Source organism: Novosphingobium tardum, from assembly GCF_042652045.1.
Taxonomy (GTDB): Bacteria; Pseudomonadota; Alphaproteobacteria; order Sphingomonadales; family Sphingomonadaceae; genus Novosphingobium; species Novosphingobium tardum.
In genome coordinates this window covers 336,487-451,134 of record NZ_JBHSDR010000006.1, presented here as the reverse complement: position 1 = coordinate 451,134, position 114,648 = coordinate 336,487, and the positions used below count along the sequence as shown (strand labels likewise).

The 114,648-nt window shown below is 65.2% G+C and carries 99 protein-coding genes and 5 tRNA genes (2 of these 104 cut by a window edge); 71 read left to right on the top strand and 33 right to left on the bottom strand.

What is annotated here, in order from left to right; all coding sequences use genetic code 11:
* The 3 genes from ACFO0A_RS10105 to ACFO0A_RS10095 all read left to right on the top strand — a co-directional run.
* Positions 1–628, top strand: the 3' portion of a protein-coding gene (locus ACFO0A_RS10105; protein WP_379538880.1) for a carboxynorspermidine decarboxylase. 545 nt of this gene lie to the left of the window's left edge; the window shows 628 of its 1,173 coding nt (coding positions 546–1,173); its start codon lies off the left edge, out of view; the stop codon is at positions 626–628.
* Positions 629–670: 42 nt separating this feature from the next.
* Positions 671–1,921 (top strand): serine hydrolase domain-containing protein, encoded by a 1,251-nt coding sequence (locus ACFO0A_RS10100; RefSeq protein WP_379538879.1) that lies wholly within the window; start codon positions 671–673, stop codon positions 1,919–1,921.
* 169 nt (positions 1,922–2,090) lie between these two features.
* The gene (locus ACFO0A_RS10095) at positions 2,091–3,281 is read left to right on the top strand and encodes a type III PLP-dependent enzyme (protein WP_379538878.1); all 1,191 of its coding nucleotides are present in this window, start codon (positions 2,091–2,093) and stop codon (positions 3,279–3,281) included.
* A gap of 86 nt (positions 3,282–3,367) precedes the next feature.
* Here ACFO0A_RS10095 and ACFO0A_RS10090 read toward each other — a convergent pair whose 3' ends face one another.
* The 4 genes from ACFO0A_RS10090 to murI form a co-directional block, all read right to left on the bottom strand.
* Positions 3,368–3,850 carry a hypothetical protein gene (locus ACFO0A_RS10090; RefSeq protein WP_379538877.1) on the bottom strand — a complete coding sequence of 161 codons (483 nt, stop codon included), beginning with the start codon at positions 3,848–3,850 and terminating at the stop codon, positions 3,368–3,370.
* The gene (gene hemA, locus ACFO0A_RS10085; protein WP_379538876.1) at positions 3,850–5,070 is read right to left on the bottom strand and encodes a 5-aminolevulinate synthase; all 1,221 of its coding nucleotides are present in this window, start codon (positions 5,068–5,070) and stop codon (positions 3,850–3,852) included. The genes ACFO0A_RS10090 and hemA overlap by 1 nt, the downstream gene beginning before the upstream one ends.
* Before the next feature lie 91 nt (positions 5,071–5,161).
* The gene (locus ACFO0A_RS10080; protein WP_379538875.1) at positions 5,162–6,091 is read right to left on the bottom strand and encodes an MBL fold metallo-hydrolase; all 930 of its coding nucleotides are present in this window, start codon (positions 6,089–6,091) and stop codon (positions 5,162–5,164) included.
* 28 nt (positions 6,092–6,119) lie between these two features.
* The gene (murI, locus tag ACFO0A_RS10075) at positions 6,120–6,926 is read right to left on the bottom strand and encodes a glutamate racemase (RefSeq protein ID WP_379538874.1); all 807 of its coding nucleotides are present in this window, start codon (positions 6,924–6,926) and stop codon (positions 6,120–6,122) included.
* Positions 6,927–7,045: 119 nt separating this feature from the next.
* Between murI and plsY the strand changes: the two genes are divergently transcribed.
* The 5 genes from plsY (at position 7,046) to ACFO0A_RS10050 (ending at position 12,172) form a co-directional block, all read left to right on the top strand.
* Positions 7,046–7,630 (top strand): glycerol-3-phosphate 1-O-acyltransferase PlsY, encoded by a 585-nt coding sequence (gene plsY / locus ACFO0A_RS10070; protein ID WP_379538873.1) that lies wholly within the window; start codon positions 7,046–7,048, stop codon positions 7,628–7,630.
* Positions 7,627–8,724 carry a DNA-processing protein DprA gene (dprA, locus tag ACFO0A_RS10065; RefSeq protein ID WP_379538872.1) on the top strand — a complete coding sequence of 366 codons (1,098 nt, stop codon included), beginning with the start codon at positions 7,627–7,629 and terminating at the stop codon, positions 8,722–8,724. Before plsY ends, dprA begins: the two co-directional genes overlap by 4 nt.
* Positions 8,725–8,772: 48 nt before the next feature.
* Positions 8,773–9,099, top strand: coding sequence for a hypothetical protein (locus ACFO0A_RS10060; RefSeq protein ID WP_379538871.1), 327 nt, complete (start codon positions 8,773–8,775; stop codon positions 9,097–9,099).
* A gap of 149 nt (positions 9,100–9,248) precedes the next feature.
* Positions 9,249–11,843: a type I DNA topoisomerase gene (gene topA, locus ACFO0A_RS10055; protein ID WP_379538870.1), complete on the top strand. Its 2,595-nt coding sequence runs from the start codon at positions 9,249–9,251 to the stop codon at positions 11,841–11,843.
* Positions 11,844–11,992: 149 nt separating this feature from the next.
* Complete coding sequence (locus ACFO0A_RS10050) at positions 11,993–12,172, top strand: hypothetical protein (RefSeq protein WP_379538869.1); 180 nt, start codon at positions 11,993–11,995, stop codon at positions 12,170–12,172.
* A 16-nt stretch (positions 12,173–12,188) separates the two neighbouring features.
* Here the strand turns inward: ACFO0A_RS10050 and era are convergent, their stop codons facing one another.
* From era to lepB, 3 genes are read right to left on the bottom strand one after another with little or no spacing between them, the layout of a single operon-like run.
* Positions 12,189–13,082 carry a GTPase Era gene (gene era, locus ACFO0A_RS10045; protein ID WP_379538868.1) on the bottom strand — a complete coding sequence of 298 codons (894 nt, stop codon included), beginning with the start codon at positions 13,080–13,082 and terminating at the stop codon, positions 12,189–12,191.
* Positions 13,079–13,759 carry a ribonuclease III gene (rnc, locus tag ACFO0A_RS10040; protein ID WP_379538867.1) on the bottom strand — a complete coding sequence of 227 codons (681 nt, stop codon included), beginning with the start codon at positions 13,757–13,759 and terminating at the stop codon, positions 13,079–13,081. The genes era and rnc overlap by 4 nt, the downstream gene beginning before the upstream one ends.
* A complete protein-coding gene (lepB, locus tag ACFO0A_RS10035; protein WP_379538866.1) occupies positions 13,756–14,622 on the bottom strand; it encodes a signal peptidase I in 867 nt (288 codons plus the stop codon). The genes rnc and lepB overlap by 4 nt, the downstream gene beginning before the upstream one ends.
* A 147-nt stretch (positions 14,623–14,769) precedes the next feature.
* Here lepB and pgi point away from each other — a divergent pair, with 147 nt between their 5' ends.
* The 3 genes from pgi to ACFO0A_RS10020 all read left to right on the top strand — a co-directional run bounded on the left by pgi (position 14,770) and on the right by ACFO0A_RS10020 (position 18,843).
* Positions 14,770–16,281 (top strand): glucose-6-phosphate isomerase, encoded by a 1,512-nt coding sequence (pgi, locus tag ACFO0A_RS10030; protein ID WP_379538865.1) that lies wholly within the window; start codon positions 14,770–14,772, stop codon positions 16,279–16,281.
* Between the two features lie 94 nt (positions 16,282–16,375).
* On the top strand, positions 16,376–17,764 hold the full coding sequence (gene gorA / locus ACFO0A_RS10025; RefSeq protein WP_379538864.1) for a glutathione-disulfide reductase: 1,389 nt from the start codon (positions 16,376–16,378) through the stop codon (positions 17,762–17,764).
* Positions 17,765–17,820: 56 nt separating this feature from the next.
* Positions 17,821–18,843, top strand: coding sequence for an NAD-dependent epimerase/dehydratase family protein (locus ACFO0A_RS10020; RefSeq protein ID WP_379538863.1), 1,023 nt, complete (start codon positions 17,821–17,823; stop codon positions 18,841–18,843).
* 4 nt (positions 18,844–18,847) lie between these two features.
* Here the strand turns inward: ACFO0A_RS10020 and ACFO0A_RS10015 are convergent, their stop codons facing one another.
* On the bottom strand, positions 18,848–20,257 hold the full coding sequence (locus ACFO0A_RS10015) for a helix-turn-helix domain-containing protein (protein WP_379538862.1): 1,410 nt from the start codon (positions 20,255–20,257) through the stop codon (positions 18,848–18,850).
* A gap of 113 nt (positions 20,258–20,370) precedes the next feature.
* On the opposite strand from ACFO0A_RS10015, the gene ACFO0A_RS10010 reads away from it, so the two are divergent.
* The 9 genes from ACFO0A_RS10010 to ACFO0A_RS09970 all read left to right on the top strand — a co-directional run bounded on the left by ACFO0A_RS10010 (position 20,371) and on the right by ACFO0A_RS09970 (position 30,062).
* Positions 20,371–21,903 (top strand): acyl-CoA carboxylase subunit beta, encoded by a 1,533-nt coding sequence (locus ACFO0A_RS10010; protein WP_379538861.1) that lies wholly within the window; start codon positions 20,371–20,373, stop codon positions 21,901–21,903.
* A 22-nt stretch (positions 21,904–21,925) separates the two neighbouring features.
* Entirely contained in the window at positions 21,926–22,363 is a 438-nt protein-coding gene (mce, locus tag ACFO0A_RS10005) for a methylmalonyl-CoA epimerase (RefSeq protein ID WP_379538860.1), read from the top strand.
* The gene (locus ACFO0A_RS10000; protein WP_379538859.1) at positions 22,363–23,145 is read left to right on the top strand and encodes an enoyl-CoA hydratase-related protein; all 783 of its coding nucleotides are present in this window, start codon (positions 22,363–22,365) and stop codon (positions 23,143–23,145) included. Before mce ends, ACFO0A_RS10000 begins: the two co-directional genes overlap by 1 nt.
* A gap of 100 nt (positions 23,146–23,245) precedes the next feature.
* Positions 23,246–25,387, top strand: a complete 2,142-nt coding sequence (gene scpA / locus ACFO0A_RS09995) for a methylmalonyl-CoA mutase (protein ID WP_379539643.1) — start codon at positions 23,246–23,248, stop codon at positions 25,385–25,387.
* Complete coding sequence (gene bioB, locus ACFO0A_RS09990) at positions 25,384–26,388, top strand: biotin synthase BioB (RefSeq protein ID WP_379538858.1); 1,005 nt, start codon at positions 25,384–25,386, stop codon at positions 26,386–26,388. Before scpA ends, bioB begins: the two co-directional genes overlap by 4 nt.
* Positions 26,376–27,245: an alpha/beta hydrolase gene (locus ACFO0A_RS09985; RefSeq protein ID WP_379538857.1), complete on the top strand. Its 870-nt coding sequence runs from the start codon at positions 26,376–26,378 to the stop codon at positions 27,243–27,245. Before bioB ends, ACFO0A_RS09985 begins: the two co-directional genes overlap by 13 nt.
* Positions 27,227–29,248 (top strand): ATP-binding protein, encoded by a 2,022-nt coding sequence (locus ACFO0A_RS09980; protein WP_379538856.1) that lies wholly within the window; start codon positions 27,227–27,229, stop codon positions 29,246–29,248. Before ACFO0A_RS09985 ends, ACFO0A_RS09980 begins: the two co-directional genes overlap by 19 nt.
* Before the next feature lies 1 nt (position 29,249).
* Positions 29,250–29,621 (top strand): tRNA-binding protein, encoded by a 372-nt coding sequence (locus tag ACFO0A_RS09975; RefSeq protein WP_379538855.1) that lies wholly within the window; start codon positions 29,250–29,252, stop codon positions 29,619–29,621.
* Between the two features lie 6 nt (positions 29,622–29,627).
* On the top strand, positions 29,628–30,062 hold the full coding sequence (locus ACFO0A_RS09970) for a DUF488 domain-containing protein (RefSeq protein ID WP_379538854.1): 435 nt from the start codon (positions 29,628–29,630) through the stop codon (positions 30,060–30,062).
* On the opposite strand, the gene ACFO0A_RS09965 is transcribed toward ACFO0A_RS09970, so the two are convergent.
* Positions 30,059–30,829 (bottom strand): cyclase family protein, encoded by a 771-nt coding sequence (locus ACFO0A_RS09965; protein ID WP_379539642.1) that lies wholly within the window; start codon positions 30,827–30,829, stop codon positions 30,059–30,061. The two genes, ACFO0A_RS09970 and ACFO0A_RS09965, sit on opposite strands and share 4 nt — an antisense overlap.
* 46 nt (positions 30,830–30,875) lie before the next feature.
* Here ACFO0A_RS09965 and ACFO0A_RS09960 point away from each other — a divergent pair, with 46 nt between their 5' ends.
* Positions 30,876–31,652 carry an acyl-CoA thioesterase gene (locus ACFO0A_RS09960; RefSeq protein WP_379538853.1) on the top strand — a complete coding sequence of 259 codons (777 nt, stop codon included), beginning with the start codon at positions 30,876–30,878 and terminating at the stop codon, positions 31,650–31,652.
* Here the strand turns inward: ACFO0A_RS09960 and ACFO0A_RS09955 are convergent.
* The 3 genes from ACFO0A_RS09955 to ACFO0A_RS09945 form a co-directional block, all read right to left on the bottom strand.
* A complete protein-coding gene (locus tag ACFO0A_RS09955) occupies positions 31,649–33,061 on the bottom strand; it encodes a peptide MFS transporter (protein ID WP_379538852.1) in 1,413 nt (470 codons plus the stop codon). The two genes, ACFO0A_RS09960 and ACFO0A_RS09955, sit on opposite strands and share 4 nt — an antisense overlap.
* Before the next feature lie 95 nt (positions 33,062–33,156).
* The gene (gene aroB, locus ACFO0A_RS09950; protein ID WP_379538851.1) at positions 33,157–34,272 is read right to left on the bottom strand and encodes a 3-dehydroquinate synthase; all 1,116 of its coding nucleotides are present in this window, start codon (positions 34,270–34,272) and stop codon (positions 33,157–33,159) included.
* Positions 34,269–34,850 (bottom strand): shikimate kinase, encoded by a 582-nt coding sequence (locus tag ACFO0A_RS09945; protein ID WP_379538850.1) that lies wholly within the window; start codon positions 34,848–34,850, stop codon positions 34,269–34,271. Before ACFO0A_RS09945 ends, aroB begins: the two co-directional genes overlap by 4 nt.
* Before the next feature lie 117 nt (positions 34,851–34,967).
* Here ACFO0A_RS09945 and ACFO0A_RS09940 point away from each other — a divergent pair, with 117 nt between their 5' ends.
* From ACFO0A_RS09940 to ACFO0A_RS09920, 5 genes are all read left to right on the top strand, one after another.
* Positions 34,968–35,099 carry a hypothetical protein gene (locus ACFO0A_RS09940; protein ID WP_379538849.1) on the top strand — a complete coding sequence of 44 codons (132 nt, stop codon included), beginning with the start codon at positions 34,968–34,970 and terminating at the stop codon, positions 35,097–35,099.
* Positions 35,096–36,955 (top strand): hypothetical protein, encoded by a 1,860-nt coding sequence (locus ACFO0A_RS09935; protein ID WP_379538848.1) that lies wholly within the window; start codon positions 35,096–35,098, stop codon positions 36,953–36,955. Before ACFO0A_RS09940 ends, ACFO0A_RS09935 begins: the two co-directional genes overlap by 4 nt.
* Before the next feature lie 14 nt (positions 36,956–36,969).
* Positions 36,970–37,872 (top strand): tyrosine recombinase, encoded by a 903-nt coding sequence (locus ACFO0A_RS09930; RefSeq protein ID WP_379538847.1) that lies wholly within the window; start codon positions 36,970–36,972, stop codon positions 37,870–37,872.
* A 13-nt stretch (positions 37,873–37,885) separates the two neighbouring features.
* Positions 37,886–38,836 (top strand): acetyl-CoA carboxylase carboxyltransferase subunit alpha, encoded by a 951-nt coding sequence (locus ACFO0A_RS09925; RefSeq protein ID WP_379538846.1) that lies wholly within the window; start codon positions 37,886–37,888, stop codon positions 38,834–38,836.
* A 124-nt stretch (positions 38,837–38,960) separates the two neighbouring features.
* Positions 38,961–40,451, top strand: a complete 1,491-nt coding sequence (locus ACFO0A_RS09920; protein ID WP_379538845.1) for a M48 family metalloprotease — start codon at positions 38,961–38,963, stop codon at positions 40,449–40,451.
* 83 nt (positions 40,452–40,534) lie between these two features.
* Here the strand turns inward: ACFO0A_RS09920 and ACFO0A_RS09915 are convergent, their stop codons facing one another.
* Together ACFO0A_RS09915 and ACFO0A_RS09910 are read right to left on the bottom strand one after the other, a co-directional pair.
* On the bottom strand, positions 40,535–40,714 hold the full coding sequence (locus ACFO0A_RS09915; RefSeq protein ID WP_379538844.1) for a Flp family type IVb pilin: 180 nt from the start codon (positions 40,712–40,714) through the stop codon (positions 40,535–40,537).
* Between the two features lie 116 nt (positions 40,715–40,830).
* Positions 40,831–41,019, bottom strand: coding sequence for a Flp family type IVb pilin (locus tag ACFO0A_RS09910; protein WP_379538843.1), 189 nt, complete (start codon positions 41,017–41,019; stop codon positions 40,831–40,833).
* A gap of 303 nt (positions 41,020–41,322) precedes the next feature.
* Between ACFO0A_RS09910 and ACFO0A_RS09905 the strand changes: the two genes are divergently transcribed.
* From ACFO0A_RS09905 to folE, 4 genes are all read left to right on the top strand, one after another.
* A tRNA-Arg gene (locus ACFO0A_RS09905) sits at positions 41,323–41,399 on the top strand.
* A 127-nt stretch (positions 41,400–41,526) separates the two neighbouring features.
* Entirely contained in the window at positions 41,527–42,015 is a 489-nt protein-coding gene (locus ACFO0A_RS09900) for a hemerythrin domain-containing protein (RefSeq protein WP_379538842.1), read from the top strand.
* 26 nt (positions 42,016–42,041) lie between these two features.
* Complete coding sequence (locus ACFO0A_RS09895) at positions 42,042–43,553, top strand: phospholipase D-like domain-containing protein (protein WP_379538841.1); 1,512 nt, start codon at positions 42,042–42,044, stop codon at positions 43,551–43,553.
* 12 nt (positions 43,554–43,565) lie between these two features.
* Positions 43,566–44,174: a GTP cyclohydrolase I FolE gene (folE, locus tag ACFO0A_RS09890; protein ID WP_379538840.1), complete on the top strand. Its 609-nt coding sequence runs from the start codon at positions 43,566–43,568 to the stop codon at positions 44,172–44,174.
* A gap of 14 nt (positions 44,175–44,188) precedes the next feature.
* Here folE and ACFO0A_RS09885 read toward each other — a convergent pair whose 3' ends face one another.
* Positions 44,189–44,542, bottom strand: coding sequence for a DUF3147 family protein (locus tag ACFO0A_RS09885; protein WP_379538839.1), 354 nt, complete (start codon positions 44,540–44,542; stop codon positions 44,189–44,191).
* A gap of 16 nt (positions 44,543–44,558) precedes the next feature.
* Positions 44,559–45,038: a peroxiredoxin gene (locus ACFO0A_RS09880; RefSeq protein WP_379538838.1), complete on the bottom strand. Its 480-nt coding sequence runs from the start codon at positions 45,036–45,038 to the stop codon at positions 44,559–44,561.
* A 202-nt stretch (positions 45,039–45,240) separates the two neighbouring features.
* Between ACFO0A_RS09880 and ACFO0A_RS09875 the strand changes: the two genes are divergently transcribed.
* The 9 genes from ACFO0A_RS09875 to trxA all read left to right on the top strand — a co-directional run bounded on the left by ACFO0A_RS09875 (position 45,241) and on the right by trxA (position 58,937).
* On the top strand, positions 45,241–45,732 hold the full coding sequence (locus ACFO0A_RS09875) for an S-adenosyl-L-homocysteine hydrolase (protein WP_379538837.1): 492 nt from the start codon (positions 45,241–45,243) through the stop codon (positions 45,730–45,732).
* Between the two features lie 245 nt (positions 45,733–45,977).
* Entirely contained in the window at positions 45,978–47,399 is a 1,422-nt protein-coding gene (gene ahcY / locus ACFO0A_RS09870) for an adenosylhomocysteinase (RefSeq protein ID WP_379539641.1), read from the top strand.
* 116 nt (positions 47,400–47,515) lie between these two features.
* Complete coding sequence (locus ACFO0A_RS09865) at positions 47,516–49,873, top strand: sensor histidine kinase (RefSeq protein ID WP_379538836.1); 2,358 nt, start codon at positions 47,516–47,518, stop codon at positions 49,871–49,873.
* Positions 49,870–50,334, top strand: coding sequence for a tRNA (adenosine(37)-N6)-threonylcarbamoyltransferase complex ATPase subunit type 1 TsaE (tsaE, locus tag ACFO0A_RS09860; RefSeq protein WP_379538835.1), 465 nt, complete (start codon positions 49,870–49,872; stop codon positions 50,332–50,334). Before ACFO0A_RS09865 ends, tsaE begins: the two co-directional genes overlap by 4 nt.
* On the top strand, positions 50,322–51,365 hold the full coding sequence (locus ACFO0A_RS09855; protein WP_379538834.1) for an aminoglycoside phosphotransferase family protein: 1,044 nt from the start codon (positions 50,322–50,324) through the stop codon (positions 51,363–51,365). Before tsaE ends, ACFO0A_RS09855 begins: the two co-directional genes overlap by 13 nt.
* Positions 51,362–52,084, top strand: coding sequence for a nucleotidyltransferase family protein (locus tag ACFO0A_RS09850; RefSeq protein WP_379538833.1), 723 nt, complete (start codon positions 51,362–51,364; stop codon positions 52,082–52,084). Before ACFO0A_RS09855 ends, ACFO0A_RS09850 begins: the two co-directional genes overlap by 4 nt.
* A complete protein-coding gene (locus ACFO0A_RS09845) occupies positions 52,077–55,097 on the top strand; it encodes a PD-(D/E)XK nuclease family protein (RefSeq protein WP_379538832.1) in 3,021 nt (1,006 codons plus the stop codon). The genes ACFO0A_RS09850 and ACFO0A_RS09845 overlap by 8 nt, the downstream gene beginning before the upstream one ends.
* Positions 55,094–58,555, top strand: a complete 3,462-nt coding sequence (addA, locus tag ACFO0A_RS09840) for a double-strand break repair helicase AddA (RefSeq protein WP_379538831.1) — start codon at positions 55,094–55,096, stop codon at positions 58,553–58,555. The genes ACFO0A_RS09845 and addA overlap by 4 nt, the downstream gene beginning before the upstream one ends.
* 61 nt (positions 58,556–58,616) lie before the next feature.
* A complete protein-coding gene (gene trxA / locus ACFO0A_RS09835; protein WP_379538830.1) occupies positions 58,617–58,937 on the top strand; it encodes a thioredoxin in 321 nt (106 codons plus the stop codon).
* A gap of 3 nt (positions 58,938–58,940) precedes the next feature.
* On the opposite strand, the gene ACFO0A_RS09830 is transcribed toward trxA, so the two are convergent.
* From ACFO0A_RS09830 to ACFO0A_RS09820, 3 genes are read right to left on the bottom strand one after another with little or no spacing between them, the layout of a single operon-like run.
* On the bottom strand, positions 58,941–59,750 hold the full coding sequence (locus ACFO0A_RS09830) for an inositol monophosphatase family protein (RefSeq protein ID WP_379538829.1): 810 nt from the start codon (positions 59,748–59,750) through the stop codon (positions 58,941–58,943).
* The gene (gene argJ, locus ACFO0A_RS09825) at positions 59,747–60,973 is read right to left on the bottom strand and encodes a bifunctional glutamate N-acetyltransferase/amino-acid acetyltransferase ArgJ (protein ID WP_379538828.1); all 1,227 of its coding nucleotides are present in this window, start codon (positions 60,971–60,973) and stop codon (positions 59,747–59,749) included. Before argJ ends, ACFO0A_RS09830 begins: the two co-directional genes overlap by 4 nt.
* A 31-nt stretch (positions 60,974–61,004) precedes the next feature.
* Positions 61,005–62,072 (bottom strand): acyltransferase family protein, encoded by a 1,068-nt coding sequence (locus ACFO0A_RS09820; protein ID WP_379538827.1) that lies wholly within the window; start codon positions 62,070–62,072, stop codon positions 61,005–61,007.
* 124 nt (positions 62,073–62,196) lie between these two features.
* On the opposite strand from ACFO0A_RS09820, the gene ACFO0A_RS09815 reads away from it, so the two are divergent.
* The 6 genes from ACFO0A_RS09815 to ACFO0A_RS09790 all read left to right on the top strand — a co-directional run bounded on the left by ACFO0A_RS09815 (position 62,197) and on the right by ACFO0A_RS09790 (position 77,931).
* Positions 62,197–62,472: a hypothetical protein gene (locus tag ACFO0A_RS09815; RefSeq protein WP_379538826.1), complete on the top strand. Its 276-nt coding sequence runs from the start codon at positions 62,197–62,199 to the stop codon at positions 62,470–62,472.
* A 109-nt stretch (positions 62,473–62,581) separates the two neighbouring features.
* Entirely contained in the window at positions 62,582–65,305 is a 2,724-nt protein-coding gene (gene secA / locus ACFO0A_RS09810) for a preprotein translocase subunit SecA (RefSeq protein ID WP_379538825.1), read from the top strand.
* Positions 65,306–65,334: 29 nt separating this feature from the next.
* Positions 65,335–66,075, top strand: coding sequence for a sulfite exporter TauE/SafE family protein (locus tag ACFO0A_RS09805; RefSeq protein WP_379538824.1), 741 nt, complete (start codon positions 65,335–65,337; stop codon positions 66,073–66,075).
* Between the two features lie 251 nt (positions 66,076–66,326).
* On the top strand, positions 66,327–68,009 hold the full coding sequence (locus ACFO0A_RS09800) for a ShlB/FhaC/HecB family hemolysin secretion/activation protein (RefSeq protein WP_379538823.1): 1,683 nt from the start codon (positions 66,327–66,329) through the stop codon (positions 68,007–68,009).
* Positions 68,009–74,830 (top strand): hypothetical protein, encoded by a 6,822-nt coding sequence (locus ACFO0A_RS09795; RefSeq protein WP_379538822.1) that lies wholly within the window; start codon positions 68,009–68,011, stop codon positions 74,828–74,830. The genes ACFO0A_RS09800 and ACFO0A_RS09795 overlap by 1 nt, the downstream gene beginning before the upstream one ends.
* Positions 74,827–77,931: a CHAT domain-containing protein gene (locus ACFO0A_RS09790; protein WP_379538821.1), complete on the top strand. Its 3,105-nt coding sequence runs from the start codon at positions 74,827–74,829 to the stop codon at positions 77,929–77,931. The genes ACFO0A_RS09795 and ACFO0A_RS09790 overlap by 4 nt, the downstream gene beginning before the upstream one ends.
* Positions 77,932–77,989: 58 nt before the next feature.
* Here ACFO0A_RS09790 and ACFO0A_RS09785 read toward each other — a convergent pair.
* Positions 77,990–78,064: transfer RNA gene (locus ACFO0A_RS09785), tRNA-Asn, on the bottom strand.
* Positions 78,065–78,140: 76 nt separating this feature from the next.
* The gene (locus tag ACFO0A_RS09780) at positions 78,141–78,920 is read right to left on the bottom strand and encodes an NAD kinase (protein WP_379538820.1); all 780 of its coding nucleotides are present in this window, start codon (positions 78,918–78,920) and stop codon (positions 78,141–78,143) included.
* Positions 78,921–79,069: 149 nt separating this feature from the next.
* On the opposite strand from ACFO0A_RS09780, the gene ACFO0A_RS09775 reads away from it, so the two are divergent.
* Positions 79,070–80,383: an EAL domain-containing protein gene (locus tag ACFO0A_RS09775; RefSeq protein ID WP_379538819.1), complete on the top strand. Its 1,314-nt coding sequence runs from the start codon at positions 79,070–79,072 to the stop codon at positions 80,381–80,383.
* On the opposite strand, the gene mfd is transcribed toward ACFO0A_RS09775, so the two are convergent.
* Positions 80,380–83,847, bottom strand: coding sequence for a transcription-repair coupling factor (gene mfd / locus ACFO0A_RS09770; RefSeq protein ID WP_379538818.1), 3,468 nt, complete (start codon positions 83,845–83,847; stop codon positions 80,380–80,382). The genes ACFO0A_RS09775 and mfd overlap by 4 nt on opposite strands.
* Before the next feature lie 38 nt (positions 83,848–83,885).
* Positions 83,886–84,191 carry a succinate dehydrogenase assembly factor 2 gene (locus ACFO0A_RS09765; RefSeq protein ID WP_379538817.1) on the bottom strand — a complete coding sequence of 102 codons (306 nt, stop codon included), beginning with the start codon at positions 84,189–84,191 and terminating at the stop codon, positions 83,886–83,888.
* 70 nt (positions 84,192–84,261) lie between these two features.
* Between ACFO0A_RS09765 and recG the strand changes: the two genes are divergently transcribed.
* The gene (recG, locus tag ACFO0A_RS09760) at positions 84,262–86,319 is read left to right on the top strand and encodes an ATP-dependent DNA helicase RecG (RefSeq protein ID WP_379538816.1); all 2,058 of its coding nucleotides are present in this window, start codon (positions 84,262–84,264) and stop codon (positions 86,317–86,319) included.
* Here the strand turns inward: recG and ACFO0A_RS09755 are convergent.
* On the bottom strand, positions 86,316–86,825 hold the full coding sequence (locus ACFO0A_RS09755; protein WP_379539640.1) for a hemerythrin domain-containing protein: 510 nt from the start codon (positions 86,823–86,825) through the stop codon (positions 86,316–86,318). The two genes, recG and ACFO0A_RS09755, sit on opposite strands and share 4 nt — an antisense overlap.
* 104 nt (positions 86,826–86,929) lie before the next feature.
* Positions 86,930–87,006, bottom strand: a tRNA-Pro gene (locus ACFO0A_RS09750).
* 99 nt (positions 87,007–87,105) lie between these two features.
* Here ACFO0A_RS09750 and thyA point away from each other — a divergent pair.
* The 5 genes from thyA (at position 87,106) to ACFO0A_RS09725 (ending at position 92,510) form a co-directional block, all read left to right on the top strand.
* Positions 87,106–88,062 (top strand): thymidylate synthase, encoded by a 957-nt coding sequence (gene thyA / locus ACFO0A_RS09745; RefSeq protein WP_379538815.1) that lies wholly within the window; start codon positions 87,106–87,108, stop codon positions 88,060–88,062.
* 126 nt (positions 88,063–88,188) lie between these two features.
* Complete coding sequence (locus ACFO0A_RS09740) at positions 88,189–89,487, top strand: 3-methyl-2-oxobutanoate dehydrogenase (2-methylpropanoyl-transferring) subunit alpha (RefSeq protein WP_379538814.1); 1,299 nt, start codon at positions 88,189–88,191, stop codon at positions 89,485–89,487.
* The gene (locus ACFO0A_RS09735) at positions 89,484–90,539 is read left to right on the top strand and encodes an alpha-ketoacid dehydrogenase subunit beta (RefSeq protein ID WP_379538813.1); all 1,056 of its coding nucleotides are present in this window, start codon (positions 89,484–89,486) and stop codon (positions 90,537–90,539) included. The genes ACFO0A_RS09740 and ACFO0A_RS09735 overlap by 4 nt, the downstream gene beginning before the upstream one ends.
* 4 nt (positions 90,540–90,543) lie before the next feature.
* Positions 90,544–91,890: a dihydrolipoamide acetyltransferase family protein gene (locus ACFO0A_RS09730; protein WP_379538812.1), complete on the top strand. Its 1,347-nt coding sequence runs from the start codon at positions 90,544–90,546 to the stop codon at positions 91,888–91,890.
* A 29-nt stretch (positions 91,891–91,919) separates the two neighbouring features.
* Positions 91,920–92,510, top strand: a complete 591-nt coding sequence (locus ACFO0A_RS09725; protein ID WP_379538811.1) for a YdeI/OmpD-associated family protein — start codon at positions 91,920–91,922, stop codon at positions 92,508–92,510.
* Positions 92,511–92,531: 21 nt separating this feature from the next.
* Here the strand turns inward: ACFO0A_RS09725 and ACFO0A_RS09720 are convergent, their stop codons facing one another.
* Positions 92,532–93,005 (bottom strand): hypothetical protein, encoded by a 474-nt coding sequence (locus ACFO0A_RS09720; protein ID WP_379538810.1) that lies wholly within the window; start codon positions 93,003–93,005, stop codon positions 92,532–92,534.
* Positions 93,006–93,238: 233 nt separating this feature from the next.
* On the opposite strand from ACFO0A_RS09720, the gene ACFO0A_RS09715 reads away from it, so the two are divergent.
* A tRNA-Asp gene (locus tag ACFO0A_RS09715) sits at positions 93,239–93,315 on the top strand.
* 40 nt (positions 93,316–93,355) lie between these two features.
* On the opposite strand, the gene ACFO0A_RS09710 is transcribed toward ACFO0A_RS09715, so the two are convergent.
* From ACFO0A_RS09710 to ACFO0A_RS09695, 4 genes are all read right to left on the bottom strand, one after another.
* Entirely contained in the window at positions 93,356–93,565 is a 210-nt protein-coding gene (locus tag ACFO0A_RS09710) for a DUF2842 domain-containing protein (RefSeq protein WP_379538809.1), read from the bottom strand.
* Complete coding sequence (locus tag ACFO0A_RS09705; protein WP_379538808.1) at positions 93,562–94,140, bottom strand: 5-formyltetrahydrofolate cyclo-ligase; 579 nt, start codon at positions 94,138–94,140, stop codon at positions 93,562–93,564. Before ACFO0A_RS09705 ends, ACFO0A_RS09710 begins: the two co-directional genes overlap by 4 nt.
* Positions 94,141–94,346: 206 nt before the next feature.
* Positions 94,347–94,679: a cell division protein ZapA gene (zapA, locus tag ACFO0A_RS09700; RefSeq protein WP_379538807.1), complete on the bottom strand. Its 333-nt coding sequence runs from the start codon at positions 94,677–94,679 to the stop codon at positions 94,347–94,349.
* Complete coding sequence (locus tag ACFO0A_RS09695; protein ID WP_379538806.1) at positions 94,676–94,894, bottom strand: hypothetical protein; 219 nt, start codon at positions 94,892–94,894, stop codon at positions 94,676–94,678. Before ACFO0A_RS09695 ends, zapA begins: the two co-directional genes overlap by 4 nt.
* Before the next feature lie 225 nt (positions 94,895–95,119).
* Here ACFO0A_RS09695 and tkt point away from each other — a divergent pair, with 225 nt between their 5' ends.
* The 5 genes from tkt to ACFO0A_RS09670 are packed head-to-tail and all read left to right on the top strand — an operon-like array spanning position 95,120 to position 100,703.
* Positions 95,120–97,096 carry a transketolase gene (gene tkt / locus ACFO0A_RS09690; protein WP_379538805.1) on the top strand — a complete coding sequence of 659 codons (1,977 nt, stop codon included), beginning with the start codon at positions 95,120–95,122 and terminating at the stop codon, positions 97,094–97,096.
* A 14-nt stretch (positions 97,097–97,110) separates the two neighbouring features.
* Entirely contained in the window at positions 97,111–98,118 is a 1,008-nt protein-coding gene (gene gap / locus ACFO0A_RS09685; RefSeq protein ID WP_379538804.1) for a type I glyceraldehyde-3-phosphate dehydrogenase, read from the top strand.
* Positions 98,118–99,323 (top strand): phosphoglycerate kinase, encoded by a 1,206-nt coding sequence (locus ACFO0A_RS09680; RefSeq protein WP_379538803.1) that lies wholly within the window; start codon positions 98,118–98,120, stop codon positions 99,321–99,323. The genes gap and ACFO0A_RS09680 overlap by 1 nt, the downstream gene beginning before the upstream one ends.
* Positions 99,320–99,778: a PaaI family thioesterase gene (locus tag ACFO0A_RS09675; protein WP_379538802.1), complete on the top strand. Its 459-nt coding sequence runs from the start codon at positions 99,320–99,322 to the stop codon at positions 99,776–99,778. Before ACFO0A_RS09680 ends, ACFO0A_RS09675 begins: the two co-directional genes overlap by 4 nt.
* A gap of 25 nt (positions 99,779–99,803) precedes the next feature.
* Positions 99,804–100,703, top strand: a complete 900-nt coding sequence (locus ACFO0A_RS09670) for a fructose bisphosphate aldolase (protein ID WP_379538801.1) — start codon at positions 99,804–99,806, stop codon at positions 100,701–100,703.
* A 3-nt stretch (positions 100,704–100,706) separates the two neighbouring features.
* Here ACFO0A_RS09670 and ACFO0A_RS09665 read toward each other — a convergent pair whose 3' ends face one another.
* Positions 100,707–101,084, bottom strand: coding sequence for a hypothetical protein (locus ACFO0A_RS09665; protein WP_379538800.1), 378 nt, complete (start codon positions 101,082–101,084; stop codon positions 100,707–100,709).
* A gap of 97 nt (positions 101,085–101,181) precedes the next feature.
* Here ACFO0A_RS09665 and thiE point away from each other — a divergent pair, with 97 nt between their 5' ends.
* The 3 genes from thiE to ACFO0A_RS09650 all read left to right on the top strand — a co-directional run bounded on the left by thiE (position 101,182) and on the right by ACFO0A_RS09650 (position 103,764).
* Positions 101,182–101,817 (top strand): thiamine phosphate synthase, encoded by a 636-nt coding sequence (gene thiE / locus ACFO0A_RS09660; protein ID WP_379538799.1) that lies wholly within the window; start codon positions 101,182–101,184, stop codon positions 101,815–101,817.
* 76 nt (positions 101,818–101,893) lie between these two features.
* Positions 101,894–103,129, top strand: coding sequence for a L,D-transpeptidase family protein (locus tag ACFO0A_RS09655; RefSeq protein WP_379538798.1), 1,236 nt, complete (start codon positions 101,894–101,896; stop codon positions 103,127–103,129).
* The gene (locus tag ACFO0A_RS09650) at positions 103,129–103,764 is read left to right on the top strand and encodes a M23 family metallopeptidase (RefSeq protein ID WP_379538797.1); all 636 of its coding nucleotides are present in this window, start codon (positions 103,129–103,131) and stop codon (positions 103,762–103,764) included. Before ACFO0A_RS09655 ends, ACFO0A_RS09650 begins: the two co-directional genes overlap by 1 nt.
* A gap of 9 nt (positions 103,765–103,773) precedes the next feature.
* Here ACFO0A_RS09650 and ACFO0A_RS09645 read toward each other — a convergent pair whose 3' ends face one another.
* On the bottom strand, positions 103,774–104,139 hold the full coding sequence (locus ACFO0A_RS09645; RefSeq protein ID WP_379538796.1) for a hypothetical protein: 366 nt from the start codon (positions 104,137–104,139) through the stop codon (positions 103,774–103,776).
* Positions 104,140–104,338: 199 nt separating this feature from the next.
* On the opposite strand from ACFO0A_RS09645, the gene efp reads away from it, so the two are divergent.
* The 6 genes from efp to ACFO0A_RS09615 all read left to right on the top strand — a co-directional run bounded on the left by efp (position 104,339) and on the right by ACFO0A_RS09615 (position 108,507).
* Positions 104,339–104,902: an elongation factor P gene (gene efp / locus ACFO0A_RS09640; protein WP_379538795.1), complete on the top strand. Its 564-nt coding sequence runs from the start codon at positions 104,339–104,341 to the stop codon at positions 104,900–104,902.
* A gap of 6 nt (positions 104,903–104,908) precedes the next feature.
* Positions 104,909–105,727 carry an inositol monophosphatase family protein gene (locus ACFO0A_RS09635; protein ID WP_379538794.1) on the top strand — a complete coding sequence of 273 codons (819 nt, stop codon included), beginning with the start codon at positions 104,909–104,911 and terminating at the stop codon, positions 105,725–105,727.
* Positions 105,728–105,791: 64 nt separating this feature from the next.
* Positions 105,792–105,875, top strand: a tRNA-Leu gene (locus ACFO0A_RS09630).
* 176 nt (positions 105,876–106,051) lie between these two features.
* Positions 106,052–106,477, top strand: a complete 426-nt coding sequence (locus ACFO0A_RS09625; RefSeq protein WP_379538793.1) for a rubrerythrin family protein — start codon at positions 106,052–106,054, stop codon at positions 106,475–106,477.
* An 87-nt stretch (positions 106,478–106,564) separates the two neighbouring features.
* A complete protein-coding gene (locus tag ACFO0A_RS09620) occupies positions 106,565–107,890 on the top strand; it encodes a heterodisulfide reductase-related iron-sulfur binding cluster (protein ID WP_379538792.1) in 1,326 nt (441 codons plus the stop codon).
* 17 nt (positions 107,891–107,907) lie between these two features.
* Positions 107,908–108,507, top strand: a complete 600-nt coding sequence (locus tag ACFO0A_RS09615) for a DUF3501 family protein (protein ID WP_379538791.1) — start codon at positions 107,908–107,910, stop codon at positions 108,505–108,507.
* A gap of 71 nt (positions 108,508–108,578) precedes the next feature.
* Here ACFO0A_RS09615 and ACFO0A_RS09610 read toward each other — a convergent pair whose 3' ends face one another.
* Positions 108,579–110,174 carry an isocitrate lyase gene (locus ACFO0A_RS09610; RefSeq protein ID WP_379539639.1) on the bottom strand — a complete coding sequence of 532 codons (1,596 nt, stop codon included), beginning with the start codon at positions 110,172–110,174 and terminating at the stop codon, positions 108,579–108,581.
* 137 nt (positions 110,175–110,311) lie between these two features.
* Between ACFO0A_RS09610 and ACFO0A_RS09605 the strand changes: the two genes are divergently transcribed.
* The 4 genes from ACFO0A_RS09605 to prsK form a co-directional block, all read left to right on the top strand.
* Positions 110,312–111,694, top strand: a complete 1,383-nt coding sequence (locus tag ACFO0A_RS09605) for a helix-turn-helix domain-containing protein (RefSeq protein ID WP_379538790.1) — start codon at positions 110,312–110,314, stop codon at positions 111,692–111,694.
* Positions 111,695–111,765: 71 nt separating this feature from the next.
* Positions 111,766–112,044, top strand: a complete 279-nt coding sequence (locus ACFO0A_RS09600; RefSeq protein ID WP_379538789.1) for a hypothetical protein — start codon at positions 111,766–111,768, stop codon at positions 112,042–112,044.
* A 219-nt stretch (positions 112,045–112,263) separates the two neighbouring features.
* Positions 112,264–113,652, top strand: coding sequence for a TIGR03013 family XrtA/PEP-CTERM system glycosyltransferase (locus ACFO0A_RS09595; RefSeq protein ID WP_379538788.1), 1,389 nt, complete (start codon positions 112,264–112,266; stop codon positions 113,650–113,652).
* Positions 113,649–114,648, top strand: partial view of an XrtA/PEP-CTERM system histidine kinase PrsK gene (prsK, locus tag ACFO0A_RS09590; RefSeq protein ID WP_379538787.1) — the start only. Its footprint extends 1,139 nt past the window's final position; only the first 1,000 of its 2,139 coding nucleotides appear in the window; its start codon is at positions 113,649–113,651; its stop codon lies beyond the right edge, outside the window. Before ACFO0A_RS09595 ends, prsK begins: the two co-directional genes overlap by 4 nt.

Below are 114,648 nucleotides of genomic sequence, written 5' to 3'. Positions count from 1 at the left end.
CCTTCATTTCCATACCCTGTGCGAACAGGATCTAGCCCCGCTGAAGCGCACCTGGGCAGTGCTGGCCCCGCAGATCGAGCGCTGGTTGGACCAGCTTCGCTGGATCAACCTCGGCGGCGGGCATCACATCACCCGCAGCGACTACCAGCGCGACGAGTTGGTCGATTTCCTTCGCTCGATAAAGGCGCAGACGGGCTGCGAAATCTACATGGAGCCAGGTGAGGCGGTTGCCCTCGATGCAGGGATTCTCGTCGGCACAGTCCTCGACGCGCTCTGGAACGGGATGGACCTGGCCGTCACCGACATCTCCGCGACCTGCCACATGCCAGACGTGATCGAAGCGCCGTACCGTCCCGCGCTGCTGGGAGAACTGGACGAGGGCGAGCCGGTGCGCCTCGGCGGCCCGTCGTGCCTCGCCGGGGATGTGATCGGCGATTACGTCATGCCGGGCGGCGCCAGTTCGGGCACGCGCTTCGCCTTTCTCGATCAGGCGCACTACTCAATGGTGAAGACCACCACCTTCAATGGCGTCCCGCTGCCGTCGATATGGTTGTGGGACAGCGAAACCGACAGCCTCGAATGCGTTCGCCGCTTTGGCTGGGAGGACTTCCGCAACCGGCTTTCGTAAGGCATCGTCGCGGCGAACGATCAAGCGACAGGGGAAGATGCGATGGCCGGCAAGCCCATTCTGGATGCGGTTACCAGCGACCCGGCTGTGATGGGCTGGATGAAAGGCGCGCCGCCGCCCCCCGAACTCGCGATTGATCCCGCGCAGGGCAATCACATGCGCTTTCCCTATACCCGCTGGTCGTTCTCACACATGCGCGAGTTTCTTCCCACTCAGCTCGTCTCGCGGGGCGAGGGGCCTGCTTCGCCGCTGCCGCGCGCCTTGCGTGACGATCTGGACGCAGTGACCTTTCGCCCGGCCGGGGTCGGGGACCCGATGCGCTGGGATGCCGGATTGCTCGCTAATTTCACCGACGGGGTCGTGATCCTCCACAAGGGCGCAATCGTGCAGGAACGCTATTTCGGCGTTACCGGCCCGCTCAGCCGCCATATCGCCTTCTCTGTCACCAAGAGCTTCGTTGGCACCCTTGCCGAAATGCTGATCGACGAGGGTCGTCTCGATGAGACAGCGCCTGTTTCCGCCTACGTTCCCGAACTGGCCGACAGCGGTTACGGTAACGCGACCGTCCGCCATGTCATGGATATGACCACGGGCATCGATTATTCCGAAGACTACACCGATCCTCGTTCCGGAATCGGCGCGTTCAGCCTTGCTCTGGGTCTAACTCCGCGGCCTTCGGGCTACAATGGTCCGACCAGCCTTTACCGCTACCTGCCCGATTTGCGGGGCGAGGGGTCCCATGGCGCGGCCTTCACCTACCGGACGGTCAATACCGAGGTGTTGGGATGGATCGTCGCACGGATTGAAGGGCAACGGATCGCAGACGTGCTTTCGCGACGGATCTGGCAGCCTCTGGGAATGGAGTGCGACGCCGATCTTCTCACCGATTCGGCCGGCACTGGGTTCACTGGCGGCGGGCTGAACCCGGTCCTGCGTGACATGGCGCGCTTCGGCGAGGCGATGCGCATGGGCGGCCGGTACAACGGCGCACAGGTCATTCCGGCCGGTGTCGTCGATTCGATAACCCGCGGCGGCAAGCCGGAAGATTTCGCCCGCGCCAACTATCCCCAACTGCCCGGATGGTCCTATCGCAGCCAATGGTGGGTTACCCATAACGCCCACGGGGCATTCACCGCGCGCGGAATTCACGGCCAGACGATCTATGTCGATCCGCTGGCCGAAATGGTGATCGCGCGCTTCGCGTCGCATCCGGTCGCGGCAAATTCGGCGCTCGATGGGGCTTCGCTGCCTGCCTATCACGCGATGGGCGAATACCTGCGTTCCGCCTCGTGATCCCCTGGGCCGGGGCAAGGCGGGCTGGCTGAACAGGGATATGTAACAGGGGTCGATTTTCACTTGCAGTTCATCCCCCCAGCTTTATAGCGACCCCCCGCTGCCCCAAGGGGACTTCCAAAACCGCAAGGCAGCTTCTTGTGAACAAACCGTTTGGGGGTCCCTTGAGTTGCACCAATTTCCTGACGCATCGGCTGTAGTTCGCGCCTCGGCGCCGGACCGTCCCGTGATCCTCAATCGCCCGCATGCTGCGGCGCGTGCGGCACGCTTCTTCGTCGAAAAGTTCCCTGGCCGATCGCTCTATGCGGTCAAGGCCAACCCGTCGGCTGATCTCTTGCGGGTGCTGTGGGATTCCGGGGTTACGCACTACGACGTCGCCTCGATCGCGGAAGTACGCCTTGTGCGTTCGACGCTGCCCGAGGCGGTCCTGTGCTTCATGCACCCGGTAAAGACCGCGTCCGCGATCGCCGAGGCCTACAGCATCCACGGCTGCCGCGTGTTCAGCCTCGATTCGGTCGAGGAGCTCGAAAAGATCAAGGCCGCGACCGGCAATGCCGAGGATCTCTCGCTGTGCGTGCGCCTGCGCGTGTCGTCCGAGTATTCCGAGCTCAGCCTGGCGTCCAAGTTCGGGGTCGATCTCGCCGACGCGGCGGAGTTGCTCCAGGCGACCCGTCAGGTCGCCGACAGCCTTGGCATCTGCTTCCACGTCGGCAGTCAGTCGATGAGCCCGCACGGCTATGTTCAGGCGCTGGAGCGGGTCCGCGCGGCGATCGTCGATGCCTCGGTGCTGGTCGATATCGTCGATGTCGGTGGAGGCTTTCCCTCGGTCTATCCGGGCATGGAGCCGCCGCCGCTCGAGGATTATTTCGGCGTCATCGACCGGACCTACGAATCGCTGCCGATTTCCTATTCGGCCGAGCTGTGGTGCGAGCCGGGCCGCGCGCTGTGCGCGGAATACAACTCGCTCGTCGTCCAGGTCGAAAAGCGCCGCGGCAAGGAACTCTTCATCAACGACGGCGCCTATGGCGCGCTGTTCGATGCCGCGCACGTGGGCTGGCGCTTTCCGGTAAAGCTGCTGCGCCACGGGGCCGACGAGGCCACCGAGGCGTTCAGCTTCTATGGTCCGACCTGCGACGATCTCGACCATATGGAGGGTCCATTCGAGCTTCCGTCCGATGCGAAGGCCGGGGACTATATCGAGATCGGCATGCTCGGCGCCTACGGTGCGGCCATGAAGACGGCTTTCAACGGCTTCGGCGAGACCGAGGTCCACGAAGTGTCGGACGAGCCGATGGCAAGCCAGTACACCGGCTCGCGGCGCGATCCCCGCGTCACCGACAACGTGGTGGCCCTGCGCTGATCAGCTTCTGAAGCACGTGAATGCAGGGCCGGCGGTTCATTTCGCCGGCCCTGGATCAGCGAGGCTGTCGCAGGCAACTTCGCCGGTCAGGGTTTTGCGGTCTCGTCCGCCGTTGGGGCTGCGGGGCTGGCGGGCGCCTCGGGGCAGAGCTTGCCCGTCTTCGCGCAGTATGCCTTCGTCACGCTGCCCTTGAAGTCGATCGTTCCCAGAGTCTGCATGGTCGACATCACGATCTGGGGCAGGGCCGTGCGCTGACGATGGGCGAGCGGGGAATCGACCCAGGCTGCCAGTGCCTTGAGGTCGGCAGCACTCATGTGCGCAACATAGGCCGACGCTTCCGCGTCCATCATCTTGCGCCGGGCTAGTTCCTCCTGCTCGCGTGCGACTTCGTGGAGCTTTGCCTTCTCCGCCGGGGTGAGTTCGGGGTGAGCGAGGACGAGTTCCTCGGTTTCCTTCACCGCCATCAGCGGCCCAACCGTGGCGAGCATCCCATGCTCGGCAATCTTGCGGGCGGACTGGTAGGCGGCGTCCTGTGGTCCGGCTGCCAGGAGCAGCAGGGCTGCGATCATCAGGCGGCGCGCGCGACCGGCAGGTCGAAGCGTTCCCAGATCTCGACGAGAGCCTGGGTAAGCTCGCGCATCATCGCTTCGTCATGCGTCGGACCGGGGGTGAAACGAAGACGCTCGGTTCCCCGGGGCACAGTCGGATAATTGATCGGCTGCACATAGACGCCGTATTCGGCGAGCAGGATGTCGCTGATCGCCTTCGCACGGACCGGATCTCCGACCATCAGGGGAACGATGTGCGTGGTGGAATCCATGACGGGCAGCCCGGCATCGCGGAACATGCCCTTGAGCATTGCCGCGTGGCGCTGCTGCGCATCGCGCTCTTCGCTCGACCCCTTGAGGTGGCGCACCGCCGCCAGCACGCCCGCGACCAGAACGGGCGACAGCGAAGTGGTGAAGATGAAGCCCGGCGCATAGCTGCGGATGACGTCGATGATCCGCGTGTCGGCAGCGATATAGCCGCCCATCACGCCGAACGCCTTGCCCAGGGTGCCTTCGATGATCGTGATCCGGCTGGCCGCGTTGTCACGCTCGGAGATGCCGCCGCCCCGCGCGCCGTACATGCCCACGGCATGGACTTCGTCGATGTAGGTCAGCGCGTTGTACTTTTCGGCAAGATCGCAGATCGCGTGGATCGGGGCGACATCGCCGTCCATCGAATAGACGCTCTCGAACGCGATCAGCTTGGGCAGCGCGGGATCGGTTTCGGCGAGCAGTTCCTCGAGATGCGCAAGGTCGTTGTGGCGGAAAACCTTCTTTTCGGCACCCGAATTGCGGATGCCGGCGATCATGCTCGCGTGATTGAGTTCGTCGGAGAAGATGACGCAGCCCGGGAGGATCTTGGCGATCGTGGAGAGCGTCGCGTCGTTGGAAACATAGCCGCTGGTAAACAGCAGGGCGCCGTCCTTGCCGTGCAGGTCGGCAAGCTCGCGCTCCAGGTCGATATGATAATGCGTGTTGCCGCCGATATTGCGGGTGCCGCCCGAACCGGCGCCGACATCGTGGAGCGCCTCTTCCATCGCGGCGATCACCTTGGGGTGCTGCCCCATGGCGAGATAGTCGTTCGAGCACCACACGGTGATCGGCTTGGGTCCGTTGTGGCCGGCAAAGCAGCGCGCGTTGGGAAACATGCCCTTGTTGCGCAGGATGTCGATGAACACCCGATATCGACCTTCCGAGTGAAGCCGATCGATCGCCTGGTCGAAGACCTGTTCGTAATTCACTCTGCCGCTCCCGTGGCCAAGTCGAAAAATCGTGTTACGCGCCCGGATACCCCGCGCGCTCTCTAGCCGAGATGGGGCGCGAGTGCCAGCATCATTGCAGTTGCGAACCAGGCGGACGCGGGATCACCGTACGGGTGACGAAATCCTCGCGGAAGGCGCGCTTGGTCGGATCGGTAACCAGGTCGTCGTAGTCGTGCCCTGAAACCACGATGAGGCCGGGGTCCTGCCGGAAAAGGTCGTTGATGGCGCGAAGCCAGCCCATTACCTGCGGGCGGTCCTCGGGCGCAAGATAATCGCTCAGCAGGCGCGAGCGGAGCCGTTTAAGGCTCCAGTTCCGCCGCATCGAGGCGGTGTCGCCGGCAAACAGGTATTCGCTGCCGTCGGCAAGCCGCGCAAAGATCATCTGCGACCCCGGAGTGTGACCGGGGGTCCGAACCACCACCACCCCCGGCGCGACTGGCTGGACGGGCGCAAGCTTCCTGGGGACGAGTCTTCCGGTATCCCGCGGCCACGGAAGAGAACGGGCGAGGGGGCCGCCCGGACCCTGTTCCGGGGTCACGAGGACGTGCGGCGCGACGGAGGCGAAATCCTTCATCCGCAAAAGTCCGGTCATGTGGTCGAGATGCTCGTGCGTGAACAGGACCAGACGGGCGTCCCTGATCGCGGCATCGACCTTGGCCTGCGCGGCGGGCAGGAACTTTTCCATGTCCATCGACCTTGCCGCAGCCGCATCGAAGCCGCTGTCGATCACGATGTTCCCGCCCGGCGCGTGCAACAGGAAGCTTTGCACCGCGACGAGATTGCGTTTCAGTCCGCCGCCCGCGACCATCAGCGTGCCGGGCACCCGCCGCCAGCCAACGACCTGCACGGTCACGCTGTCGGGCCGGGCCCCCGGAATGGCACCGGCCGCCTGGCGAAGCTGTGCGATATCCAGCCGATAGGCGGGAACGCCGCTCACCGAATTGTCCAGCACCAGCCAGTAGTATGGCAGGCCGAGAACTGCGACTGCAAGCAACAGCAAGCGATACCGCCGCTTCACTTGCGGACCCTCACAGGATCATGCTCCGTTCAAGGCCGTAGTCGCGCAAGGCAGGGGCGAGCGCGTCGACGTCGCTGCCCTCGCGCGTGAACACGGCAAAGTCCGCACCGTTTCGGGCCCATTCCTCGCCCAGGGTCAGAAATTCGATACGTCGCGCAATCCCTTGGGCGCCATCAACGAAGCTGACGCCCGGCCCGAACCCGGCCGCAAGCTCATCCTCGATCAGGGGGAAGTGTGTGCAGGCGAGGACGACCGTATCGATCCTTTCGCCGCCCGGCTGGTTGCGGAGGCCGGCCACCGCACGCGCGATCATCGCGGGGTCAATCGGTTGTCCCCGCAGGCGCACCTCGGCCGCGCTGACCAGCTCGGGGGCGGCATGGCGCAGCAGCATCTTTCCTTGCGCGAACTCGGCCTCGAGGCGGTCGACATAGCCCTGGCGGATCGTGGCCTCGGTTCCCAGAAGACCGATGACGCCGCTGCGGGTCATCGCCGCCGCGGGCTTTATCGCCGGGACTGTCCCGACAACCGGCAGTTCGAGCGCCTCGCGCACCGCGGGCAATGCGATTGTCGACGCGGTGTTGCAGGCGATGGTGACAAGGCGCGGATGGAACCGTTCCACCATGCGTCCGAGCAGGGCGGGAACCCGGCTCGCGATCTGGGCTTCGGTCTTGTTGCCGTATGGCAGGGCGGCGTTGTCGGCGGCATAGACCACCGGCGCGTAGGGCATCAGCGCCCGCACCGCGCGCAGGACGGACAGGCCGCCCACGCCGGAATCGAAGATCAGAAGCGGTGCGTTCGAAGCAGTCTTTTCGGCCAAGCGCCGCAATCCCCCACGTGTCGTCCCAGTGCTTTAGGGGGAGCGGCGGGTAAAGGAAAGAACGGCCCTTTCAAGAAGGTATCGACCGAGCCTATGCTCCGGCATCCGGGGGAGGACGCATGCCAGAACTGATTTATGCCGCGGCGCTGGGTTACCTGCTCGGTTCGATACCGTTCGGCCTGCTGTTGACGAGGATGTTCGGCGCCGGCGATCTGCGGGCAATCGGGTCGGGCAACATCGGCGCGACGAACGTGCTGCGTACCGGCCGCCGCGAACTTGCCGCCGCGACCCTTCTGCTCGATCTCGCCAAGGCGCTGGCCGCAGTGCTCGTGGCTCGCGCGGCCTGGCCCGGCAGCGAGGTTTTCGCAGGCGCGGCCGCGGTGATCGGACACTGCTTCCCGATCTGGCTTCGCTTCAAGGGCGGCAAGGGGGTGGCCTGCATGATGGGCGTCGCACTGGGTCTGGCCTGGCCCATCGGCCTGACTTACGCGGTCGTCTGGCTGGGTGTCCTGGCGCTAACGCGCATTTCCTCGCTCGGCGGGATGGCGGCGGCGATTAGCGCGCCGATCGCGGCGCTGGCGATCGGCCGGGGCGACTACGCAGCCGTGCTGGCCTTGCTCTGCCTCCTCATACTGTGGCTCCACCGCGAGAATATCGCGCGGCTCCGCAAGGGGACCGAGCCACGCGTCGGGAGCAAGGCGTGAACCTTTCGCCCGGCGAAGCCTTTGCCCGCATCCGGCTTCTGCGCTCGCCCAACATCGGCCCGATCAGCTACCGGCAGTTGCTGGCGCGTTTCGCCACTGCCGAGCAGGCGATCGAGGCTCTTCCGGACTTGGCGGGTCGCGCGGGCAAACCCTATCGCGCCGCGCCGGCAGATGCTGTCCGGCGGGAAATCGACGCCGTGAAGGCAGCCGGCGCGCGCTACTTGTTTCACGATTCGCCGGATTATCCTGCACTGCTCGCACAGAGCGAAGGTGCCCCGCCGATCCTCGTGATCCGGGGCGACCCGACCATTCCGCAACGCACCTGCGTCGCCATCGTGGGTGCCCGCAACGCGTCGGCCGGCGCGGTGAAGCTGGCCCGCGACTTCGGCGCGGCCTTGTCCGAAGCGGGGCTTGCCGTCGTGTCGGGATTGGCGCGCGGGATCGACGGCGCCGCGCATCGCGGAGCGCTTACGGGTAGGGGCGGCACTATCGGCGTGATCGCCAGCGGCATCGACATCGCCTATCCCCCCGAACACGCGGAGCTGCAGGAAGAGGTGGCCACCCGCGGAATGCTGATCGCCGAGCAGCCGCCCGGGACCGAGCCGCTGGCGCGACATTTCCCCAGTCGAAACCGGATCATCGCGGGACTTGCCGCCGGTACGGTCGTGGTCGAGGCCGCGCCGCGTTCGGGCTCGCTCATCACTGCGCGGCTCGCTGGCGAGGCAGGGCGCGAAGTCATGGCAATTCCCGGCTCGCCGCTCGATTCACGAAGCCGAGGATGCAACCAGCTCATCCGCGACGGCGCGGTACTGGTGCAATCGCCCGAGGAAGTGGTGGAGCTGGTGTCGGGGTTCACCGGCACGCCGCGCTCTTCCTTCCGCGAGGAGCCGGGCCTGTTCATCCCCGATGACGATGCCGAATGGGGTGAGCCGCCCGACATCGCGGCGCTGCTCGGGACGGCGCCGGTCGCGGTCGACGAATTGATCAGGCAAAGCGGTCAGCGCGGCGGGGCGGTGCAGTTGGCCCTGCTGGAACTCGAAATCTCGGGGCGTCTCGTGCGCCATGCCGGCGCGCGGGTAAGCCTGATCGAGTAAACGGGAGGCTTGGGGGTAGTTACAATGGGGACCGGTTTTCCTTCACGGATGTTCCGCTGGGCCGCGATCTATGGCGTGATCGTGCTGTTTCCGCTTTACTTCGTCAGCCTGCCGCCGGGCGCGCGGGTGGAGACGCATTTCGGCTTCGTGGGAGCCGCGCTCGTATTCCAGGGCATGTTCTGGATCATCGGCGGCGCTCCGGAGAAGTATCGGGCGCTCATGCCACTGGCGGTGATCGAGAAGCTCGTATTCTCGGTACCCGCCCTGACGCTCTACGCGCTGGGCCGCCTCGAACCGCCCATCGCGATATTCGCCGCCATTGATCTTGCGCTTGGAGCGGGATTCCTCGCGGCGTGGCGGGTCACGTCACGCTAGGCCGCGCCCCGATGACCTTCGATCGGCCGCCCCCAAAATTCTGTCGCCGGTGGCGGAAAGCCTGCCGTGCGATGGCGCTTGACGGGCGGCCCGCGGCCTCGCCACCCTCGCGCGTACATACATACGCGTAAGGGACTGCCCGCAACATCATGCAACTTGTCATCGTAGAATCGCCCGCCAAGGCGAAGACCATCGAGAAATACCTCGGCCCCGGTTACACCGTGCTGGCCTCGTACGGCCACGTTCGCGACCTGCCGGTCAAGGACGGTTCGGTGAAGCCGGATGAGGACTTCGCGATGGACTGGGAGCCGAACACCGACAAGCAACGCCAGATGAAGGCGATCACCGATGCGGCCAAGACCGCCGACCGTCTGATCCTTGCCACCGACCCTGACCGCGAGGGTGAGGCGATCAGCTGGCACGTCAAGGAATTGCTCGGCCGGCGCAAGGCGCTGCCCAAGGAGGTTGAGCGGGTCACCTTCAACGCGATCACAAAGCAGGCGGTTACCCACGCGATGGCCGCGCCGCGCGAGCTCGATCACGACCTGATCGACGCCTACCTCGCGCGCCGCGCCTTGGACTACCTGTTCGGCTTCACGCTTTCGCCTGTGCTGTGGCGCAAGCTTCCCGGCGCGCGCTCGGCCGGCCGCGTCCAGTCAGTCGCGTTGCGCCTGATCGTCGAGCGCGAGCGCGAGATCGAGGCGTTCCGGGCGCAGGAATACTGGTCGGTCATCGCCCGCCTCGAGCAAGGCGGGACCAAATTTGCCGCCCGGCTGGTGAAATTCGACGGCGAAAAGCTGGAGCGGCTGAGCCTGGGCGAGGAAGGCGTGGCGATGCGCGCCAAGGCCACCGTCGAAGCGGCAAAATTCACGATCGAGGACGTCGAAACCAAGCCGCAGCGGCGCAATCCCTATGCGCCGTTCACGACCTCGACGCTGCAACAGGAAGCCGCGCGCAAGCTCGGCTTTGCGGCAAGCCACACGATGCGGATCGCCCAGAACCTCTACGAGGCAGGCGCGATCACCTATATGCGTACCGATGGCGTGCAGATGGACCCGAGCGCCATTTCCGACGCGCGCAAGGTCATCTCCGATCGCTACAACGGCCATTACCTGCCGGAAAAGCCGCGCGTTTACGAGACCAAGGCCAAGAACGCGCAGGAAGCGCACGAGGCAATCCGGCCCACCGATTTTGGCCGCGACAGGCACGGCAGTGGCGACGAAGCGCGGCTCTACGACCTTATCTGGAAGCGCGCGCTGGCCAGCCAGATGGCCTCGGCCGCGCTCGAGCGCACGACCGTCATCCTGCGCGATGGGACCGGCAAACATGAGCTGCGTGCCAGCGGCCAGGTGGTCAAGTTCCCCGGCTTTCTCGCGGTATATGAAGAGGGCAAGGACGCGGCGCAGAGCGGCGAGGACGAGGACTCCGCGCTCCTGCCGGTGATGGCAAAGGGCGACAGCCCGGCCAAGCGAGGGGTGGACGCGACCCAGCACTTCACCCAGCCGCCGCCGCGCTTTTCCGAAGCCAGCCTGGTCAAGCGCCTCGAGGAACTCGGCATCGGGCGCCCCTCGACTTATGCCTCGACGCTGCAGGTGCTCAAGGACCGGAATTACGTGCGGACCGAGAAGAACCGGTTCTTCGCGGAGGAGAGCGGGCGCCTGCTGACCGCGTTCCTCGAACGGTTCTTCGAACGCTACGTCGCCTACGATTTCACCGCCGGAATGGAGGACGAGCTCGACGACGTTTCCGGCGGCCGCGCTGCGTGGAAAGCGGTGCTCGCGGAGTTCTGGAAGGACTTCAAGCCCAAGTCCGACGAGGTCATGGAGCAGAAGCCCAGCGAGATCACCGCCGCGCTCGACCTGTTCCTGTCCGATTACCTGTTTCCGCCGCGCGCCGACGGCAGCGACCCGCGCCTGTGCCCCAAGTGCGGCGAGGGACGCCTATCGCTTCGCGGCGGCAAGTTCGGCGCTTTCGTCGCCTGCTCGAACTATCCCGAGTGCAAGTTCACCCGGAAATTCGCGCAGCCGGGCGGCGAGAATGGCGAAAGCGGCGAGGACGAGGGGCTGGGCAAGGAACCGGTCAGCGGGCTGGAAATCACGCGACGCTCCGGGCGATTCGGCCCCTACATCCAGCTTGGCGAGGGCAAGGAGGCCAAGCGCGCCTCGATCCCCAAGGACATCGAGCTGGACCTTGAATGGGCGATCAAGCTGCTCGCGCTCCCGCGTGAGATCGGGGTCCATCCTGACACCGGAAGCCCGATCACAGCCAGCATCGGCCGCTACGGTCCCTATCTGGCGCACGCCGGCAAGTACGCCAAGCTTCAGGGCACTCGCGAAGTGTTCGAAACGGGAATGAACGCGGCGGTGGCAAAGCTTGCCGATGCCGCGAACCGCGGCGGCGCGCGGACCCCGGTCGAGCCACTGAAGGTCTTCGGACAACATCCCGAGAGCGGCGGGGAAATGAAGCTGATGCAGGGCCGCTACGGACCCTACGTCACCGATGGAACCACCAACGCGACATTGCCGCGCGACAAGACGCCCGAGAGCCTGACCGAGGAAGAGGCCGTCGTGCTGATAACCGAACGCGCGGCGAAAGGTCCGGCGAAGGGCAAGAAGAAGCGCGCCGCGCCGAAAAAGGCGGTGGCAAAGAAGCCTGCAGCCAAGAAGTCGGCCGCCAAGAAGCCGGCGGCCAAGAAGGCTCCCGCCAAGAAGGCCGCGCGGGCCGCCACGGAAGCGGCCGAGTGAACTTGGGTTAGTGGGGAGCAGCGGAGAGGGCGATGCCGGCCCGGTTCGCCCGTTCACAGCGTCTTGGCCCGCGAAACTTGCTGTAATCGCCAGTCCGGTGCCCTAAGCACCGGCGTCGCGCAGGTCAGCGACAGGAGGTCGACCGGAAAATGGCTGAACGTTTCGAACGCCACAAGCAGCCGTGGACCAGTGATGAGCTGAACAAGCTGCGAGTGCTTGCCGGCAAGGGCAAGGGGCTCAAGGAAATCGCGAAGGCGCTGAACCGCAGCGAGGAGTCGACCAAGGATCGGGCCAAGGCAGACGGGATCGGGATCGCCAAGCTGCGCTGATCCCGCGAGATAGGGCCTATTTGACCCAGTCGAGTCCGATTTCCTCGTAGATTTCCTTGCTCTCTGCCCACGCCTCGTCGACCTTGACGTGGAGGAAGAGGTGGACTTTTACCCCCAGCAGTTCCGCTAGCTCGGCGCGGGCCGCCTCTCCGATCGCCTTGATCCGCGCCCCGCGCTTGCCCAGCACGATCGGCTTCTGGCTTTCGCGCGCGATCACGATCTGCTGACGGATCTCGACAGAGCCATCCTTGCGCGGAGTATAGCTCTCGGGCCGCACGGCCGCATCGTAGGGCAACTCGTCGTGGAGCTGGCGATAAAGCTGCTCGCGCGTGATCTCGGCGGCCAGAAGGCGCTCGCTCGCATCGCTCACTTGATCCTCGGGATAGTGCCACGGGCCCTCGGGCATGAGCTCGGCCAGGCGGGCCTTGAGTTCGGGCACGCCGTCGCCGGTCAAGGCGGAGATGAAGAACACCTCGTCGAACCCGACTTCGCCCAGCATTTCCTCGGCAAGCTTGAGCAAGGGCTCCTTCGCGGTCGCGTCCACCTTGTTGAGCGCAAGCAGTTTACGCTCGGGCCGGTCCTTCAAGGTTGCGAGAATGCTGGCCAGCCCGCCGAACTTGCGCTTCGATGCATCGACGACCAGCAGGATCGCGTCGGCGCTGTGCGCGCCTTCCCATGCGGCCGAGACCATCGCCCGGTCGAGCCGGCGGCGGGGTTCGAACAGGCCGGGTGTGTCGGCGAGGATTATTTGGGCCTCGCCCTCGAGCGCGATCCCCATCAGTCGGGCACGCGTTGTCTGCGCCTTGGCACTGACGATCGCGACCTTTTGCCCCACCAGAGCGTTGACGAGGGTGGATTTGCCCGCATTGGGCGCACCAAGGACGGCGACGACGCCGCAATGCGTGGTCATCCGAAACGCTCCATGAATTCGCGGGCCGCCTGGGTTTCGGCCTCCTGCTTGCTGGCGGCAGAGCCGCGTGCGGATCCGATGCCCTTGATCGCCACCTCGACGACGAAAGTCGCTGCGTGATCCGGCCCCTCGCGGCTGAGGAGCGTATATTCGGGCACCTTGCGCTTGTTGCCCGCGGCCCATTCCTGAAGCGCGGCCTTGGGATGTTTCGACGTGCCCTTGCCGCGCGCGACAAGATCGGCCCACAGCTTGCGAACGAGGTCGCGGGCCGCTTCGTAGCCGCGCTCGATGAAAAGCGCGCCGATCAGCGATTCCATGACGTCGCCCAGGATGTTGTCGCTGTCATGGCCGCCGTCGTCACGCGCCTGTTTGCCCAGCCGCAGATGCGGGGGCAAGCCGATGTGGCGCGCGATTTCGGCACATGCGCTTCCGCTGACGAGCGCGTTGAGGCGTTGCGAGAGCTTGCCTTCGCTGTCGTTGCCACTTTCGTGCAGCCACTCGGCGATCGCGAGGCCGAGAACCCGGTCGCCCAGGAACTCGAGCCTCTGGTAATGCACCTGCTCACCCATGCTGCCGTGCGTTAGCGCTTCAAGCCACAAGGACTGCTGGCGCGGCGGCTCGCCGGTCAACTTGGCGAGGTATCCTGCGGTCTCCGCGCTCAGTCCGCTCGATTTCAAAACGTCCCCCCGATGCGGTGCCAGCGGCCCGCCGAGAACCACGTCCACGGCAGCAGCCAGGACGATCCGCCATCGGTGGAGAACATCATCAGCGCGGCGCGGCCGACGAGATTGGCCTGCGGGACGATGCCGATTCCCTGGCCTTCGACCGCGGGGAAGCGGCTGTCCATGCTGTTGTCGCGATTGTCGCCCATCAGGAACACGTGGCCTTCAGGCACAACCACCGGCGCGGTATCGTCCTGCGGCGTTACGCCCAGATCGAGGACGTTGTAGGACTTTCCCCCCGGCAGCGTCTCGCGAAATTGGGGATAGTGGCACACCGGGGTCCCATCCGCGCGGCTCGCGGCAAATTGCGGCGACAGGCAGCGGGTGTTGGCCGAGACCGCAATTTCGAAATCTTCGATGCGCTGCTTGGGGATCGGCTGGCCGTTGAGCACCACCTGCCCGCCGACGAGCTGGATCTGGTCGCCAGGAAGGCCGATCACCCGCTTGATGTAATCGACGTCGTTTCCGGGAGGCGCCTTGAAAATCACCACGTCGCCCCGTTCCGGAGCATGGGCGAGGATGCGGCCCGGGATCAGGGGAAGGCTGAACGGCAGCGAGTAGCGCGAATAGCCGTAGGGCCACTTGGCCGCGAGAAGGTAATCCCCGTTTTCCAGCCGCGGCAGCATCGATTCGCTGGGGATGTTGAACGGCGAGAAGAAGAAGCTGCGAAAAATGACCACGATCAGCGCCAGCTTGATCAGAAAGACCGGGAAACTGTCTTCCTTCTTGGCCGATTTCGCGGGCGGGCTAGGTTGATCCAGCAGCAGGGGCTGACCTTCGGGCGCCGTGGTGTCGGTGTCGTTGGTGGTCGAATTCATGTAGGTCTGCTCGATCCGCTAGTGCTTGCTGCCGCGCCGTTCGATGCCGTGGACGCGGGTAGATTGTGGAACGCCGACGCTTGGCGTGATGGCGCGCAGGCGGCATAGCGTCCGCCGCATGTGTAGGAAAGCAAAGGATCGCAGCCGATGAACGAAACAGCGTCGCTGTGGACCGCGCTTGAGAAACTGCCTCGCCCGACGCTGGCGGAACTGTTCGATGCCGGCGATCGCCTCGATCTGCTGGCCGAGACGCTTGAGCTGCCGGGCGGCCCGATCCGCTTCGACTGGTCGAAGACACACCTTGATCGCCCCGTCATCGACGGTTTCCTGCGCCTTTGCGAGAAGGTGGGCCTCGATCAGTCACGCGCCGCGCTTTTCTCGGGCGCGATCGTCAACGTGACCGAGCATCGCGCCGCCGGGCACACCGCGCAACGCGGCGAGGGGGACGAGGCGATGGTGGAGGAGGCGGCGGCGCTTCATGCACGGACCCGCTTGCTGGTCGAGGCGATTCACGATGGTGTGCTCGGCGAGATGCGCAGCCTGATCCACATCGGCATCGGCGGCTCGGCGCTCGGTCCCGCTCTTGCGATCGACGCACTGGCACGCGACAATCCCCGGATCGCGGTCCACGTCGTATCGAACATCGATGGCTGCGCGCTCGAAGCCGCGTTTGCGCAGTGCGATCCCGCCCATACGCTGATCGCGGTCGCCTCGAAGACCTTCACGACCACCGAAACGCTGACGAATGCCGCAAGCGCGCTTGAGTGGCTGCGCGAAGGCGGGATCGGCGATCCCTACGGGCAGGTGGTGGCACTTACCGCCGCCCCCGAAAAGGCGGTGCAATGGGGTGTCGACGAAACCCGCGTCCTTCCGTTTCCCGAGGACGTCGGCGGGCGCTACTCGCTCTGGTCCTCGATTGGCTTTCCCATTGCGTTGGCAATCGGGTGGGACGGTTTCAAGGCGTTCCTCGAAGGCGCCGCCGCGATGGACCGCCATTTTCGCGACACCGAATGGGAGCGCAATCTACCTGCGCGCGCTGCTTTCGCCGATCTCTATTATGCGCAAGTCAGGAGCTGCGAGACCCGCGCGGTTTTCGCCTACGACGAGCGGCTGCGGCTTTTGCCGAGCTACCTCCAACAGCTCGAAATGGAATCGAACGGCAAGCGCGTGACCGCCGACGGCGAGCCGCTCGACCGTCCGAGCGCGCCGATCACATGGGGCGGCGTCGGCACCGACGCGCAACATGCGGTGTTCCAGTTGCTCCACCAGGGCACCCACCTCGTACCGGTGGATTTCATCGCGGTCACGATGTCCGGGGACGCGCTCGACCCCGCGCATCATCGCACCCTTCTGGCCAACTGCTTTGCCCAGGGCGCAGCGTTGATGACGGGCAAGGCGGGCGACGATTCCGCCCGTTCATATCCCGGTGACCGACCCTCGGCGACGATCCTGCTCGACGATCTGGAGCCCGCGACGCTGGGCGCGTTGATCGCCTTTCACGAGCATCGTACCTTCGTTTCGGCGAAGTTGCTGGGCATCAACCCGTTCGACCAGTTCGGCGTCGAGCTGGGCAAGGAAATTGCCAAGGCGATCGAGAAGGGCAACGCCAGCTTTGACTCCAGCACCGCTGCACTGCTCGAAGCCGCGGGGCTGACCTGAGGGCAAGCGCAGGATTTGCGTTCACTCTGATGCGCAAAAGGCATTGGCAAGCGGCGGCGCGGATCGCCATATGCCGCCCGCCAGAGGAGTTTTCATGCCCGAAACCGAGACCAGTCCAGCCCCTTCGACCGGCGAAAACCGCGAGTACGACTACGACCTGTTCGTGATCGGCGCCGGGTCTGGCGGCGTTCGCGCCAGTCGCGTTGCCGCGGCGCACGGCGCAAAGGTTGCCGTGGCCGAAGAGTACCGCATCGGCGGCACCTGCGTGATCCGTGGCTGCGTTCCGAAAAAGCTCCTCGTTTACGGTTCGCACTTCGCCGAGGAACTTCAGGACGCGGCGCATTACGGCTGGACCGTCTCGGCGATGAGCTTCGACTGGGCGGTGCTGCGAGACACCGTACTCAAGGATGTCGACCGGCTGAACGCCGCCTACACCAGCACTCTCGAGAGCCACGACGTCGAGCGGTTTCTTGAGCGCGCGACGATCACCGGCCCGCACGGCGTCAAGCTTGCCAGCGGCCGCGAGATCAGCGCCAAGGTGATCCTGGTCGCCACGGGCGCATGGCCGGCGGTTCCCGAATTCGAGGGCTCGGAGCACTGCATCACCTCGAACGAAGTGTTCCACCTCGAAAAGATGCCGAAGCGGGTGGTGATCGCGGGAGCGGGATATATCGCGATGGAATTCGCGGGGATTTTCAACGCACTTGGCGCGCACGTCACCGTGGTCAACCGGAGCGACGTGATCCTGCGCGGCTATGACGAGGCGATGCGCGACCGGCTGCTCCAGATCACGATGGCGCGCGGGATCGAGTACAAGTTCCATTGTCCGTTCAACAAGGTGACGAAGCTCGAGGACGGCAGCCTCGAGGTGAATCTGGAAGGTCAGGACCCGCTCAAGGCCGACATCGTCCTCGTCGCCACCGGACGCAAACCCAACACCGCCGGCCTCGGGCTGGAGAATGCCGGAATTACGCTTGGCGAGAAGGGCGAGATTCCGGTCGACGAGCACAACCGGACATCCTGCGACAGCATCTATGCCGTCGGCGACGTGACCAACCGGGTGCAGCTTACGCCTGTGGCCATCCGCGAAGGCCAGGCGTTCGCCGATACGGTGTTCGGGGGAATGCCTTCGACGGTCGACTACGGCTGCATTCCCAGCGCGGTCTTCTCGCAGCCGCCGCTGGCCGGCGTGGGCCTGACCGAAGGCCAGGCCCGCAACAAGTACGGCAATATTCGGGTCTATTCGTCGGACTTCCGTCCGATGAAGAACGTGTTCGCCGGGCGACAGGAGCGCGGACTCTACAAGCTGATCACGGACGCCGCGACCGGCAAGATCCTCGGCCTGCACATGATCGGTCCTGAAGCCCCCGAGATTCTCCAGGCCGCGGCGATCGCGGTGAAGGCCGGTCTGACGAAGGCGGACTTCGACGCGACCGTGGCGCTGCACCCATCAATGGCCGAGGAACTTGTCCTGATGCGCTAGGTTGCACGTTGCAACCGGACTGCTAGGCTTTCCGTCGATCACGGGGGAGAGCGACGATGGCAGGCACGGTTCTGGTCACAGGCGGCAGCGGTTACATTGCTGGAGAAACGATCCGCCAGCTGCTCGCTCGCGGCTGGACGGTGAATACCACCATCCGGAACCTGGCGCGCGAAGCAAAGGTTCGCGCCGAGGTTGGCGGCACCCCCGAGACGCTCAGGTTCTTCGCGGCCGACCTCATGGACGATGCCGGCTGGGCCGAGGCGAACGCGGGCTGCACCCATGTCGCGCACGTAGCATCACCATTTCCCCTGGGAATGCCCAAGGACGCCGACGAACTGATCGTGCCGGCGCGCGAGGGCACGCTGCGCGCCTTGCGCTTTGCCAAGGACGCGGGCGCTACGCGCTTCGTCCAGACATCTTCTGCCGCGGCGATTGCCTATGGCTATCCGCCGTCGAAGACTGAATTCGACGAAGGCGACTGGACGAATATGGCGGCACCTGGCCTGCCGCCCTACATCAAATCCAAGACCGTCGCCGAGCGGGCCGCGCGCGAATGGGTCGCGGCCAACGCGTCGGGCCTTGAATTCTGCTCGGTTAATCCGGTGGGCGTGTTCGGGCCCGTCGTCAGCGACGACCTCTCGACTTCCATCGAACTCGTGAAGCGGATGCTCGACGGCTCGGTCCCCATGATACCGCGCTTCGGCATCGGCGGAGTGGACGTTCGCGACGTGGCGCTTCTCCACGTCCTTGCGCTCGAGGCGCCGGCCGACAAGGTGCGCGGCGAACGGTTCGCGGCCTCCGCCGGCTTCATGTGGGCGGCCGAAATGGCAGAAGCGCTGCGCGCCGAACTGGGGCCGCAGGCGGCAAAGGTTCCGACCCGGCCGATGCCCGATTTCCTCGTCACCCTTCTGTCATTCTTCATGCCGGAAATGAAGCAACTGCGCGGCGAGCTGGGCAAGACCAAGCGCGTTTCGGGCGAACATGCGCGCGATGTGTTCGGCTTCGACTACGTCCCCGTGCGCCAGTCGATTGTCGAAACCGCGCGAAGCCTGATCGCGCACGGGCTGGTCAAGGTCTGAGCGTTCAGGCGAGCGAGTAGGGTACGACCCCCCGCCGGTCCGGATCGACCACGATGGCGCGGTCGCTGGGCGGAAAGGCGCGTTGGTCGCAGTCGGGCCGGGGACAGATGCGGCACGACACGCCGATCCGCGTCGCCGCCTGCGGCGCGGCGATGTCGAGGCCATCGGCAAAGATAAATTCCCTAGCGTGCTCCGCCTCGCACCCAAGTGCCACGGCATAGCGGCGGGGCGAGCGGGCAAAGCTTCCCGAAGGCTTGACCAGCCCCTTCGCCATCGAAACGTAGCGCACGCCGTCGGGCGTTTCGGCCAGCTGAACGAGGATGCGGTCGGGAATCGCCACCGCCTCGTGCACGATCCATAGCGGACAAGCGCCGCCGAACCGCGCAAACTGGAGCCGCGTGGCCGAGTGACGCTTGGTGATGTTGCCTGCCATGTCGACGCGGCAGAAGAAGAAGGGCACGCCCCGCGCGTCGGTGCGCTGCAGGGTGGAGAGGCGGTGACAGGTCTGCTCGAAGCTGGTGCCGAACTCCTGCCGCAGCCGGTCGATGTCATGGCGGGCGGCGCGCGCCGCATCGCGAAACCGGCGGTAAGGCATGAGCAGCGCGCCCGCGGCATAGTTGCACAGGCCCACGAAGAGGAGCTGACGCGCCGCGGGAGAGCGCAGCGCCGCCTCTTCCACCAGCGCCGAGATATCGTCCTTCAATGCCAGCGCCGCGAGCTGGTGAGCGAGCTGGAAACGGCGGCTTTCGGGTGGCTGGCCGGGATCGACCACAAGGTGGCCCATCTCGGCGTCGAAATCGCGCAGGCCCCGGTTCGCGGCATATAGCAGCGACACCGACAGCGCTCCGCGAAGATGATTCTCGATAGCGGAAGTCTCGGGCGTCGAACTCCCTCCGGCAAGCCGCGCCGCCAGCGCCTCGGCCGCCCGGTCGATCACGTCCACATAGTTGTTTGCGAGATGAAACCAGTCGCGCACTTCCTCCCAGGGCAGGCGCGCACCACCGGCGGAATCGAGCGAAAGTGCCTCGTCGACCATCTGCAGGCGCTGGCCCGCGCGGCGATAGGCTGCGTGGAGCGCCACGAACCTGTCGGCGAGCGCGGGCTGCTGCTCGGCAATCCGCGCAAGTTGTTCGGCATCAAGCGGGTCCGCAAAAAGGGGGTCGGCGGAAGCCTCGGCCAGCGCGGCCAGACGGCGCTGCGTCAGGTCGGCGCTCTCGTGCGCCCAGTCCAACGGAAAGGCGCGGGTGAGGGCATCGACGAGCGCTGTCGTGAGCGGACGATCGTCATGTTCGAGCTGGGAAAGATAGGACGCGCTGATGCCGAGGCGCGCAGCAAGGTCGGCCTGGCGCAAGCCGGACTCTTCGCGCAACCGACGCAGCCGGGCTCCTGCGAAAAGGCGAGGGCGCGTGACCATCGGCCGACGATAGTTTGCAAACTGGCGCTTCGCAACTTTGCAAATTCACATTGGACATTGCATGCCAGACGCGACAGGCCCGCAGTGGGAACGAATGGAAGGATTGCAACCGCATGTCTGCAAACATCGCCGAGCTCGAAAAGCGGCGCGAGGCCGCGCGGATGGGCGGCGGGCAAAAGCGGATCGACGCCCAGCACGCAAAGGGCAAGCTCACTGCGCGTGAGCGGCTGACGGTGCTTCTCGACGAAGGAAGCTTCGAAGAATACGACATGTTCGTCGAGCACAACTGCGTCGACTTCGGGATTGAGGGGCAGAAGATCCCGGGCGATGGCGTGGTTACCGGCAGCGGCACGATCAATGGCCGCCTCGTTTACGTCTTCAGCCAGGACTTCACCGTGTTCGGCGGCGCGCTGTCAGAGCGTCACGCCCAGAAGATCTGCAAGGTGATGGACATGGCGCTCAAGGTTGGCGCCCCGTTCATCGGCCTCAACGACAGCGGCGGCGCGCGGATCCAGGAGGGCGTTGCCAGCCTCGGCGGCTATGCGGAAGTGTTCCAGCGCAATGTCCTGGCCTCCGGCGTGGTCCCGCAGCTTTCGCTGATCATGGGCCCTTGCGCGGGCGGCGCGGTCTATTCGCCCGCGATGACCGACTTCATCTTCATGGTGAAGGACAGCTCCTACATGTTCGTCACCGGCCCCGACGTGGTCAAGACGGTCACCAACGAGGTCGTCACGCAGGAGGAACTGGGTGGCGCGGTCACGCACACCACGCGCACCTCGGTGGCTGATCTGGCTTGCGAGAACGACATCGAGGCGCTGCTGATCGCGCGCGATTTCATCGATTTCCTCCCTTCGTCGAACCGCGACGAGGTGCCGGAAAGGCCCACCTCGGACCCGTACGACCGGTTGGAGATGAGCCTCGACACGCTGATCCCGGACAGCGCGAACCAGCCCTACGACATGCACGAACTGATCCGTAAGACGGTAGACGAGGGCGACTTCTTCGAAATTCAGCCCAAGCATGCCGGAAACGTGATCTGCGGCTTCGGCCGGGTCGAGGGCCGCACGGTCGGAATCGTCGCCAACCAGCCGATGGTTCTGGCGGGCGTGCTCGATATCAACAGTTCCAAGAAGGCGGCGCGGTTCGTGCGCTTCTGCGACGCGTTCAACATTCCCATCGTCACCTTCGTCGACGTGCCCGGCTTCCTTCCGGGTACCGCGCAGGAGCATAACGGGATCATCAAGCACGGCGCCAAGTTGCTCTTCGCATATGCCGAGGCGACGGTGCCGAAGATCACCGTGATAACGCGCAAGGCCTATGGCGGCGCCTACGACGTCATGGCCTCCAAGCATCTGCGGGGCGACCTCAACTACGCCTGGCCCACCGCCGAGATCGCTGTGATGGGGGCCAAGGGCGCGGTGGAGATCATCTTCCGCCAGGACATCGGCGATCCCGCCAAGATCGCGGAGCGGACCAAGGAATACGAGGATCGTTTCGCCAACCCCTTCGTCGCGGCGAGCAAGGGCTTCATCGACGAGGTGATCTACCCCCACTCGACCCGCCGGCGGATTGCACTGGGGCTACGGAAGCTGAGGAACAAGAGCCTCGAGAATCCGTGGAAGAAGCATGACAACATCCCGCTGTGATCGCGTCTGAGGGAGCAGGAAAATGAAACTCGGCCGTCTCAACCACATCGGCGTGGCCACGCCCTCGATCGCCGACAGCATCGCGTTCTATCGCGATGTCATGGGCGCGACGAAGATCCACGATCCGTTCGACCTGCCCGATCAGGGGGTCAAAGTCTGCTTCGTCGACACGCCTGGCGCCGGCGGCTCCGAAGGCACGCAGATCGAACTGATCGAACCTCTGCCCGGCAATGCCTCGATCGCCTCGTTCCTCGAGAAGAACCCGGCCGGCGGGCAGCACCATGTCTGCTACGAAGTGCCCGAGATCCACGCCGCCAAGGCCTGGTTCGAAAGCCAGGGCAAGCGGGTGCTTGGCGAACCGCGTATCGGGGCGCACGGCACGCTGATCTTTTTTGTCCACCCCCGCGACATGCAGGGCGTGCTCACCGAAATAATGGAAACGCCGAGGGAGGCTCACTGATGTCCTACGAAACGATCACCGTCGACGTTGCCGACAATATCGCCACGATCACGCTGAACCGCCCCGAGCGGATGAACGCCTGCAGCCTCGACATGGCGGGCGAGATCAACGACGCGCTGTCGACGATGGAGGGCGCGCGCTGCCTGATCATTACCGGCGCGGGCCGCGGGTTCTGCTCTGGTGCCGACCTGTCGGCGCGGGGCGAACGCTCGATCTCGGGCGGCGAGGGCAGCTACATCGCGCTGACCCGCCACTACAACCCGCTGATGATGAACCTGGCGCGGCTCAACATGCCGATCATCACCGCGGTGAACGGCGCGGCGGCAGGTGTCGGATGCTCGATCGGCCTCGCCGGCGATTTCGTGATCGCGGGAAAGAGCGGCTATTTCCTCCAGGCGTTCGTCAATATCGGTCTCGTGCCCGATGGCGGGGCGAGCTGGATGCTGCCGCGCCTCGTCGGCAAGGCGCGTGCGACCGAGATGATGATGCTGGGCGAGAAGATCAGCGGCGACAAGGCGGCGGACTGGGGCCTCATCTACAAGTGCGTAGAGGACGACCAGCTGCTGGCCGAGGCCCGGGCGCTCGCCACGCGGCTCGCCAATGGACCGACCGTGTCCTACGCGATCATGCGCAAGAACATCCTGACCGCGCTGGAGAACAGCTACGCCGAGGCGCTGCTGGCCGAGGCCGAGGGCCAGCGCATCGCCGGGTCGAGCGCCGACGCCGCCGAAGGCGGTCTCGCCTTCCTCGAAAAGCGCAAGGCGGTGTTCAAGGGGCAGTGACCCGTCGCCCCTGCGCGGGCAGGGGCATCACCGGCTGCGCGCCGGAGGTAACGGGCGGATCGATCCCTGCGGTCGCAGGGATGACGTGAAAGTGGGTACGATGGTCGATTATTCGGATTGGCAGGCGGCAGCGGCGAAGGAGGTCAAGGGCAAGGACCTGACCTGGAACACTCCCGAAGGCTTTGCGATCAAGCCGCTCTATACCGCCGACGACGTGCGCGAGGATCCGGGCCTGCCCGGCTTCGCGCCCTTCACCCGCGGCGTGCGTGCGAGCATGTACGCCGGCCGGCCGTGGACGATCCGCCAGTACGCCGGGTTCTCGACCGCCGAGGAATCGAACGCGTTCTACCGCCGCAACCTCGCCGCCGGGCAGAAGGGCCTTTCGGTCGCGTTCGATCTTGCGACCCACCGCGGTTATGACAGCGACCACCCCCGCGTCGTCGGCGATGTCGGCAAGGCCGGGGTCGCGATCGACAGCGTCGAGGACATGAAGATCCTGTTCGACGGTATCCCGCTCGACAAGATGAGCGTCAGCATGACGATGAACGGGGCGGTGATCCCGATCCTGGCGTTCTTCATCGTCGCTGGCGAGGAGCAGGGCGTCGACCGCAAGCTCCTCGACGGGACCATCCAGAATGACATCCTCAAGGAGTTCATGGTCCGCAACACGTACATCTATCCGCCCGAACCCTCGATGCGGATCGTTTCGGACATCATTGCGTACACTTCGGCCGAGATGCCGAAGTTCAACTCGATCTCGATCTCGGGCTATCACATGCACGAGGCGGGGGCGACCGCCGTTCAGGAGCTGGCCTTCACCATCGCGGACGGCAAGGAATATGCCAGCCGCGCAATGGCCGCGGGGCTGGATATCGACAAGTTCGCCGGGCGCCTGTCGTTCTTCTTCGGCATCGGCATGAACTTCTTCATGGAAGTGGCCAAACTGCGCGCCGCGCGGACGCTGTGGCACCGGGTGATGGACGGGTTGGGGGCGAAGGACGAACGCTCCAAGATGCTGCGCACGCACTGCCAGACCAGCGGCGTTTCGCTGCAGGAGCAGGACCCGTACAACAACGTCATCCGCACCACGATCGAGGCAATGGCCGCGACGCTCGGCGGGACGCAGAGCCTCCACACCAACGCGCTGGACGAAGCGATCGCGCTGCCGACCGACTTCTCGGCACGGATCGCGCGCAACACGCAGATCGTGCTGGCCGAGGAAAGCGGTATCACGCGCGTCGTCGATCCGCTGGGCGGCTCCTACTACGTCGAGGCGCTGACCGAGACGCTGGTAGACGAGGCGTGGAAGCTGATCGCGGAAGTCGATGGCTTAGGGGGGATGACCAAGGCTGTGGCCAGCGGCATGCCCAAGCAGCGGATCGAGGAAGCGGCGGCCGCGCGCCAGGCGCGGGTCGATCGGGCCGAGGATGTTATCGTCGGCGTGAACAAGTACCGGCTGGCCGAGGAAGCGCATCTCGACACGCTGGACATCGACAATCACGCGGTGCGCGATGCGCAGATCGCCCGGCTCAAGGCGATGCGCGAGAAGCGCGACGAGGCTGCGTGCAAGGCGGCGCTGGCGGCGCTTACCGACGGCGCGAAGGGTAGTGGCAACCTGCTGGCGCTCGCGGTCGAGGCGGCGCGTGCCCGCGCCTCATTGGGCGAGATTTCCGACGCGATGGAAGTCGCCTTCGGCCGATACGGGACGCAGCCTGTCCCGGTGACCGGCATCTACGGCAAGGCCTATGGCGCCGATCCGCGCTACGCCCAGGTCGTCGATGGGGTCGAGGCCGTCGCTCGCCGCCTGGGACGCAAGCCGCGCCTGCTGGTCGCCAAGATGGGTCAGGACGGACACGACCGGGGCGCCAACGTGATTGCCTCGGCATTCGCTGACATGGGCTTCGACGTCAGCAGCGGCCCGCTGTTCCAGACGCCGCAGGAAACGCTCGACCTTGCTCTGGAGAAGGACGTGGACGCCATCGGCGCTTCCTCGCTTGCGGCCGGGCATAAGACGCTGATCCCGGAACTTGTCCGCCTGCTCAAGGATGCCGGCCGCGCCGATATCAAGGTCATCGCGGGCGGGGTCATCCCGCCGCAGGACTACGAGTTCCTGCGCGACGCAGGGGTTCAGGGTATCTACGGCCCAGGCTCGAACGTCGTCGAATGCGCGGCGGACCTGTTGCGCCTGCTGGGGCACAACATGCCCCCCGCGGGCGAGGAACTGAAGGACGCCGCCGAATGAGCGCTCTCCGCTCCGACTGGACGCGCGAGGAGATCGCGGCGCTGTTCGACCTGCCATTTACCGAACTGGTGTTCCAGGCGGCAACGGTCCACCGCGCGTACCATGCTCCCGACCAGGTGCAGCTATGCACGCTGCTGTCGATCAAGACCGGCGGCTGCCCCGAGGATTGCGGCTATTGCTCGCAGTCGGTGAAAGCCGACAGCGGGGTTGAAGCGACCAAGCTGATGGACGTTCAGGCCGTGCTGCAATCGGCGGCACAGGCCAAGGATCACGGCAGCCAGCGGTTCTGCATGGGCGCAGCCTGGCGCAACCCCAAGGACCGCGACATGCCCGCGATCGTCGAGATCGTGAAAGGCGTCCGCGCGATGGGCCTCGAGACGTGCATGACGCTGGGCATGCTCGCTCCGCATCAGGCGGATATGCTCGCCGAGGCCGGGCTCGACTATTACAACCACAACATCGACAGCAGCCCCGAGTATTACGAGCGGGTCATCACGACGCGCACTATGGACGAGCGGCTCGATACCTTGGCCGAAGTACGCCGCGCCGGGATCAACGTCTGCTCGGGCGGGATCGTCGGAATGGGCGAAACGCGGGCCGACCGGGTGGGCTTCGTTCACACGCTCGCCACGCTCCCGCAGCATCCCGAAAGCGTTCCGGTGAACGCGCTGGTCCCGGTCAAGGGCACGGTGCTGGGCGACATGCTGGCGGACACCACGCTCGCCAAGATCGACGACATCGAATTCGTCCGCACCGTTGCGGTCGCGCGGATCACCATGCCGCTCTCCATGGTGCGCCTCTCCGCCGGCCGCGAAAGCATGAGCGAGGCGACACAGGCGCTGTGTTTCATGGCGGGCGCGAACTCGATCTTCACCGGCGACAAGCTGCTGACCGCTCCTAATGCCGGCGACGACAGTGACGCTGCGCTGTTCGGCAACCTGGGTCTGACCGCGCTCAAGGGCGAGGAGCCGATGCGGGCGAAGGCTTCATGCGCCGCCTGATAGCTCTTGCAGCCTTGCTGGCCTTGACCGCTCCTGCCGAGGCGCGCACGCCGGATCGTGTCCAGGCGCGGGACGCGGCGGTGAGTCCGATTACCCTGGGGGAGACCTATCGCTTCCGTTCGGCGGTGATGGACGAGGAACGCGTGCTCAACGTCTATCTTCCCGATGGCTATGCCAAGGGAACGCAGCGCTATCCGGTCCTCTATCTGATCGACGGCGGCATCGACCAGGACTTCATCCACGTCGTCGGGTCGAGCCAGCTGGGGTCGACCTGGGCCCGTTCACAGGCCGCGATCGTGGTCGGCATCGCGACGAAGGATCGTCGCAACGAGTTGACCGGATGCACTGCGGACAAGGCGCTGCTCGCAAAGTATCCGACGGCAGGCCACTCGCAGCGCTTCCGCGATTTCATTCGCGATGAGGTCAAGCCCTGGGTCGCCGGGCGCTACCGCACCGACGGCAATGACGGGGTGATCGGCGAATCGCTCGCCGGGCTCTTCATCGCGGAAACCTGGCTCAAGCAGCCCGATCTGTTCCGCAATTATGCGGCGATCAGCCCCAGCCTGTGGTGGGATAACGCGGCGCTCACCGTCACGTCGAAGGTCGGACCGCGCCAGGCCGGGCGCAGGTTTTTTCTCGCGACTGCTGAAGAGGGCGCCGAAAGCGGTGCGATCGCGGATCGCTTCGTCGCCGAGCTCAATCCCGCGCGCGACTGGTGCTTTGCGCCGCACCCCGAATTCACGCACGCCACGATCTATCACGCGGTGGTTCCCGCCGCTCTCCAGTTCCTGTTCCCGACCACGGTCGCGCAGGACGCCCAATATGGATTTACCCTCGGATGTTCAAAAAAATCCTGATCGCCAATCGCGGCGAAATCGCCTGCCGCGTCATGCAGACCGCCAAGCGGATGGGGATCGCCACGGTCGCGGTCTATTCGGACGCCGATGCGCGCGCGCCGTTCGTCAAGATGGCGGACGAGGCCGTGCACATCGGCCCGTCGCCGGCGGCGGAAAGCTACCTGATCGCCGACAAGATCATCGCCGCGTGCAAGCAGACCGGCGCCGATGCCGTCCATCCGGGCTATGGCTTTCTGTCCGAGCGGACCAGCTTCGCCGAGGCGCTGGCGGCCGAAGGCATCGCCTTCGTCGGCCCGCCGGTGAACGCCATCGCGGCGATGGGCGACAAGATCGAGAGCAAGAAACTGGCCCTCAAGGCGGGTGTCAACGTCGTGCCCGGCTTTGTCGGCGAGATCGAGGATACCGAACACGCGGTGCGGATCGCAGGCGAGATCGGCTACCCGGTGATGATGAAGGCTTCGGCCGGCGGCGGCGGCAAGGGCATGCGGCTCGCTTATTCCGAGCAGGACGTCCGCGAGGGCTTCGAGGCGACCAAGCGGGAAGGGCTGAACTCTTTCGGCGACGACCGCGTGTTCATCGAGAAGTTCATCCTCAACCCGCGCCATATCGAGATCCAGATCCTCGGCGACCAGCACGGCAACATCGTCTACCTCAACGAGCGCGAGTGCAGCATCCAGCGCCGCCACCAGAAGGTGGTCGAGGAAGCACCGTCGCCCTTCGTCACGCCCAAGATGCGCGCCGCGATGGGCGAGCAGTGCGTCGCGCTGGCGCGCGCCGTCGGCTATTACAGCGCCGGCACGGTCGAGCTGATCGTCAGCGGCGCGGACCCGAGCGGGGAGAGCTTCTACTTTCTCGAGATGAACACGCGGCTCCAGGTCGAGCATCCGGTGACCGAGGCGATCACCGGCATCGACCTGGTCGAACAGATGATCCGCGTCGCCGCGGGCGAGGCGCTGCCGTTCAAGCAAGCGGACATCGGCATCGATGGCTGGGCGATCGAGAACCGCGTTTATGCTGAAGACCCCTATCGCGGGTTCCTGCCCTCGACCGGGCGGCTCACCCGCTATCGCCCGCCGGTGGAAGGCTGGAACGCCGACGATGATGCGAACGCTCGTCGCGGCGTGGACGGGGTGCGGGTCGACGACGGGGTCTATGAAGGCGGCGAAGTCTCGATGTTCTACGACCCGATGATCGCCAAGCTGGTGACCTGGGCTCCGACCCGCGAAGAGGCGGCAGACCTTCAGGTCCAGGCGCTCGACGCTTTCGAGATCGAGGGGCTGGGCCACAACATCGATTTCCTCTCTGCGATCATGCAGCACCCGCGCTTCCGCTCGGGCGAACTGACAACAGGATTCATCGCCGAGGAATACCCCGAAGGTTTCCAGGGTGCCCCCGCTACCGCCGAGCTCAACCGAGCGCTTGCGGGCATTGCGGCTTTCCTGGCCGCCGCGCGGTCCGACCGGGCGCGGCGGGTCGACGGCCAGCTTGGCGACGAGCTCGATCCCCCGGCGCGCTGGGGCGTGCGGGTCAATGGCAGCGACCATCGGGTGGAACTGTCCGAGGATGCAGTTACTGTCGACGGCGAGCCGCTCGACGTCGCGCTCGAATACACTCCCGGCGACAGCGTGGTCCACGCCGAGGTCGACGGCGCGCCGCTGGCCGTGAAGATTGCGCCGTGGCGCTCGGGCTTCAAACTGACCACCCGGGGAGCGATTCACGAGGCGCACGTGGTGCCCGCGCACATCGCTCCGCTTGCGCGGCACATGATCGCGAAGATTCCGCCCGACATGTCGAAGTTTCTGATCTGTCCGATGCCGGGGCTGCTCGTTGCCCTCCATGTCGGCGAGGGGGACAAGGTCGAGGCGGGTCAGCCGCTCGCGGTGGTAGAAGCGATGAAGATGGAAAACATCCTTCGCGCCGAGAAGTCCGGCACGGTTAAATCGGTCAATGCCGCGCAGGGCGAAAGCCTGGCGGTAGACGCGATTATCCTCGAGATGGAATGAAATGCACGTTGCGCACGATCCTGCGGCGCCCGCCGAAGCCCCGATTGGCTTCGACGATTTCCTGCGGGTCGATATTCGCATCGGAACGGTGATCGCTGCCGAGCCGCTGGCGGGCGCGCGCAAGCCCACGTGCAAGCTGCGGATCGATTTCGGCGAGACGATCGGTGTGAAGCGGAGCTGTGCACAGGTGCTCGCCAACTATGCCCCCGGCGATCTCGTCGGAAGGCAAGTGGCGGCCGTGGTCAACTTCCCTCCGCGCCAGATCGGGGCGGCGTTGTCCGAAGTGCTGACTCTTGGCTTTGCCGACGCGGCGGGCGAGGTGGTACTGGCGCGGCCCGACGTTGCCGTGCCTAACGGCTCGCGGTTGTTCTGAGCGGCTATGCCGACGATCTGGACCATCGGTTATGAGCATTCGACGGTTCCCGACGTCGTGAATTCGCTCGTCGAAGCCGGGGTCGAGGTGCTCGCCGATGTCCGCGCCCTGCCGTTGTCGCGGCGGCCCGGCTTTTCGAAGACCGCGCTTGCCGGTGCGATGCAGGAAGCCGGGATCGAATACCGGCACATGAAGCCACTTGGCACTCCGGCAGACGGCCGCGCGGCGGCCCGAGCCGGACGGAACGAGGCAATGGCGAAAATCTATGCGGGCCAGCTCGAACTGCCGGAAGCGATCGCCGCGGGGGCGGCTCTTCGCGATCTTGCGCTGGAGAAGCGCGTCGCGCTGCTGTGCTACGAACGCGACGCGACGTATTGCCACCGTACGCTTCTGCGCGAGGCAGTCATGCCGGACTTCGAGGCGGTCGACCTGCTGCCCTAGTCCTCGACGATCGCGACCGCGCGGATCCAGCCCGCGCTGGCGCGCTCGATTTTCACCGGGAAGCAACTGACGGTAAACCCGAACGGCGGCAATGCGGCAAGGTTGGTGAGCTTTTCGATCTGCCAATAGGGCCTGATTCGTCCGGCCTTGTGGCCTTCCCAGATGATTGCCGGGTTGCGGCTTTCGGCCCAGCGGCGGGCGGTGTGGCTGAACGGTGCGTCCCACGACCATGCGTCGGTTCCCACAACCTCGATGCCTTGCTCCGTCAGCCATAGGGTAGCCTCTGCACCCAGGCCCACGCCCTGGTCGGTAAAGTTGTCCGTTCCGTAAACCGCGCCCGACTGGATCAGGACGATATCGAGCGGGCGCAACGCGTATCCGATCCGGGCAAGCTCGGCCTGGAGTTCCGCGGCGGTGACGACGTGGCCATCGGGTAGGGTCGAGAAATCGAGCCTTACGCCGGGCCGCAGGAAACGGTCGAGAGGAGCCTCGTCGATGCTCGGTGCGGGACGCGCGCCCGAATCGGTAGTCGAGTGATAGTGCCAGGGCGCATCCATGTGCGTGCCGTTGTGCGTGGACAATGTAAGCTGCTCCACCGCCCAGCCTTCGCCCTCGGGCAAGTCGTCGCGCGTCAGGCCGGGAAAGAACGCGGCGATCTGCTCCCAGCTCGATTCGTGCGTCACGTAATGTATCTTGGGCCGCATCACCGGCGGATCGGAAATCACGCTTTCCGTGATCGGGATGGACAGATCGATGAAGCGGGTCATGTCCGCCATGTTGACGCGAGCGCTTGCGCCGTCAATGGAAGCCGCCATGAGCTTTCCCGCAATTCTCGCCGCCGCCAGCAAAACCGCCACCGGGTTCGATGCCCACGTGCCCGAAGACTGGCTCCAGGGACGAACCGCCTATGGCGGACTATCCGCGGCGCTTGCGCTGGAAAGCGCACGCACGATCGCCGACGGCCTGCCGCCGATGCGCTCGGCCCAGGTCTCTTTCGTAGGTCCGCTTTCCGGAGACGTTTCGGTCAGTTCGCGCATCCTGCGGCAGGGCCGGAATGCCACGTGGGTCTCGTCCGAGGTGCAGAGCGAGGGAAAGGTTGGCCTCGCGGCAACCTTCGTCTTCATGGGTCCGATGGAAAGCGAGCTGCACCTCAACGATGCGGGCGCGCCTGACGACACGATTGCCGTCGACGATGCGGTGATCATCCCCAGCGACAAGGGCCCGGGATTCATCTCCAATTTCGACTTGCGCCATTCGCTGCCGCGCGCCGACGAACGGCAGCCGCAGATGAACCGCTGGGCAAGGGTGCGCGACCGCTCCGGGCTCGATCCGATGGTCGAACTCGTCCTCATTGCCGATGCGATGCCGCCCGGAGTGATGCCGCTGTTCGATTCCTGGCGCCCGATCAGTTCGATGACCTGGCTTATCAACCTGCTCACCCCGGCGCCGGTCACCACCGACGGATGGTGGCAACTCCGCGCTCGCGGCACCTACGCTGAAAAAGGCTGTTCCAGCCAGGACATGAGCGTGTGGAACGCCGCCGGCGAGCCGATCGCCGCGGGGATGCAGTCGATCGCGATCTTCGGCTAGGCGAGCGCCACCTGCGCCGTGTCGGCGGAGGACCGTTCGCTGGCGAAGAGCACGCGCGACAGCACCACCTTGTAGAGCACGAACACGAGTCCCGCACCGGCGGCGAAACCCATGTGCATCAGCCAGAAGTCGGTCGTCTTCATGTCCTCGAACCAGCCGCCGACCCAGCCGACGATCGAATTGCCTGCGAACAGCGACAGGTAATAGAGCCCGATCACGGTCGAGTTGATCTGCTTGGGCGCAAGGCGGGCGAACAGCGCGAGCGCGATGGGCATGATGTGCGCGAACCCGATCGAGTTCAGGACGTGGAACATCACCGGCCAGAACAGGCCGATCTTGCCGCCAGGGCCCACCGTCGCCGCTGCCAGGAACAGGCTTCCCATGCCCGCGATCGAAAATGCCGAGCCGATGATCAGCTTCGACAGCTCGTCCGGCTCGCGGCGGGTCTTGCCCCACCAGCGCCAGAAGAGCGCAACGCCGGCCAGGAAGGCGACCGAGACAATCGCGTCGAGGGTGACAAGCCATGTCGTCGGCAGCTTGGTCGAACCCCACATCAGGTTGAAGTCGCGATCGGCCCAGATCAGGTACGCGTTGAATATCTGGTTGTTGGGCACGATGGCCACGGCAAGGACGGGGATCAGCAGCAGAAGCGCGGCGGTCGTGGTCCATTGCTGCCGTGACAACGGCTCGCGCGGGCCGGCGGATGCCTGGGGAACGTCAAAATGCTCTTTCGGAAGGTACTTCTGGCCAGCGATATAGATTCCGGTCGCCAGCAGCATGCCGACGCCGGCGGCGCCGAAGCCCCAGTGCCAGCCAACCGTTTCACCAAGCGTGCCGACGATAAGCGGCGCGGCGATCACTCCGCCGTTGATCGCGAGGTAGAATATCTGAAAGGCATCGCCGCGACGCAGGTCGTCAGGCTTGTAGAGCGAGCCGACCTGGCTCGCGATGTTGCCCTTGAACATGCCGCAGCCCAGGATGAGGCACAGCAGCGCAAGCAGGAACGTGACGTTGAAGGCCATCAGGAAGTGGCCCGCCGCCATCGTCAGCGCGCCCAGTAGCACGGTCCGCCGTTTGCCGAGCACGCGGTCGGCAAGAAAGCCGCCGAGAATCGGGGTGAGGTAGACACTGGCTGCGTACGTTCCGAAGATCGCCGAAGCGAATTTCTGGCCGTCGATCCCGCCGTACAGCGCGCGAAGCTGCTCAATTCCCGCGACCTGCTCGACGCTGCCCGGCAGGAGCAGCGACTTGGTCATGTAAAGCACAAGCAGGGCCTGCATGCCGTAGTAGGAAAACCGCTCCCACGCCTCGGTAAAGGCGAGGTAGCCCAACCCCTTGGGATGACCGAGGAAAGCGCGGTCTCCCCTGGTCTCGATATCAAGGGTCGGGGTGGTTTCTGCTGCGGCCATGTGCGCGTCCGGATTGGTTTCGATTGTGACTGGTTAGCCTGACGTACCGCGCATGTCTCGCGGATTAATGCGCGAACCGGCCGTTTCTCGCGCGATCAGCGGCGAAGTTCGGCGTCCAGGAACCGGGCCACCTCTGCCAGAACAACGTCGCGCGCAAGGAACGCGTGGCCGATCCTGTCGATCAATACGAAGGGAAGGACGCCGGCCGCCATCTTTTTGTCGTGCAGCATGTGTTCGACAAGTCTGTCGCCGTTGCACGACAATCCGAGGTCCGCGATCCGGGTAGACAGGCCAGCGGGTTCCAGTGCTGCGGCGATCCGCTCTGCTCCGGCTTCCTCTAGCCTCCCCTTGGCGGCGGAAAACCGCGCGGCCAGGACCATGCCCAGGCCGACTGCTTCGCCGTGAAGCAGCGCCGCTCCGAACCCGGTCTCGGCTTCCAGCGCATGCCCGAAGGTATGTCCGAGATTGAGCAAGGCCCTGGCGCCTGACGTCTCGCGCTCGTCTTCGCCGACAATTCGCGCCTTCGCCTCGATGCTGGTCGCGATTGCGTGCATCCGGGCCGCCGTGTCGCCAGCCATCAGGGCTGGGCCGTTAGCCTCGCACCACGAGAAGAAGGGCGCGTCGCCAAGCACGCCGTACTTGATCACCTCAGCATAGCCTGCGCGCAGTTCGCGCGTAGGCAGCGTTTCGAGCGCGTCGGGGTCGGCCAGTACCAGCGAGGGCTGGTGGAAAGCGCCGACGAGGTTCTTTCCCGCGGGGACATTGATCGCCGTCTTGCCGCCCACGCTGCTGTCGACCTGCGCGAGCAGCGTGGTCGGAAGCTGGATAAACCCGCACCCGCGCTTGTGAATCGACGCGGCGAAGCCGACGAGATCGCCGATTACTCCGCCGCCCAGGGCGAGCACGCAGTCGCCGCGCTCGATCCCCTGCTCCAGCATCCAGTCGCTGACCCGGGCAAGCTCTGCCCAGCTCTTGGTCGCTTCGCCCGGATCGAGGATAAGCCAGCGCGGCTCGATACCGGTCGCGGCAAAGCTCACCGAGACCCGTTCCTGCCATGCGGCGGCAACGTTCCGGTCGGTCACAATAGCCGCGACGCCGCGAGGCAGGAATTGCGCGCAATGTTGTCCGGCCCGGTCGAGCAGGCCCGGTCCGACGATCACGTCATAGGACGCGCTGGCCGCAGCGACATGGATGGTCCGGGTCTCGGTCACAGTGCGGCGTCCAGCGCTTGAAGGATGCGTATCGCCGTTTGCTGGTGCGGACCGTGCATGCTTTCCACCCGTATCGGAGCGGCGGAATAGGTGGGCGCACGTTCGTCGCGAAGGCGGGTGAGGATTTCGCGGGGATCGCCCTGGCGCAGCAGAGGGCGATTGCCCTTGCGCCCCACGCGTTCGACCAGGGTATCCACGTCACAGTCGAGCCAGATGGCAATTGCCTCGTCGAGGATGAGGGCGCGGGTCTCGGGATCGACGAAGGCGCCCCCGCCGGTCGCAATGACGCGCCCCCCCGCATTCGCCGCATCGTGAATCAGCCGGGCGATCACGCGTCGCTCCCCGTCGCGGAAGTAGGTCTCGCCATATGTCTCGAACATCTCGGGTATGGTCATCTTCGCGGCACCCTCGATCTCCTCATCCGCATCCACGAAGGAGAAGCGCAAGAGCGCGGCGAGCTTGCGACCCACGGTGGACTTGCCGACACCCATCATGCCGACGAGAACCAGCGGGCGGTCGATCCGCCGGGCCAGCGCTTCGATCTGGCCCACCGAGAGGTAGGGCGCGTCAACATCCATTGCGGGTCCGCGTATAGTTGGGCTAGGCAGCAGCGCAAGCGCACTCCCCCGGGGAATTGCGGCGGTTCGGCCGCTTGCCCGGGATGGCTGTGCATTGATTGCCGAGTTCGAGGGTGCGTGGGTCGCAGGAAATGGATAGTGGTGGTGATCGGCCTGACGGTCTTGCTGACATTGGCATGGATCGATGGCGGGCGTCGCCCCGTTCGGCTGATCGAAGTGCCGGTAACGATAAGCGGAGTGGACGAATGATCCGGAAACGTCCGTCGCTGCGCGCGGCTTTTCTCGCAGGAGGCATCGCGCTCGTCACTTCGGCGGTGGTCGTCGCGCAAGACGCGCCTGAATCTCTCCTGCCACCGGGTTTCGACAACCCCGCGCCGGCGCCCACCCCGACTCCGCGGGCCAGCGCGACGCGCGCGCCCGCGCAAAGCGCTCCGTCCGCGCCGAACAGCACCTCGGTTCCGGTGATCCAGCCGCTTCCCGCGGCTCGCCCCGGCGCTCCGGCAGCGCCGCCAGACGCGATCACCGCCGACCGGCTGGATCCCGCATTGCTCGACCAGCTCCTCGAGGCGCAGCGTCCAAAGACCGATATCCCGCCCGGGCAGGCGCGCAGCCTGGCGACGGTTGGCGTGCTGGCTGAGGGCGAGGGCGGGCTGAGGCAGGCCGATACCGGCGTCCTGAATGGCACTTACGTAGCCTCGGTGATCGGAAAGACCAGCGGCTCGATCGTTTCGCGCTGGGGAGAGATCCTGCTGCGTCGCGCGCTGGCCAGCCGTCTGGATACCCCCGTCGGCATGAACGGCGCGGACTGGGCCGCGCTGCGCGCCGGCCTGCTCCTGCGCATGGGTGAAGGAAACGCCGCGCGCGCCCTGGTTCAGCAGGTCGATAGCGGCAATTATACCCCTGCGCTCGAAGACGCCGCGTTGAACAGCTATATCGCGACCGGCGACATCCTTGGCGCCTGCCCGATCACCGCTATCACCGCCGCCCGGCGCAGTGAGGGCGCCTGGCTGATGGCCAAATCGATCTGCCGCAGCTTCAACGGCGAAGGCACTGCCGCGCTCGCCGAACTGGAACGTTATCGTCGCCGCGGGATCGGCCGCGAATACAAGAACATCGATATTCTCCTTGCCCAGAAATACGCAGGCGCTGCGCTCGAGGGCAAAAAGGCGGTCAACATCGAATGGACCGGGGTCGAGGACATGACCCCGTGGCGTTACGGGATGACCCTGGCCACCGGCCTCGAACCGCCCAAGGACCTCATGGCCAAGACCGGCGACACTTATTCGCCTGTTACCGCTACCGCGCCGATGGTCCCGCTCGAGACGCGCGCCGATGCCGCTGACCGGGTCGCCTCGCGAGGCATCCTGTCGAGCACCGCCATGGTCGACCTGTGGTCGCAGATCTACAGCGACGAGGATGTCGGCGACGAATGGAAGGGCCGCGCCGCCGTCTTGCGCGAAGCTTATGTTGCCGCGGTGGGCAAGGATCGCGTCGCCGCGATGAAGGAACTGTGGGGCGGAAACGACGATGCGGTTCATGTCTACTCGCGTCACGTCCTGACCGCCTACGCGGCCGCGCGCCTCCGGCCCGACGCACTCTACGCAGATGATGCCGGCGACATCGTAGCCTCGATGCTGAGTGCCGGGCTGGACGCTAACGCCGTCCGCTGGGCGAAAGTCGTGCCGATCGGTAGCCAGGCGTGGGCCTTGCTCACGCTCGCGGCGCCGCAGGTCAGCGCGCCTATCTCCACCTCCTCGCTGGACGACTTCAAGGACGACGACGGCAGCGAGGATGCTCGCAAATCGAAGTTCCTCATCGCCGGCCTTGCGGGTCTCGACCGCGTAACGCCCGCGACCGCCAACGATTTCGGTGCAACCGTCGCAGCCGGGCTCGGCCGCCAGACCCGCTGGACCCAGGCCATCGATGCTGCTGCCAAAAGCGGAAACCAGCCGCTGGTAGCCTTCCTCGCAGGCGCTGGGATGCAGGGCGACAGCTGGGCCTTGATGACCCCGCTGCACCTCTATCACATCATCTCCGCGCTGCGCCGCGTGGGCCTTGAGGGCGAGGCCCGGATGATCGCCGCCGAGGCTGTGGCTCGGGGCTGACCGGCGTCGGCAGCGTGACCGACTCGATCGACCGCTTTCTCGACATGCTGGCTGCCGATCGGGGTGCGGCTCGCAATACGCTGGCTGCCTATCGCAGCGATCTTTCAGGCGCGGCGGAGATTGTCGGCGATCTTGCCACGGCCGACAGCGGCGCGCTTGGTCGATTGGGACTTGCTTGGCGCGACCTCGCCCCTTCCAGCGTGGCGCGGAAAAGCGCGGCCTTGCGCCAGTTCTATGGCTTCCTGATCGACGAGGGGCTACGCAGCGACGATCCTTCCGGCGCGCTGCCAAACGCCCGGACCCGACGTCCATTGCCGCGATTGCTGAGCCATGCGGATATCGCGCTGCTCTTTGCCCGGGTGGAGGAAGAGGCGCAAACCGAGGAACCGGCGGCGGTGCGCACGCTCGTCCTCCTCGAATTGCTTTACGGCTCAGGCCTACGCGCGACCGAGCTCGTCAGCCTGCCGCTGTCGGCAGTGCCGCGCGACGCGCCATTCCTGACCATCACGGGGAAGGGCGGCCAGCAGCGGCTCGTGCCAGTCAGCGGCAGGGCAGGACAGGCACTGGCGCGGTGGCTCAAGATTCACCCCGAAGGATCGCGCTTCTTGTTCCCATCTCGCGCAGGTCATCTGAGCCGGGTGCGGCTGTTCCAGATCCTACGCGAGGTGGCGCTTCGAGCGGGGGTGCCTCCGGCAGGCGTGAGCCCGCACGTTCTGCGGCACGCCTTTGCCACCCACCTCCTCGAAGGCGGGGCGGACCTGCGCGTGCTCCAGACCCTGCTCGGTCATGCCGACATCGCGACGACCCAGATCTATACCCATGTCGACACCGCGCGGCTGGTTGCGCTCGTCAATGCGCGCCATCCGCTGGGGGCGCGTAGCGACGGGGGCGTTGACCTTGGCGCGAAGCCCTCATAACCCGCACCACCTCATGATCAGCTATCTCGAATTCGAAAAGCCTGTGGCCGCGCTCGAAGCGCGCATCGCCGAACTTCGCGAAACCGCGGAGGGCGGAGATATCGATATCGACAGCGAGATCCGTCGGCTCGAGCAGAAGTCGGCCGGTCTGCTGGCCAGCACTTATGCCGCGCTCACGCCGTGGCAGAAAACGCAGGTCGCCCGGCACCCGGCGCGTCCGCATTTTCAGGATTATGTTCGCCTTGCCTTTTCGGACTTTATTCCGCTGGGCGGCGATCGCCTTTACGGTGAGGATCAGGCGATCGTGGCCGGGCTTGCGCGGCTGGGCACGCGCAAAGTCATGTTGATCGGGCACGAGAAGGGCAACGACACCGCCAGCCGCATCCGGCACAATTTCGGTATGGGTAAGCCCGAAGGCTATCGCAAGGCGATCCGCCTGATGGAACTGGCCGGACGCTTCGGATTGCCGGTCGTCACACTGGTTGACACCTCGGGCGCCTTTCCGGGGATCGAAGCCGAAGAACGCGGCCAGGCAGAGGCAATCGCCCGTTCCACCGAGGCTTGCCTCGCGCTGCCCGTCCCGATGGTCGCCTGCATCGTGGGCGAGGGAGGATCGGGCGGCGCGGTCGCGCTCGCTTCGGCCGAGCGGGTGCTCATGCTGCAGAATGCCGTTTACTCGGTCATCTCGCCGGAAGGCTGCGCCTCGATCCTGTGGCGGACCTCAGAGAAGGCGCCTGAGGCGGCGGAGGCGATGAAGGTCACGGCGCAGGATCTCCTGGGTCTGAAGGTCATCGACCGCATCGTTCCCGAACCCATCGGCGGTGCGCATCGCAATCCCGCGGCAATGGCGCAGACCTTGGCCGAAGCGGTCGGTGAAGAGCTTGATTCGCTTGCGGGAAAGCCCGCGGCCGAACTGCGTCGCGCTCGTGAGGATCGGTTCCTCCGGATCGGCGAATTGGGCTAGCCACCGCGATGGCGGTGCGCTGCTGAGACGAGCGCCGGGCGGGAACAAACGGTTCAGCCGGTCGGTTTAAATCCCTGCAAGAATGGCCCGGCAATCAGATCGGGCGATACGAAGGGATTTTAAAATGTCGACCAATCAACGACTTGCGCGCAAGGCGCTAGTCCTTGCCGCAACCGCACTTGCGGCGGCCACCATTCCAGCCGCTACCGCGCCGTTGAGCGCGCAGACCACAACCGCAGCGCGTTCGATCAGCCAGGCCGACCGCGCCTCTGGCGCGAAGGCCAACCCCAACCTTATTGCGGAATACGGCGGTGCGATCACTGGCCCGCAGGCCACCTACGTTGCCGACGTCGGCAAGACGATCGCCTTGCAGTCGGGTCTCGGCAATGCGCGAAGCGACTTTACCGTCACGCTGCTCAATTCCTCGCTTAACAACGCCTTCGCCATTCCCGGCGGCTACGTTTACGTCACGCGCCAGCTGGTCGGCCTGATGAACAACGAAGCGGAACTTGCAGGCGTCCTGGGTCACGAGGTCGGCCACGTCGCGGCGCGCCACTCCGCCAAGCGCCAGAAGGCAGCCACCAAGAACTCGATCCTCGGTGTCTTGGGCACCGTTCTGTCGGGCGCAATCCTCGGCAACGGTGCGCTGGGCCAGCTCGGCCAGCAGATCTTCTCGCAAGGCTCGCAGCTTCTGACCCTGCAGTATTCGCGCGGACAGGAAACGCAGGCTGACAATCTCGGCATCCAGTATTTGCGCAGCGCGGGCTACGATCCGCGCGCGATGTCGACCGTTCTGCTGAGCCTTGCTAACCAGACCGCGCTCGACGCGCGGATAATGGGCCAGTCGAACGCCGTTCCGACCTGGGCCAGCACGCACCCCGATCCGGCTTCGCGCGTGCGCGCCGCCTTGGCTCGCGCAGGCGCGAATGCGACCGGGACGACCAACCGCGACACCTTCCTGAGCCGGATCAACGGGATCATGTATGGCGACGATCCGGCGCAGGGCGTCGTCGACAGCCGGGTGTTCATCCATCCGTCCTATCGTCTGTCCTTCCAGGCGCCTAACGGGTTCGCGATGATGAACGGGACCACGGCCGTCTCGATCAGCGGGCAGTCGGGCAAGGCCGAATTTTCGAGCGCCGCATATAGTGGCAACCTCGATCGCTATGTCGCCTCGGTCTTCGCCTCACTGACCGGCCAGGGGCAGGCACAAATCCCGATCTCGAACATCCAGCACACGACCGTCAACGGCATCCCCGCCGCTTATTCGACCGCACGGGTGAACAATGGTGGCAGCCAGGTCGACGTGACTGTCTTTGCCTATGAGTTCTCGAACAACCAGGCGTTCCACTTCACGACGATCACCCAAGCGGGACAATCGGCGGTGTTCAACCCGATGTTCGGCTCGATGCGCCGGATCAGCGCCAGCGAAGCGGCGGCGGTTCGGCCACGCCATGTCGAAGTGGTATCCGTCCGCTCCGGCGACACCGTTCGCTCGCTCGCATCACGGATGGCGTACAACGACTACCAGCTCGAGCGGTTCATGACGCTGAATGCGCTTTCCGCAAATGCGACGCTGACGCCGGGACAAAAGGTCAAACTCGTCGTCTATTGAGCCCGCTCAACCGGCCAGGCACAAAGGAAAGGGGCGGCAAGTTTCCCTGCCGCCCCGATCAATTCAGGCTTACACCAAACCTATCAAGGCAGGGTGTTGCTGTCCTGCAGCTTGGTCGAAACGGTGCCGAACGTGGTGTTCAGCTCGTTGCCAAGGCCCTGCATCGCGGTGATCGCGGCGACGGCGATGAGCGCGGCGATCAGGCCGTATTCGATGGCGGTGGCACCGGCCTTGTCGGCCAGAAGGTTACGGAAAAACTTCATAATCGGTCTCCTGTTGCAGTCTTCATCAACCCCGCTCGGTCCGTCTAAACCCCCGGATCAAGCCTTTTCCGCACTAGTGCGAAAACCCTAAAAAACTCTTTATTCTGCCCCCTCGATCAGGGGGTCGGCTGTGCGAACGCCGCTTCGGACTTGGCCGTAACCGTGGCCCACAGTCCGTTGTTTCCGTCGGCGACCGCCGACAGGGAACCGACGATGGCGATGGCGAGCAACGCAACGATCAGGCCGTATTCGATCGCGGTTGCCCCCGAACGATCGTGCGCGAGCTGTCGCAGCAAGTTCATCATGACCATCCGTTCCCCTCTTCGTCGGCGGCCCACTCAAATTGCCGGGAAACTCTTAAGAATGTCTTTCCGGCGGCCTCGAGTTTGAAAGATTCTCCGACACCGGCCGGTCCGTGCGCGGCTCCCGGCTCAAACTACCGCATCACAAGTTGCTGAAATAAAGCAGCTTTCCGTCAAAATGGGCGTCGCGCCGGACAGGCAGGAATCCTGACAACTGGCGGTTGCGCCGCGTTTCGCGGTTGGCACTAAATGAAGGCTCAGGGGGATTGCCAAGCCTACGGGCACCCCCTATGTGCGCCCTTCAACGCGCCCGTAGCTCAGCTGGATAGAGCATCAGACTACGAATCTGAGGGTCGGACGTTCGAATCGTTCCGGGCGCGCCATCACCGCTTTTTTGCATGCTGAAACTGCCCCTTGCGGGCGGAACGATCCCGTACGTCCGGTGTTTCGTTCCAGGCGCGCCGGACACTCCGCAGACCGGTTGCCCATTCGCGCAAGGGGGGAATCACGATGGCCTACGACGATATCTTCGCGCGCCTGAAGGTCGATCACGATCGACATCGTAAGTTGCTCGCCCAAATCGAACAGACCACTGGCGCGAGCGACGAGCGCGCGGCGCTCTTCGCCGAGTTCACTTTCGAGGCGAAAGGCCATGCCGCTGCCGAAGAGCAGGCCCTCTATTCGACTGTCCTGCGCAAGCCGCCGCTGACCGCCTGCGGCCGCCACTCTGTCGCCGAGCATCACGAGATCGAGGAGGCGCTTAACGATATCGCCGCGACCGACATGTCGACTGGCGGCTGGCTGACCAAGTTCAAAAGCTTGAGCGAACGTTATCTCCACCACATCCAGGAGGAGGAGGACGAGATGTTTCCGAAGTTCGCGGCAGAGCTCACCGAGGAGGACGCGACCTTCATGCGCGAGGTGTTCGAGCGCCGGAAGGCTGCGGAAAAGGACAAGGCCGAGGTGACTCCCGAAAAAAAGGAAGATAGCAAGGAATAGCGCCTTGCGGCGGCGGGGAGGGCGCAGTGGAAAGCAGTAACGGCGGCGCCCGCGAGGTGCCTGATGCGGTCTCACCCGATCGCGGGCCTTCCGTCTGGCGCTATGCGCACGCCGACCGCGCCCATGCGGTGATCGACGTTGCGCCCTATTTCGAGCTGATGCGTGACGCGATGCTCCAGGCCAGGCAGCGCATCCTCCTGATTGGCTGGGACTTCGACACCCGGATCAAGCTTGGGCGGGGGCGCCGCTGGTACAAGTTCCGCTCGAAAGACGAACCGCCGACACGGCTTGGCTCGTACATCATATGGCTGGCGAACCGGAATCCGGAGCTCGAGATCTGCGTGCTCAAGTGGAATTTCGGGGCGCTCAAGTCCTTCGTGCGCGGAACTATGCTGCTCGACCTCATTCGCTGGTGGATTCATCCGCGGATCGATTTCAAGCTGGATAGCGCACATCCCATTGGTTGCAGCCATCACCAGAAGATTGCCGTGATCGACGACCGGTTCGCGGTGTGCGGCGGTATCGACATGGGCGGCGATCGCTGGGACACCCGCGATCATATCGAGCAGGATCCACGCCGTCGCCGCCCAAGCGGCCGGCTATACGGCCCGTGGCACGACTGCACGATGATGATGGAAGGCGAAATCGCGCAAGTATTGGGCGAATACGGGCGCGAACGCTGGTTCCAGGCCAGCGGCGAGCGCATGGCGCCGTGCCGGCCGCAGGACGATTCGCCCTGGCCCGAAAAACTGAAGGCCGAATTCCGGGATGTCGAGGTCGGCATCGCGCGGACCCGCTCGCAATACAACGACGTGGAAGAATGCCGGGAGGTTGAAAGTCTGTTTCTCGAGCAGATCGCCCGGGCCAAGCGATTCATCTACGCCGAGAACCAGTATTTCGCCTCGCGGACCATCGCGGAAGCGATCGCGCTGCGGATGGGCGAGGTCGATCCGCCCGAGATTGTGCTGATCAATCCGGAAAGTTCGGACGGGTGGCTGGAACAGACCGCGATGGATGGCGCGCGAATGCGCCTGTTGCTCGCGATCCGTGACCGCGATCATGCCAAGCGGTTCAGCATCTTCAATCCGTTCACAAGCGGCGAGACGCCCATCTACGTCCACTCGAAACTGATGATCGTGGACGATGAGATATTGCGCATCGGCTCGTCCAATATGAACAACCGGTCGATGGGTCTCGATAGCGAATGCGACGTATTCATCGATTCCACCCGCAGGGGCGGCGACGAAACGAGCGCAGTGATCCGCCGGATCCGGCACTCGCTGCTGGCCGAGCATTGCGGGCTCGAGCCGACGGAAGTCGAGGCCTTGCTTGACCGCTATGGCTCGATGGCGGGAATGATCGATGCAGTGCCCAAACAGGGGCAGAAGCTGCGCAGGTTTGCGTTGCGCGAATTGACGGACACGGAAAAGGCGCTAGCCGATAATGAGGTGCTCGATCCTGAGCGGCCGGAAGAGATGTTGTCGCTCTACAAGCGACACACGCTGTTCCGAAGCCGCATCCTGCGCCGGCCGAAATAGGAGGGGGATAGGATGAGCAGCCTGGTTGGACCGGACGAGGACCGCGAAGACGGCAAGTTGCCGGTGCCACAGGACGTGCAGGATGCCATTCGCACACTGATCCGGTGGGCCGGCGACGATCCTGCGCGCGAAGGGCTTGTGGACACGCCCAAGCGCGTTGCCCGCGCGTGGAAGGAATACTGCCTCGGCTACGGGGAGGATCCGGCGGTCCATCTCTCCCGCACTTTCGACGAGGTCGGCGGATACAACGAACTCGTCCTGCTCAAGGATATTCCGTTCCAGTCGCACTGCGAGCATCACATGGCACCGATCATCGGCAAGGCGGCGATCGCCTACATGCCGCGCGAGCGGGTCGTCGGCATTTCCAAGCTTGCCCGGGTTCTTCACGGTTTCGCGCGGCGCCTTCAGATCCAGGAGCGGCTGACCGCAGAGGTCGCCCAGTGCATCTACGATAACCTGCAGCCGGATGGCGTTGCGGTGGTGATCGAAGCGAGCCATGCCTGCATGACCGCGCGGGGCGTGCGCACCCCGGGGGTGAGCATGGTGACGAGCCGGCTTATAGGATGTTTCCTCGACGACAATCGCAGTCGCAAGGAAGTGCTTAGCCTGATGGGTTACTAGCCGGGCGCTCCGGCTTAGACGGGAAGGCCCCAGCGCCGCCCGGCGTAGATCAGCAGCCCGTAACCTGCCATTGCGACGAGGCACCCAGCAGCCATCGCCAGACCAAAAGCCACTTCGCGGCGGAGCAGGGCGGCGATAACCCCAAAGGCCGGCAGCGCGGCGATCACGTAGAGCGCTGTGCCGCTGACGAAATCAGCGGCTCGGATAGGGTCGTGATCGGACCGCCAGAGCCAGGCCAGCGCGATCAGGGTCGTTAGGGGCAGGGAAGCGATCAGCCCGCCCCAGCCCGGATTGCGTCGGGCTATCTCCGAGGCAGCGGCGATCAATGCGCCCGAAACGAGCGCCTTGATCGCCAACTGGCCCCACATCGAAATGGTCTTCTGCTTAGAGCTGTTCGAGCATGTGCTCGGCAGAGCTCACCTTGAAGTCACCGGGCGCTTCGACATTGAGCTGCTCGACCTTGCCGTCGTTGACGACCATCGAGAAGCGCTGGCCGCGCGCGCCCATGCCGAACTTCGAAAAATCGGCGTCGAGGCCGAGCGCCTTCACCAGTTCGCCGTTGCCGTCGGCAAGCATCGTGATGTCGTCGGAACCGCCGGCCTTGTTCCACGCGCCGAGCACGAAAGCGTCGTTGACCGAAGTCGCGGCAATTTCGTCGATGCCCTTGGCCTTCAGTTCGCTCGCCTTCTCGACAAAGCCCGGAAGGTGCTTGGCGGAACAAGTGGGAGTGAAGGCGCCCGGCACCGAAAACAGCGCCACTCGGCGGCCCTTGAAGAATTCGCTCGCCTTCACCGGCTCGGGACCGCCGTCGGTCGCCTTCATCAGGGTTACGTCGGGAATTGATTCGCCAACCGAAATTGTCATGTTGTGGTCCTTCTTCGCCTCTGTCCGGGCGTCGATATAGGCTGCCGACATGACCGCGCAACAGCACAGCGGTGCTTGAGCTGGTTAATTTCGCTTCACCCTCGATGTTGAAGATCGGGTAAACACGGCTGCGCATTCTTCATTGCGGACCCAGGGGGGGTCCACACCGGGACCCGGAGGGGTTCCACGGAGACTGGGGCACATGAAAAAGTACGCAATGATTGCGGCCGCGTTGGCCGCATCCTCGCTCGTTGGCGCAATGCCGGCGCAGGCCGCCTGCTGGAGCGCAACGTCGGTAAATGCTGCCAAACTGCGGAATCTCGACATCATGCTGATGGTGACCGCACTACGTTGCCGGATGGGTCCGGACAACTTCCAGCCGGACTACTACGCCTTCGCGGCGGCGCACCAGGCCGAACTCAACGTCGCCAACCGGCAGCTTCGCACACAGCTCGCGAGCGAAAGCGGCAAGGGCGGACCCGATCGCGCGCTCGACAAGATGAGCACGCGCATCGCCAACAGCTATGGCACCGGCCACCCGACAATGGGCTGCCGCGACCTCAAGTCGGCCACGCGCAGCCTTGCCCAGAGCCGCTCGCAAGGAACCCTGCTGGCCGCAGCCGATGCCATGGTGGGCGAATCCGAATTCGCCGGCCGCACCTGCGGAGCCCAGTACGCCGCCACGCGCCGCTGATCCTCGTTCCTGCGAAGCCGCGGGGCCCCGGGGGGAGGCGGCGCGGCTCGGTAGCGGGGGCAAAGGTGCGGGCGGGGCAGACTAGGGTACCCGGTGGGGTCGCCTCGCCCGCATATAAAGAATTCTTTATATTTGATTCCGCTGAGGGGAGCGGGTAAGGGCGGCGCATCATTGCGTCGCCCTTTTGCCATTGCCGTGTGTCGGCCCGGGCGCTGCTGCTCAACTTTCCTGCAGGAGAATACCTCGTGGCCACCGTGCTTGACGCCCAGAAGGACTATGTCGTCGCCGATATCGGGCTTGCTGACTTCGGTCGCGCCGAAATCGCGATCGCCGAGACCGAGATGCCCGGCCTGATGGCATTGCGGTCGGAATTCGGGGCGTCGCAGCCGCTCAAGGGCGCGCGGATCACCGGCTCTCTTCACATGACCATCCAGACCGCCGTGCTCATCGAAACCCTCGTCGCGTTGGGTGCAGAAGTGCGCTGGGCAACCTGCAACATCTTCTCGACGCAGGATCACGCTGCCGCTGCCATCGCGGCCAGCGGCTTGCCGGTGTTTGCGATCAAGGGAGAGAGCCTTGCAGATTACTGGGACTACGTCGGCCGCATCTTCGACTGGAGCAGCGAGGGCGATCCCGACCTGACCACCAACCTCATCCTCGACGATGGTGGCGATGCGACGATGTTCGCGCTGTGGGGCGCGCGGATCGAAGCCGGCGAGACTTTGGGTGAGCCCGCGAACGAAGAAGAGATCGAGTTCCAGCGCGCGCTCAAGGCCTTCCTCAAGGCCAAGCCCGGTTACCTCACCGCCAGCGTCAAGGCGATCAAGGGCGTGTCGGAGGAAACCACCACCGGCGTCCACCGCCTCTACCAGATCGCGCGCGAGGGCAAGCTGCCGTTCCCCGCGATCAACGTGAACGACAGCGTGACCAAGTCGAAGTTCGACAACCTTTATGGCTGCAAGGAATCGCTGGTCGATGCGATCCGTCGCGCGACCGACGTCATGCTGGCCGGCAAGGTCGCTTGCGTCGCCGGTTTCGGCGATGTCGGCAAGGGCTCCGCTGCCTCGCTGCGTCAGGGCGGCGCGCGCGTGATGGTCACCGAAGTCGATCCCATCTGCGCGCTGCAGGCGGCGATGGAAGGCTACGAAGTCGTGACGATGGAAGAGGCGGTCACCCGCTGCGACATCTTCGTGACCGCGACCGGCAACGAGGACGTGATCACCGCCGAACACATGAAGGCGATGAAGAACATGGCCATCGTCTGCAACATCGGCCACTTCGACAGCGAAATCCAGATTTCGGCGCTCAGCAACTACAAGTGGAACGAGATCAAGCCGGGCACCGATCTCGTCGAATTTCCCGATGGCAAGCAGATCCTGATCCTTGCCAAGGGTCGCCTCGTAAACCTGGGCTGCGCGACCGGCCACCCGAGCTTCGTCATGTCGTCGAGCTTCACCAACCAGGTGCTTGCGCAGATCGAGCTCTGGACGAAGTCGGGCAACTACAAGAACGACGTCTACGTGCTGCCCAAGCATCTCGACGAAAAGGTTGCGGCGCTCCATCTGGCGAAGCTCGGCGTGAAGCTCAGCAAGCTGAGCGAAAAGCAGGCTGCCTATATCGGCGTTCCGCAGGCGGGGCCCTTCAAGCCCGACCACTACCGCTACTAAGCAGCGCCTGGCGCGCCGCAGGATCTGTGCTCCCCGGCTAAGGCCGGGGAGTGTCGGGGCGCACATTCTCATCCTGCGAGTTGTATTTCAGCGGCCTGCCGCATAGCGAAGGCGCGATGATCCTCTCCCAGACCGCGCTGGCGCTGATCGGGCTGCTGCTCGCCGCCTGGACTCTCGCAGCAGCCTGGGCCTTTCTGTCCGCACGCCGCCGCGAGCGCCGCGCAGAGGCCAGCCAGCGGCTGACCCGCCGCCTTTCGCGCATGATCGACGAGGCGCCGGCGCTTCCCCTCCTGGTGCGCAGCGACGGGCGCATCGAAGGTCCCGCGCGCCTTGCCGCCTGGCTGGGGCTTGATGCGATGCCCGGATACCTCAGCGAACTCGATGCCGGCACTAAGGGGCTGAGCGAGTTTCAGCTTGGCGAACTGACGACTGCTGTCCGTCGGACGCAAAAGACCGCGGCTCCGTTCAAGCTCGTGCTGACGCCACGCGGATCGCGGCGGAGCCTGGCCTTGCGCGGCCATCTGGCCGACCCGCAGGTCTCCCCGGGCGGCGCTGCACTCGTCTGGGTCTTCGATTTTTCAGACAGCGAGGCGGAACTGCGGCGGTTGCGCGACGAGACCAGCGCGGCGCAGTCGCGCTTCGCCGCGCTTGCCGGGCTGATCGAGGCGGCACCGCTGCCTATGTGGTCGCGTGACCCCGATGGCCGTCTGCAACTCGTGAACACGGCCTATGTCGCCGCTGTCGGCGGCGCCAGCGCCGAATCCGTGGTCGAAGCGCAGACCGAGTTGGTCGAACCTGTCGACGGTCTCAGCGCAGCGCAGGTCGCGCAGCAATCGCGCGAGCAGAACATGCCGCTCGAGCGGGTCGTGACGGCCACTGTCTCCGGGCCGCAAGGTAACGAACGCCGCTCGCTACGGGTGACCGACCTGCCGATCGGCAGCGAGGGCGTTGCCGGCTATGCCGTCGATATCGAGGAGCTGGAGGAGCAGACCCGGGCATTCCGCGCATTCCGCGATGCCCAGCGCGACATGCTCGACATCCTTTCTGCCGGGATCGCGCAGTTCGATGCCGCGCATCGCCTGGTGTTCGCCAATCAGCCGTTTCTGCGCCAGTTCGCCATTCCGCCGACCTGGCTGCTGGATGCGCCGCCTTTCGACCGGGTGTTCGACAAGATGCGCGACAATTCGCGACTGCCCGAAGTGCGCGATTTCCCAGAGTGGCGGCGCGAGCGACAGCAGTGGTTCCATTCTGGTGATACGCGCGAGGAGGCGTGGTCGCTCAGCGACGGCACCCACCTGCGTGTCGTTGCGCAGCCGATGCCCGATGGTGGGCTTCTCCTGATCTTCGAGGATCGCACCGAACAGCTGCAGCTTTCGGCAACCCGCGACACCCTGTTGCGAACCCGCACCGCGACGTTCGACAACCTCTTCGAATCGCTCGCGGTGTTCGCGCCGGACGGGCGGCTTGCCCTGTGGAACCGCAGGTTCGCCGCGGATTGGGGCTTGGACGACGCGTTTCTCGACGAGCATCCGAAGGTCGAGCCGCTGCTGGCCCGGGTTGCCTCGCGGCTAAAGCGGCCGGCGCAGGTCGAAGCGCTGGGGCAGGTCATTCGCGCCGCTACACTCGAACGGATCGAGCGCAGCGGTCGGGCGGCTCTGGCCGACGGGCGGTTTCTCGAATTCGCGGGCGTCCCGCTGCCAGACGGCAACGGTCTCCTGACGGTGCTCGATATTACCGACTCGCAAAAGGCGCAGGCCGCGTTGTCGGAGCGCAACGCCGCGCTCGTCGAAGCCGACGCGGTCAAGACCCGCTTCATTGCGAACATGGCCTACGAGTTTCGCACGCCCCTTACATCGATCGGCGGCTTTGCCGAAATGCTCGAAGCGGGTGTGGCCGGAGAACTCGGCCCCCAGGCGCGGGAGTATGTGGCGGCCATCCTTTCGTCGGTCCATCGCCTGGGCGAGCAGATCGAAAACGTCCTCGATCTTGCCCAGAGCGAGGCCGGGACACTGCCGTTCCAGCGCGAACCGGTCGAGCTTCGCAGCCTCATCGTCGATCTGCTGCGTCAACGCCGTGAGCGCGTTGGCCAGGCGGGCCTTACCGTCGACTTGCGCGGCACAGCCGCCACCGTCCCGGTCGAGGGCGATGCCCGGCGGCTGTCCCGCGCGTTCGCCCAATTGATCGACAATGCGATTGCCGCGACCCCTTCAGGTGGCAGGATCCTCGTCGAGGTGACCCGCCGGCCACGCGGCGCGGCGCGAGTCGTCGTTTCCGACAACGGGCCAGGCATGGACCCGGCGACCCTCGCCCGCGCCCTCGACGGGATGCGCGTCGCGCCTGATGGCAAGACGGTCGATCGCCGCCAGGGACTTGGCCTTCCGCTGGCGCGCCAGCTTGTCGAAGGGCATGGCGGCAAGCTGGAACTGCTGTCGGAGCCGGGCCAGGGAACCGCCGCGATCGTCACCCTTCCATGAGCGATAAGGCCCGGGTGAACCTGCCCGATACCCAGGCGAGCGCGGAATTTGGTCGCCGGATCGCCAAGGCACTTCGCCCCGGCGATGTAGTCGCGCTTTCGGGCGGCCTTGGCGCGGGCAAGACCACGCTGGCACGAGCGATCATTGCGGCGCTCGGCTATGATGGGGAGGTGCCTTCGCCCAGCTTCGCCATTATCGAGTGCTACGATCCGCCGGCGTTGCGCCTGCCGGTCGTCCACGCCGATTTCTACCGGTTGTCGAATCCGCGCGAAGTGCGCGAGCTCGGCCTGGACGATTATCGCCAGAACGCCGCCCTTATTGCCGAATGGCCGGAACACGCCGGCGGTTTCGCGGATGAGCCAGGCTGTTTGGCTATAGAGTTGGAACCTGCGGACGAAGGCCGCATCGCCATTGTGCGGGCGGGTTGCGATTGGCTAGAGCGCGAAGGATGGACGACCTGACCTTGCCCCCCGAAAGCGCATCCGCTCCGCCGCCCGAAGCCGACTCCATTCCCGCCGATGCCGCGACGTTTCTCGCCGGCGCCGGCTGGGCGGGAGCGGAAATCGCGCCGCTTGCAGGAGACGCGTCGTTTCGGCGCTATTTCCGCGTTTCCGGCGCCAGGGGCAAGGCGATGCTCATGGATGCTCCGCCTCCGCACGAGGATCCCCGCCCGTTCCTTCGCGCCGCCCGCTGGCTCGATGAAAATGCGATGCGCGCTCCGCGAATCCTTGCCGAGGATGCCGAGCGGGGCTTCGTGCTTCTTGAAGATTTCGGCGAAGTACGGATGCGCGAGTATCTCGACGCCTGGCCGGACGACGAGACCGCGATTTACAAGGCGGCGGTCGATGCACTTGTTGCGCTCCATCGCCTCCCGCCGGGACCATTCACCTCGTATGCGCTGGCGGAGTATCTCCGCGAGGCCAAGTTGTTCACCGAATGGTACTGCCCGGCGCAAGGGCTGGAGGTCGATTCCGCAGGATATGCCGCCGCCTGGGAAGAGGCGCTTTCTCCGCTGCTCGCGAGGCAGCGCCCCGGCGTCACCGTTCTGCGCGATTACCACGCCGAAAACATCATGCTGCTTGGCGGTCTCGCCGATCAAGGTCTGCTCGACTTCCAGGACGCGCTCGTCGGGCACCCGGCCTATGATCTCGTCTCGCTCCTGCAGGATGCCCGCCGCGACGTCAGTGAGGGCCTCGAAGCGCGGATGATCGCCTATTACCTTGAGCGAACGGGCCTCTCAGCCGATGACTTCACGGCCGATTACGCCCGCCTCGGGGCGCAGCGGAACGCGAAAATCGTCGGCATATTCGTGCGGTTGTGGCGGCGCGACGGGAAGGCCCGCTACCTCTCGCTGATCCCACGGGTGTGGCAGGCGCTGGAGCGGGATCTGGCCCATCCGGCGCTGGCTCCGGTGGCTGCGTGGTTCGATGCGAACGTTCCTGCGCACCTCCGCGATCCTGCCGGCATTCTGGGCGGGGAGTTCGGGGCGTGAGCGGAGCCTTGGCCAGCGACGTGGCGATGGTCATGGGCGCTGGCCTGGGCACCAGAATGCGGCCGCTTACCAACGACCGGCCCAAGCCGCTGGTCGAGGTGGCCGGCAAGGCGATGATCGATCATTGCCTGGACCGGCTGGCCGATGCCGGCGTGGCGCGCGCGGTGGTCAACGTCCACTACCTGCCCGAGATGCTCGTCGATCACCTCTCGACCCGCCAACGGCCCGCGACCACCATATCCGACGAACGGGACGCGCTGCTTGAAACGGGCGGCGGGATGGTGAAGGCCCTGACGCTGATCGGCGCCGATCCGTTCTTCACGGTCAATTCCGACAATCTCTGGCTCGAAGGCCCGGTCAACGTTTTCCAGCAGTTGAGCGATGCGTGGGATGCTGAGCGAATGGACGGGTTGCTTCTCCTCGTCCCACATTCGCGCGCGCACAACCATCGCGGAAAGGGCGACTTTCATCTCGACCCGCTGGGACGGATCAGCCGCCGCCGCACTGGGCGCATCGCACCGTTCATCTGGACGGGCATCCAGTTGATCGGTCATTCGCTTCTCGCCGACCCCCCGGCGGGCGCGTTTTCGACCAATATCCTGTGGGACCGTGCGATCGCCCGCGGCCGCCTTTTTGGAATAAGCCACGTCAGCGAATGGTTCGAGGTCGGTTCGCCCGAAGCGATTCTCCCGACCGAACAGGCAATGGCGCGTGGCTGAGCAGCCTGGCAGGCGCACCGCTCCCAACATCTACTCGATTGCCGCGCACCGCGGATTTGCCGATGCGCTCGTTGCGGGCCTGACCCCCCGCTATTCCGAGGAAGGCTTCGGCCTTGCCCGCCTGACCCTGCTCTTGCCCAGTCGCCGCACCATGCGGGCCGTGACCGAGGCTTTCGTTCGCGCAAGCGACGGTAGCGGTCTCCTGCTTCCCAGGATGGCAGTGGTCGGCGACCTGGACCTCGATGAAACCTTGGGTCCGTTGCTCGATCCTATGGGAAGCGGGGCGCAGATTCCCCCCGCAGCAGATCCCACCCTGCGCTGGCTGCGCCTCGCCGAACTGCTGGGCGAGGAGCTTGGTAGCACTGCGCCCTCGATGCCTGCCTTGCTGCGCATGGCACGCGGCGTGGCGCGCAGCATCGATCGGCTGGCGATTGAGGATATTGCTTTTCACGACCTGCTCTCTGACAGGGTTCTTGCCCTGCGCCCCGAGCTTGCCGAGCATTGGCAGGAGAGCCTGGCCCTGTTCCTTCGCGTGCACGCGCGCTGGAGCGCCGAACGCGACGCGCGAGGCGAGATCGACGCGCCCGAGCGGCGCAATCGGCTTCTCGCTCACGCAGCGCGGCGGTGGGAAGAAAGCCTGCCGCAGCGCCCGATCGTCGCTGCCGGGGTGACGAGCGCTTCGCCTGCAGTCGCACAATTGCTGCGCAGCATCGCGTTCGCACCTGCGGGCGCGGTAATCCTGCCCGATCTCGACCTTACGCTGGACGCTTCGATCTGGGACAGCCTTGGTGTCGCCGGTGCGCCGACCGAGCCGGGCGATCCGCCATTTTCGCGTGACGACCACGTCACCCACCCGCAGTATCACCTCAAGCTGCTGCTCAACCGCATGGGCATCGCGCGCGAGGAGGTGCGGGCCTGGCATCGTTCAGGCGAAGGGGCCGCGCCGCCCGAGCGCAGCCGAGCGATCTCCAATCTGTTCCTCCCGCCCGAGGCAAGCGCGGCCTGGGTCGATCTTCCGGCAGGGGAAAGGCGGCTGAGCGGCGTCCGCCTGATGGAAAGTGCGACGCCGGAGGAGGAGGCGCAGGCGATCGCTCTCCTCATCCGCGAAGCGGTTGCGGAGCCTGAGCGGCGTGTGGCCTTGATCACGCCCGACCGCTCGCTGGCGACACGGGTAGTCGGACACCTTGCGCGGTGGAACATCATTGCCGACGATTCAGCGGGCCGGCCGCTTTCGGAGACGACCGCGGGAAGGGTGCTTCTTCTTCTGGCCGATTGCATGGCGGAACGCTTCGCGCCCGTCGCACTCCTGGCGTTGCTCGGGCACCCTCTCGTCGACCCATGGCAGGACCGAGCGGCCTGGCTCGACGAAGTGCGTCGGCTCGACCAAATCCTGCGTGGCCCGCGCCCGATGCCGGGGCTGACCGGAGTTGGCGCGGCAATCGCCGGAGCCCGAAAGGCGAATCCGTCGCTCGAACGATGGTGGCCCCGCGTTGCGGAGCTTCTCGCGCCGATCGATGGCCTTTCCAGCGATGCAACTTTTGAAGTCCTGATCGCAACGCTCTGCGAGGTGGGTACGATCCTTTGCGGCCCGGCTCTGTGGGGTCAGGCTGACGGACGCGCGCTCGCGACGTTCGTCGAGGACATGAGCAAGGCCGCGCGTCTCGCCGGGACAAGACTCGATCCCACCGACGCCGCCGCCGTGTTGCGCGATGCGATGGTCGAAGTGGCGGTCCGCCCGCCTTGGGGCGGGCATCCCCGCGTGGCGATCTATGGCCTCATCGAGGCGCGGATGCAGCGCGCCGATCTGGTGATCTGCGCGGCGATGCATGAAGGAAGCTGGCCGTCGTCGCCCGCGCCCGACCCGTTGCTGGCTCCAGCGGTTCTGCGGGTCCTGGGCGTGCCAGGCGCGGATTTCCGCGTGGGCCTTGCTGCCCATGACCTCGCGGCCGCGCTGGGCGCGCCGCAGGTGGTCCTCAGCCATTCGGCCCGAGATGCGCAAGGGCCGGTCATCGCATCGCGTTTCCTGCTGCGTATCCGCGCAATGCTGGGTCCAAACCTGCTCAAGACCCACCGCGAGGAACGTGCGGTGGAACTTGCCCGCCGCATAGACCGAGCGACTCCGGTCGAACCATCCGCACGCCCACGGCCTCGGCCGAGCGCCGAGCAGCGGCGCGTCGATATCTCGGCGACCGCGCTCGACCGGTTGCGCGGCGATCCCTTTGCGTTTTACGCGAACTCGATCCTCGGGCTTTCCCGCCTCGATCCGCTCGATGCCGAACCGTCGCCCGCGTGGCTGGGGACGATGACGCACGGCGTCCTCGAGCAATGGCACAAGGATGGCGATCCGCCGGGCGAACTCGAGGCGCGCGCCACTGCCGCCGTCGACCGACTCGGGGTGCACCCCTTTATGCGTGCGACGTGGCTTCCCCGCCTGCTGCGGGGTCTTGCCTGGATGGAGCAGGCCACCGCCCGGATGGCGGGCGAGGGGCGGCGTCCCGTGGCGATCGAATGCTCGGGATCGATGAAGGCGGGCGGCGTGACCATAAACGGCAAAGCCGACCGCATCGACCAGTTGTCCGACGGCACACTTGCAATCATCGATTACAAGACCGGAAAGCCGCCCAGCAACAAGCGCGTTGAACAGGGATTTTCGCTTCAGCTTGGCGTGCTAGGCCTTATTGCCGACGCAGGCGGGTTCGAAGGCGTCAGGGGAAAACCTGAGCGCTTCGAATACTGGTCGCTCGCCCGAAACGACAAGAGCGACACGGGCTTCGGAGCGCTGACCGAGCCCATCCCCGAAAACGGCAAGCGGTCGGGCATCCGGCGGGCGGAATTCCTGAGCGAGACGCGCCGATTTCTCGACGATGCGATCGCGCGCTGGATTGCGGGCGACGAGCCGTTCGTGGCGCGGCTCAATCCTGATTTGCCGAATTTCGGCGATTACGACCAGCTTATGCGACTGGACGAATGGCAGGCGCGTGGGGACGATGGCGGGCAAGGCTCGAACTCATGAGCGAAGCGCGCGTCCATCCGCTTGTCGGTAACCAGCACCCGGCCGTGTCGCCGGAAGAGACCGTGTGGCTCAGCGCCTCGGCGGGGACCGGAAAGACCCAGGTGTTGAGCGCGCGGGTGCTGCGCCTGCTCCTTCAGCCCAAGGTGCAGCCGGAGCAGATCCTGTGCCTGACCTTCACGAAGGCAGGCGCTGCCGAGATGGCGACGCGGGTCAATGAAGTGCTCGCAAGTTGGGTCCGGCTCGAGGACGACAAGCTCGCCGTCCAGCTGAAGGCGATCGGCGCCAGTCATGATCCGGCGACGCGGGCCCGCGCGCGCAGCCGCTTTGCCGCGGTGCTGGATTGCCCAGGAGGCGGCTTGCGCATCCAGACGATCCACGCCTTCGCCCAGTGGCTGCTGGCGGCCTTTCCCGTCGAGGCGGGAATGGTTCCGGGTGGCCGTGCGATGGAGGATCGCGACCGCGAATTGCTCGTCCAGCGCGTGCTGGCAGATCTCCTTGTCCGCGCCGAGGCGGATGGCGACGACCGACTGTTCGAAGCGCTCGAGATGCTCAGTCTGCGACAGGGCGCTGAGCAAGTCCGTTCATGGTTGTTGCGCTGCGCCGGCGCGCGCGATCTTTGGATCGGCAGGGGGGCGTGGCAGCCCCCGCTGCGCCCGCGCATCGACCGGCTGCTGGGATTGGGCGACAATGCCGAAGCGAGCCTCGTCGAGCTGTGTGAAGACGGGACCTTCGATTGTGCCTCGCTGCGCGCCTGTGCCGCCGCATTGCGAGAGTGGGGTGCGGCCACCGGTCTGGGCAACGCGGACGTCATCGCGGGATGGCTAAGCGCCGATGCGGCAAGGCGCCTCACCGATCTCGATGTTCTCTACACTGCGCTATTCACCGGGAAGGGCGACGTACGGTCGCTGTCGTTCGTCACCAAGAAAACGCCCGACTATGCCGTCCATGCAGAACGGGTGAAATCGAGCATCGGGTTCGTGCAGGAACGCCGGGCGCTGTTCGCATTGGCCGACCTTATGGAGCCGGCCTTGGCGCTCGGCCGCGCTTTCGCGCTTGCCTGGGACGAGGCCAAGAGCCGCGAGGGTTTCATCGATTTCGACGATCAAATCCGCGTGGCCGCCGATCTCCTGACCCGCCAGGGGATGGCCGATTGGGTGCGCTTCAAGCTCGACCGCAGGTTCAATCACATCCTGATCGACGAAGCGCAGGACACCAACGCGGCGCAATGGGAGATCGTGGATGCGCTGATCGGCGATTTCTTTGCCGGCGAAGGGCAGCACGGCGAGGCCATGCGCACGCTTTTCGTCGTCGGCGATTACAAGCAAGCGATCTTCCGCTTTCAGGGAACGAGCCCCGAAAACTTCGAAGCGGCGCGCAGCCGAGTGTGCGAGCAGATGCGCGGAGTGCGCCGCGAGCTGAGCGAACTCGGTCTCGATCAATCCTTCCGGACAGCTTCGCCGATCCTAGAGTTCGTCGATCGCGCGCTCTCTCTCATAGGCAGCGACCAGTTCGGGCTGCGGTCACCGCCTGACCCGCATATCGGCGAGGATCGACCCGGCCTGGTCGCGCTGTGGCGTCCGGTCGGACTTGCGGGTGAGGACGACGACAGCGAGAGCGAGCCTGAGGAGGCAGGAGAAGAAGGCGCGGAGACCTGGCTCAGCCGTCCCGACCGCCTCTTGGCCGATCAGATCGCTCGTCAGGTGCGCGCTTGGCTGGACCACGGCTTTCCCTTGGTGAAGAACGGCGCGCGGATGGCGGGGCCGGGGGACGTTATGGTCCTCGTGCGCAAAAGGAAGGAACTGGCCGGGCTCATCGTGGCGCGGCTTCACGCGCACGGGGTGGCGGTCGCCGGCGTGGATCGGTTGCGTCTCGGCGCTCCGCTTGGGGTCAAGGATATCGTCGCCGCGCTGCGCTTTGCCGCGCAGCCGCTCGACAGCCTGAACTTGGCGGCATTGCTTGTCTCTCCGATCTTCGGCTGGACCCAGGAAGAGCTGCTCGCCTGGGGCTATCGATCGAAGGGCGTTCCACTGTGGAACCACTTGCGCAGCGAAAATCGGCCGGAGACTTTCGAAACGGTCGAAAAGCTGCTCGCCCTGTTGTCGCGCGCCGATTTCGAACCGGCACATGCGCTGCTTCACTGGCTTCTCGTCGGGCCGTGGGCCGCGCGGAGCCGGTTGATCGCGCGGTTGGGCCAGGAAGTCGCCGATCCGCTCGACGAACTGCTCAACGCCGCGCTGGCGCACGCTGCGGCGAACACGTCCAGTCTCGTGGGATTTCTCCAATGGTTCGATTCCAGTAACGGCGAGCTGAAGCGGGAAGCGGGTCGCAATGAAGGCTTGGTGCGGGTGATGACCGTGCACGGTGCGAAGGGTCTCCAGTCGCCCATCGTCATCCTTGCCGATGCCGCCGACGATCCCGATTCCGCGCCGCCTCGCGGGCTCACCTTGCCCGAGGTCGTGCCGGGCTCGCAGACCCGTGAGATTCCTGTGCCCTCGTTGCGCAAGGCAGAGCGCGTGGGTCCCGTGGCGATGGCTGAGGCGCGGGCCAGGCAGGAAGAGCGGCAGGAACACTGGCGCCTCTTGTACGTCGCAATGACCCGCGCGGAGGAAGCGCTCTTCATCGGCGGTTCGCTGGGCGCCCGCCAGACCGAGCCGCCACCCGCAAGCTGGTACGCGGCGCTGTCGCCCCTGTTCGCGGACAAGGAGATTCTCGACGATCCCGTGTTTGGATGGCGCCGCGAATGGGGTGCTGCCGCGGCGCACGGCGGAGCAGGCGAGCGCTCGATCCTTTCTCCGGAGCCGCCTGAGCTGCCGGCCTGGGCGGTGGAGCCGGTCGGGCCCGAGCCGCGTCCACCCCGGCCGCTAGCCCCGTCTTCGCTAGGTGAGGACCTGGTTTCCGATCCGCCGGGCCTCGCTGCAGCCACATCGCGCGAAGCGGCAGAGCGTGGGGTGATCATCCACCGTCTGCTCGAACGGCTTCCCGAATTGCAGCCTGCCGCGCGGCATGACGCCGGACGCTCGTGGTTGGAAATGTCCGCCCCGGGCCATTCGCAGGAAGCGCGTGACGAAATGCTCGGCGCGGCGCTTGCCGTGCTGGACGACCCGCGCTGGCAATCTGTGTTCTCGTCGGAGTCTCTTGCAGAGGTTGCGGTAACCGCGGTCGTTGAGGGTCAGGTCATCGCTGGAACGATCGATCGTCTGCTGATCGAAGACGATGTCGTCCGCATCGTCGACTTTAAGAGCGCCCGCCGCGCTCCGAGCGAAATCGGCGAGGTTTCACGCGCTTATATCCGGCAGATGGCGGCCTATGCTGCAGCTCTGGAAAAGATCTATCCCGGACGCCGCATCGAGGCCGCGCTTCTTTACACGTCAGGCCCGCGCCTGATCCAGCTGTCGCCGGAAGCGCTGGCGCAGCACAAGCCTGGATCGCAGGGGGAGCAGGAAAGCTTTATGCGCTGACGCGTTGCGTTGCTGACTGCCGGCCCTAGATATGGGACCACTCACAGACAAGGAATCCCAGATGTCCACCAAAGCCGTGACCGATGCCAGCTTCGCCGCCGACGTGCTCCAGTCCGACAAGCCCGTGCTGGTCGATTTCTGGGCCGAGTGGTGCGGGCCGTGCAAGATGATCGGCCCTGCGCTGGAGGAGATCAGCGAGGAACTGGCCGACAAGGTGACCATCGCCAAGATGGACATCATGGAAAACACCGATGTTCCCGGCCAGATCGGCGTGCAGTCGATCCCGCTGATGGTGCTTTTCAAGGACGGTAAACCGGTTGCCCAGAAGCTCGGAGCTGCGCCGAAGAGCCAACTCAAGGGCTGGCTCGAAAGCGTTCTCTAACAGTCAGTCGGATGGCAGCGCGGCCAGTCGCGCTGCCATCTCGTCCCACAACGCGGGCGTCGACGCCCCGATCAGTCCGCGCCTGTCGTCATCTACTCGGTAGTCCGATCCGTCGGGCCGCGCAGCGCGCCCTCCGGCTTCGTTCACGAACAGCACGCCAGCAGCGTGATCCCAGGGCAAGGTTCGCTCGAAGATCGAGCAGTCGTTTTCTCCCAGCACGAGCCGTGGGTACTGTTCTGCCGCGCACCGAGGGATATCGACGACCGTGTAATGCGGCAGGATATGTCCGGTCACTGCCGCGCGCCGGGCGGGATCCATGAAGACCACGGAAACCGCCGCAATCGGCGGAGAGAGCCCGCTGGCCCGGGCAGTGACCCAATCGTCGCCGATGAAGCTGCCGCCGCCCTTGTGCGCGTGGCATAACCGGCCCGAGACAGGATCGTAGATCCAGCCCGCGATCATCTCCCCCGCCTGGGCCAGTGCCACGATGATGCCGAACGGGCGCTTGCCCAACGCGAAGTTGTTCGTGCCGTCCAGCGGATCGACTATCCAGCAAAGTTGCTGGCCGAGCCGGCCCATGACCGTCCGGTCGGCGTGTGCGGCTTCTTCACCCACGAGCGCCGCGTCCGGCAGAATCCGGGTCAGCCCTTCGGCCAGCAGTTCCTCTGCTTCGCGATCTGCAATCGTGACGACATCGTCAGCCGCTTTCTGGACAATCTGATGCGCGGCGAGGGATTGGAAACGCGGCATTATCACGCGCTCTCCAACCGTTCGCATCAGCTCGTGGACCGGGCGGGTAAGCGCGCGGGTCATGAGCGATAATCGGCGTTGATCGAGATGTATCCGTGCGTGAGGTCGCAGGTCCACACGGTGGCGCGACCTTCGCCCAGGCCCAGATCCACCTCGATGGTGATGTCCTGGCCCTTGAGGTGCCGGGCGACCGGCGCCTCGTCGTAGTCTTCCAGCGCCGTTCCGTTGCGTGCAGCCCAGATCCCGCCGAAGCCGATCGAAAGGCGATCGCGATCTGCCGGCTCTCCAGCTTTGCCGACCGCCATCACGACGCGGCCCCAGTTGGCGTCTTCTCCGGCGATGGCTGTCTTCACCAGCGGCGAATTGGCGACTGCAAGGCCCACGCGGCGCGCGCTTTCGTCGTTCACCGCACCTTCGACCGACACGGAGACGAACTTCTGCGCACCTTCGCCGTCGCGCACGACAAGGTGGGCAAGCTGGCGGCAAACGTCTTCGAGAGCTGCGGCAAAGGCGTCCGCTCCCGGATCTTCGAAAGACCTGATGGGGGGATTACCGGCTGCGCCGGTCGCAAAGGCGAGCACCGTGTCGCTGGTGGAGGTATCGCTGTCGACCGTGATGCAGTTGAAGGTCCCGTCACTGGCGGCGCTGAGGAGTTGCTGCAGGAAGTCCGGCGCGACGGCGGCATCCGTAAAGATATAGCCCAGCATCGTCGCCATGTCGGGCGCGATCATGCCCGACCCCTTTATGATCGCGGCAAGCGTGACGGTGGTTTCGCCGATCTTCGCTGTGGCCATAGCGCCCTTGGCGAACGTGTCGGTCGTCCCGATCGTATCGGTGGCCTCCTGCCACCCGCAAGGCGCGGCGGCGAGCGCGGCCGCGACGCCGGCTACGGCCTTGTCGCGCGGCAGCGGCACGCCGATCACGCCGGTCGACGAAACGAACACCTGCGAAGGCGGGCAGCCCAGGTGGTCCGCGACCTGGTTCATGATCGCTTCCACGGCCTCGCGCCCGCGATAGCCCGTGAAAGCGTTCGAATTGCCGGCGTTGACGACTAGCGCGCGTGCGTGTCCCGACTTGATCTGCTCGCGGCCCAATTCGACCTCGGTGGAGCAGCAGACGTTGCGCGTGAACACGCCCGCGACCGCGGTCCCTTCGGCAAGCTCGACATAAGTCAGGTCGCAACGACCCCAGTCCTTGTAGCCCGCTCGCGCAATGCGGACGGTTACGCCTTGGATAGGCGGCATGTCGGGGAAGGGGCGGGCGAGGGGCGAGACTGCGGACGACATTCGATGCCGCCTAGTCTGCTGGCGGGCAAGGTCAAGCCAGGGGCGCGGGTGCAGTCTGCTGGACGAGGCGGCGGCGCAAGTCTTTCGCGAGGGGTGCAGCCCACGTGACAAGCGCCGCGACCGATAGCGAGGTAACCGTCGCTATCGCCGCGATCGCGACGGAAGAACCATAGGCGAGGAAGGCGACCATGATCGGCAGATGGACTGCGTAGAGCGGAAACGACAATGCACCGAGCCGGTCGAGCCAGGGGACCGCCGCTTGAGCCGGGGTCGCCGTCGCCACTAGCCAGAACAGCGGCGGCAGCAGCACGATTGCGACGAGCGCATCGCCGACCGCGGCATGCCAGGGCAGAAGCGGAACCGCGACGATGAGCGCGACCGGCAACGCCAGGGCGAACCACCAGGGCACGAGTTGCTTGCCAAATCCCCTCTGGTACCGGAGCGCCATCCAGATCCCGATCGTGTACGACCAGCCGACGCGCGCTCCCGCCAGCCACCACAGTTGCTGGTTGGGCCCGAAGGTGTCCGAGCCGTACTTCCAGATCGCGGCCTCGAACGCGACGCCGAAGAAGGCCGCGACGAACAGAAGCGTGCGATCGGAAAGGCGCCGCAGGACGAGTACGTGGGCGACGTTGGCGACAATCTCCCAGAACAGGGACCACTGCGGCCCGTTCAACGGGAACAGCGAACCTTCGCGCCACAGGATCGGGATCCCGGCAAGGGCGAGAACCAGCAAGGCCGGCACCGGGTCTGCCTCGCCGAGCGTGACCGCACCCAGCGCACCGACGACGGAACCAAGAGCGATCATCGGCCAGAGCCGCTTGACCCGCACTTCCATGAACCAGACGGCGCCGCGCTCTTCCATCTTGCGCTCGGCGGCAAGCGTCAGCACGAAGCCGCTCAGCACGAAGAAGACATCGACAAATAGGTACGAGCGCGAAAAGATTTCGGCGACGCCAAAGACGTTGCGCATGTGGTAAAGGAGCACGCCGATCGCGGCGATCCCGCGCAGGCCGTCGAGCAGCGACAGCCGCCCCATCGCAGCAGCCGGGCTGGAATCGCGGGCAGGCCCGGCGACGGAATGAGTGCGCTGTTCCATTCGCAAGAAAGTTTCGCTGAAAAACCCTGAAAAGCCGTTACGCGAGCCCGGCCCCGCATCGGCAAAGCATTTGGACCTCGGGGATGGACGCTGGCAGCCAAGCTACCTATATCCGCCCGCACCAATGACCCGTCTCCTCCTCGGCCTCCTAGCCCTCCTGGGCCTGATTGCGCAAGCTGCGCCCGCCGAAGCGCGCATAACTCGCGCCGGAGCGACCGAGATCGGCGCCTCGGAGGTACCGGGCATCTCGCGCACCGTTCGCGCTCGCAATGCCGGTGTCGCGCATTTTCCTTCGGTTACGCCCGCTACCGACGTCAATTCGCCGGCGCTCTCGCGGATAGCCGCCTTTGGGTCGTTCAGTCCCACCGTCCGGATCGGGATCGACCGTTCGGCGCAGTGATCGCGGGCGCGGTTTGCCGCGCTTAGCGACATATTCTGGCACTGCTCGCAGCCGTGCCGCTTCCCCTTAGATAGGTCGTCGTTGCGACCTCCCGACCAGGATACCCGCCATGCTCGGCACCCTTGCCAAATCTCTCTTCGGCTCGTCCAACGACCGTTACGTGAAGTCGCTCGATCGCACGATCGCGCAGATTTCCGCTTACGAACACACGCTCCAGACGTTCACGGATGAGGAGCTGCGGGCACAGACCGACAAGTTCCGCAGCCAAATCGCAGCGGGCAAGTCGCTCGACGACATCCTTCCCGAAGCCTTCGCCACTGTCCGCGAGGCGGCCCGCCGCGTACTAGGGATGCGCCACTTCGACGTGCAGATGGTCGGGGGCATCGTGCTTCACCGCGGCGAGATCGCCGAGATGCGCACGGGCGAGGGCAAGACCCTGGTCGCCACGCTCGCCTGTTACCTCAACGCGATCGAGGGCAAGGGCGTCCACGTAGTCACCGTCAACGATTACCTCGCACGACGCGATGCTGAGTGGATGGGGCAGGTCTACACCTTCCTCGGCCTGACCGTGGGCGTGATTGTGCCCAATCTCGACGAGATGGAGCGCCGCGCCGCTTACAACGCCGATATTACCTACGCGACGAACAACGAACTCGGCTTCGACTATCTGCGCGACAACATGAAGCACGAGCGCAGCCAGATGGTGCAGCGCCCCTTCAACTTCGCGATCGTCGACGAAGTCGATTCGATCCTGATCGACGAGGCGCGCACGCCGCTGATCATCTCGGGCCCGACCGACGACAAGTCCGAGCTTTACATCCAGGTCGACGCGGTCGTGAAGCGCATCGTCCCCGAAGACTACGAGGCCGACGAGAAGACCAAGAACATTACCCTGACCGAGGACGGTGTCGAGAAGGTCGAGCGGATGCTCGAAGAGGCCGGACTGCTCGAGGGAAGCAACCTTTACGACATCGAGAACACGCAGGTCGTCCATCACCTCGACCAGGCTCTCAAAGCCAACGTCATGTTCAAGCGCGACATCGACTACATCGAGAAGGATGGAAAGATCGTCATCATCGACGAGTTCACCGGGCGCATGATGGATGGCCGCCGCTGGTCGAACGGCCTGCACCAGGCCGTCGAGGCCAAGGAAGGCGTGCAGATCGAGCCCGAGAACCAGACGATGGCCTCGATCACCTTCCAGAACTATTTCCGCATGTATCCCAAGCTTTCGGGCATGACCGGCACCGCCGCGACCGAGGCGCCCGAATTCTTCGACATCTACAAGATGAACGTCGTCACCATCCCGACCAACCTGCCGGTCCGGCGGGTCGACGAAGAGGACGAGTTCTACAAGAACACCGCCGACAAGTTCCAGGCGATCGCGAAGTTGATCCGCGAAAGGTACGAGACCGGGCAGCCTGTTCTGGTCGGCACAGTGTCGATCGAAAAGTCCGAGATGCTCTCGGAATATCTCAACCAGGAAGGCGTGAAGCACAACGTGTTGAATGCCCGCTTCCACGAGATGGAGGCGCATATCGTGGCGCAGGCCGGCCGCCTGGGCGCCGTGACCATCGCCACGAACATGGCGGGCCGCGGAACCGACATTCAGCTGGGCGGCAACATCGAGTTCCGGACCGAGGACGAGTTGCGCGATATGCCCGAGGGGCCCGAGCGCGAAGCCGCGATCCAGCGCATCAGGGACGAAGTCGGTGCGGAAAAGCAGAAAGTGCTGGAAGCCGGCGGCCTTTGCGTAATCGGTACGGAGCGGCACGAAAGCCGCCGTATCGACAACCAGCTTCGCGGGCGCTCCGGGCGGCAGGGCGATCCCGGCCTGTCCAAGTTCTACCTCTGCCTCGAAGACGACTTGCTGCGCATTTTCGGGCCGGACACGCTGTTTTCGCGAATGATGAATTCGAACCTCGCAGATGGCGAGGCGATCGGATCGCGCTGGCTGTCCAAGGCGATCGAGACAGCCCAGAAGAAGGTCGAGGCGCGCAACTACGACATCCGTAAGCAGGTGGTCGAATACGATGACGTGATGAACGATCAGCGCAAGGTCATTTACGAGCAGCGCGCAGACATCATGGATGCCGAAGCAGTGGACGATGTCGTGGTCGACATGCGTCACGACACCGTGAACGCTATGGTCGGCAGCGCCTGCCCTCCGGGATCCTACCCCGAACAGTGGGACATCGATGGCCTCAAGCATCAGGCCGCGGACATACTTGGCCTCGACCTGCCGGTCGAGCAGTGGATGGATGAGGATGCGGTGGAGCCCGACTTGATCGAGGAGCGCATTCGCGACGCTGCAGACGCAAAGATGGAAGCCAAGCTTGGCGAGATCGATCCGGTGGTCTGGAAGAACCTCGAAAAATCGATCTTGCTCGAGCGGCTCGACAACCACTGGAAGGAGCATCTCGCGACGCTCGATGCGCTGCGCCAGGTCGTGTTCCTTCGCGCTTATGCTCAGAAGACGCCCATCAACGAGTACAAGCAGGAAGCTTTCGGCCTGTTCGAGAACATGCTCGAGAAGATCCGCGAGGATGTGACGAGGATCCTGATGACGAGCGAATTTCGCATGCGCTCGCCCGAAGAGTTCGTGCTGCCCGAACTGCCCGACTTCCTTACCGGCCACATCGATCCGTTTACCGGTGAGGACGATTCGATGGCGATACCCGGTGCGGCGGCAATGCTCGGTGCACTGGGCACCGCGGCGACGGCGGTGCCCGGCGGCGGCGATCCCTATGCCGACAGCGGCGTAAGCCGCAACGCACCTTGCCCTTGTGGCTCGGGCCAGAAATACAAGCACTGCCACGGCGCGATTGCGTGATGCGCTAAAAACAGGGGGGCAAGAAGGGCATGGCGCTGTGGCTTATCGGAGCATTCCTGGCCACGGCGCTGCTCTATGCCTCGGTCGGTTATGGCGGCGGCTCGACCTACAGCGCGCTGCTGGCGCTCTCGGGTTACGACTATCGCCTGCTCCCGATCCTGTCGCTGTCGTGCAACGTGGTTGTCGTCACTGGCAGCCTGATCCGCTTTGCCCGGGCGGGGGTCGTGCCATGGCGCGGTGGGCTGGTTCTTTCGCTTGTCGCTGCGCCGTTGGCGTTTCTTGGCGGCCTGACGCCGATCACTGAGCGGTCGTTCCTCGTTCTGCTGGGGATAAGTCTGATTGCGGCGGCAGTCCTCCTGCTGCTGCCGACGACCGCGCAGGACCGGCCCGGCGGAGGCCGCGCGGCGCGGTTGATGCCGTTCGCGGCAGCTCCACTGGGTTACCTCGCCGGTGTCGTAGGGATCGGCGGCGGGATATTCCTCGCTCCGCTTCTTCATCTGTCCCGCTGGGACAACGCGCGGCGGATTGCCGCCACTGCCAGTCTCTTCATCCTGATAAACTCGGTTTCCGGCCTGGTCGGCCAGCTTACCAAGGCTGGGGTCGGGCGCTTTTCAGAGGCGATCGGCGACGGTCTGCCCTTGCTGCTCGCGGTCGTGATCGGTGGCCAGATCGGGTCTCTTCTGGCCCTTCGCCTTTTGCCCGAGTGCGTGATCCGCTGGCTTACTGCGGCACTTACGCTTTACGCGGGTTCCCGGCTGCTGCTGGGATGACGAAATTCCTTTTCGTCACAATGACGTTTCGGTCCTAGAAACTTCCGAGTCGTTATCCCAAAAAGCACCGAAGGGTGCAGTTTCCGGCGCAATTTGACTCTTCTTCCAAAGGGTCGATAGTCTCCGGATAACAACACGATAAAACAGGGGTCGCTCCGCACATCGCAAAATAGCGTTTCAGGGGGGCATTGATGTCATCTTCGCGCGTCTCAGCGCGATGGGCCGTTTCGTCGGCCGTCGTATCTTCGGCCATGGTCGGGGTCCTACTTCCTGTGCCCGCCTACGGCCAGGTAAGCACGCCGACTCTGGGCGTTCCGACCCGGGAAGAACTGGAAGGCGTTCGCAACAAACCTCTCGACGAGGCGCCTAAGCTCTCGATCGAAGGCGGTATCGAACGCGCGCCTTGCCCGCTGGCCGATCCACAGTTCGCCGATGTCAAGGTCAGCATCAGCCACGTGATCTTCAACAACCTGAAGGGCGCTACCGAGGCCGAGTTGGCGCCAGCCTCGAGGCCGTTCGCCGGCCAGTCTCAGCCGGTCTCGGTGATCTGCGAGATTCGCGATGCGGCGGCCACGATCCTGCGTAACAAGGGCTACCTCGCTGCCGTGCAGGTGCCGACGCAGCGGATCGAGAACGGCGAGGTCCGGCTCGAGGTACTCTACGCCCGCGTCACTGCCATTCGTGCCCGGGGCGAAACCCGCGGGGCGGAGCGCAAGCTCCAGGAATACCTGGGCCGTATTGCCGAGGACGAGATCTTCGACCGCTACAAGGCCGAACGCTACCTGCTGCTGGCGAGGGACCTGCCCGGATACAACGTGCAGCTGACGCTGAAGCCCGCAGGGACCGTGCCGGGCGAGCTGGTCGGCGAGGTCACCGTCCTGCGGCGCCCCTACGCTCTTGACCTGACCGTTCAGAATTACGCCGCTCGGGCGACCGGTCGCTGGGGCGGCCAGCTTCGCGCTCAGGCGTATGGTCTGACCGGGCTTGGCGACGCGACGTACGTTTCGCTCTACAGCACCGCCGACTTCAAGGAGCAGCAGATCCTCCAGGTCGGGCATGAGTTCCGTCCTGGGTCTGAGGGCCTGACGATCGCCGGACAATTCACTTATGCTTGGACCAAGCCTGACCTTGGCGCGGCTGCGGGTGCCCAGCTCAAAGCGCGCACCCTGTTCGCCGGCCTTTCCGCGCGCTACCCGATCAAGCGCACGCAGGGTTCCAACTTGTGGCTTGGAGCGGGCTTCGACTACATCGATCAGGACGTCGAGTTGATCGCTCCGCTGAGCCGCGATCACCTTCGGGTTGCGTGGCTGCGGGCAGATATCGACGGCGTGGATCTGCGCTCGCGCCGGCCTGGCTGGCGCTACGGAGGAACGTTTGAAGTGCGGCAGGGCCTCAACGTCTTCGGGGCGAGTCCGACAGCGATATCGAGCAGCCGTATCGATGGCGATCCGACCGCGACCCTCGTTCGGGCAGCGGGAGAAGCAGAAGTCGCGCTGGGCAAGAACCTGTCCTTTTCGCTCGCACCGCGCGGCCAGTACGCCTTCGATCCGCTGTTGAGCTTCGAGGAATTCACGGCGGGCAACTACACTGTCGGGCGCGGGTTCGATCCCGGCGTCATTCTGGGCGACAGCGGGGTTGGGGTATCCGCCGAGGTGCGCGGTCCGCGGCTGCCATTCAGTCTGGCCGGCAACGCGGACATTCGTCTTCAGCCTTACGTATTCGGCGACGCCGCGTGGGTATGGAACAAGGACGTATCGGGTTCGCAACGGCTGACCTCGGCTGGTGGCGGCGTCCGTGCCGAGCTCGGCGACCGGTTCCGCCTCGATGCAACGCTGGCGGTGCCGCTCGAGAGGGCGGGCTTCCAGACCAAGCGGGGCGACCCGCGTTTCCTGCTCACGCTTACCACGCGACTACTGCCCTGGAGGAACAACTGATGCTCACGGATCGCAGCCGTCGGAGCCTCACGCTCGTATCGACGTTCGCGCTCGCCACCGCTCTCGTCGTGGGCAGCAATGTCGCCCATGCCCAGTCTTTCAACGGGTCGAGCACCGTGTTCAGCGGCGGGGCCACGGTCACGACGGGGAGCGGCACGACGAACGTCACGGTCACCACCCCGCAGGCCGTGATCGACTGGAGCCCGACCGACACCGCGATCGGCGGTGGGCCGATCGCCTTCCAGTCGGCCGGCACGACCGCCACTTTCACGAACGATCCGGCGATGACCGCCAGTTTCGCGGTTCTCAACCGCATCGTTCCCACCGATCCCACGCGCGCCATCGTGTTCGACGGCAACGTGGTCTCGCGCCTGCAGACCGGCGCGGCCTCGGTGCCCGGGGGGACAGTGTTTTTCTACAGCCCGGGCGGGATCGTCGTCGGCGCGAACGCCGTGTTCGACGTCGGCAACTTGGGCCTGACCACCGCCAGCCCGCTCGTCGACGGGGCGGGCAACTGGTACAACGGCAATACCGTGCAGTTCCAGCAGGCGGTCAGCGGCACGGCCGTGACGATCGCCCAGGGCGCGCAGATCAACGCCACCAGCAACGGCAGCTACGTCGCCGCGTTTGCGCCGATCGTAACGCAGGCGGGCGCCATCGCGGTCAACGGCCAGGCTGCCCTCGTCGGCGCGGAGGCCGGCACCATTACCTTCAGCCCCAATGGCCTGTTCGACATCCAGATTGCCGTGGGAAGCGACGGCGACGGCGCATTCAGCGTGCGCCACCAGGGCTCGACGACGGGTGGCGCGAGCACGGGTGCGGGCGACAACCGCCGCGTCTATCTCGTCACCGCCGCCAAGAACAATCTCATCACGATGGCGATCGAGCGGGGCAGCACGCTTGGATTCGACGTTGCCTCGGCGGCCGACGTGGTCGGAAATGCGGTCGTTCTCTCGGCCGGGCACAATGTCACCGGAGGGCAGATCGCGGGCGCCGCCGGCGGGGCGGCCGGTGCAGACATAACGATCAACGACAGCAGCACCGGGCTGACCGGATCGGGAATCGACTTCACTTCAGCCGTCACGGCGCGGGCCAGCCATTCCCTTTATCTGGACGCATTCCGGCAGACGTCTTTCGCGTCGGACGCAAATCTTTCCGCGTCCGAGCGCGTCCAGGCTACCGCATCGACACTTTCGGGCGACCCGGCGGGCGGCTTGTCTATCGGCGGAAACCTCAACCTGACGAGCGATCGTGCAGTGGTGCCGGTCGGGGCGACGGCGGACGCGGGATCGGCGTTCCTTGGCGCGCTCAACGGCGCGGGAATCCTGGTCGGCGGCAACGCGATCATCACCTCGCGCTCGGCGACCGACGTGAATGGCGACACGATCATCACCGCCGGCAGGGCCGATGTCCTGGCCAATTCGGGTACGATCTCGATCGAAGGGGGAATGGAAGTACGGGCATCGTCCTACACAAATCTCCTGCCGGGCAATTTTGCCGCGATTGGCGGCGATACGACGGTATCGAGCCAGGCCGGCGGCTCGATCTCGGTAGGTTCGGTGCTTCGGCTCGTCGCCGAAGGGATCGCTGCAGGCGGACGGAACGGCACAGGCGGCAATTCTGCTCTGTCCGCTCAGGGCGGCTCGACGATTTCGGTGAACGAGCTGAACATCAGCAGCGACGGCGTTGGCGGTAACGATACAGGTTCGGGTGCCGGCGCCGGTGCGGGCGGCACGGCGCTGATAAGTGCCGATGGCGCGAACACCGCGATAACCATCGCCCAGAACAATTTTACGGGCGATATCAATCAGGGACAGCTCGACCTCGTGGCGGCCGAAGCGTTCGGCGGTGCTACGTCGGGCGGCGGGTCAGGAATCGGCGGCAGCGCGACCGGGGGCACGGTCAACATTGTGTCGTCCGCCGGAGCGCTTATCCAGCTACCGTCGACGGTCGGGACGCTGGGCAATATTCGCGTAATTGCCCGAGGGTCGGGAGGACCTGCAAACACCGGCGGTCTGGCAGGCGGACAGGGCGTCGGCGGCACGATCAATATAACGGTGGATAATGCTACGCTGAACTCGGCCGGTCTGCTGCCCAGCGCGTTCGGCCAGGGCGGCCGCGCGCTCGGCACGGGCACGATCAACGGCGGCGACGGGATCGGCGGCACGCGCAGCATCTTCGTGCGCAATGGCGGCGTGCTCAACACGACGCTGGTCGGGGGATCGGCCGGCGCGCAAGGCGGTAACGCAACCGCGACCGGCAAGGGCGGTGATGCTTCCGGCGGGTTCGCCCAGTTCGTTGTGGACAATGCGACAGTCAATTTTGCCGGGCGCGCAGGGTTCTTCACACAGAACACCGCGGGATCGGGTGGCATCGGCGGGAACGCCAGTGGCGGCAACGTCATCGCCAGCATCATCAACGGCTCGAACGTTACCGTGACCGGCAACGATCCGACTTTCTATGAGTTTTCCGTTTCGGCCAGCGCCTATTCCCACCTCAGCGGCATCGGTGCCGGTACGGGCAGCGTGTCGGCTGGATCCGCCACGATCGAGGTCATCAATTCGACGCTCAGCAGCGCGCGCATCTCGGTCGATGCCGTTGCCTATGCCGGGGGCGACAAGGTTGCGCAGGCGGATGCCGGGACGGGCGGAAACGCCGTGCTCCGGTTGACCGGCGCAACGATCAACAGTGGCGAGGTGCGCCTCGATGCAAGCGGCGTGGGCGGGGAGGTCGATACCAGCGCCCTGGGCCAGGTCGGCAACGGTGGCGCAGGCAGTGGCGGTCTCGCCCTCGTGCAGAACCTTGGTGGCAACAGCCGCATCGTGGGTGGAACCTTGTTCGTCGGTGCCGATGGCAAGGGCGGAAGCGCGCTCGGCCCGTCGGGCAACGGCGGTTCCGGCTTTGGCGGCAGCGCCCGGATCGTTTCGCTGGGTGGTTCGCTGGTGGTCGACGGCGCAGTCGATGTTACCGCGCAGGGAATTGGCGGCGATACGCGCCAGTCCGGCGTCGGCGGCAGCGGCACGGCAGGTGCCGGGGAAGTCTTCGCAAACGGCGGCAACATCGCTTTCAGCAATGCTCTGACGATCGACGGAAGTGCGCTGGGCGGCAGCGGCACGACCGGTGGCGAGGCGATGAGCAACACGATGTTGTTCCCCCCACGTGCGCTACTGCGTGCGCAGAACGGCTCGGTTTCCGTTGTCGGGCTAACGAGCATAATTGCCGACGCGACCGGCGGAAGCTCGATTGGCGGAGGAAATGGCGGCTCTGGACGCGCGGGTTCAGCAGTCATCGACGCGCAAAGCAACCTTGCCGGCAGCAGTCAGATCACCGTTGGCGACCTGTTCGTGAGCGCGGTCGGCAATGGCGGCGCGGGCGGAGATGCGGCCACCGGTTCGGGCATTGCCGGAGGCAGTGGCGGCGCCGGGGTGGGCGGTACTCCCCAGGCCTTTGGCGATGCGGGCAACGGCAATCTGGTGGTGAGCGGAACCTCCGCGTTCGACGCTTCGGCCACGGGCGGCCAGGGCGGGGCAGGCGACGGCGCGGGCGCCGGCGGCATGGGCGGTTCGGCTCAATCCGGTTTCATTCAGGTTGGCACGCGCAGCGGGCCTGACACGCCGGCCAACACGGGCGGCGGGTCGTATGGCGACATCTTCGCATCCTCGGACGCAACCGGCGGCGCCGGTGGGACCGGCGGTGCAACCGGGGTCGGCGGGGCAGGGGGGTTCGGCTTGAGCGGGGCGGCGACGCTTCTCGTTCGCGGTTCGCCGGTCACAGTGGGCAACGTCACGATGAGCCTGACCGGAACCGGCGGAGACGGCGGCACCGGCGGGGGCGGCAGCGGCGCTGGCGGCGATGGCTTTGCCGGAACGGGCAGCGTCACGGTAACTCAACGCTTCCAGCGCACCGAACGTGGATCGCTGACGGGCGGGGACGTCCTGATCGTCAGTTCAGGCAGCGGCGGGGCAGGCTCGACCAGCGGCCTGTCCTACTTTGGCAATGGATCGGGTCTTTTCGTACAGCAGAGCGATGTGACGCTGAACAGCCTTTCGCTGTTCGATTCCGGCACGACGCGCCCCGACTTTACGTTCACGGGCTATACCATCGATGCAGCAACAGGGACGCAGGTGCTGTCGACCATACCGGTCACGGCGACGCCGTTCTCGATAAACGTGATCGAAGGCTCGTCAGTCAACGTTGCGACTTCGCTCACGGTCTCGACCCCGGCAGACGTCATCCTCAACATCGACAATTCGACGCTGAACGCGGGCACCCTCTCGCTCACCGCGGGCAACTTCCTTCTGCCGGCGACTGCGACGACCAGCCCGGGGACGATCAACACAAGCGGATCGCTGTTCGTGGACTCGGGCGGCGACTTCGCGACGACCGCCAACATCAACTCGCAAGGCGCGATCGACCTCGTGCTGGGCGGTTCGTTCATCACCGGCGCAGTCGCATCCAACGGGTACGTTGACATCACAGCGGGCGGATCGATCACCACTGGCGCCATCAGTTCCGCCGGCACGCTCGACCTCGCAGCAGCAGGAACGATCACCACGGGCGCGCTCGTGGCGGGGGACACCATCGGGGTGAACGCAGTCGGCGCCGTCAACGTCGCCAGCGCGAATTCGGGCATCGCGCGGGTCAGCGCCGATCCCGCTGCCCAGTACAACATCGGCTTGCGTTCGCTTGCCTCGGTAACGGCGGGCGACCTGGCTGCGCGCGGCAGCGTGGGGCTTTCGTCCCCAGGAACGATTACGGTCGGCAACGTGAGCGCCGGTTCGCTCATCCTTGCGCTGCCCGGCACGGGCCTGACGACCGGCTCGCTGGCGACGGCTGTCGCAGGCGGACAGGTCTATATCGCGGACTACTCGATGGAGGCGCTTGGCGGGCAGGTGACCCAGACCTTCGATCCAGCGCCGATCCTCGCCACGGGACCCGTGGCGACCGCGGGACCGGTCGCCATAAATGGTACGGTCTCAGCCGGCGTGCTGCGCGCGAACACCGCACAGGCGCTGTCGATCGCCGGGGCGGCCACGCTCGCCCAATCCGTTTCGCTCCAGGCGGCCGGCGGGATGAACCTCCAGAACGTCGACGCCGGCGATTCGCTGTTCCTCGCCAGCAGCGGCGGCTCGATTGCGACGGGCACCCTTACGGCCGGCATCGTGAACCCCAGTCCAAACCCGGGCGCCCTCTACAAGGTCGCGGTTGGCGCGCAGGGGTCGATCACCACCGGCAATATCACCGGGCGACGCGACATCGGCCTTCAGGCAGGGCAGGCGGTCAGCACCGGCAACATCGTCGGCGGCGATATCGTCCTTCTGGGCGGAACGGGAATTGCCACGGGCGGGATGCAGGCTGGATCGGTCACGCAACCCACGGGGCGGATCATTCTCGCCAACACCTCGATGGCTTCGCCCGGAGCCAACGTCTTCTCCAACTTCCAGACCTTGCCGCTGTTCAACACACAGCCGCTCGTGCCGGTGAGCGGACCTATCACCATCTCTGGCGCGGTCACATCCGGGTATCTGCACGCCGCCACGACACAGGGCTTCACCGCCAAGGGGATCGTCGGCGGCTACGCCCTGCAGCCGGGGTCGATCGAGGTGAACGCTGGTGGGCTGGTTTCCGTGGATGGCTTGTGGAATTCACAGGACATCGCAGTGACCTCGGGCGATATCGCCATAACCGCGAACGGGTCGGTCGATGCGGGCAGCGCCGGATCGGTGTTGCTCGCGTCCACCAACGCTGCCGGCGCGTTCATAGGCGACGGTCCGACGGGTCCGGGCTACGCCCTGAGCAGCGCGGAATTCGCGAAGGTTTCGGCTGGCGAGATCGATATCGTCGGCACCGATCTTCCGCAGAACGTCGCCGACATGACGATCGGTAATCTTTCGATCAACGCGAGCCAGCTTTATCGGCCGGACGGTCTCGTCCTGTTCGCGACGGGCAATCTGACTACGCAGACGCCGTCCGGTACCCTGCGGGTCGATGGCGCGATCACGGGAACCGGTTTCTCACCGACGAACTACCTGGAATTTTACGCCTCGCGGTTCGAAATGAACGCCGCGACCGGATCGATCGCGGTTGCCGATGGTACGGGCGGTCTTGGCGGTATCGTGCTGATCGACGCCGCGCAAATCCATGTTGCCAGCGACCAGATCCTCCAGAAGCTGCGCGTGGACCCGCTTTACTCCGGACATGCGGCCGAGCTTAACGCCCCGGCTGCGGTGCAGCGGCCGGGTGGGGTGTTGAAGGCCTTGGGACTTGAACTCTATCCGGTCGAGACGCTGTATATCCAGAACACCGGTACCGCGCTGGTCCCGGCAGGGTTCTTCACGACGATCGACAATAGCGACATCACTCCCCCTGCAACGCAAGTGGGCAGCGGGGTCAAACTCGTGATCAACGGCCAGCTCTTGACTACGACCGGGACCGTCACCGGCCAGCCGGCATACCAGCTCGTAATCGACAATGCCCAAAGCCTCGCGGGCTTTACCGGCACCAGCCAGATCAACGGGTGCGCGCTGACGACCGGGGCGTGCACGAATCTGGCAGCGGACCCTGTCGCCGCGATTTCGAGCGAGGTCGCGATCGTGTCGCAGGATACCTTGCAGGAAGAGCCCTTCAGCGACACCGCCGAAAATCAGGACGAAGCGGAGGCCGATGCCGCTTCATCGCCGATTGCGCCCCCCGCGCCGCTGATCGACACGCGCCCCCTGAACCCGGCAATCGAAGTGGTCGAACCCGTTGCCGGGGCGGGCAATCCCGCGCTCATCGGGTCAGCCGTCAACGAAACCACCGCAGAGGAGCAGCGCCAGTGAGCCGCCCCATTCGTCGCTTGTCGCTCAGGGCCGCAGTGGCCCTTGCGCCGGTTTGCACCATCCTTGCCGTGGCCATCGCTCCGGTTTCGGCACTCGCCCAGGCGCAGCCGTTATCGATCCGCAACAGCTTTCGCGTCGGGACTTCGGGCGTTGCCTGCACGGCCCAGATTTCGACCGCTGACGTGCGCCTGAAGGGCATGTTCGACCGGGGCTACCTACTTAGTTGCCGCGATGCCGCGGGCGCCGTCGGCAGCCTGATCGCCGTGCGCCGGAACGTCGCGCTCGGCAGCGAGCCGTCGGCCTTGGCCGCCACCGCGTTCGAGTGCGGCGAGGCCGGCCGATCGACGCTCGACGGCATCGGAGCGGTGGATACAATCAGTTGCCGCGATCCCAAGTCGAAGGTCGATTATCGCCGCTACGCGGTTCGACGTAACGGGGTGTCCTATCTGGTCGAAGGCCTGGCGGGGTACGATCCCGCCTTGCGTCTCGCTCTGGCTACCGTCGTGAACGACCGCCCCCAACCCGGTGAGATCCGCGTCGCGAGCACCGAGGTGAGCGACGCGGCTGCGTTCGCGCGGGTCCAGGCCGGCTTACTCGACGCGCAGAACGCGCGCGACGAGGCATATCTGCGCAACAACGGCGGACGCTTCGCGGAATCCTCCGAGTTCTTCGAGAACCTGGTTCAGAAGGATGGCGCGAACGGGCCGGGCCTTGCAGAAGCACTCGCCAACCAAGGTCTTCAACAGAGCAATCTGGGCAACTTCGGCACCGCTGCCCGCCTGTTGAGCGAGGCAGAAGGCAAGGCGGCCCGCAGTGACGGGGTCAGCCAGCGGCTGATCCGCAATTACCGCGCGATCAACGCGCTGAACCAGCGCAAGCCGTCCGCTGCGTTGGCCGAATTGGGCAAGGACGTCGTTCCCGTTGGAACCGAGATCAATGACGGCAACTTGCGCGAGGGCTACATTAACCTGCCGCTCTCAGAGCAGATCAACCGCGAAAACCTGGGGCTGCAGCGGCTCGGCGGGATCGACGCCAGCCTGACCCCGGCAGAGCGCGCCGAAATCCTCGACGCGCAGGCACAGGCGCTGACGGGCACGGCAAAGCGGCAGGAGGGCAAGCTCGACGAAGCGGCCAAACTTTTCGCATCGGCGGGCGAACGTCTTGCGGCTATCCGCGACGGGCGGGTGCAATCGACCGGATGGCTGCGGTCGGAAATCCTCATCGAACTTGCGCTGATTGCGGAGGCCCAGGGCCGGGCGAGCGATGCGGGAACATCGTTCGACCGCGCCATCGCCGCGATTGGCGAAGCCTACCCGCAGTCCCCTGCGCTGCTTGCGGCACGGGCGCGCAAGGCTGCGTTCCTTGGCCGGAGCGGCGACGGGACTGCAGCGCGAGCAGCCTATGCATCCATCGTCGAAGACAGTGCGACCGTGCCTGATGCCGGCTCGACGCTGCGCTACATGCTGGCGCCGTATTTCGGCCTGTTGGCTAACGACGGCTCGGCCGAAGCGCCCGCAGCTCTTTTCAAGGCGGCCCAGGTTCTCCAGCGGCCGGGCGTGGCGCAGACCCAGGCCATTCTTGCCCGCGAGATGTCCGAGGGCAACGACGACGCCTCCGCGCTTTTCAGGCTGTCCGTGGCAAGATCGCGCGAAATCGCGCGGACGGAGGCCGAGATTGCCACGCTCAGCGCCATTACTGCGCCGACGCCACAGGACATCGAGAATTTGAGCGTGGCGCGCGAATCTCTCGAAAACCTGCGTCGCGAGCAGACCGAACTCGTCTCGAAGCTCTCTGCATTCCCGCGCTACAACGTGCTGAGCCCGCAAAGCGTTTCGCTGACCGACCTCCAGGGCGCGCTGCGCGAAGGCGAGGCGTACTACAAGCTGATGGTGGTGAGCGACGAGCTCTACGCGCTGTTCGTCACCCCTTCGGCTGCGCGGATCGTGCCGATCGAAGGCGGACGGGCGGCGCTGGAAAAGGACGTCTCGACGATCCGCGACAGCATCGTGCGGATCGAGAACGGGGAGCAGGTGAACTATCCGTTCGATGTCGTGCGGGCGCGCCAGCTCTATCTCAAGCTGTTCGGGCCGATCGACGCAGCGATGCCGGGCGTGAAGCACCTGATATTCGAGCCCGATGGGCCGATGCTCCAGCTTCCGCCTTATCTGCTCGTCACAGGGGACAAGGGCGTCGATGCGTATCGCGCAAGAACGGCCCGGGCCGGATCGGACGCCTTCGACTTTACCGGGGTGGAATGGCTTGGGCGCGGACGCGAGGTTTCGATCGCGGTCAGCCCGCGCGGGTTCCTCGACATCCGCGCGCTCAAACCTTCATCCGCGCCGCGCAGTTACCTCGGGCTGGGTCACAACGCCGTGCCCTCGGTGCGACCCGTCGCGGCGGTTGCGACCGAGTGCGACTGGCCGTTGGCAACCTGGCAGGCGCCGATTGCGGCTGACGAACTCTATTTCGCGAAGGCCAAACTAGGTCGCGGCGGCAGCGAGGTGATCACCGATGCCGGATTCACCGATTCGGCGCTGCTCGCCAATCCCACGCTCGACGAATATCGGGTGTTGCACTTTGCCACGCACGGGCTGGTGACGGCGCCGCGACCTGACTGCCCGGCGCGACCCGCGCTCGTCACTTCCTTCGGTGACAGCGGATCGGACGGATTGCTGAGCTTCCGTGAGATCTTCGACCTCAAGCTTGATGCGGACGTCGTCATCCTCTCGGCTTGCGATACCGCGGGCATGGCGACGGTCTCCGCCTCGCGCGAAGCGGGCGTGACGACCGGGGGCAACTATGCGCTCGACGGCCTCGTGCGGGCTTTCGTCGGCGCGGGCGCACGATCGGTCGTTGCCAGCCACTGGCCGGTGCCGGACGATTTCGACGCGACCAAACGCCTCATCGGCGGAATGCTCGACGCCGCGCCGGGCGAACCGCTGGCACAGGCGTTGGCCGATGCGCAGGAGAAGCTGATGGACGATCCCGATACTTCCCACCCGTTCTACTGGGCGGCGTTCATAATCCTGGGAGACGGGGCGAAACCGATCGTTCCCGCGCGCACCGCGTCTGCCGCGGAGCTGCCAAAGCCGGCGCGATGACGACGGCGGCGGGTGCGAACCGCGGCGCGGCTCGTGCCCGTTCAACTATGTGGAAAGTTGGCTCCCCGAGTAGGATTCGAACCTACGACCAAGTGATTAACAGTCACCTACTCTACCGCTGAGCTATCGGGGAGCGATCCGGTCTCCCGGACAGGGGTGGGCCTATACCACCCGATATGTATTTGGCAAGCGCTGCCGAAACTTGGCTGTCAGACCTGGAACTGCTCGGTCACGATCCTCTCGTCGAGGCTGTGTCCGGGATCGAACAGCAAGGTCAGGCGGCGGTCCGTGGCGATGGCCAGATTCACCTCGCGAACGTCGCGAAGTTCCTTCTGGTCGGCCACAACCGCGACAGGCCGCTTGTCCGGTTCCAATACGCGAAAACCGATCTGGGAGTGGTCAGGCAGGATTGCTCCGCGCCAACGCCGGGGGCGAAACGGGCTGATCGGCGTGAGCGCCAGCATGGCCGAGCCGAGGGGTAGAATGGGTCCGTTTGCCGACAGGTTATAGGCAGTCGAACCAGCGGGCGTCGCGACAAGCACGCCGTCGCAGGAAAGCTCGGCAATACGCACGCGGCCGTTGACCGTTACCTCGATCTTCGCGGTTTGGCGGGTTTCCCTGAGCAACGAAACCTCGTTGATCGCACAAAGCTGGTTTGTCTCGCCATTTGCGCCGACCGCGGACATGGCAAGCGGCGACACGTCGATTGCGCGGGCTTTGGCGACCCGGTCGAGGATCGGCTTGCTGCCCCTTGCCTTGTTCATCAGGAACCCGACCGTGCCCAGGTTGAGGCCGTAGGCCGGCAAGACGCGATCGCTGTCGAGCATCTGGTGCAGCGTTTGGAGCATGAACCCGTCGCCCCCCAGGACGACCACAGCCTCGGCTTCCTCCAGCGGAACCCAAGGCGCGGCATCGGCAAGTGCCGCGGCTGCATCTTCGGCACGATCGGTGGACGAGGCGAGAAGCGCCAGGCGCGTAAGTGCGGGCATCGTCTTGCATTCCCTCTCGCCGGCCCGCGGCCATGCCTTCGTTTCTGGTCTATGGACGCTCTCGTTGCTTGGCAACGGGATAGCGCCATCTTTACCCGCGGGATGCCCGAACCATTTTGAAAGATTGATACGCTAGACCGGCCGCGTACATGGCCAGCACGGCACAAATAATCGCGGGCGCAGATCACGACGCCCTGACAGGGCTCGCCTCTGCCGCCGCCGCGCGCCGCTTGCTCGACGCCTGGGCCGAGGCGACCGCCTCCGACGATACCCCTGTGTTCGCGATGTTGATCGGCCTCCAGCGCCTTCAAGGCATCAACCATGCGTACGGCCGGCCGGTCGGGGATGTCGCGCTGGCGGAAGTCGCCCGGCGGATAAGGCAGTTCGCGTCCCAAGAACTTGACGGGCACTGGCTGGCGGCGCGGATCGGCGGCGGCGACTTCCTCCTGGCGACACGGTCGCCGTGCAGCCGCGCGAAGTGGCAATGGCTGGCGCATGCCCTGGCCGACATCATCGCAAGGCCGCTGGGTACGGCAGGGGCAACTCTGCGGCTCGCCCCGCGCATCGCATTGCTTCACGCAGTCGAGCCGCAGGCAAGCGAGCGGCTGCTCGACAGCCTCAGCCAGGCGCTGGCCGCCGCGCGAAGTCAGCCCGGGCGCCGCCTCCAATGGGCCGACGGACGGCAATCGACGAGAGGGCGCAGCGCGGCGGCGATGGAGGCGGATCTGTTGCGCGCGATCGACGCAAACGAGATCAGCGTGCTTTTCCAGCCTCAGTTCGCGGCGGGGAGCGGCCTTCTCGTCGGGGCTGAGGCGCTGGCGCGATGGGACCATCCCGTACTGGGTAGGCTTGGCGCGCCGACCCTGTTCGCGGTGACGGAGCGGGCCGACCATACGGTCCAACTTTCACGGCATATCGCGTCGCGGGCGCTGGCCCTGGCGGGTCAGTGGCCGGCAGAGAGGGGGCTGCGCCTGTCGCTCAATCTCGCTGCTGCAGACCTTGCTGCCGACAGCTTCGTCAAATCTATCAGCGATGCCATCGAGCGCGGCGGGATGGCCCCCACTCGGCTCACTCTGGAGGTGACCGAGCAGGCGCTGCTCGTCGACCTCGAGTGCGCGGCGGACGCCTTCAGCGAACTTTCACGCGCCGGCGTGAGGATCGCCCTCGATGACTTCGGAACGGGGTTTTCCAACTTTTGGTACCTGAAAAACCTGCCGCTCGATTACCTCAAGCTCGACCACAGCCTGACCGACGATGTGCTTGTCGCCCCCCGCGACCGGGCGATCCTGCGCGCCATCGTCGGCATGGCGCGCGCCCTCGATCTCGAAGTCGTCGCGGAAGGAGTGGAGAGCGAGGAGCAGCTTGCCATGCTGGCCGCAGAGGGCTGCGATTATTTCCAGGGGTTCGTGCGCGCCGGTCCGCTTTCGCACGACGACTTTCTGCGCTTTGCCTCGACCAACTAGGCTGCCTTGCGCGCGATCGCGGCAAGGCCCTTGGTCAACTGGATCAGGCCGTTGAGGCGGGACGCGGGATCGCCCCAGACCCGGCTGATAACCAGCTTGTGATCGGGACGCAGCCGCGCGGTGCCCTTCAAGCGCTCGACATAGGCGATCAGGCCCGCGGGATCCGGGAAGTCGTCGTTCTGGAAAGTGACCAGCGCTCCCTTGGCCCCGACATCGATCTTCGCGACGTGGGCTTCGATGGCCTGGCGCTTCACCTCGATCAGCTTGAGCAAGTTCGCGGTGGGAGTGGGCAGGGGACCGAAGCGATCGATCATTTCCGCCGCCAGCGCCTCGACCGCGCCTTGTTCCTCGGCGTCGTTCATGCGGCGGTATAGCGCCATCCGCACAGCCAGGTCGGGCACGTATTCCTCGGGGATCATGATCGGCGCATCGACCGTGATCTGCGGACTCAGGCCCTCGCGCTTGCGGTGCGTGCCGTCCACGCCCGCTCGGAGTTCCAGAATCGCGTCCTCGAGCATCGACTGGTACAGCTCGAAGCCCACTTCGCGCACGTGTCCTGACTGTTCGTCCCCCAGCAGGTTACCTCCGCCGCGAATGTCGAGATCGTGGCTGGCTAGCTGGAAGCCCGCGCCCAGGCTGTCGAGATCTCCGATGACCTTGAGCCGCCGCTCCGCGATTTCCGAAAGGACCTGATTTTCGGGCGTCGTGAGGTAGGCGTAGGCCCTAATCTTGGCGCGACCGACGCGGCCGCGAAGCTGGTAGAGCTGGGCAAGTCCGAAACGGTCCGCGCGGTGAATCACGATGGTGTTCGCGCTCGGGATGTCGAGCCCGCTCTCGACTATCGTCGTAGCGAGAAGCACCTCGTAGCGGCGCTCGTAGAACGCGCCCATTCGTTCCTCGACCTCGGTCGGACTCATCTGACCATGAGCGCTGACGAACTTTACCTCGGGCACGTGTTCGCGCAGCCAGTCCGAGACCGGCTCCATGTCCGAGATGCGTGGCACGATGATGAAGCTCTGCCCGCCGCGATGATGCTCGCGGAGCAATGCTTCGCGCATGACCATGTCATCCCACGGCATGACATACGTACGCACGGCGAGGCGGTCGACCGGCGGGGTCTGGATCGTCGAAAGCTCGCGCAGCCCCGACATGGCCATCTGCAGCGTGCGCGGAATGGGGGTGGCCGTCAGCGTGAGGACGTGAACGTCCGACTTCAGCTGCTTGAGCTTTTCCTTGTGCGTGACGCCGAAGCGCTGCTCCTCGTCGACGACGACCAGGGCAAGCCGCTTGAACTTGATCGACTTCGACAGAAGCGCATGCGTGCCGATCACCACGTCCATCGTGCCGTCGGCGAGCTTGTCGCGTGTCTCGGCGGCTTCCTTCGCAGGCACCAGCCGTGAAAGGCGGCCGACATTGATCGGGAAGCCTGCGAACCGGGTGCTGAAGTTGGCGTAGTGCTGGCGCGCGAGGAGGGTGGTTGGCGCGATGACGGCGACCTGGAAGCCGGCCATCGCCGCAACGAATGCGGCCCGAAGCGCCACCTCGGTCTTGCCGAACCCGACATCGCCGCAGACGAGCCGGTCCATCGGCTTCCCGCTGGCCATGTCCGACAGCACATCCTCGATCGCGCGCTCCTGGTCGTCCGTTTCCTCCCACGGAAAGCGATCGACGAACTGCCCGTAGCTGACGTGATCCACGGGCAGGACTTCGGCTTGGCGCAACGCGCGCTGCGCGGCGGTACGCATGAGCTCGCCGGCAATTTCGCGGATGCGTTCCTTGAGTCGCGACTTGCGCCGCTGCCAGGCCTCGCCGCCCAAACGGTCAAGGCCCACGCCTTCGTTCTCGCTGCCGTAGCGGGTAAGGACGTCGATATTCTCGACGGGGATGTAGAGCTTGTCGCCGCCGGCGTAGCTCAACGCAACGCAGTCGTGCGGACTGTTGCCTACAGTTATCGGCGAAAGGCCCTCGTAACGGCCGATGCCGTGGTCTGCGTGGACGACCAGGTCGCCGACGTTGAGCGCGGACAGCTCGGCAAGGAAGGCGTCAGCGCTCTTGCGCTTCTTCTGTCGACGGACGAGCCGGTCGCCGAGCAGGTCCTGCTCGGTGACCAGTTCGATCTGATCGTTCGCAAAGCCTTGTTCCAGCGGCAGGACCAGCGCCACGGCACGTCCTTTGGCCGAAAGGCCCAGCGCTTCCTGCCAACTGCTTGCGAAGAGCGGTTCCTGCTTGCCGGCCTCGCCCAGCAGCGAGGCAATGCGCGCCCTACTGCCCGCGCTGTAAGCCGCGAAGAGCGGCTTGCGCCCGGACCGGCCGACCACGGCGAAATGCTTTGCCGCAGCGTCGTACGGGTTCTCGCCGCGGGTACGTTCCGGCGTGAAGTCGCGCGCGCTGGAAAATCCGAAGTCGATGACGTTGGGCGATTCAGGTTCGGCGAAGATGCTGGCGCGGTGAATCGGCCACGCGGCGCTGGCGCGCGAGAATTCCGCATCGTCCAGATAGAGCGCATCGACGGGCAGGGGACGATAGCTACCCTTGCCCGCACCTTCGGAACGCGCGGCAAAGTAGTCGGCGATGTCGGAGAGGCGGGATTCGGCGGCACCGATCGCTGCGGCATCGATTACCGCGACGTCGCCGCTGGAGAGATGATCGAACAGCGTCGCCATCTTGTCTTCGAAGAGCGGAAGCCAATGTTCCATGCCGGCGAGGCGGCGCCCTTCGCTGACTGCCTGGTACAAGGTGTCGCCCGTGGCGTTCGCGCCGAACCTTTCGCGATAGCCGCGGCGGAACCGCTTGATGCTGTCTTCGTCCAGCAGCGCCTCGCTCGCGGGCAATAGCAGGTGCTCGGCCAACGTACCGGTACTTCGCTGGCTGATCGGGTCGAAGGTTCGCAGCGATTCAAGTTCGTCGCCGAAGAAATCCAGCCGCAGACCTTCCTGCAGGCCCGAAGGGAAGATGTCGAAGACGCCGCCGCGCACGGCGAATTCACCTGCATCGACGACAGTATCGGTCCGGCCGTAGCCCTGCCGCACCAGCAGGGCGATCAGGCTCTCGCGGCCGATCTCGGTTCCTGGTTTGAGCAGGCGGACGCTTTCGCGAATCCGGAAGGGCGAGAGCACGCGCTGCAGGACCGCATTGATCGTCGAGACGACGAGCTGGGGCCGATCGGGGCGGGCTTGCAGGCGATGCAGCGCGCTGAGACGCCGGGCGCTGACAACAAGCGCGGGCGATGCGCGGTCATAGGGCAGGCAGTCCCACGCCGGGAATTCGATGACTTCGAGCTCGGGCGCGAAGAATGCCGCGCTCTCGCTTACGCTGCGCATCCCGGCTTCGTCAGGCGCGATCCACAGCGCCCGGCCTTTTGCCGCCCGCGCGATGTCGGCCATGACCAGAGGCGCAGCCCCGCGCGCCACCGACGAAAGCGTAAGCGGGGTGGCGGCAGACAGGATGCGGGCGATGTCGGGCATTGCGAAAGGGAAACCTCAGGACCGGGCGGCGTTCCCGCCTAGCGGCGTATTTCGACGTAATCGAGCAACTGCATCGCGGCCATCTGGGCACCGGCATATTCGGACGGTACCGACTGCGTGCCCAAGGCCCAGGCCATGACGTCGACGTCGTCTTCCTCGATCAGCGCCTCGAACCAGGCGATATCCTTATCCGTCCAATCGGCGTGATATCGGTCGAAAAAGCCGCCGATCATGTAGTCCGCCTCGCGCGTGCCGCGATGCCATGCGCGAAACTTCATCCTCCGCAGTCTCTCATCACGAGAGGGAGGGGCGGCCGAGGCGCCGGTCTGCTCGAAAATCGCCATGATGCGCCAGCGCCTAGGAGAGTGGGCGCGGGGTGGCAAGGCGCGGCGCGGCTCCCTATCACCGCAGGCGATGCGCCCCGCGACTCTCAATCCGCTGTTTGCCGAAGTGACCGGGGTTGTCGGGGTGGGCCCTCGGCTCGGCCGCCCGCTGGAGCGCCTTGGACTGACCCGGCTGCGGGATCTCGTCTATCACCTGCCCGAGCGGTTTGTGCAGCGCCGCGCCGTGCGCAGTCTCGACGAGGCGAGCGTGGGGGAGCAGATCGTCGTCGCGATGACCCCGACCGAGTATCGCGCCTCCGCGGGTCGCGGCCCGTTTCGCATCATCGCGCGCGATGGCGACGGAGACTTTGTCGCGCTGACATGGTTCGGCCGCAACGCCGGCTGGGCGCGGAAGTCGCTACCGCTGGGTGAGCGGCGCTGGATCGCCGGCCGGCTCGACCAGTTCGGCCAGACGCTCCAGATGGTCCACCCGGAGCATATCGCCGAGGACAGCGGGGCGTTGCTGGGTCAGCTGTGCGAGCCGGTCTACGCGCTGTCCGAGGGGCTGACGCTGGGCCGGTTGCAAGCCCTCGTCGAACAGGCATTGGCCGCAGCTCCCGACCTGCCTGAATGGATTGAGCCCGGGCTGTTGGAGAAGATGGGGTGGCCTGCCTGGCGCGAGGCCCTGCTCCTGGCGCACAAGGGCGAACACCCCGCCGCGCGCGACCGTCTGGCCTATGATGAACTCCTAGCCAGTCAGCTTGCCCTGATGCTGGTGCGACGCTCGAACCGGTCACGGAGCGGGATACCTCTGAAGGCCGATGGCAGCCGTCGGGCGAAGGTCTCGCTGCCGTTCGGACTGACCGGGGCGCAGAAGCGCGCGATCGGTGAAATCGAGAGCGACATGGCGCAGTCCGCCCCGATGCTTCGCCTGCTTCAGGGCGATGTCGGATCGGGCAAGACGGTAGTGGCGCTCGAAGCGCTGCTGATCGCGGTCGAGGCGAGCGCCCAGGGCGCGATGCTGGCACCGACGGAAATCCTTGCGCGCCAGCATTTTGCGACGTTGTCGCGGCTCGCCGCCGGGACGGGTGCGAACATCGCACTGCTTACGGGACGCGACAAGGGGCGTGCGCGCGAATCGATCCTCATGGGGCTGCTCGATGGCTCAATCGATATTTGCGTCGGCACCCACGCGATCTTTCAGGAGAGCGTGGCTTACCGCAATCTGGCGATGGTCGTGATCGACGAGCAGCATCGCTTCGGAGTGGGCCAGCGGCTGCTGCTGACCCAGAAGGGGCGGCGCGTGCCGCATTGCCTGGCGATGACCGCAACGCCGATTCCGCGCACGCTAACCCTTGCTCAGTACGGCGAGATGGACGTCTCGCGGCTGGACGAGATGCCCCCGGGGCGCCAGCCCATCGACACCCGGGTCGTCGCCGCCGAGCGGATCGGAGACGTAGTCGCGGCGGTCGAGCGGCACCTTGCGGGCGGCGGGCAGGCCTACTGGGTGTGCCCGATGGTGCGCGAAAACGAGGGCGAGGACCTGGCTGCCGCCGAAGCTCGCTTTGCCGCACTCAAGGAGAGGCTCGGCGATTGCGTGACCCTCGTTCACGGGCAGCTTCGACCCGAAGCCAAGGATGCGGCCATGGCCGAGTTCGCCGCGGGAGAAAAACGCCTTCTGGTTGCGACGACCGTGATCGAAGTGGGCGTCGATGTGCCGAACGCAACGCTGATGGTTATCGAGCAGGCGGAGCGTTTCGGCCTTGCCCAGCTGCACCAACTGCGCGGACGCGTCGGACGCGGGGAGGGCCATTCCGTCTGCCTTCTGCTGAGGGGCGAGGCGCTGTCGGAGACGGGGCGTGAACGATTGGCGCTGATGCGCGAAACTCAGGACGGGTTCCGCCTGGCCGAAGAGGATTTGAGATTGCGCGGCGGCGGTGAGCTTCTGGGCACTCGCCAATCGGGAGACACCCCGTTCCGCGTGGCCGATGCCGAACAGATCCAGCGCCTGCTACCGCTGGCCCACGACGATGCGCGTTTGCTGATCGAGCGGGATGGAGGATTGGACAGCCCGCGCGGCGCTGCCGCGCGGGTGCTGCTTTACCTTTTCGAGCGTGACTATGGAGTCGCGCTACTGCGGGGTGGCTAGACCGCCATCACCTTAACAACCCGCGGCTCGGCGGGTGGAAGACCGCCGGCTTCGGCCTGACGCATCAGTTCCTGCTTGCGGGCCATCATCCGGTCGCGAAGTGCCACCAGGTCCACGCCGGCTTCGCGAGCCTGGGCAAACATGCCCTCCGATCGCGCTTCCTCTTCGGCGACGTGATGTTTGATCTCTTCGGAGAGGACCTTGACCTTGGCGTCGTAGTAGTCGTCGTCCGGACCGCCGGACATGATGTCGTTGATGAGAACCTTGGCGCCGTCATGCTCGACATAGGCTTCGTTGAGGGTGTCGTCCTCGATCTTGTCCTGCAGCGCCGGGTAGAAGATCTCTTCCTCGATCGTCGAATGGATCTTGAGCTCGTTGCAGATCTGCTCGGCCAAGGCCTGCTTCTTGCCGCTGGTCGCGGATTCGAACTTCGCGAACAGATCTTCGACCTTGCGATGATCTGCCTTCAGCAGCGCGATGGCATCGGTAAATTGCTGGTCGGCCATGGAAATGTCCTCGTTGCGTTGGGGGTTGCCCATTCAAAGCGCAACGAAACGTTGGGTTCCGCAATTTCAGCCGCTGTGCGGCGGTTCGCCACATCGAAGCGAACTGGTCGGGGAAAGAGGATTCGAACCTCCGGCCCCTGCCTCCCGAAGACAGTGCTCTACCAGGCTGAGCTATTCCCCGACCGATCGTTCACCACCCGAAGGTGGCGAGGCAGGAGCGGGCCTATAGTGGGGCTATGCCGGGCTGGCAAGCGCGCTTTGCCCCGCCTAGGATGGCTTCATGGCAACGCTGGCCCGACCTTCCGATTCTCTCGCCGAAACCTCGTGGGAAGAACAGTACCTGGACCTGATGCGTCGTATCTGGACGACGGGGGATCAGCGGGTCGACCGCACCGGGGTGGGCACCCGGTCGCTGTTCGGAGCGGAAATCCGCTTCGACCTCGCGGGGGGCGCCATGCCGCTAATCACGACCAAGCGCGTCTACTGGAAAACCGCGACGCGCGAGATGCTGTGGTTCCTCACCGGCGAAACCAACATACGGCCGCTGGTGTCGCAGGGCGTTCAGATCTGGACCGATTGGCCGCTCGACCGGTTCCGGCGCGAAACCGGTAGTGCGATTTCGCGCGAGGAATTTTCCGATCGCATCGTGGCCGACGCCGAATTCGCGGCGCGATGGGGCGACCTTGGGCCGGTCTATGGAAAGCAGTGGGTGGACTGGCCGGTTTACGAGCCGCAAGGCGACGGAACCTTTCGCCGCGGGCCGGGGATCAATCAGGTCGCTCAGGTGGTCGATAGCCTGTGCAATAACCCCGGCAGCCGCCGCCACATCATCGAAGGGTGGAACGTGGCCGAACTCCCCGCGATGGCGTTGCCGCCCTGTCATAAGACCTACCAATTCCATGTCGCCGACGGAAAGCTGTCAGGCCTCCTTTACCAGCGCAGCTGCGACCTCGGCCTCGGATTCGCCTTCAATGCCTGGTCGGCCGCGCTCCTGATCCGGATGCTGGCGCAGCAATGCGATCTCGAGCCTGGCGAACTCGTGTGGATGGGCGGCGACGTCCATCTTTACCTCAATCACGCGGAGCTGGTGGAGCAGCAGCTCTCGCGCACGCCGCGCGCAGCTCCGCGGCTTGAAATGATGCGGCGGCCCGCTTCGATCTTCGACTATCGTATAGAGAATTTCCAAGTCTCGGGCTACGATCCGTGGCCTGCGATCGCCGCTCCGGTCGCGGTCTAGCCGTCGCTTGACGGCATCGCCCGAAAGAAATAAAATATCCCGCTCGTATAATATTAGTTCGAAGGATCGAAACGCGCCCCGGCCCGTTGATCCGCGTGGGAGAGTGGCGATGTGGATGGCAATCCAGTGAGCACCGGCGCCGAGCGCGGCAACCTCGAGCCGCTGGCACTTCACGTGCCGGAACCGCGCTTCCGGCCGGGCGACGCGGTCGATTATTCGCACCTAGCGATTCCCGCGGCGGGCGCCCAGCCGCGTCCCGACGAACGTTGCCAGCCTGCCGAAACCAACCCACTCTGCACGGATCTGGTCCGCGTCCTCGGAGACGATCACCTGGCCGTCGGTCCGTGGAACCCACGCCTCGATGCCGATACCCTACGTGCGATGCTTCGCGCGATGGCGCTGACCCGCGCGTTCGATGAGCGGATGTATCGCGGCCAGCGCCAGGGCAAGACCAGCTTCTACATGAAGTGCACCGGCGAGGAGGCGACTTCGGTCGCGCCGGCCTTTGCGCTCGCCGCCGATGACATGGTTTTCCCCAGCTATCGCCAGCAGGGCATCCTGATCGCGCGGGGATATCCGCTGACCGAGATGATCAATCAGATCTATTCGAACCGCGCGGACAAGCTCAAGGGCCGCCAGCTTCCAATCATGTATTCGAGCCGCGAGCACAGCTTCTTCACGATAAGCGGCAATCTAGCCACGCAGTATCCGCAGGCAGTCGGCTGGGCGATGGCTTCTGCAATCAAGGGCGACACGCGGATCGCTGCAAGCTGGATTGGCGAGGGTTCGACCGCCGAGGGCGACTTCCACTCCGCGCTTACGTTCGCCGCGGTCTACAACGCTCCGGTTATCTTCAACGTCGTCAACAACCAGTGGGCGATTTCAAGCTTCTCGGGCTTTGCCGGCGCCGAGCGGACCACGTTTGCGGCGCGAGCCATCGGTTACGGGATCGCCGGGCTCAGGGTCGATGGAAACGATGCGCTTGCGGTATATGCGGCGACTCGCTGGGCCGCTGACCGGGCGCGCGCCAATCTTGGCCCCACGCTCATCGAACACTTCACCTACCGCGCCGAAGGCCATTCCACCTCGGACGATCCTAGCCAGTATCGTAGCGCGCAGGAACGCGAGGAATGGCCGCTGGGCGATCCGATCATGCGGTTGAAGCGTCATCTGGTCGCACTCGGGGAATGGTCCGAGGGGCAGCACGAGCAGATGGACCGCGAACTCGCCGAACGGGTCAAGGACGCGACCAAGGAGGCCGAAAAGAACGGCATCTTGGGGCAAGGGCTCCACCATCCCTTCAGCACCATGTTCGAGGACGTTTTCGAGGAACTGCCCTGGCACCTTCGGGAGCAGAGCGAACAGGCGATCCGCGAGCGCAGGATCAAGTGGCCCGAACAGGCGGCACGGGACGGAATCGTATGAAGGTCGAGGAAGCGCCAGTCAGCCTGGCCGACGCGCCGGTGCGCCGCCTCAACATGATCGAGGCGATCAACGACGCGCTCGACATCATGCTTTCCCGCGATCCCAGCGTGATCATCATGGGAGAGGACGTCGGCTATTTCGGCGGCGTATTCCGCGCCACGCACGGCCTGCAGAAGAAGCATGGCCTGACCCGGGTGTTCGATACCCCGATCAGCGAATGCGGCATCATCGGCGTCGCCGTGGGCATGTGCGCCTATGGCTTGCGGCCAGTCCCCGAGATCCAGTTCGCCGACTACATCTATCCTGGTCTCGATCAGTTGATCTCCGAGGCTGCCCGCCTGCGCTACCGCTCGGCGGGAGAATTCATCGCGCCGATGACGGTGCGCTCGCCGTTCGGCGGGGGCATCTTCGGCGGCCAGACCCACAGTCAGAGCCCCGAGGCTCTGTTCACGCACGTATCCGGCATCAAGACCGTGATTCCGAGCACGCCGCATGATGCCAAGGGCCTGCTGATCGCGGCGATCGAGGACAACGACCCGGTCATCTTCTTCGAGCCCAAGCGCATCTACAATGGCCCGTTCAACGGCTATTACGACCGCCCGGTAGAGCCGTGGAGCAAGCACGCCGACAGCGCCACGCCGGAAGGCTACTACACGGTGCCGCTGGGCAAGGCGCGGATCGTGCGCGAAGGCGAGGCGATGACCGTGCTGGCCTATGGTACCATGGTCCACGTGGCCGAGGCGGTGCTCCGCGAAAAGGGCGTCGACGCCGAGATCATCGATCTGCGCACGCTTGTCCCGCTCGACATCGAGACTGTGGAAAAGTCTGTCGAAAAAACCGGCAAATGCATGATCGTCCATGAGGCGACGCGCACGTCCGGGTTCGGCGCCGAGCTTTCCGCGCTGGTCCAGGAACGCTGTTTCTATCACCTCGAGGCGCCGATCGAGCGCGTCACGGGCTTTGACACTCCCTATCCGCATAGCCTCGAGTGGGCCTATTTCCCCGGTCCGGTCCGGATTGGCGAGGCCGTCGACCGTCTCCTGAAAGGTTAGCCCCATGGGCCGCTACATCTTCAAGCTTCCCGACATCGGCGAAGGCATCGCCGAGGCCGAGATCGTCGCTTGGCACGTCAAGGTCGGCGACACGGTCGAGGAAGACGGTCGCTTGGCCGACATGATGACCGACAAGGCTACGGTCGAGATGGAAAGCCCGGTGACCGGGACGGTCATCGAGGTCGCCGGCGATGTCGGCGACGTGGTGGCGATCGGCTCACCGCTCGTCGTGATCGAGACTGAGGGCGAGGGCAATGCCGACCAGCAGGCGGGCGGGGCGGAGCAGGCACCCGCGCCCACCGCTCCGGTCGTCGAGCAGCGCATCGAGGATGAGACTCCCGCAGCCGACGACGCGGACAAGGTCGTAGCTGCCGCGCCGGCAACTGGTGCGCCCAACAAATCTCCGCCGCCACCTGCTCCGCCGTCACCGACGCCGCCGCCAGCGGCGGTACAGCCGGCTCCAGCAAATGGCTTGCAGGCAAAGGTCCTCGCGAGTCCGGCGGTGCGGCAGCGCGCTGCCGAACTCGGCATTGCGCTGGTCGACGTGCGCCCGGCGGAAGGTGGTCGCGTCCGCCATGCCGATCTCGATGCATTTCTGAACTACGGCGCGGCGGGCGGCTTCCGTCCTGCGGGTGCCACGCGGCCGGACGAGCAAGTCCGGGTGATCGGACTGCGCCGGCGCATCGCGGAGAACATGGCTGCCTCGAAGCGCGCGATCCCGCACTTCTCGTACGTCGAGGAATGTGATGTCACGGCGCTGGAGGATACCCGCGCACAGCTTAACGCGAACCGCGGAGACAAGCCAAAGCTCACCATGCTGCCGCTGCTGATCAGCGCAATTTGCCGCACGGTTCCTGACTTCCCGATGATCAACGCTCGCTACGATGACGAAGCGGGGGTCGTGACGCGCTACGGAGCCGTCCACCTCGGCATGGCGACGCAGACCGATGGGGGCCTGATGGTCCCGGTGATCCGCGATGCTCAATCCCTGAACGTCTGGCAGCTTGCCCGCGAGATCGGTCGCCTGGCCGGGGCGGCGCGAAACGGATCCGCCCGTTCGGACGAACTGTCCGGCTCCACCCTAACCATCACGTCGCTCGGGCCGTTGGGCGGCGTGGCGACCACTCCCGTGATCAACCGGCCCGAGGTCGCGATCATCGGCCCCAACCGGATCATCGAGCGCCCGATGTTCGTTCCTGACGGCATGGGATCCGAGCGGATTGAGAAGCGCAAGCTGATGAACATTTCCATCAGTTGCGACCACCGGGTCGTCGACGGGTGGGACGCGGCAAGCTTCGTTCAGGCGATCAAGCGGTTGCTCGAAACGCCGGTGTTGCTGTTCGCCGACTAGTCGGTAACCTTCGCGGCGAGAGGCACGCCATGTCGACCGATGAGCGAATTGACCGTTTCATCGCCGAGGCCGAGCCGTTCGCTCGACCCATTCTCGAGCATCTCCGCGCGCTCGTTAGGCGTGCGCTGCCCCACGCCGACGAGACCATCAAGTGGTCGATGCCGCACTTTACCGTAAAAGGCAGGAACATAGCCGGGATGGCTGCCTTCAAGGCGCACGCGGCGTTTGTCATCCACGGTGAGGGCCGGCAGTCAGGTGCCCCCAATGATGGCATGGGTCAGTACGGCAAGGTTCGCACCATCACAGATCTTCCCGATGATGCCACGCTGACAGCACGCCTGCAGCAGGTCGCTGCCTTGGTTGAAGCCGGTGCGCCCGTAAGAGCCAAGCCGAAGCAGCCCAAGCCCGAAATCGAAGTGCCCGGGGACTTCGCGGCGGCGCTGGAAACTTCGGCCAAGGCAAAGGCATTTTTCGCAGGCCTCGCGCGCTCGCACCGCCGTGATTATCTTGAATGGATCACGGGAGCCAAGGCCGATGCAACGCGCAGCAAGCGCATCGCCGATGCTGTCGCATGGCTTGGCGAGGGCAAGAAGCGGAACTGGAAATATGAAAAGTGCTGAGTTGCGGCTGATCGCTCGCGCTCAGTGAACGATCGCGCTGTAGGTGATCCGGCCTTCGCCAGCGAGGGCGATTTGGCGCGGAACCTGCCAGCGAACATGCGTCACGTCCTCCGGCAGCGCGTCGCGCATGCGGCCGTCGACGTCGCGCACCCGTAGCTGGCCCAGGCGCCCCCAGGTGCGCCCGCCATCGGCCGAAACTTCCTCGCGCCCGTCGGCCGAACGCTGGTAGGAAACGTGGCGGGGCAGGGGCGTCGTCACCGTGAATCCCTCGGAGGCCTGCTCGTCGCGCCGCCAGTTGAGCTGATAGACGAGCCGGTCGCCCGGCGCGACAGTGGTCGCCTTGCTGACGGTCCGCACTGAGGTGCCCTGGCCAAGCTGCTCGGCTCGCTCGACAAACACGCTGCTGCGCAGCGTAATCCGTGCCGCCTGCGCAGGGGTTGCCATCCCGGCGAGCGCAACCGCCGCGGCGGCCAGCGCGTACAACTTCGAACGCATCTGATTCATTCCCCCCAATGCCACCATCGGGCGGCGCAACGGGTTTTGCGGGGGAAAGCGTCAAGACTTGGTTAACGGGGCGGCAACCATGCCTCGAAGGCGTACCTTTTCGGGCGGGAAACACGCTTGGCTTCGTTGCTAAATCGCGAGTCGTCACATCCTTCACGAGAACCGCCGCGCAGGCTGTTGACAGGGTGGATGCCCTGCCGTAGTGGCGCGGCTCCCAGCGAAACGCGGGTGTAGCTCAGTTGGTTAGAGCGCCGGCCTGTCACGCCGGAGGTCGCGGGTTCAAGTCCCGTCACTCGCGCCATTTCTTGCAGATTTGGCGCGTTTTCGAGGGCACCGCCGGATCAGCGCGCGGTCCCGTTCTCCATCCAGATCAGGAAGGGACGAAGCGGCAGGAGCCAGATCGTCCCCAGCACCACATAGACCGGGAGCTGTCCCAGCACCGGCCAGCCTGCGATCGACGGCGCCACGACGTTGGCGATGATGACCGCGTAGGCGAGCAGTGCTCCGAGAAGGGCCAGGATGCCCACCGGCTTGCGCCATGTCGGCTTCATGATCTATCTCCCTGATAGAGCCTGGTAGGTGTCACTACGGTGTCGAGCGCGACGTCGTGGCTCTCGAAAGGCAGCGCTTCGCGCAACTGGCAGTCCCAGGCCAGCCCGATGGCGAGCGTGCCGGGATGGGCGGCCAGCCAGCGGTCATAATGTCCGGCGCCCTGGCCCAGTCGATAACCCTCTGCTGTGAAGCCGACCAGCGGTACGAAAACGACTGATGGGCTTGCCAAGGGCGCATTCGCAGGGGGCTGTCGGATGCCGTCAGGGCCGGTCACCAGTTCATCGTCATCATGGGGATTGGCCCATAGCCGGAACTCCATGTTCGCCCCGCGTGCGGCAAACCACGGAAGAGCCACGACGTGGCCTTCCTCGGCCAGCCAGCGACCGTAACCGCTCGCGGGCGCCTCGAACGCGCTTTCCGCATAGATGCCGACCGTCGCGCCAGCGGGGATGCGTTGCGCCACAGCGGCGGGGGGGCGGCGGAAGATGAGGGCGCGGGTCTGCGCCGGGAGGCTTTCGACGTGTGCGCGCCGCTCGCGGCGGAGCTGTTCGCGCAGCCGGTCTTTTTCGCGCACTGCCGGATTGTCCTTGTCAGCGGGGAAGGGGGTGCGAGGTGACGGGCCCGCCATGGTCGTTTGCCGGAATATCCTCTGACGCACTCACGTCAGGTGGGAACCATATGTGCCGGACCAGGGCCCGACCAGGGACAGCCCCCATGGATGTTTAATAGCCTCAGGGATGTTCGTGCGGCTCGTGCGAGGCAGTACCCGTCGCACGCAAGTTAGGGATTCGCGGCCGACTGCTCAAGCCGCGTGGCAAGTTTTTCGATCCGCGCGGCCGTGCCGTCCAGCGACTTGGCCATTTCGCGCAACAATGCCGAGCGATCGGGAGCGGCGGGCGCGGTGCCCTTGCCGGACTTCAGCTCATGAACTTCGTCGGCCAGCAGCAGGGCGGCCAGCAGCAGCATGCGGCTTTCGCTGTTCCCGGTCGCGGCGCCCATCGTCCGCAGCTTGTCATCGATCTGGCGGCCGAGCATGGCGATGTGCTCTTCCTCCCCCGGGGCGCACGAGACGCTGAAATCGCGACCGCCGATATCGAGCCGCACGTTGCTCACGATGTGGCTCCCGCAAGAATGTCATCGAGCTGGCGAAGCGACTGGGCCACGCTGTGCTTCAGGCGGCTATGGCGCTGCTGAAGCCCGGCGAGTTCCGCCGGATCGACGCGCGGCGCGGCGGCAACGCTCTCCGCCGCCCGTTCGAGCCGGGTGAGCGCCGCGTCGAGGCGGGCGAGCGCGGCATGGGCTGTCTGTTCGATCTCGTCTCGATCCATGTCCCGTTCGCTAGCACAAAAGCGGCGACCGGCAACAGCACGGCGACGACGATCCGGCGACGGTGACGCACCATTCGGCGGGCGCACGCCAACCACCCTGACATAAACGTTGACAATGCCCGCGGTCCTTGACGCGCCATGACCCATCCGCAAAGGAAGCCACGTCGAATCATCCGGCCTTTGTCAGGCCGTGATGACCCCTCTCAGGAAGGCGAAAGTCGCGCGATGACCATCGATCCGTCACGGCTGGCGCCCATGGCCAACGCCATCCGCGCCCTGTCGATGGACGCCGTCCAGGCCGCCAACAGCGGCCATCCCGGAATGCCGATGGGAATGGCCGACGTGGCGACCGTCCTCTGGGACCAGTTCCTGAAGTTCGATCCTTCCGCGCCCGACTGGGCCGACCGCGACCGCTTCGTGCTTTCGGCCGGCCATGGTTCGATGCTCATCTATTCGCTGCTCCACCTGAGCGGATACGAACGGCCTACGATCGACGATATTCGCAATTTCCGCCAGCTCGGCAGCCCTTGCGCCGGACATCCGGAAAATTTCGAGCTGGCTGGGGTTGAATGCACAACCGGACCGCTTGGCCAGGGGCTGGCGATGGCGGTCGGCATGGCGATTGCCGAGCGTCACCTCAACGCCACCTACGGCGACGAGCTTGTCGACCACAACACGTGGGTGATCGCGGGCGACGGATGCCTGATGGAGGGCATCAATCACGAGGCTATCGGCCTTGCCGGGCATCTTGGCCTCGGCCGGCTTAACGTCTTGTGGGACGATAATCGCATCACGATCGATGGCGCGACGTCGCTTTCCACGTGCGAGGACATTCCCGCCCGCTACCGGGCGAGCGGCTGGCACACGGTCGAATGCGACGGCCACGATTTCGCCGACATCGCCCGCGCGCTCGGCGAAGCCGCCGCCGACCCGCGTCCGACGCTGGTCGCTTGCCACACCATCATCGGCAAGGGCGCGCCTCACAAGCAGGGCACGTCTGCCACGCACGGGAGCCCGCTGGGCGCGGACGAGGTCGCCGCCGCGCGCGCCGAACTTGGCTGGACCGCAGCTCCCTTCGAAATTCCGGAAAACATCGCGCAAGATTGGCGTTCGACCGGCAAGCGCGGGACCGACCTGCACCGCCGATGGGAAGAGCGCCGTGCAAGTCATTCTCGTGGATCGGAATTTGCGGCCCAGATGGCGGGCGATCTGCCGTCCCTGAAGCAGTTCGATGCCTACCTTGCGGATCTTGCGGCAGCGCCGCCAACGGTAGCCAGCCGCAAGGCGAGCGAAATGGCGCTGGGTCCTTTGACCGAGGCCGTTCCCGCCATGATCGGCGGTTCGGCTGACCTTACCGGCTCGAACAATACCAAGACGAAGGCGACCGGTCCGCTCACGTCCGGCGACTACGCCGGGCGCTACCTATACTACGGCATCCGCGAGTTCGGGATGGCTGCGGCGATGAACGGGATGGCGCTGCATGGCGGGATAGTCCCTTACGGCGGCACCTTCCTCGTGTTTTCGGACTATTGCCGCAACGCCATCCGACTTTCCGCCCTGCAGCGGGCGCGGGTCGTTTACGTGATGACCCACGACAGCATCGGCCTTGGCGAGGATGGTCCCACCCATCAGCCCGTCGAGCACCTGGCGTCGCTGCGCGCGATGCCGAATCTTCTCGTGATGCGCCCCGCCGATGCGATCGAGACGGCGGAGTGCTGGCAACTGGCGCTCCAGCGCGCGGACGGCCCGACGTTGCTCGCGCTTTCGCGACAAAACCTGCCCGCGATCCGTATAGACGTCAGCGAGAACCATTGTGCGCGCGGCGGTTACAGGATCTCAGCTGCATCTGCCCCGCGCCGGGTCGTGATCCTCGCCACGGGTTCGGAACTGGCCCTGGCCCGCGATGTTGCGTCCGCGCTCGAAGAGAAGGGCATCGGCGCAGACCTGGTCTCCATGCCCTGCACCGAGCTTTTCGATGCCCAGGACGCGGATTACCGCGAAGACCTGCTGCCGAGCGACGCACTGGTCGTATCGATAGAGGCCGGCGCGACGTTCGGCTGGCACAAGTACGTTGGGCGCGACGGCCTCGCGATCGGGCTCGATCGGTATGGCGCATCGGCTCCGGCCGAAGTCCTTTTTCCGCACTTCGGCTTTTCGGTCGATTCAATCGTACCGGAAATCCTTTCCAAACTAAATACCTGACAGGAGTTTTTGGCATGGCCACGAAGGTTGCAATCAACGGGTTCGGCAGGATCGGCCGGCTGGTGGCCCGCGCCATTCTTGAAAAGCCCGATTGCGGGCTCGAACTGGTGGCGATCAACGACCTGGCCGACGCCAAGTCGAACGCCCTCCTGTTCAAGCGGGACAGCGTTCATGGTGCATTCCCGGGCGAGGTTTCGGTCGACGGCGATGCCATCGTCGTGAACGGCCAGCGTATCCTCGTGACCGCAGAGCGCGATCCCGGGAAGCTCCCGCACGGCGAGCATGGCGTCCAGATCGCCCTGGAATGCACCGGGTTCTTTGCCGACCGCGAAAGCGCGGGAAAGCATCTGACCGCCGGGGCGCAGCGTGTCCTGATCTCGGCTCCCGCAAAGAATGCAGACAAGACAATTGTTTACGGGGTGAACCACGCAGTTCTGACGAGCAGCGACACGGTCGTCTCGAATGCAAGCTGCACGACCAACTGCCTCGCGCCGCTTGCCAAGGTCTGCCACGACACCGTGGGGATCGAGCGTGGCCTGATGACGACGGTTCACGCCTACACCAACGATCAGAAAATCCTCGACCAGATCCATACCGACATGCGCCGTGCGCGGGCCGCAGCGATTAGCATCATCCCGACCACGACCGGCGCGGCGCGCGCCGTTGGCGAGGTCCTGCCCGAGCTCAAGGGCAAGCTCGACGGATCGGCAATCCGGGTGCCCACCCCTAATGTCAGCCTGGTCGACCTGACCTTCACCCCGATGCGCGACACCTCGGTCGAAGAAATCAACGTGGCGCTCAAGGCCGCGGCCAATGGCGCAATGAAGGGCGTCCTCGCCTACAGCGACGAGCCGCTTGTAAGCTGCGATTACAACCATAATCCCGCCAGTTCGACGATCGACAGCCTCGAGACTGCCGTGCTCGAGGGCAAGCTGGTGCGTGTCGTCAGCTGGTACGACAACGAATGGGGCTTCTCCAACCGCATGGTCGATACCGCAGGGGTGATGGCCGGACTGCTTTGATGGCGACTTTTGCGACGCTTGAAGATCTGGGAGACATCGCGGGCAAGCGGGTGCTTGTGCGCGAGGACCTCAACGTGCCGATGGCGGGTGACCGGGTAACCGACGACACCCGCCTTCGCGCCGCCGCCCCGACGCTGCTTGAACTCGCCGATCGTGGTGCGGTCGTCCTTGTTCTTGCCCATTTCGGCCGGCCCAAGGGGCAGGCTGACGACCGCTTTTCGCTGCGGCAGGTTGTGCCGGCGCTCGCTAGTGTCCTTGGCCGCGAAGTGCAGTTCCTGGCACTCGGCGACAGCGCTGCGGCCGCGAGCCTGTCGCCTGGGTCGATCGCGGTGGTGGAGAACACCCGCTTCGATCCGGGCGAGGAAGCGAATGAACCCGGATTCGTGGCGAAGCTGGCCGCCATGGGCGACTTTTTCGTCAATGACGCCTTTTCGGCCGCACATCGCGCACATGCTTCCACGGTGGGTCTGGCCAAAGTGCTGCCTGCCTATGCCGGGCGCGCGATGGAGGCCGAGCTGGTCGCGCTTGAAAAGGCGCTGGGGCAACCTGAGCACCCGGTTGCGGCAGTCGTCGGCGGGGCAAAGGTCTCAAGCAAACTAGACGTACTCAAGCATCTGGTGGGCAAGGTCGATCACCTTATCATCGGCGGTGGAATGGCGAACACCTTTCTTGCCGCGCGAGGGATCGACGTGGGCAACTCGCTGTGCGAGCACGAACTTAAGGAAACGGTTGAGGATATCCTCGCAACCGCCGACAGAGCTGGCTGTACCGTCCATCTGCCTTACGACGTCGTGGTCGCCAGGGAGTTCGCGCCGAACCCGCCGACACGCACCGTGAACGTGCATGAGGTCGCGCCGGACGAGATGATCCTGGATATCGGCCCGGCGGCCGTGGAATCGCTCGGCGATGTTTTGAAGACCTGCCGCACGCTCGTCTGGAACGGCCCGCTGGGCGCCTTCGAGACACCGCCCTTCGATGCCGCGACGGTGGCGCTCGCCCGTACGGCAGCGGCGCTGACCAGCGAGGGGTCGCTGGTGTCGGTAGCCGGGGGTGGAGATACGGTGGCGGCGCTCAATCTCGCGGGCGTCGTCGGACAGTTTTCCTACGTGTCTACTGCGGGCGGCGCGTTCCTCGAATGGATGGAAGGCAAGGTGCTTCCGGGCGTGGCGGCGCTCGAGACCGTGGCTGCAGGAGCCGGGGCATGAGCGAAGATCAGGCGGTCGCCGGCGACGAGCGGCTGGTTGCGATCAGCGAAGGCGAATGGGCAGGCTGGTCGACCTGGCAAAGCGACGCGTTCGAGCAGCGCGCCGGCCCGTTCTACGAGCGAGTCGATCCTGACGGCACCGCCCGCTGCGCATTTCGCGCAGGGCGCGAACACATGAACGGCGGCGGGTTCATGCACGGCGGCTGCCTGCTGACCTTTGCCGATTCCGCCATTTTCACCTTCGCGCGCGAGGCGATGAACGATCATCACGGAGTGACGGTCAACCTTTCGGGCGACTTTCTCGATTCCGCGCGCGTCGGTGAACTGATCGAGGCGACAGGCGAGGTGACCCGCGGCGGTCACAAGACGATCTTCGTACGTGGCCTTGCGACCGCGGATGGTCGACCGATCCTGAGTTTCACCGGCATTATCAAGAAGATGGGGCGCCGCAGCTAAGGCTGCCCCGACAACGAGGACACCCATGCAGCATAATGAGATGATGGAGCGCATGCGCCATGGCCAGGGCTTTATCGCCGCGCTCGACCAGTCTGGAGGATCGACGCCCAAGGCCCTGAAAGGCTACGGCATCGAAGAAGGCGACTGGTCCGACGACCAGGAAATGTTCGCGCTGATCCACGCGATGCGCGAACGCATCGTGACCTCGCCCTGCTTCTCAGGTGAAAAGGTCCTCGGCGCCATCCTGTTTGAGCGCACGATGGACGGACAGGCGGGCGGAAAGCCCGTTCCTGAGGCGCTGATCGAGCGCGGCGTGGTGCCTTTCCTGAAGATCGACAAGGGCCTGGAAGACGAGGCCAACGGGGTTCAATTGATGAAGCCGATCCCCGGCCTTGACGATCTCCTCGCTCGCGCGAAGCCGCTCGGCGTTTTCGGAACGAAGGAACGCTCGGTCATCAACCTGGCCAATCCGGCCGGCATCGCCGCCATCGTCGAACAGCAGTTCGAGGTCGCGCGGCAGGTGCTTGCGCATGGAATGATGCCGATCATCGAGCCCGAGGTTAACATCAAGAGCGCCGAACGCGGTGCCGCAGATGCTCTGCTGCGCGACGCCCTGCTCCGCGCGCTAGACGGCCTTGCGGATGGCGAAGAGGTGATGCTCAAGCTTTCGCTCCCTGAGGAAGCCAACCTTTTCGCGCCGCTCGTCGGACATCCGCGGGTCGTTCGTGTCGTAGCCCTTTCGGGTGGCTACAGCCGTGCCGATGCCTGCCGTGAACTGGCGCGAAACCACGGCGTGATCGCCAGCTTCAGCCGTGCGCTTCTCGAAGACCTGCGCCACCAGATGGACGATCAAGAATTCGATTCGTCGCTGGGAAGCGCGATCGACGAGATCCACGGCGCATCAACTGCAAAGGTCACGGGCTGAGCCTTAACGGGCGAAACTGAACGTGAAACGATAGTCGCTTTTGGCGATAGTCCGGTCCGCGCGGCGCGCGGGCTGGACTTCCACGAGCGTAAGTGAACCGCCTGCCACCGAAGCGGGCTGGCCAAGCGTCAGCTCGCGGGTTGAAGTACCCGAGCTTGTCGTGACTGCGGCAGTGATCCGCACCCGGCCGGCCCAGACGCACTGGACGCCCTGTGGGCAGCGGCTGTCTTCCACGAGAGCAAGCGGCTTGACCCGCACCGGACCCGCCACGGCGGTCTGGCCAAAGGCGGCGGTGGGCGACCCGGTCGGAACCGGCGGAACGGTCGCGCAGGCTGCAAGTGCGGCAAATGCGGCGAGCGGGAGGAGGGTTGTCTTCTTCATCCCAGCAAAATGACCCGCCGCCATGAATGGTTCCAGAACGCCAGGGCGACGCCACCGAAAGGTTGGCGTGGTGGAGAACGCAGGATAAGGCCGCGCAATGCCCAGTTGTGACCTTTACCTCATCTCCCCACCGGAAATGGGCGGCGCATTTCCCGACCGGTTGGCCCGCGCTCTGGACGCCTCGCCGGTGGCGGCGTTCCAGTTTCGGGTAAAGGGTCTTGACGACCATGCAGCGGCGAAGCTTGCCGAGCCGTTGCAGCGCGTCTGCGTGGATCGCGGTGCGGCCTTCATCGTCAACGATTCTATATCACTGGCCAAGCGGCTCGGCGCTGACGGCGTGCACCTGGGTCAGGACGACGGAGCGGTTGCCGAGGCACGCGACGCCCTGGGGCGCGAGGCACAAATCGGGGTGACCTGTCACGCCAGCCGTCACCTGGCGATGCAGGCTGGCGAGGACGGCGCGGATTATGTTGCGTTCGGAGCCTTCTTCCCGAGCTCGACGAAAGCAACGGAGCATCGGCCCGACCTCGACATCCTGACATGGTGGCAGACGTTCTTCGAGCTTCCCTGCGTCGCCATCGGCGGCATCACGCCTGCTAATTGTGGACCCTTGGTTCAGGCTGGGGCCGACTTCCTGGCGGTGTCGCATGCCGTCTGGGGCGGGGATGAAGCGGCGGCTGTCGTCGCGTTCTCCGAAGCGATCAGCGCGGCAAGGAAGGCGAAGCGCGACTAGGCGGACCTTTCCCCGCGTTCGACCGTTGGTGCGGCAACGCCTGCGCCCGACGAAAGGGCGATAAAAAGGGATCGCCATGAACAAACTCCGCCACTTGTCCCTGACTCTTCCACTCGTTCTCGCCGCCGGCGCGTGCGGGCTGAACGGGACCGACAGCAAGACCGACGAATCAGGCGCCACGCAGGCATCCACTTCGCCCGCGGCAGCGAGCGCGAATGCCTATGCCGCGGATCCGATGTCATCGCACGACCCCGTCGGAAACGCGCCGCTCGATCCCGCGGCGGCCGACGACAAGCCTCGCCCGATGATGCAGGCGCAGGTCGTGCTCGACCGCCTGGGCTTCGCGCCCGGCGTCGTCGACGGCAAGGACGGAATGTCGACCCGCAACGCCATCACCGGTTTCCAGAAGGCTAACCACATGGCGGTTACCGGCAAGCTCGACGATGCGACCCGCCAGGCCTTGTCGCAGTGGTCCAATATTACCGCGACACGTGTCGTCACCATCCCCGCCGAATTTGCGGCAGGTCCGTTCTTGCCCATCCCGGAAGAAGCGGCTGACAAGGCGAAGCTGCCTGCGCTTGGCTACACTTCGCTCGACGAGAAACTGGCCGAGCGGTTTCATACGACAGTCGCGGTGCTGAAGGAACTCAACCCCAACGGCGTCCCTGCGGGCATGGCGTCTGAAACCGGAGCTTCGCCCACGCCTCCGCCACCTTCGGCAACTCCGGTTCCGCTGGCTGCCAGCAGCGACAGTCCTGCGCCGACGACATCGTTCTTCCGTGCGGGACAGCAAATCCGCGTACCCAACGTTGGCGGCGACACGATCGATCCCACCCAGGTCGACGACAAGAGCTGGCTTGGAACACTGGCCATGCTGGGTGTCGGCACTCAGCAGCCGAAGGCTGACAAGATCGTCGTCGACAAGTCGGCCGGGACGCTTCAGGCTTTCGACAGCCAGGGCAAGCTGATAGCCCAGTTCACGGCCACGATGGGATCCTCTCACGATCCGCTGCCGCTGGGTGATTGGAAGATCCTGGGTGTCTCCAAGAACCCGCCGTTCCACTACAATCCCAACCTGTTCTGGGACGCGAAGTCCACCGACAAGAAGGAACTGCTGCCGCCGGGACCTAATGGCCCGGTCGGGGTGGTGTGGATCGACCTGTCGAAGGAGCACTATGGCATCCACGGCACGCCCAATCCCGAGACGATCGGGCGTGCGGAAAGCCACGGGTGCGTGCGGTTGACCAACTGGGATGCTGCGAGGCTAGCCCAGATGGTAAGTGGATCGACCAAGGTGAGCTTCGTAGCCTGATGCGTGAGTGGACGAAAACCGCCAGGACCATTCTTGCCACTACCGCGGTGGTCTCGACGGGATGGCTGATTGCCGGGGCGGTTTTCCTCCAGAACTATCGTCCCTCGGCGCTGCCTGCCCCTGTTTCGGCGTCGGTTCCGGCGGACCCGGCGATGAAGGAACAGGGCCGCACACTGCGCGTCGAGGCGGCAATGGCGCCGCTGCCCGGACGCCTGCTGGTCCCCGTTCAGGGCGTGGCGCGCAACCAGCTTGTCGATACGTTCACGCAGTCGCGTTCAGGCGGAACTCGGGTGCACAATGCAATCGACATAATGGCGGCGCGCGGCACCCCGGTATTCGCCGCAGCCTCCGGCACCGTGGAAAAGCTGTTCGTGAGCAAGCTGGGCGGAAATACCGTTTACATCCGCGCGCCGGATCGCCGGATGATCTACTATTATGCCCACCTCGACAGCTACGCCCCGCAACTCGCCGAGAAGCAGGAAGTGAAGGCCGGCACTTTCATCGGCCGGGTGGGATCGACGGGCGATGCCAGTCCCGATGCGCCGCATCTGCACTTTGCGACGATGACCGCCGAACCGGGCGAGGGCTGGTGGCAGGGAACGCCGATCAATCCCTACCCCCTGTTGATACGATGAGGCCTAACGTCAGCGATCGCGCACGCAGCGCAGGTCGCCGGGCTGCCCGTTCGCCTCGATACGGCGCAGGAAGCCCATTCGCACACGCAAGTACCGAGTGCCGGACAGGGCACCCGACGTCATCGTGACGGTTTTGCCGATCAGGAGATATGATCCGATCGATCCGTCAGCTGCGATGTAGCGAGAGGCCGTGGTGATCGTGAAACTCACCGCGGGGACGGGGCGGGAGCTTTGGCCCGCCGCACTTCCTGGAAGCTCGCAGCGGTAGTTGCCTTGCGCCAGGACCGCAATCGCGCCGCCGTCGGCAGCAACCGCGGGACCCGCGGCAAGACTGGCCAGGGCGGAGAAGACGAACAGTGCAATGGGCTTGATCACGGGAAGGCTCCGATGGCCGGCAGTCGGTAATGAGGCGGCGCTCCCTTGCGCCCAGTGCAATTTCATTACCATGAACCGCCTCGCACTCGCCAGTCAGCTTGCCGCAATGGCCCGCAGCGGCTAAGGGCGCCCTCGCATATCCTCGCGGACCCGCACCGGGTGCGCGCCGGCTTTCTCGAAACGCAAGGTTCTTTCCATCATGAAGATCAGCGGCGTGGACATTCGTCCCGGCAACATCATCGAATACGAAAAGGGTATCTGGAAGGTCGCCAAGACCCAGCACACCCAGCCCGGAAAGGGCGGTGCCTTCATGCAAGTCGAAATGAAGAACCTGATCGACGGCCGCAAGACCAACGTCCGGTTCCGGAGCGCCGACACGGTCGAGAAGGTCCGGCTAGATACCAAGGACTTCCAGTACCTCTACGCAGATGGCGACGCGCTGGTCTTCATGGACAAAGATACCTACGACCAGATCAATCTTCCCGCCGACCTGATCGGCGATGCCGCGGCATTCCTGCAGGACGGAATGGAAGTGACCCTCGAAATGTACGACGAGCGCCCGATCTCGGTCGCGCTTCCAGAGCAGGTCGAGGCGACGATCGTCGAGGCCGACGCAGTAGTGAAGGGGCAGACCGCCTCCTCGTCGTTCAAGCCGGCACTGCTCGACAACGGCGTCAAGGTCATGGTTCCGCCGCACATCGGCAGCGGCACGCGGATCGTCGTCGACGTTTACGAGCGCGCCTACGTCCGGAAGGTCGACTGATCGGTCATGGCAGCTATTTCAGGCCTGGTTCGCGTGATGGAGCGCGCGGCGCGCAAGGCGGGTCAGCGCCTGCGCCGCGATTTCGGCGAGGTCGAACATCTCCAGGTCAGTCGCAAGGGCCCGGCCGATTTCGTGTCGAAGGCCGAACAGGCCGCCGAGCGCACGATCTACGACGAGTTGCTTGCGGCGCGTCCCGACTGGGGATTCCTTCTCGAGGAAGCCGGCGAGATCAAGGGCGACCCGACCAAGCCGCGCTGGGTGGTCGATCCGCTCGACGGCACCAGCAACTTCCTTCACTCGATCCCGCACTTCGCGATCTCGATCGCGGCGCAGGAACCGCGCGCAGACGGCAAGGGCTGGGGCGACGTCATCGCCGTGATTGTCTATCAGCCGATCACCGATGAAAGCTTCTGGGCCGAGAAGAGCCGCGGAGCCTGGCTGCAGGATCGCCGCCTGCGGGTGTCGGCACGCCGCAATCTCGACGACGCGCTTATCGCAACGGGCACGCCCTATGCCGGTCACGGCAACATCGCCGAATGGGACTCGATCTTCCGGGCCATCGCTCCCGAGGTTGCGGGGGTTCGCCGCTTCGGTGCGGCCAGCCTCGATCTGGCCTGGGTCGCCGCGGGCCGGTTCGACGGCTTCTGGGAAAGCGATCTGTCGCCGTGGGACACGGCTGCGGGAGGGCTTCTCGTGCGCGAGGCGGGCGGGTTCATCAGCGACTATCGCGGACGCTCGATGCCGATCGCGCACGAGACCGTCGTCGCCAGCAACGACGCGCTCTACGCCAAGCTCAGCAAACTGATCGCGGGCGCGCTGCGCTAGCCGCGTTGGACGGCCTGCTTGATTGCGTGATGCGGCCTCGCTAAGCGCGGGCCACGCGCGGGAAGCCCCTGTGGCGGAATGGTAGACGCGATCGACTCAAAATCGATTGTCGAAAGACGTGCCCGTTCGAGTCGGGCCAGGGGCACCAGCCGTGCGATCGCGGCGCGCCGTCTCCGCCAGCATCATCGCAATCGCATTTACATCGGCAAGTTGCCGGTTTGATCGGCTGGATCGATCACGCGCCCGAAAAAAACCGCATGGCCTTGACCTCGCGCAAGGTTCACAACGATCGGGCATTCCACATTCCGGAAAAGGAGAAGCACCATGGAACTCAAGGGCTCGAAGACCGAGGAAAGCCTCAAGGCCGCATTCGCCGGCGAAAGCCAGGCCAATCGCCGCTACCTCTATTTCGCACAGAAGGCCGATATCGAAGGCCACAACGACGTTGCCGCCGTATTCCGCTCGACTGCCGAGGGCGAGACGGGCCACGCGCACGGCCACCTCGAGTATCTCGAGGAATGCGGAGATCCCGCCACGGGTGAGCCGATCGGCGATACCGTCGCCAACCTCAAGGCGTCGATCGCGGGCGAAACCCACGAATATACCGACATGTATCCGGGCATGGCGCGCACCGCGCGCGAAGAGGGTTTCGACGAGATCGCCGACTGGTTCGAAACGCTCGCAAAGGCCGAAAAGAGCCACGCCGGCAAGTTCCAGAAGACCCTCGACACGGTCCTGGCTGACGCCTGACACCGGCGCACCGTCCGGCTCGCTCGAGTTTCGCTCGATCGGGCCGGGTGGGCGCCTATTTCCGGGCGGATATTTCGCGGGGGTAAGATGGAAGGCAGTCTCGACGCGCCGACGCGTCACGTAATTCCGTGGCGCGACGAAGCCTGGTATGACGAAGCCGCGCTCGACGACGAACTGCGCCGGGTCTTCGACATCTGCCATGGCTGCCGGCGCTGCTTCAATCTCTGCGACAGCTTCCCGATCCTGTTCGATGCGATCGACGAGAGCCCGAATGAAGAGGTGGCGGATCTTTCGGCCGGTCAGCTCAAGGCCGTCGTCGATGCCTGCACCCTGTGCGACATGTGCTTCATGACGAAGTGCCCGTACGTTCCGCCACACCAGTTCGATCTCGATTTTCCACACCTCATGTTGCGTTACCGCGCGGTCGAGAACCGCAAGGGCCAGACCTCGTTGGCCGACCGCGAGCTTGCGCGGATGGACCGGAACGGCAAGCTCGGCAGTGCTCTGTCCGGAGCCGCCAACTGGGCGACGCGCGTCGGCAATCCAGTCACGCGACCGCTGATGCAGGCGGCGCTGGGGATCGACTCCCGCGCGCACCTGCCTCCGTTCGAAGCGACGCCGCTGACCAACCAGGCGCCGGCGATCATTCCGGCTCCCAATCCCGACGCTCCGGGCTTCGGGCGCAAGGTCGTGCTCTATGCCGGGTGCCACGACAACTTCAATGACGGCACACCAGGCCGGGCCGCGATGCAGGTGCTTGCCCACAATGGCGTCCAGGTCCGGATCGAGCATCCCGATTGCTGCGGCATGCCGAAGTTCGAGAACGGAAATCTCGCCCACGTGGCCGATGCGGCGACGCGCATCTCCGCGTTCTTTGCCCCATTGGTGGCCGAAGGATGGGATATCGTTCCGCTGACCACAAGCTGCGCGCTGATGCTGAAGTTCGAGTGGCCGCTGCTCGAGCCGGAGAACGACGACGTTGCGCGCCTCAGCAAGGCGACCAGCGATGTTAGCGAATACATCGTTCGCCTTGCCCGCGAGGTCGGCCTTGCCCCGGTGGCGAGCCTTCCCGCCACCATCGGCGTGCACTTTGCCTGCCACGCACGCGCCCAGAACATGGGGCCCAAGGCGATGGAAATGCTCCGCCTGATTCCCGAGGCGAAGCCCGTGTTGACCGAACGCTGTTCGGGCCATGGTGGCAAGTGGGGGATCTTCGAACAGAACTTCGACCGCGCGATCAAGATCGGCAAGCCGACGGCGCGAGCGGTCGCCAAGGCCAAGCCCGATATCGTCGTCAGCGAATGCCCGCTTGCCGGTCCGCACCTGCGCCAGGTGATGGAGGCCAGCGGAACCGTGCCGCCCGAGCGGATCGGCCATCCGATCGAAGTGCTTGCCCGCGCTTACGAACTGTAGTTCCCCAAGGACCTGAAATGCCACGCAGCCAGCACACGATCACCGCCGATGACCTCATGCCGCTCGACGAGTACGAGACGATCCGCGCGGAAAAGAAGCAGGAGGCGATCCTCAGGAAGCGCCTGACGCGGCTCAGCGTCGGTCCGCATGCTACGGTTATCTTCGAAAGCTGGGATTCGATGTGGCTCCAGATACAGGAGATGCTGCGGATCGAGAAGGGCGGGGCGGCGCAGATCGCGGACGAGCTGGCGGCCTACGATCCGATGGTGCCCAAGGGCAGCGAGCTGACGATGACGCTACTGTTCGAGGTCGAGGATCCTGTGCGCCGCGATGCATTCCTGCGGACGATCGGTGGGGTCGAGGATCGCATATTCATTCAGATCGGCGAAGTACGTGTTCCTGCGCGAGCCGACGGGGATGTGGAGCGCACGCGCGCGAGCGACGGCAAGACCTCGGCCGTCCACTTCCTTCACTTCGACTTCACGCCCGAACAGGTGCGCGACTGGGTCGAGGGCAAGGGCCAGGCCATGGTCGTGATCGATCATCCGAACTACGGCCACGCGGCAATGGTCAGCGCCGGGACCCGCGACTATCTTTCGCGCGAATGCTTCGCCTGAAACGTTGACGGCCGCCGGGGCGCTAACCCCGACGGCCGTGCTCTCCTCCCCAGGAGACGTGTGCGGCGGGATCAGGCCGCGAACTGGTTCATCGTGTTGTGAGCGCCGCCCGCCTTGAGCGCGGCCTCGCCGGCAAAGTATTCCTTGTGATCGTCGCCGATGTCGCTGCCCGACATGTTCTGGTGCTTCACGCAGGCGATGCCCTGGCGGATTTCCTCGCGCTGGACGTTCTTCACGTAGCCCAGCATCCCAGCGTCGCCGAAGTACTCGCGCGCCAGATTGTCGGTCGAGAGCGCAGCGGTATGATAGGTAGGCAGGGTGATCAGGTGATGGAAGATACCCGCGCGGGCGGCAGCATCGCGCTGGAACGTGCGGATTCTCTCGTCCGCTTCGTTGCCCAGCGCGGTACCGTCATACTCGACACTCATAAGCTTCGCCCGGTCATAGGCGGAGACATCCTCTCCGGCTTCCGCCCAGGCGTCATACACCTGTTGTCGGAAGTTGAGTGTCCAGTTGAACGAGGGTGAATTGTTGTAAACGAGCTTGGCGTTGGGAACGACCTCGCGGATGCGATCGACCATGCCGGCAATCTGCTCGATGTGCGGCTTCTCGGTTTCGATCCACAGAAGGTCGGCGCCGTTCTGAAGGCTGTTGATGCAATCGAGCACGCAGCGGTCCTCTCCGGTTCCGGCGCGGAACTGGAAGAGGTTCGACGCCAGCCGCTTTGGCCGCAGAAGCTTTCCGTCGCGGTTCAGCACGACATCTCCATTGCGCGCGGTGGCCGGATCGATCTCCTCGCAATCCAGGAAGCTGTTGTACTGGTCACCGATGTCGCCCGGCTCCTTGGAATAGGCGATTTGCTTGGTGAGCCCGGCGCCCAGCGAGTCGGTGCGGGTGACGATGATGCCGTCCTCGACGCCGAGTTCGAGGAACGCGTAACGGCACGCCCGGACCTTCGCGAGAAAATCCTCGTGCGGCACGGTAACCTTGCCGTCCTGGTGGCCGCACTGCTTCTCGTCAGAGACCTGGTTCTCGATCTGGAGGGCGCAGGCGCCGGCCTCGATCATCTTCTTCGCGAGGAGATAGGTCGCCTCGGCGTTGCCGAAGCCCGCATCGATATCGGCGATGATCGGCACGACGTGCGTTTCGTAGTTGTCGATCTGGGTCTGGATGGCCTTGGCCTTGACCTCGTCGCCCGCCTCGCGCGCGGCATCGAGATCGCGGAACATCATGCCGAGTTCGCGCGCATCCGCCTGCTTGAGGAAGGTGTAGAGTTCCTCGATCAGCGCAGGCACGCTGGTCTTCTCGTGCATCGACTGGTCAGGAAGCGGGCCGAATTCGCTGCGCAGGGCCGCGACCATCCAGCCGGACAGGTAAAGGTAGCGGCGCTTGGTGGAGCCGAAGTGCTTCTTGATCGAGATCATCTTCTGCTGAGCGATGAAGCCGTGCCAGCAGCCCAGCGACTGAGTGTAATTCGCGGGATCGGCATCGTAAGCGGCCATGTCCTCGCGCATGATCCGCGCGGTGTAGCGCGCGATGTCGAGCCCGGTGGCGAAGCGGTTCTGCGCACGCATGCGCGCCACGGATTCGGCGCTGATCCCGTCCCACGTGCCGCCAAAGCTGCGGATCAGGCTGTCGGTCTGCGCGATGTCATTCGAATAAGTCATGGTCGCCTCGTGCGATAAGATGATGGCCATCCATACGCCTGGAGCGTCCGGTCGCGTAACACCTCACACAAAGTTTTGTGTCTTAATGCAGGAAAGTCGTGGTAGAACGATGTAAATTTGTATGGAATCTTTCAATCATGGCCGAGAAGTCTGTGTTTGCCGGACCGATGGTTCGCCGCCTCCGCCGGCGTGAGGGTTTGACCCAGGCCGCGATGGCCCAGGCGCTGGGCATTTCGGCCAGCTACCTGAACCTTGTGGAGCGCAACCAGCGGCCGCTTTCGGCTCGCCTCGTCTTTGCCCTGACCGACCGGTTCGACATCGATCCCCGCGCGCTGCGCCAGGACGACGCCATCGGCGGGGTGGACGGGATGCGGCGCCGGCTTGCTGACGCGCGCTTCTCCGACCTGGAGATCGACCGCGACGAGATCGCGGAATGGCTGGCTGCCGCCCCTCAAGGCGCCGCGGCCTTTGTCAGGCTTTACGACATGGCGGGTGCCGGCGGCGAGGGCGAGGGGCCCGATTCCGCGCTTATTGCGCGCCGCGAGATCGAACGCTGGCGCAACCATTTCGCCGACCTGGATACTGCAGCCGAGGAGCTTGCCGACGAATTGCGTCTTTCGGCCGGCGACCTCGGCAGCGCAATGGCCGAGCGACTTCGCCAGCGGCACCAGCTCTCGGTCCGCGTCCTTCCGCGCGATGTGATGCCTGAGCATCTGCGCCGCCTCGACCTCCATGCCCGCCAGTTGCAATTGTCCGAAATGCTCGACCCAGCCTCGCGCACGTTTCAGCTCGCGGTGCAGCTAGGCCAACTCGAGCAGGGCGAAGCCATACGGGCGCTCGCGTCGGGCGCGGGTCTGGCCGACCGCCAGGCGGAGCGGCTGTTTCGCCGTCACCTCGGCAACTACTTCGCCGCAGCGCTCGTCATGCCTTACGGGCGCTTCCTGCGCGCGTGCGAAGCGACGGGGTACGATCCCACGGTGCTGCAGCGCCGCTTCGGCGTGGGATTCGAACAGCTCGCTCATCGCCTGACCACGCTTCAACGGGTCGGACAGCGGGGACTGCCGTTCTTCATGTTGCGGATCGACCGGGCCGGGCAGGTCTCGAAGCGATTCTCAGGGGCCAGCGGCGCGCTGCTGCTGGAAAGCGGGTCAACCTGCCCGTTGTGGTCCCTCAACGCGGCGTTCGAGCGGGCGGGGCAGCTTCATGTCCAATCGGTCGTGCTCGATGACGGGACGCGCTGGTTCACGATGTCCCGCACGGTCCAGGGCAGCGGCGCGGGAGGGCGTGGGCAGGGCGCGGACTTCGCGGTGGGGCTCGGACTGACCGCCGACCTCGCGGGGCAACTCGCCGATGCCCGGGGGATTGGCCTCGACATCGGCGATGCAACCCGGATCGGCCCGGGATGCGCGGCCTGCCACCGGGCCGACTGCATGCAGCGTTCGCTTGCACCACGCGGCGTTGCCTTGCGCTTCGACGAGCGATCGCGCGGCCTGACCCCGTTCGACTTCGCGGGGGCCTGAGGCCCCCACCGGAACCGCATGGCACTCGCCGGCGTTTAACTGACCAATCGAGACTACCACGGGGCACGATCATGGTTGAAGAACGCATTACGGAAACCGAAGGACCGAACGGAGACGTTCACACCACGCATACGATCGTCGATCGTGATGGCGGCGGTGGTTCGGGCTGGTTGATTGCGGTCATTCTCGTGATCGCGTTGCTGGTTGGCGGCTACTTCCTGATGCAGAGCAACGCTTCGCAATCGAAGAAGGACAATGCGATCGCCGCGGCGGCAGACGATGTCGGCTCGGCGGCCAAGGACGTCGGCAACGCCGCGCAAGATGCGGTCGACAAGATCGACAAGAAGTGACCTGAACCGGGCCGGCCCGCCTGACGGTGGGCTGGCCCGCAGGGCCCGCAAGCAACGTCGCGGGTTTGGTCAATTTCATCTTAATTCGGAACGGAAGCCGCATGACTTTGCGGCTTTTAGCGTTTTCAGCGCTGTAAAGTTTACCGACATTTTACTGCTGGGCCTTATCCCCTGAGCGCAAGCCATCCTTCCGGGTGGTTCGGGTGAAGCGCAAACGGAATGATCCGGCTGTTCAAGCATTACATTCCCCACGCCGTCATTCTTCTCGGCTTGGCGGACTTCGTACTGCTCGTCATTTCGGGCGAGCTGGGCTGGCTTTTCCGCGCCCGCCAGATCGGGATCGCCAATGGCTCGATGCTCGACCGATGGGAACCGCTGGCCGTTTTCGCGGTGCTGGTGCAACTGGCGATGATCGCCGTGGGGGCTTACGGGCCCGATGCGCTACGCTCGATGCGCCACGCCGCCGCCCGCTTGCTGGTGGCGGTTAGCCTCGGCATCATCGCGCTGTCGGTCGTCTATTTCCTCGTTCCGGGCCACACCTTGTGGCGCTCGAACCTTGCCTACGCGATGTTCATCGCGCTCGGCCTTCTTTTCGCCAATCGCCTGATCCTCGGCGGGCTTCTGGGAGCGTCGGCCTTTCGCCGGCGGGTACTGGTTCTCGGCGCAGGCCACCGGGCGGCCCGGCTGCGCGCTTTGGGTGGGCGTCCGGAAAGCGGTTTCGTCATCGTCGGGTACGTCAGGATGAGCGAGGGGAGCCCTCTGGTTCAGGAGGCGATCCCGCGGGCTGCGATCCATGATCTGACGCGCCACGTGGCCAACCTCGCAGCTACAGAGGTCGTGCTTGCGCTGGAAGAACGGCGCAACGCCCTGCCGCTGAAGGATCTTCTGCGGATCAAGACGGCCGGCGTCCACGTCAACGACTTCTCGACGTTCATCGAACGCGAAACGGGCAGGGTCGATCTCGACACCCTCAATCCGAGCTGGCTGATCTTCTCGGACGGGTTTTCGTCCGGCCGGATGGTGTCAAGCGCGGGCAAGCGCCTGTTCGACCTCGTCGCCAGCATGGTCCTGCTCGTCATCGCGCTGCCGGTCATCGCGGTTTTCGCCTTACTGGTGAAGCTCGACAGCGAGGGGCCGGCGTTCTTCCGCCAGACCCGTGTCGGGCTTTATGGCGAGGACTTCGGCCTGATCAAATTGCGCTCGATGCGCACTGACGCGGAGAGCGACGGCAGGGCGGTTTTCGCGGCGCAGGACGACCCGCGCGTCACCCGGATTGGCCGGATCATCCGCAAGCTTCGTATCGACGAACTGCCCCAGGCATGGAGCGTGCTGAAGGGCGAGATGAGCTTCGTCGGACCCCGCCCCGAACGCCCCCAGTTCGTTGCCTCGCTCGAAGAAGGCCTTCCCTACTACGCCGAACGCCACATGGTGAAGCCGGGGATCACCGGCTGGGCGCAGATCAACTATCCCTATGGCGCGTCGATGGAGGATTCCCGCCACAAGCTGGAATACGATCTCTACTACGCCAAGAATTACACACCCTTCCTCGACCTGCTCATCCTTCTCCAGACTCTTCGCGTGGTGCTTTGGCACGAGGGGGCGCGATGACCTCCATTCCGGCCAGCGGTTGGGAAACCTTCGGGTTCGGCGCGTTCATCGCAGGCGGCTTTGCCTGCGCCGTGCTGGCGACCTGGTCTTGGCATCGCCGCGACCGCGATACGCCGGGGGGCGACGCGCTGATGATCGCGCTTTCGGTGACTGCGCTTTGGAGCCTCCTGGCTGCTGCCACCGGGCCGGACGGGATTCCCGCGGCATTGTTCGAGACCCTGCGCAACCTGTCCTGGCTGGCAGTGGTCTATCGCCTCTTCGCTCGCGACGGGCGCCACACCCGCGTGGGGCCGATCCGCCCGGTGGTGGCGGCTCTGGTCCTCGTCGAAATCCTTCACATCGGGCTCTTGCTGATGGCCGCGCGGCTTTCCGCCGGACACGCCGCGCAGGACACTATCTTCCACCTGGCCGCGATGTTTCCGGTGATGTTCGCCATCGGCGCGCTGATGCTCGTCCACAATCTCTATGTGGGCTCACTTGGAACTGCGCGGGCAGCGATCCGCTGGTCGGCAGCGGGCCTTGCTGCGATCTGGATCTACGACCTCAACTTCTACACAGTCACTTATCTGATCGAGCGGCCGCCGGTCGAACTGGCGTCGCTGCGCGGCTTGGTCGGACTGTTCGTGTCCGCGTTGCTGGCCATCGGCAATGGCCGGGCGGCGCAGCGGCCATTCCTGCCCTCCCGCGACGTTGCGTTCCAGTCGCTCTCGTTGCTGGTCATTGGCATCTACCTCGTCACAATGGTCGCCGCCGCGCAGTCGCTTTCCTATCTTGGCGGCGACGCGGGTCCGCTGGCGCAGATCGGCTTCGTCTTTACGACAAGCGTCCTGGCGCTCGTGGTCCTGCCGTCGGGCCGTCTTCGGGGATGGCTCAAGGTCACGGTCGCCAAGCATCTGTTCCAGCACCGCTACGATTATCGCGCTGAGTGGCTGCGCTTCACCCGCACCGTGGGACGCGCGGATAGTGTCCTCCCGCTCGAGGAACGCGTGATCCAGG

Excerpts from the sequence above, each read along its gene's own strand:
- addA (WP_379538831.1), top strand. The coding sequence starts at position 55,094 with ATGAGCGAAGCGCGCGTCCATCCGCTTGTCGGTAACCAGCACCCGGCC.
- ACFO0A_RS10050 (WP_379538869.1), top strand. The coding sequence starts at position 11,993 with ATGGCTGAACGTTTCGAACGCCACAAGCAGCCGTGGACCAGTGATGAG.
- ACFO0A_RS09920 (WP_379538845.1), top strand. The coding sequence starts at position 38,961 with ATGTCGACCAATCAACGACTTGCGCGCAAGGCGCTAGTCCTTGCCGCA.
- ACFO0A_RS09635 (WP_379538794.1), top strand. The coding sequence starts at position 104,909 with ATGGCAGCTATTTCAGGCCTGGTTCGCGTGATGGAGCGCGCGGCGCGC.
- topA (WP_379538870.1), top strand. The coding sequence starts at position 9,249 with ATGCAACTTGTCATCGTAGAATCGCCCGCCAAGGCGAAGACCATCGAG.
- ACFO0A_RS09970 (WP_379538854.1), top strand. The coding sequence starts at position 29,628 with ATGCCGACGATCTGGACCATCGGTTATGAGCATTCGACGGTTCCCGAC.
- ACFO0A_RS09615 (WP_379538791.1), top strand. The coding sequence starts at position 107,908 with ATGCCACGCAGCCAGCACACGATCACCGCCGATGACCTCATGCCGCTC.
- tkt (WP_379538805.1), top strand. The coding sequence starts at position 95,120 with ATGACCATCGATCCGTCACGGCTGGCGCCCATGGCCAACGCCATCCGC.
- ACFO0A_RS09610 (WP_379539639.1), bottom strand. The coding sequence starts at position 110,174 with ATGACTTATTCGAATGACATCGCGCAGACCGACAGCCTGATCCGCAGC.
- bioB (WP_379538858.1), top strand. The coding sequence starts at position 25,384 with ATGAGCGCTCTCCGCTCCGACTGGACGCGCGAGGAGATCGCGGCGCTG.
- ACFO0A_RS09605 (WP_379538790.1), top strand. The coding sequence starts at position 110,312 with ATGGCCGAGAAGTCTGTGTTTGCCGGACCGATGGTTCGCCGCCTCCGC.
- ACFO0A_RS09965 (WP_379539642.1), bottom strand. The coding sequence starts at position 30,829 with ATGACCCGCTTCATCGATCTGTCCATCCCGATCACGGAAAGCGTGATT.
- ACFO0A_RS10000 (WP_379538859.1), top strand. The coding sequence starts at position 22,363 with ATGTCCTACGAAACGATCACCGTCGACGTTGCCGACAATATCGCCACG.
- mfd (WP_379538818.1), bottom strand. The coding sequence starts at position 83,847 with ATGCCCGACATCGCCCGCATCCTGTCTGCCGCCACCCCGCTTACGCTT.
- ACFO0A_RS09730 (WP_379538812.1), top strand. The coding sequence starts at position 90,544 with ATGGGCCGCTACATCTTCAAGCTTCCCGACATCGGCGAAGGCATCGCC.
- ACFO0A_RS09910 (WP_379538843.1), bottom strand. The coding sequence starts at position 41,019 with ATGATGAACTTGCTGCGACAGCTCGCGCACGATCGTTCGGGGGCAACC.
- efp (WP_379538795.1), top strand. The coding sequence starts at position 104,339 with ATGAAGATCAGCGGCGTGGACATTCGTCCCGGCAACATCATCGAATAC.
- tsaE (WP_379538835.1), top strand. The coding sequence starts at position 49,870 with ATGAGCGATAAGGCCCGGGTGAACCTGCCCGATACCCAGGCGAGCGCG.
- ACFO0A_RS09780 (WP_379538820.1), bottom strand. The coding sequence starts at position 78,920 with ATGCCCGCACTTACGCGCCTGGCGCTTCTCGCCTCGTCCACCGATCGT.
- ACFO0A_RS09720 (WP_379538810.1), bottom strand. The coding sequence starts at position 93,005 with ATGCGTTCGAAGTTGTACGCGCTGGCCGCCGCGGCGGTTGCGCTCGCC.
- ACFO0A_RS09725 (WP_379538811.1), top strand. The coding sequence starts at position 91,920 with ATGTCGACCGATGAGCGAATTGACCGTTTCATCGCCGAGGCCGAGCCG.
- gorA (WP_379538864.1), top strand. The coding sequence starts at position 16,376 with ATGCCCGAAACCGAGACCAGTCCAGCCCCTTCGACCGGCGAAAACCGC.
- ACFO0A_RS09775 (WP_379538819.1), top strand. The coding sequence starts at position 79,070 with ATGGCCAGCACGGCACAAATAATCGCGGGCGCAGATCACGACGCCCTG.
- ACFO0A_RS09915 (WP_379538844.1), bottom strand. The coding sequence starts at position 40,714 with ATGAAGTTTTTCCGTAACCTTCTGGCCGACAAGGCCGGTGCCACCGCC.
- ACFO0A_RS09865 (WP_379538836.1), top strand. The coding sequence starts at position 47,516 with ATGATCCTCTCCCAGACCGCGCTGGCGCTGATCGGGCTGCTGCTCGCC.
- ACFO0A_RS09855 (WP_379538834.1), top strand. The coding sequence starts at position 50,322 with ATGGACGACCTGACCTTGCCCCCCGAAAGCGCATCCGCTCCGCCGCCC.
- ACFO0A_RS09755 (WP_379539640.1), bottom strand. The coding sequence starts at position 86,825 with ATGGCCGACCAGCAATTTACCGATGCCATCGCGCTGCTGAAGGCAGAT.
- ACFO0A_RS09935 (WP_379538848.1), top strand. The coding sequence starts at position 35,096 with ATGATCCGGAAACGTCCGTCGCTGCGCGCGGCTTTTCTCGCAGGAGGC.
- argJ (WP_379538828.1), bottom strand. The coding sequence starts at position 60,973 with ATGTCGTCCGCAGTCTCGCCCCTCGCCCGCCCCTTCCCCGACATGCCG.
- ACFO0A_RS09820 (WP_379538827.1), bottom strand. The coding sequence starts at position 62,072 with ATGGAACAGCGCACTCATTCCGTCGCCGGGCCTGCCCGCGATTCCAGC.
- ACFO0A_RS09875 (WP_379538837.1), top strand. The coding sequence starts at position 45,241 with ATGAAAAAGTACGCAATGATTGCGGCCGCGTTGGCCGCATCCTCGCTC.
- ACFO0A_RS09650 (WP_379538797.1), top strand. The coding sequence starts at position 103,129 with ATGCGTGAGTGGACGAAAACCGCCAGGACCATTCTTGCCACTACCGCG.
- ACFO0A_RS09885 (WP_379538839.1), bottom strand. The coding sequence starts at position 44,542 with ATGTGGGGCCAGTTGGCGATCAAGGCGCTCGTTTCGGGCGCATTGATC.
- ACFO0A_RS09945 (WP_379538850.1), bottom strand. The coding sequence starts at position 34,850 with ATGGATGTTGACGCGCCCTACCTCTCGGTGGGCCAGATCGAAGCGCTG.
- mce (WP_379538860.1), top strand. The coding sequence starts at position 21,926 with ATGAAACTCGGCCGTCTCAACCACATCGGCGTGGCCACGCCCTCGATC.
- ACFO0A_RS10010 (WP_379538861.1), top strand. The coding sequence starts at position 20,371 with ATGTCTGCAAACATCGCCGAGCTCGAAAAGCGGCGCGAGGCCGCGCGG.
- ACFO0A_RS09960 (WP_379538853.1), top strand. The coding sequence starts at position 30,876 with ATGAGCTTTCCCGCAATTCTCGCCGCCGCCAGCAAAACCGCCACCGGG.
- era (WP_379538868.1), bottom strand. The coding sequence starts at position 13,082 with ATGACCACGCATTGCGGCGTCGTCGCCGTCCTTGGTGCGCCCAATGCG.
- ACFO0A_RS09710 (WP_379538809.1), bottom strand. The coding sequence starts at position 93,565 with ATGAAGCCGACATGGCGCAAGCCGGTGGGCATCCTGGCCCTTCTCGGA.
- ACFO0A_RS10015 (WP_379538862.1), bottom strand. The coding sequence starts at position 20,257 with ATGGTCACGCGCCCTCGCCTTTTCGCAGGAGCCCGGCTGCGTCGGTTG.
- ACFO0A_RS09805 (WP_379538824.1), top strand. The coding sequence starts at position 65,335 with ATGGCGCTGTGGCTTATCGGAGCATTCCTGGCCACGGCGCTGCTCTAT.
- ACFO0A_RS09975 (WP_379538855.1), top strand. The coding sequence starts at position 29,250 with ATGCACGTTGCGCACGATCCTGCGGCGCCCGCCGAAGCCCCGATTGGC.
- ACFO0A_RS09655 (WP_379538798.1), top strand. The coding sequence starts at position 101,894 with ATGAACAAACTCCGCCACTTGTCCCTGACTCTTCCACTCGTTCTCGCC.
- ACFO0A_RS09795 (WP_379538822.1), top strand. The coding sequence starts at position 68,009 with ATGCTCACGGATCGCAGCCGTCGGAGCCTCACGCTCGTATCGACGTTC.
- thiE (WP_379538799.1), top strand. The coding sequence starts at position 101,182 with ATGCCCAGTTGTGACCTTTACCTCATCTCCCCACCGGAAATGGGCGGC.
- ACFO0A_RS09955 (WP_379538852.1), bottom strand. The coding sequence starts at position 33,061 with ATGGCCGCAGCAGAAACCACCCCGACCCTTGATATCGAGACCAGGGGA.
- ACFO0A_RS09925 (WP_379538846.1), top strand. The coding sequence starts at position 37,886 with ATGATCAGCTATCTCGAATTCGAAAAGCCTGTGGCCGCGCTCGAAGCG.
- ACFO0A_RS09985 (WP_379538857.1), top strand. The coding sequence starts at position 26,376 with ATGCGCCGCCTGATAGCTCTTGCAGCCTTGCTGGCCTTGACCGCTCCT.
- ACFO0A_RS09680 (WP_379538803.1), top strand. The coding sequence starts at position 98,118 with ATGGCGACTTTTGCGACGCTTGAAGATCTGGGAGACATCGCGGGCAAG.
- ACFO0A_RS09815 (WP_379538826.1), top strand. The coding sequence starts at position 62,197 with ATGACCCGTCTCCTCCTCGGCCTCCTAGCCCTCCTGGGCCTGATTGCG.
- pgi (WP_379538865.1), top strand. The coding sequence starts at position 14,770 with ATGAACGAAACAGCGTCGCTGTGGACCGCGCTTGAGAAACTGCCTCGC.
- thyA (WP_379538815.1), top strand. The coding sequence starts at position 87,106 with ATGGCAACGCTGGCCCGACCTTCCGATTCTCTCGCCGAAACCTCGTGG.
- ACFO0A_RS09600 (WP_379538789.1), top strand. The coding sequence starts at position 111,766 with ATGGTTGAAGAACGCATTACGGAAACCGAAGGACCGAACGGAGACGTT.
- ACFO0A_RS09675 (WP_379538802.1), top strand. The coding sequence starts at position 99,320 with ATGAGCGAAGATCAGGCGGTCGCCGGCGACGAGCGGCTGGTTGCGATC.
- ACFO0A_RS09695 (WP_379538806.1), bottom strand. The coding sequence starts at position 94,894 with ATGGATCGAGACGAGATCGAACAGACAGCCCATGCCGCGCTCGCCCGC.
- ACFO0A_RS09625 (WP_379538793.1), top strand. The coding sequence starts at position 106,052 with ATGGAACTCAAGGGCTCGAAGACCGAGGAAAGCCTCAAGGCCGCATTC.
- trxA (WP_379538830.1), top strand. The coding sequence starts at position 58,617 with ATGTCCACCAAAGCCGTGACCGATGCCAGCTTCGCCGCCGACGTGCTC.
- ACFO0A_RS09620 (WP_379538792.1), top strand. The coding sequence starts at position 106,565 with ATGGAAGGCAGTCTCGACGCGCCGACGCGTCACGTAATTCCGTGGCGC.
- ACFO0A_RS09830 (WP_379538829.1), bottom strand. The coding sequence starts at position 59,750 with ATGACCCGCGCGCTTACCCGCCCGGTCCACGAGCTGATGCGAACGGTT.
- ACFO0A_RS09765 (WP_379538817.1), bottom strand. The coding sequence starts at position 84,191 with ATGGCGATTTTCGAGCAGACCGGCGCCTCGGCCGCCCCTCCCTCTCGT.
- ACFO0A_RS10090 (WP_379538877.1), bottom strand. The coding sequence starts at position 3,850 with ATGATCGCAGCCCTGCTGCTCCTGGCAGCCGGACCACAGGACGCCGCC.
- lepB (WP_379538866.1), bottom strand. The coding sequence starts at position 14,622 with ATGAATTCGACCACCAACGACACCGACACCACGGCGCCCGAAGGTCAG.
- ACFO0A_RS09980 (WP_379538856.1), top strand. The coding sequence starts at position 27,227 with ATGTTCAAAAAAATCCTGATCGCCAATCGCGGCGAAATCGCCTGCCGC.
- ACFO0A_RS09595 (WP_379538788.1), top strand. The coding sequence starts at position 112,264 with ATGATCCGGCTGTTCAAGCATTACATTCCCCACGCCGTCATTCTTCTC.
- secA (WP_379538825.1), top strand. The coding sequence starts at position 62,582 with ATGCTCGGCACCCTTGCCAAATCTCTCTTCGGCTCGTCCAACGACCGT.
- plsY (WP_379538873.1), top strand. The coding sequence starts at position 7,046 with ATGCCAGAACTGATTTATGCCGCGGCGCTGGGTTACCTGCTCGGTTCG.
- folE (WP_379538840.1), top strand. The coding sequence starts at position 43,566 with ATGAGCAGCCTGGTTGGACCGGACGAGGACCGCGAAGACGGCAAGTTG.
- ACFO0A_RS09735 (WP_379538813.1), top strand. The coding sequence starts at position 89,484 with ATGAAGGTCGAGGAAGCGCCAGTCAGCCTGGCCGACGCGCCGGTGCGC.
- ACFO0A_RS09800 (WP_379538823.1), top strand. The coding sequence starts at position 66,327 with ATGGTCGGGGTCCTACTTCCTGTGCCCGCCTACGGCCAGGTAAGCACG.
- ACFO0A_RS09670 (WP_379538801.1), top strand. The coding sequence starts at position 99,804 with ATGCAGCATAATGAGATGATGGAGCGCATGCGCCATGGCCAGGGCTTT.
- recG (WP_379538816.1), top strand. The coding sequence starts at position 84,262 with ATGCGCCCCGCGACTCTCAATCCGCTGTTTGCCGAAGTGACCGGGGTT.
- ACFO0A_RS10020 (WP_379538863.1), top strand. The coding sequence starts at position 17,821 with ATGGCAGGCACGGTTCTGGTCACAGGCGGCAGCGGTTACATTGCTGGA.
- ACFO0A_RS09900 (WP_379538842.1), top strand. The coding sequence starts at position 41,527 with ATGGCCTACGACGATATCTTCGCGCGCCTGAAGGTCGATCACGATCGA.
- ACFO0A_RS09665 (WP_379538800.1), bottom strand. The coding sequence starts at position 101,084 with ATGAAGAAGACAACCCTCCTCCCGCTCGCCGCATTTGCCGCACTTGCA.
- ACFO0A_RS09880 (WP_379538838.1), bottom strand. The coding sequence starts at position 45,038 with ATGACAATTTCGGTTGGCGAATCAATTCCCGACGTAACCCTGATGAAG.
- gap (WP_379538804.1), top strand. The coding sequence starts at position 97,111 with ATGGCCACGAAGGTTGCAATCAACGGGTTCGGCAGGATCGGCCGGCTG.
- ACFO0A_RS10100 (WP_379538879.1), top strand. The coding sequence starts at position 671 with ATGGCCGGCAAGCCCATTCTGGATGCGGTTACCAGCGACCCGGCTGTG.
- ACFO0A_RS10060 (WP_379538871.1), top strand. The coding sequence starts at position 8,773 with ATGTTCCGCTGGGCCGCGATCTATGGCGTGATCGTGCTGTTTCCGCTT.
- scpA (WP_379539643.1), top strand. The coding sequence starts at position 23,246 with ATGGTCGATTATTCGGATTGGCAGGCGGCAGCGGCGAAGGAGGTCAAG.